Raw genomic sequence first — 115,343 nt, forward strand, 5'->3', positions numbered from 1 at the left:
CAATCTCCACAGGGTTATTTGTTCCTTCATAGCTTCCTTGGATCATGTGGGCCTTTATCCTTGAACCATCTATTCCTTCCCAGACAAACGTGTCATAAGGAAAACGGTTGGTATCGTTCCATCCAAGTTTGCTTGTGACAAAATAAGATACCCCGCATTTTACCAATAATTGCGGTAGATTACCGTTGAATCCGAATGAATCAGGGACAAAGAAAGTATCACCCCAATAACCGGGGAATAATTTTTCTGTTATCCTACGGCCTTTGAGAAGATTTCTGATCAAACCTTCCCCGGAGGAAAGTACGCAGTCAGGTTCGACAAGGCCGACACCATTGGGTTCCCATTGACCACTTTCGTAAGCCTTCAGTACTTTTCTATAAACTGAGGGATATTTTTTCTTGACTTCCAAAGTCTGAAGAGGCTGGGAGAACAGAAATGTGAACTGGGAATCCATGGCACAAAAAGAAGTCATATTGCACATTGTACGAGCTGCTTTACGTACCGTTTCAGCTTCAACCCATAACCATTCGTGATCTAAATGGGCACTTCCAGTTGAAAGAATAATCGGAGCATAGGTACCGTTTTTTGCTTGTAGAAGCGGTGCAATGCGTTTTCTGACTTCACGGGCCCGTTCTTCTCGATGAACAGGATTATCATCATAAAGTTCCATTTTGCTTAATGCATCATGCAACAATGAGATAGTCCGTTGATACAAAAATGATTCCTTTGGAAAGGTTTCACATACACGTTGCAAAGTCAATACATCATAGTATAGTTGATAAGAATCCATATTCTTTTTCAGCATTTGGGCATGTGTAAACCATAGCGGATAAGCTTTCTTACGCATGGAAACCGTAGTTAGCAATCTGGCACCGCCATTGTCAATGGGATGGTATCCAGGAAATGGATATCCATCCCAAGCGCAGATAGCCAATTCAATGTGCTTTCCGTTCCAAGGCTGCACGTTGACGAATTCATGGAAAGGATTGATTGCTGCCTGTGGGACATTGTCGATAAAGACCATTGCATCGGTTTCTAAAGAGAGCATCAACCAGGGGTTTTCTATCGGAGGAACTGTATAGGCAGTGGTAAACCAAGTATCACAATGAGATTTTCCAAAGGCGTACGGGAAAACTAGTCCTTGCCAGTTTTCCTGCGGTCTCGGTGAACGTTCTGGAACAGTAATTGTTTTCCAATTCCAATCTATGTTGCAGGGTTCAAAACGCCGAGTACGGAGAACCTGTACATACTGTTCTATTCTCTTTTGGGTTTTGGCTGTTATCATTTTTCCCCCATGGATCTTATAAACAAATGTTTTGGGCTTACCATCGATGCTATTATCTTTTTTCTACAGTTTCAGCTGTTGACGATTCTATCGACGACAAGTTGTCGGAATTCTGGAGTAAGCATACAGAAGTATGCAGTAAAACCGGTAACACGGACAATAAGTTCAGGGTAAAGTTCCGGATGTTTGTTTGCTGCCAGAATGACATCTTTGTTTATTATGTTTACATTGATTAATGTTCCACCCAGATCGAAATGGGTCAGGATAATGGTTTTGACGATTTCAACAGGATCACCACCCATGGTAGACGGGTCAAGTTCCAATTGCAGAGGTGCTGTATTTCCATAACCAGGCTGTACTGCTGCAATTGCAGTTGACATGGACAAGGACGCGGCATCATCGATAAAGTGAGGGACGGGATTGGCTCCATGGGTAATGGGATCGCCAAAACGTCTGCCATCAGGAGTGGCACCGACATCTCGACCGAATAAGTGCGATTTTGCCCATGAGAATAATCCTGGGATGAACTTGAGCTTATCATTGCTTTCCTTGATGACAAGATCTGAAAATGTATGTGAAATCTTGACAGCCCATGCTGTGCCTTCTTGGCTTGAACCATAGTGTTTGCTCCGACTCATCATCAATCGTTGCTGTTCACCATCAATGCCTCGCCAGTTCGTCCTGAGTTGTACATCAAGTGTTTCCCAGTTTATCTTTTTTTCTTTTTCAATGCGTTGCTCAATGGCTGTAAAACTGTCACTGACCGTCCCTAGTCCTGCTGCATCAATCGCAAGGTTATAATACATTGCTCCACCTCCGCTGATGTCCAGACCTCTTTCAATAGGACCATGGCTAAGCAGGTTCAATAGGAGCTCAGTTTCATTTTCAGGCTGAATCTTCAAATGAAATCTCATTGCTTCGGCAGTAATATGTACCGCTTTGGACAGATGTTCTGAAAATATTTTCCAAAGTAAAGCGACTGCAGGTTCTTTCTTTTTTGCTTGTTTCGTTCCTTTTATCTTCGGAATATAAGTTCCGATATCGCCGCCAAGTTCAGGGTATCCACATTCCCGCATCATTGTCTGCCAAGAAATTTCGAATATCTTGGCCATATTTATCTTGAACAAATCATTCAGAGTATATTCCATACCAGGAAGGGACATCCAATTGCACCCGACCGCAATGCGTTGACGTGCCAGTTGCTTGTCGTAGCCTAATCTGCAGAAGCCATCAACTAAAGCATTGTCACCAGAAAACCTTGGCCATCCTTCTTTATATGTTACCAAAAGTCTCACCGCCTTGTCGAACAGGTGCATGTTCATTTTGTCATGTACCCGAAGCGTCAGGTTCAGAGAAACGTTGATCTTTTCTGCTGCATCAAGAATTATATATGACAATTCACAAGTCTGATCATTTCCATTGGCATCGGGACCACCGATTTGCCAATATGCGGGATCATTGACGAGGAAACAACCCATGAAATAGACTGCCTCTTCCCTATCGATAAGTTTGGCCTTGAGGTCATGGTCATAATATGGTTCCAGCAATGTATCAAGTTGTCCACCTGCTCCGTCACGATTGAATGTACGGGAGACCAAATGAAACCAAATAATCCATTGCATTGCTTCTCTAAGTGTCTTTGGCTTATCGTTTAGGATATGTTCATTGACTTTTTTCTTTACCAGCAGTTCCTGTTTTTTCTGGGCATCTGATTCTGACTGAGCCAATTCATCAAGTTTGTCGATGTGATGTTTGATCCACACCTGGATACTTTTTATTACTCTTTCATGACAATCATAGAAATGCTTTTTCTCTGGATATTTTTTTCTATAAAAATCAATTTTTTCAAGCAGCCCTTTCCAACCGAGTTCCAGGCCTATTCTGTAATCTGGACAGAAATGTGCATCAAAACCTATGCCTGCATCGATTTTGTAATAATCAATTTGCTTTTCCAATTCCGGAGGCATGAGAGACTGTTTGTATTTATGAGGACGCATTTTTGACAGGAAGTACATCCAACGTCCGGTAAAGGCATCATCATCGTCTATAAAAACATCGTGGTGTTCCAACAGATCACAGATATTGTCTGTCCAGCCATCTATACCATAGAAACTTCCGTCAGGATCGTTTGCAATGATATGCCATGCAAAGGTAGGAACGATCCGTCCATAATCATCTTCGTCCAGACAGCCCTCATACTCGTATTTCTCCTGGGTTTGCTGTATTTTTTTTTCTCTGAGTCTTCTGAGTCTCTGTGCATATATATCATTCATGTTTCCACTCCTTGTCTGCGACAGCCTGTAGCTTTGCCAAATGTCCTGCATCATAGAATTCAGTATTCTGATAGTTGCACGCTATGCCGAATTGTCGGTATTTTGACAATCCTAAAGGATGATATGGTAACAGACGGTAATTTATGACATGATGCAAACCGGCAACGAATGAAGCAATTTCCTGTACTTCTTCAATTGAATCATTTACTCCTTCTATGATTGGGGTACGGATAATAAGAGAAGCTCCGTATGTATCCAATTGACGAAGATTTTCCATGATCCTTACATTGTCCAATCCTGTCCATTTCTTATGAAGGGTAGGGTTTGCCAATTTCAGATCAACCATATAGCAACCTACCAAACCAAGACTCTTTGAAAGCCAAGGTTCAAAAGGTATTGCTCCGTTTGTCTGAACAATTGTGTCTATATTCTTTTGTTTCAAAAGTCTGAGGCACTTAACTAAAAAGTCACCTTGGAGAAAAGGTTCTCCTCCTGAAAATGTAATACCGCCTCTTGAACGTCTGAAGTATGGTTCATCCTGCATTACTTCATTTACCAAAGTACTTGGTTCGTAGTATTTCCCTGATAAGGAAAAGACTTGTTCTGGGCAGATGTCAATACATTTTCCACATTTTGTACAAGTTGTCCGATTAATTGAAATTATCTTATTACTATAACTGAGTGAACGGGTAGGACAGATTTCCGTACATTGCAGGCAACCGGTACAACGTTCTGGCAAAAGGCCAAGTAAAACTTCTGCAGACAACGCTTCTGGATTATGACACCAAGGGCAATGCATGTTGCATCCTTTGAGAAAAACTGTTGTTCTGATACCTGGTCCGTCCTCCGTTGAAAAACGTTGGATTTTACTGATAAGTCCTTGCATTGTTGCTCCTATTTCAATGTTTGTCCGAACATGCCAGCAATGAATGTTTTCTGGAAAATCAGAAATACTGCAACTGGTGGAAGCGTCATAAGAATGCCCATTGCGGTAAGTCCACCCCAATTGGTACCCCATGTTCCGATAAATGACAGAATTGCTTGGGCAAGGACTCGTTTGTCAGGAGATGTTGTCAGTGCATAGGAAAAAGTATATCCATTCCAACAAGAGATAAATATATAGATTATGACGGAGACAATACCCGGGCGAATCATTGGTACCGTAACTCTGAACAAAGTACCGAAAGGTCCCAGTCCGTCAAGCAAAGCTGCTTCTTCGATAGTCTTTGGTGTGTTTGCTATGAAATTCCGTATCATCCAGATGGCGAGAGGAAGACTGAAAACGATGTTTACCACGACGACCCCTGATATTGTGTTGTACAATCCTATCCTATTGAAATAAGCAACCAAAGGGACCAATATGGCTGTAGCAGGTAACATAGGAAGAACAAGGAAGCAAATGCCAAGCAGGTCTCTACCCTTGAAAGTAAATCTAGCGAGTGCAAAGGCTGATAACAGGGCTACAGGAATTGTGAATACTATGGTTCCTAATGAAACCTTAAGGCTGTTTGCAAAATATACAAGGATTTCCTTCTTGTGAAAAATCTCGATATAGTGGCTGCCAGTAAGATGTTTTGGTAAAAAACCATAGTCATATTTCGGTGTCAAAGACATTTTCAGTCCCCATAACAGGGGAAACAGTGCAAATAGTGCAATAAGTATGTAAAGTAAAAACCTGATTGATTGTCTGAGAAGTTTATGTCTGCTATTCATAGATACTCTCCTTCAACAATACTTTCAGGTACAAGCTCATGAAGACAAGGCTGATCAGAATAAGAATCATACCGATTGCAGCTCCGATGTTAAGATCAAAGTTGACAAATGAGCTTTTGAACAACCTGACGGCAAGCGTTTCCGTAGAGTATCCTGGTCCACCTTTTGTCAGGGCGTACACGGATTCAGAATCCTGAAGTGTCCAGATGGTGACCATCAGGACTCCTATGCACAACTGGTTTGCAGTCAGAGGTAATGTCAGATAAAAGAAACTTTTTACTTTTCCTGCACCGTCGATTTTTGCTGCTTCATAGAACTCATTCGGAATAGTTGACATACCTGCGGCAAGAAAAAGCATTATGAAGGGAAAAGATCTCCAGAAGCTATGCAGGATCATGACAATCAGGGCGTACCGTCCGTTATTAAGTATGTATACATCATGTCCAGCAAAGAATTTGACAATCAGATGGATAAGTCCCATGTCAGGATCCAGCATAGAACGCACCATAAGCGTGCTCACCACGGGTGCAGAAATCCAAGGAATTAGATATAAACTCCGAAAGAACCTGGATAAACCACTGTCTTTGGTAATCAATAGGGCAGTTGCATATGCCATCGGTATCGTAAGACAGATATTACTGAGTACATATATCAAAGAAATTTTCAGGTTGGTGAAGAATCTGTTTCCCTCGTGGAACAACTGGCTGTAATTCAAGAGACCGACAAAGCTTGTTGCGCCTGACAAGCTGGTCTTTTCCAAACTCATATAGATTCCAGCTAAGAGAGGCCCGACAAGAAAAACAACCAGCAGCAAGAATGCGGGGAGCAAAAATATGAATGGTGTGTGCTTCTGTATCATAATATTCTATTGTCCCTGGTATTTCGAATTGAATTCGTTTTGTGCATCAAGTAAAATGGCGGGAATATCAGTTTTTTTGCCAGTCATACAACGTTGCAAAGCAGCAGAAACGATATCAGCCAATTCTCCATAATGTGCACTTTCCGGCATTGGGCGTCCATTTTCAATCGCCTTATAATATGCCTTGAAGTATGGGGTTTGATATTTTGGTTGTTGCCATACTGATTTCTTAATGGGGAGACCAGCATCAGGATAAGTAGAAAGATCTGCTTTGTTCAGCATATAGTCGATGAATTTCCATGCGGCATCTTTATTTTTACTCTTTGCATACATGGACACATCCCAGCTATTGGTAAATCCAGCTCCTCCGTTTGTCGGGTAAGGGAATACACCGACTTTAGTCATTTCACCTTCTGGTGTTGCAGGGAACAGACCTTTTACCAATCCATTCTCTTCCAGTGCATTGAGCCAGAAAGAACCCCAGCCGAATGCGATGGCAATCTTTCCTTGCAATACTCCATCATAGACATTGCGGTTGTAAGTGGTTACCGTTGAGGATGGTGATACAATTTTATACGTATTTACCATATCCCACAAAAGTGTTGCAGCCTTTATGCCTGGTTCTTCTGCGAATATTGCCTTTTTTGTTGTCGTATCAAAAAGTTTTCCACCATATCCCCAGACAAGTGGTGCAAATGTTACTTCAATAGTGCCACGGTCAGGTCCCAATGCGACACCCAAACCCCATTGATCAATTGACCCATCACCGTCTTTATCTATGGTAAGTTTCTTTGCATCAGCAATCAGTTCATCCATTGTAGAAGGTGGCGTGTTGGGATCCAATCCTGCGGCCTTGAACATCTCTTTGTTGTATAGTGCAATACGAGAGTGACTGCCAAGAGGTATACCAATCTGTTTTCCTCCTTGCTTACCCTGTTTGTATGTTGAGGCCCAGTCAATTTCATCAAGCTGATTTTGTGTCCAGTTCTTTTGTAAATAGGGATTCAGGTCTTCAAGATCACCGACGGCGGCATGCTGAGGAAGTAACTGCGGTGTGGATAGCAGTACATCATGTGAAGTAATTCCAGAACGGAAATCTGACATTATCTTAATATCTATCTCATCCCATTTGAATTGTTCAAATGCAACCTCAATATTAGGATTTTCCTTTTCGAAACCAGCTTTGACTTGCTGGAACCATTTGTAACCCGTCATTTCTCCTTCTTCCATCGAATCATAGAAATGAGCAACGTGCAGAACTGTCTTTCCCTGTGAGGTCTGTTCCTCTGTGCCATTGCTCCACGCAAGGCCACAAGAAGCAAACACTGCTAGGGAGACTAACATGATTCTGTGAAAATTTTTCATAATAATCTCCTCCATTTATTTTTTTTAAACTCAGTTAAAATTATTGTATCGATTTTAATTTTCTGTCAAGTTAAAATATACCAATCTAAAAAACTTAGTTATTATTTCTTGTATTATAAATAATAATATTTATATATTGACATGCACATAATTTCAATATAAACTTAATGAATATAAATTAAAAGGAAAAAGTGATGGAAAAAGATAATGAAAATAAGTTTTTAAACTCAGGAAAAATATATGTAATTTCATCAAGTCATAATGATATTGCTTATCTTGATTCTCCACTTGTTACCATTCGTTTTCGTAATGATATTATTATTTCCAAAAGCATCGAGATGATGGAAAAAGATGCAAATTTCATCAATTCCATTGAATGTACATTGTTTATCAAAGACTTTTTGATCCTGCATCCTGAAATGTATGAACGTCTGCTTGCTGTAATGCAGTCAGGGCAGTTCCATGTCGGAGCTACGTATACCCAGCTCTATGAGACTTCAGTGACTTCCGAAGGTCTGGTAAGGCAATACTATCTGGGCAAACGTTGGCTGGAAAAAAAATTCCCAGGGGTTGTAACACGGTCAACTTGGAACGAGGATGTACCTGCCCGTGCAATGCAAGCTGCACAGGTAATGAAGAAATGTGGTGTAGACTATTTGTTTGTCAGCAGGATGGATGCAGGATTTTTCCGATGGTACAGTCCGGACGGAAGTTACGTAGAAGGATTCTCTTCAGGACATTATCACCATAACAGCCTTACGCAGTTGCTTGACATTCATTACAATGTGTATGATGAACAAGCCCATAGCGGTGCATCGCAGATTGAAACTGCTTTACATATTTCTGATTCTGCTCGGCAGACTGTATTTCATTATTTGGAAAGGACAGCAGAAACATATTTCAATCCACGGGAAATCCCTTTCTTTTTTGTATTTCTCGCTGGACGGGATTATGATATTCCTCTTAATCTGGATACTTTTTTCTGTGATTTAAAGCATGATACTGTCCATGCCTTTCCACCGTTCAAGTATGCATCAGCAGAGACTGTGATGGATGAGGCAAATACGATACTTGTCCGGGATGATCAATGGAACACATATCACGGTGAACGACCAAACCTTTGGGTTTATCATGAGCCGACACATGCGGAAGCCTTCCGTTATAACAGGAACGGCTTACGAAAACTTACTGCAGCAGAAATTCTTTCCAGCATGGGTATGGCCCTGCTGGCTGACGGTGCCAGACGCTATGAAAAAACAGAAATTGATGACTGTTGGGCAAAATTACTATATCTGGATCATGGTTGGGGAGGATGTAACGGGCATATAACCGATGAAACTTATCTACAGAGCTCTAAAAAAGGGTATAAGAAAGCATGTTCCCTGATTGAACGAAAGGCCCAGGAACTTTCTGCTGCAATAACTACTGAAGAAGGAGGAGACTACCTTACTGTGTTCAATACTACCCAGTGGTATAGGAAAAGTGAAGTGCATGTCGTCCTTGATTGGGAGCAACTACGAACGGTATCCATCAGAATTGTTGGACCGGACGGGGTGGCTGTTCCCTACCAGGTTGTCGGGGAGCCTGCTCCTTATACTCTTGAGATCCTTTGTATGGTGGAAGTGCCTGCCTATGGATATACCAGATATCGGATTCTTCCCTCAGAAGCAATATCTCAGACTTCTGATGTGCATGTTGAGGAAACGAAGGATTTTATCCTGCTTGAGAATCAGTTCTATTCTATGCGGATTGCGCATGGGGGCATTACGAAATTATATGATAAATCGTGTGACCAAAATCTCTTAGCAGGACAACCAGGCTTAGGTGCCTTTGAAGTAGTCGAATTGAATTCTTATGGAAATGGGTCAGGTGAATTTTCAACAGTACAGCAACCTGATTTTCCGTATGGGATCGATGTTTCAAAATATGGTTTTTCAACCGGTTATACGGAATGTGCTTCAAACTATGGTATGCATTGGCATATACCCGCCCATGAAGGAGTTTTGCAGGCAAACGGGGAGGTGGCTACAATTATCGAAGGAGAGGCTCGTTTTCCACATTTTGTTCTTTTGGAAAAAATTACCTTATATAATACCATAAAGAAAATTGATGTATCGGTGGAAATTGAAGCCTGGGATGGAACAATGTACAAAGAGTTACGGATATTTCTTCCTCTTACCGAGGGCTTTCACAATATTTGCTATGAAGTACCAATGGGAATCTTACATGTATACAAGGATGAGGTTGCCGGTCCAATAGGAACTAAATTATTTGCTGATGATACACATACGTATTATCCTACCGATTGTCGTCAGATCCATCCCCGTGAAGTTCAATCTTGGATAGCAGCAGAAAGTACTACTGCAGCAGTTATGTTGTCATGTATTGATACCCCGACATTTGATTTTGTGAAATGTCCTGAAGGTATCATTTTACAACCTATTCTTCTTGCTTCTCGTCATAGTTCATTTCCCAAAGGTAATCCATATCCACAACGTGGAACTCATTCCTTCCATTTTACCTTGACAAGCAATAACTTGCCGTTGTCGAATTCATTGCATATGATAGAACAAGAGGCGTTCCCGTTGATTCCGTCAGTAGCTTATCATGTGCCCAGAATTGCTGATGGTCTGCCTTTGCAGGCATCTGTGTTTTCAGAAGATGAGAATGTACGGATCAGCTGTATCAAGAAGGCTGAGGATTCGGATGAACTTGTTGTACGGGTCTATGAACCTTTTGGCAAAAAGCAGAGTTTTTCGTTTGCTTGCTGCAAGCCAATCCAATATGTAAGGAAATCAGATATGCTTGAATATGGCGGCAAGGAAATGCCTTGCAGTACACTTTCGGATACTATTGACCCTTATGCAATTGAAACCTATTGCATAGGCATGGCATAGTATTGATGAGTGCTATGCTGAGTAAAAGGGTTATCGATCGAAGAACTAAAGCTATGACAGGAATTTGAATGTGAATAATATAAATTCAGAATATATGAAAAATATCAACCGTTTTGAAATTCTACAGATGATTTACCAAACAAAAGATATCAACCGGAATGTGATTACACAGACAACAGGACTTACAAGTGCTGCCGTGACTAAAATCATTAATTCACTTATCGCTGAGGGAGTTGTCTCAGAAAAATCGTTTTATAGTGAATTCAGGAAACGAAGGTCCAGATATCTTTCGATTTGTAGAGATACCTATGCTACGGTGATATTGTGTCTGTGCCGAAATATGGTCAAGGCTGCTATAGTTGATATAAGTGGTTCTATAATTTATTCCAGGGATTGCCAAGTCAGTTATGCAATGTTGGATGATTTTTTAATAGGTGATATTGTCAAGGATGTTTTTTCTCATATACAAGATGAAACTAAATGTCTTGGTTGTGTCTGTATTTCACCTGGTATCCGATCGGCAAAGAATATTGTTTCGGAAAATAGTTCGTCAAAATCCGTTCCTTTCTTTTGGAATATAGAAAAGATTCAAGCAATTGTCGAAAAAGCATACCATGTTCCTTTTTACACCGAAAACGACAGCAATGCAGCCCTTCTGGGGGAGATGTGGTTTGGAGCAGGAAGAGAGAGCAAAAATACTGTTCTGTATAATATAGGAAAAGGTATTGGTTCCGCAGTCTGTTTGAATGGTTCCATTCTGAGTGGTTATCAGAATAGTTCCATTGAAATTGGTCATGTGACGATTAATTTCAATGGACCGCAATGTGCATGTGGAAACCGCGGTTGTTTGGAACTATATGCCGGGCTTGATCATTTCCAAGGCAAACTAGCAACTTTCAATGAGAAGCATGAAACTAATTATTCTTTGGAAGAAACCTTTTCCCGAGCTCGAAATGGAGATGAGGCATGTAATTCATTTGTACATGAATATGCATTGATGGTTGCCGAAGGGGCTGTCATTCTAGCTAATATGTTTAAACCTGAAAAAATTATCGTGACAACGAATGAGGCAGATTTCCTTTATCTTCCACCTATCATAGAAACTATCAAGGAAGAAGTTTTTTCAAGGATTTTTTCAATTAGTGAACAGAAAGTCAAGATTGAGGCTTCGACATTACGTAGTAACGGTTACATGCTCGGAGGTGTTGCCGTGGCTGTTAGAAAATATTTCCTCGGTGATAAGTAACGTAGCAGTATCTGCAGGAAATTCGTCATTTTGGGGTGGGGCGATACCGGACATGGTTGTGAATTGCATGTGCGGTTGCAGCCGTAGATTCCGTGATTTCCTGTTTGCTTGCCGCCGGATGTGAAGGTCGCAGTTGCGGTATGCAGGATGAAATTGACTTTCAGGTCACGCATCAGATCCTAGAACTGGCTGTCTGGAATGATTTTTTCTTAAGCTCAGTATCAGCTGAAGGATAATTGATTTTGGAAAAACACCGAGGGTAACGCAAGCTTTGTATGACGACAATCTTTTCCTGGGATTGTTTTCCGAGGGTAATAAATGGTATGTCGGCTATGCCGTCCTCATTGTCATGAAAGTTCTGGCGATACGGAATCCCTGTAGCTGATTTCGTGAGGTACGATGATCCTCACATTGTTTGGTTGTTCAGGATGCTGTATGGTAAAGTCCAGGTTACGTGCTGCCAGCTTTGCCATGAGCGGGATATTCGTGTTGACAGTCGTAAGGGCAGGCATGGAATATCTGTCTTGGTCAAGACCATCGAAACCCACTATGCTGACGTCCTTTGGCACTGACATTCCCAGTTTGTTGACTGCCTGCATGGCTCCGAGGGCAAGGCTGTCATTGAAGGCAATGATTGCCGTAGGATGGGATTTGCCTGATGAAAAAAGTTCAAGGGTCTTGTCATAGGCGGTTTCCGTTTCCCAATCCGTTTCTATTATCGTCGGTTCAGGGACCTGATGTTCACTGAAGGCGTAATGGCAACCCAGCAGTCTTTCCTGGGTCGCAATATATGAGGTGATTCCTGACAGAAGCGCGATTTTCTTATGCCCTTGCCTGATGATGTACTCGCAGATATCTTTCATACCATAGATATTGTCAGCCAGGATTGAGCAAAGCCTGGGATGATATGCATTGATCAATACGGTCGGGATCTTTTTCTCCAAAGTCGTCTGGATGGCTTTTTCATCGATATTGCTCAACAGTATGATGCCGGACAGATGCCTGCCTTCAAGTATGTCTGCCAATGTATCAGTACCTTCCAAGGCCGAATAATAGAATGAATATCCCTTGGAATGGAATTCTTTTTCAGCAAAATAGAACATCTCGGAATAAAAGGGTTGGGATATCCTGTCTTTCTTATGCGTTGACGTAGGTATGAAGAAACCTATGGTTCCTCGTGATGCCTGTTGCCGGTCCTGCAGTTTTTTTTCATTTCTTGGTTGTTGGGAAACAGGCTTCGTAGTTTCATGGATGACCTTGGTTCCTATGCCGGGAATCTTTTTTACCAGTTGTTCATTGACGAGCATGAGCAGAGCTTTCCTGATGGTGATACGGTTCACATGGTATATGGAACAGAATTCATTTTCTGAGGGTAGCAACATACCTTTGCCATATTCCCCTGAAAGAATCTTTTCCTTGATTGCATTATGTATTTCTTCATAGAGGAAAGTCTTTTCCTTGCTCATGTTTTGCTCCTCATTGCTATTAAAACATAAAATCCCATGATGTAACAGTTGATTGTCTTGTATAAAATAATACATACATGTATACTACAAGTATGCTAAAATTTCAATATATTGAGAAAATTTAAAAAAGATATTGCTTATTATAGAACATGTGCTATACTTGTTTACAACATGTGCTATGTATGTAGTACAGCAAGGAGTACATATGATACAGGAATGGAATGAAGAAGCATTGGATCATCGCAATGCCCTTCTGTTTGCAATGCACATTGACCCTAAGGATGTCGATCGCCCTGTAATAGGAATAGTAAATGCCTGGAATGAAATGAATCCGGGACATTTTCCATTTGCTGATGTCGTTTCTGAGATCAAGCAGGAAATATATCAGGCCGGTGGATTGGCTCTTGAACTTCCCGTTACCGGCATCTGTGACGGTATGTGTTCAAATACGCCGGGGGACCGTTATACCCTTCCTTCCAGGGACTTGGAAGCAATGGAAGTCGAGACGGTCGCACAGGTAAACCAGCTGGAAGGGATGGTATTGCTCGGGACCTGTGACAAGATTATCCCCGGTATGCTGATGGGAATCATGAAGGTCAATATTCCTTCGGTAATGTTGACCGGCGGATATATGGCCGCAGGACATTACCATGGCAGGATGCTTACGCTTACACATACGAAGCAGGCCTATGCTGCGTATACCGCCGGCAATATCTCACGCGAGGAATATAAGGAAGTTGTCAAACACGCCTGTCCTTCTCCCGGAGCCTGTCCTTTCATGGGAACGGCAAATACCATGTGCGCCACTGCCGAACTGCTGGGCTTTTCTCCGTTCGGCAATGCGAGTGTCCGTAGCCAGACAGACAAATGGCATGGAATGGCCAAGCAGGCCGGCAGGACCATCATGGAACTGGTCAAAAAGGAAATCCGTCCCTTGGATGTCGTCAATGAAGCCAGCTTCCTCAATGTCATCCGTTATATGATGGCTACCAGTGGTTCGACGAATTCGATTCTGCATATTCCTGCCATTGCAAAGATGGCCGGATATAAGATTACTCCGGAAGTCTTTGATAAGATAAGCAGGGAAGTGCCTTGCATCAGTGCAATCTATCCTAATCATCCTACGTATACCATGGAGGATTTCGATAAGGCCGGAGGCCTGAATGCCGTGGTCGGTGAACTGCTGAAGGGAGATAAGATCGATGGTTCCGTCCATGGAATGTTCGGGACGGTGGAGGAGATGGCATTGGATTCCCTTTCCAAGGATGAAAAAGTCATCGCTTCTGTTGCGGCCCCTTTTTCTCCCCATGGTGGCTTGGCCGTGCTGAAGGGAAACATAGCAACCGACAGCTGTATCGTCAAATACTCTGCAGTACCTGAGGATGCACGGATTTTTGCCGGTCCAGCGAAGGTATATGATTCCCAGGACGAGGCTTGGCATGCACTCCTTGAGGACAGAATCCGGAAGGGAGATGTGGTGATCATCCGATACGAAGGGCCAAAGGGTTCTCCCGGGATGCCACATATGGAAACTTTCATGGCTGCTGTACTGGGAAAGAAGCTTGGTTCTTCGATTGCCTTGGTTTCCGACGGAAGGTTCTCCGGAGCTACAGGAGGCCTGGCTATAGGACATGTAAGTCCTGAGGCTTATGAAGGCGGCAACCTTGCTCTCCTTCAGGACGGCGATATGGTTCATATTGATATTGAGGCCAGGACATTGGTAGCTGATGTTTCAGACGAAGAATTCCAGCAAAGGAAGAAGAATTGGCAACCTGTCAGGAAACCGGCTTCAGGTTATTTGGAGCTTTTCAGGAGAATGGTTCTTCCGACAGATCAAGGTGCGACGATCTTACAGTGATGGAGGTATGTATGATGGCAAAGAAAATGAAGGCTTTGTTGTTTCCGGCAGTCGATGAGTATCAGTATATTGAAACAGATATACCCGAGATGGCAGATGACCAAGTGTTGCTTCAGGTAAAGGAAACCGGCGTCTGCCATGGGGATATCCTTGCTTTTACCGGCAAGCATCCCTATCGTATACCACCATTGGTATCGGGACATGAAATGGGTGGCATTGTCGTGTCGGTAGGGAAGGATGTCACGGATTTCAAGGTCGGAGACCGTGTGGCCGTGGAACCTCAGATCGGATGCGGGGTGTGTGAATTCTGCAGGAAGGGTGACTACAATGTCTGTGCAGACAAACGTATGATCGGAGTTGACGGTTGGTCAGGGACCTATGGTGAATATGTCGTTGCCTATCCATCTATGTGCATGAAGATTCCCAATTCCATGTCCTATGAGGAAAGTGCACTTATAGAGCCTTTCTGTGTCGGCGTACATGCTGTCAGCCTTGCAGACCTGCATATCGGTGACACTGCCGCAGTATTGGGCGGTGGTACCATCGGCAATATGGTTCTGACTGCACTGACTCAGAAGGAACTTTCAGAAGTATTCTGTTCGGATTTGTCCGAGAAGAAAAATGAAAACAGCCTGAAACGGGGTGCAACCGTTGCCTTGAATCCCAAGCATGGGAATATCGTCGATGAAGTGCTGCGGCAGACTTCCGGCAGTGGGGTCGATGCTGTCTTTGTTACTTCATCCTATCCTGGGGTGATGGATGATGCATTGCGGATCTGCAAGAAGAAAGGTGTGGTAGTGCTTATCGCTTTCCTTGACAGTACCATCAAGCTGAATACGGTCGGTTTGATCCAGCAGGGCGAACGTCGTATCGTAGGAAGCAACAGCTATACGATGAAGGATTACCGATGGGTCTTGGAACAGTATGGAAAGGGAACCTTGGATTTGAAATCGCTTATCACGAAGAAAGTTCCTTTTTCTGAGGGTGGAGCCGTCATCAAGGAAATGGCACATGGTCTTCTTCCTGATGAAATCAAAGTAATGATTTCAATGGAATGATAGCAGAGAACATCAATTGGAGAAAAAGATGGACATAGTTGACTATACACAGCTGCAGGGTATGGAATTTCCGACTGGAAGAAAGACACAGGTATACATTGGCAAGAATGCGCCTGTTGCGGCAAAAAGCTTTTGCCAAGGTCTTGTCACCATTTATCCTGACGGGTCAGTTCCCGAGCATACGCATGACAATGAGGAAACGTATACGATTTTGTCAGGATCCGGGGAGATGACGGTCGGAGATGAAGTGCGCCGGGTACATGGCGGTGAGTGCATCTATATTCCTTCAGGCAAGGCCCATGGTCTGAAGAATGTGTCTTCTGAGGAAAATCTGGTCATGATGTTCGTGTATGCTCCTGCGACTATTGTTGATCATTGGGCACAGGAACTGGCGGCTGGAAAATAAATTCTTTTTATGTTCTGATTGTAATTTCTTTTACAGAAAAAGAAAATAAAAAAAACCTTGACAAGTCAGCATATTGTGTTATTAATAGTATCTATATAATAGTTTTTGCTTAATTAAATTTTGCAAACGATTGCAGAAAAAATTAAAAAGGAAGGAACCATGAAAATTATCGTAAAAAAATGTGTTACGGTGTTTTTTTGCGCCTTAGTGGCAACACTGGGTCTGTCTGCCCAGGGAAATGCAGAGAAGTCGGATTCTGAAATCGTCATTGGATGTATTCAAGATACAACAGGTCCGACATCGACCATGGGAAAGATGGTTGAAGAAGGAGCCCTGTATGCCATTGACGAAGTGAATGCAGCAGGAGGTATCAACGGAAAGACAATCAAGATGATTACCTATGACACGAAGGGTGATGTAAATGAGGCTATCAATGCTTATACCCGTGCAGTTTCTACTGATAAAGTAAAAGCCATCATTGGGCCTCCAATTGCAAATATTGCACTTGCTATTGCGCCGATTTCCGAGAAATATTCTGTTCCGATCATTGGTTTGGGCGTTGATCCTAAGTGCCAGCAGAAGACTGACGGTACTACTTACAAGAATATGTTCTGCCTGCAACCTAGCACCATAAGCCAAGGGACCATCATGGCTGATTATGCAATCAAGGAACGGGGATGCAAGACTTTCGGGATTATCTACAACGAATCGAATGCCTATTCAGTCTCACTTGTCGATCCATTCTTGAATGCTGCTGAAAAAGCCGGTGCAACGATTGTTGACAAAGTAAGCTACAATGCCAATGACAAGGATTTCAAGACCTTGCTGAACGACATGATAAGTGCAAAAGTCGATGCAATTTATTCTCCGGGATATACACAGGAAATCATCCTGATTACCCAGCAGGCAAGGGCTCTGGGGTATAAAGGTGATCTGATCTTTGGTCTTGATGCATGTCCTCCGTTCAATACGTTGCTTGGAGAAGATGCTGATGGTATCTATTTCATCAACAATTATGATGCAAGTGATCCGAAGTTGGTTTCAATAATCAATGATATGAAACAGAAGAAAAATCTTGACATTACCAACAAGTTCTTCCTTGGATATGATATCGGCAAAGTCATTGCACAGTCCTTTACCGAAGTCGGGACTGACAGCAAGGCTGTCAGGGACTACATTGAGCATCTTACAAATTTCAAGGGCATGACCGGTGATATTACCATTGATCCGGCAACACATTTCCCGACTGGTCTGAAGATGGTGATGTATACTTACAAGGGTACTACACCAGTGATGTTGGAACATTATTCTGCTGACTAGGCTAGGGCTTCATCTTTGATTGTGATATAGCCTTCTTGAGGGTCCTGATACGCAGGAAGGCTATATCTATCTACCTCTGGAGATTTGATCATATGTCTTTACAAATAATAATCAATGGCCTGGCATTGGGTTCTGTCTATGCCTTGATTGCAACGGGCTTTGCATTGATTTTCAATGTTCTCAAGTTCTCAAACTTTGCTCATGGCGCAATGATGACCTGTGGAGCTTTTGTCGGTTATTTCCTGGCAGCAGGAAAAGGTTTTGGGCTGTTTCCTACCATTTTGATTTCCATGATTGCCGGTGGGGTGATCGGTATCGGAGGCGAATTCATTGCCTTCAAGCGGATCATAGCAAACCATTCTTCCCATATTTACTTCTTTGTATCCTCAATTACGCTGGGCACCTTGCTGGAAGGAATCGTGACACTGAAAGTCGGTGCAAATTTCTATAATTATCCACGTTTTTTTAAAGTTGCAACAATCAATATAGGAAACATAATTATTTCAAAGAGTGATGCAATGATGTTTTGTTTCAGTACCATGGCTTTGCTTTTGTTGTGGTATATTATCCGTTATACAAAGCAAGGACGGGCCATCAGGAGCGTCAGCTTCGACAGAGATACAGCAAGTCTGATGGGAATCAATGTCGAATCTGTAATTCTGATTACATTTTTTGTGTCAGGAGCCTTGGCAGGCCTTGCCGGCGTTTTCCTTGGTATCAACTATACCTTGTATCCTACACTTGGTTCCTTGGTCGTCAAGGGATTCATTGCTTCCGTCATCGGTGGCCTGGGTAGCTTGCCCGGTGCAATCATCGGAGCAGTCTTCCTTGGTTTGCTGGAAACGCTCCTGATTCATACTGTCGGTTCCGGGTATGCTCCCGCACTGACATTCTCAGTAATGTTGATATTTCTCCTTGTTCGCCCGCAAGGCATTTCAGGAAGCAATATTCAGGAAAAGGCGTGAGGAGAAACTGAAATGGCTTATATGTTGACTATTCTTACTACGACATTGATTACGATGATTTCTGTCGTAGGTGTATATCTTTTGACCGGAATGACTGGTATGTTCAGTCTTGGGCAGGCAGCTTTCATGGCTATAGGAGCCTATGCCAGCGGTTTGCTGGTAACAAAAGTCGGGATGGCTTTTCCTCTTGCATGCATCGTTGCCGTTGCACTGTCAGTTGGAGTCGGGTGGCTTATCGGCATGCCGACGGTAAGGCTCCGGAGAGATTATATTTCCTTGGCTACGTTGGGTTTCGGGGAAGCTGTTGCGGCTTTGCTGAACAAGGCTACCAAGTTGACCGGAGGTGCATCCGGATTCGTAGGTATTCCTGCTATTACGACATTTCCTATGGTGTTGATTTCTACCATCGTAATCATTGCAATGGTTGCCATGTTCAAGAATTCAAAGTTTGGACGCCAGTGCAGTGCCATACGCTGTGATGAGCTTGCAGCCAAGGCAATGGGCATCAATGTCCCTTGGATAAAAATGGTTGTTTTCCTGTTTTCTGTGGCAGTTACGGCATACAGCGGGTGTCTTTATGCTTTCTATACGACGTATGTTGACCCTTCACTGTTCGGTTGGAAGAAAAGCGCCGACTGGGTCATCATGGTCTTCTTCGGTGGTTCAGGAAGTCTGACAGGATCGATACTTGCGACAATCATATTGACCGGTTTGCCGGAAGCCCTGCGCTTCCTGTCTGATTACCGCAGTATTTTCTATGCTGCCCTTGTCCTGCTGATTCTCAACTTCAAGCCTTCAGGGCTATTGAATACTTGGGAATTGACGCCAAGGAACATCAAGTCACTTTTTCACAGGACAGATGATGTGACAGGCAGTATGCCGACAAAAAAACCGATGAAGAATTGATGGGGGAATACGTGTATGTCAGTATTGCAAGTAAAGGACATTGACAAGAGTTTCGGTGGGGTGCATGCCGTCATTGATTTTTCCTTGACAGCCAAGTCAGGGGAGATCCACGGTATCATAGGACCGAACGGTGCCGGAAAAACCACGATTTTCAATGTGATTTCCGGTGTATATCCTCCGGAGAACGGCAGCATCATGCTGGATGACAAGAACCTTACGGCACTTGACCAGTATAAGGTCGCACGGTACGGCATAGGCAGGACATTTCAGAACATCCGTCTGTTCAAGGGACTTTCAGTCCTTCAGAATGTCATGTGTGCCAATGATCCCCGTTCTTCCTACGGACTGTTTGGGGGAATTTTCCCGACAAAAACACGACTGAGGGAAGAAAAAGCAGGAAAAGAACTCTGTGAAAGCTATCTGGTTGATGTCGGCTTGAAGGACTATCTCAAAGAGATGCCGGAAAACCTTCCATATGGATTGCAGAGAAGACTGGAGATAGCCAGGGCCTTGGCTTCAAAACCAAAGGTATTGTTACTTGATGAACCTGCAGCAGGTCTCAATCCTACGGAAGTTACTGACCTTACCAGCCTGATCCTGGAACTTTCCCAGCGTCATAAGCTTATTGTATTGTTGATCGAGCATCGGCTTGAATTGGTCTTGAGTATATCCCAATTTGTCCATGTACAGAATTTTGGTTCAACCATTGCAGTCGGTACACCTTCGGAAATCAAGGACAATCCGGCCGTCATTGAAGCCTATCTGGGAAAGGAGGAGTAAAGATGGTCCAATTGTCAATAAAGGATGTCAATGTTTGGTATGGATATATCCAAGCCCTGAATAATGTATCGCTTGAAGCAAATCAGGGTGAGATAGTCAGCATAATCGGCTCAAACGGTGCAGGAAAGACTTCATTGCTCAACAGTATTTCTTCCTTGATCCATCCTGTTTCCGGGGCTATCCGATTTGAAAAGAAAGATGTTCCGAGAAAGCCTTGCAAAGTTGTCAAAATGGGAATCGTGCAGGTTCCTGAAGGCAGAAAGACTTTCTCTGGATTGTCAATTCAGGATAATTTGCTTGTGGGGGGCTATCAGTCAAGCAAAGGGGAATTAGGTACCTTGCTGAAACATCAGTATAGTCTGTTTCCTATACTTGAAGAGAGAAAAAGGCAGTATGCAGGGACACTGAGCGGAGGAGAACAGCAGATGTTGGCCATAAGCCGGGGATTGATGAGCAAACCCAAATTGCTTTTGCTTGATGAACCGAGTCTGGGGCTTGCACCTCTGATCGTAAACCAGGTTTTTGATATCATCAGGCAAATCCGTGATAGCGGTATTACGATTGTGCTGGTTGAACAGAATGCCAAGAAAGCCTTGAGCATTGCCGACCGTGCCTATGTACTTGAAAACGGAGAAATAAAAATCAGCGGGACTGGGAAAGAGTTGCTTTCCTCAGATACGGTCAAGAAAGCATATCTGGGTGCTTGATAAATTGTTGCCGGTACAATGTCCCATAGGCGAAGGAGGCATAGATTACTTGTGCAGTATTTCTGTTCTTTGTATTGCATTCCCTTCTGTATGCTTGCTGTGATTGTTGGAGAATTGCAGCATGGCATATTTTGAATTGCATGCATAGACATTTTCTGCAGGGATGAGAGGAAATATATAATTGGAAATTGGTATTATGGATTGTGTATATCCCTACTTTGAAGTTACAATCTCCATGGAGTTAAAGGGTTTCGCAACTCTTTGCAAAGGGTATAGATATTTATACGGATGGAACTTGAAGAATGAGTGATAAAATAACAAACCTTAAGGTTGTCGCTGAAGCTGCAGGAGTATCGATAAGTACTGTGTCGCGCGTATTGGCCGACAAACAGTGCGTACAGGAAAAAACACGGCAAAGGGTCTTTGAAACGGCCAAAAGACTTGGCTATGTGCCCAATGAACTTGCCAAAAGCCTCAAAACCGGTACCAGCAATACAATTGCACTCATGATCCCAAGCATCCAGAATATGATTTATCCGGATATCGTACGTGGTGTTGAGGATATAGCAAGGAAATATGGTTTTATCGTCATCCTTTGCAATACGGATGAGGATTGCACCATAGAACAGTCATATATCACGAAGTTACGTACACATTGGATTGAAGGGTTTGTCGTTGCTTCCATGATGGCAGATTCAACGCATATCGTGCAGTTGCATGAATCGGGCTTTCCCGTTGTCCTTGCCTGCAGATACTACGGTGAAAACATGGATGCTGTTCTCATTGACAATGTCAAGGCCGCTTTTGATGCAACCCAGTACCTTATACGGACAGGACGGAAGAAGATTGCCTTTGCCCAGGGACGTAGTGACCTCGCTGTATATACTGATCGTTTTGAAGGCTATAAGCAGGCCCTTGCGGTCCATGATATTCCATTTGATCCCCGGCTGGTCATACAGGAGACACAGGATCTGAACAGCTTGTACTATTATACCCAGAAGCTTGTCAGGTCTTCAGCCAGGCCTGATGCGATTTTTGCCAGCAATGACCAACGGGCCCTGATCATCCAAAGGGCCTTGCACGATGAACATATATTGATTCCTAAGGAAATAGCAGTATTGGGATTCGATAATGTCGAGATCAGTTCATTGGCTGAACCACCACTTTCGACAGTATCACAGCCGCTGTATAGGATAGGGGCCTTGGCCGCAAAACGTCTGATACATCAGATAAATTACCGGCGGAAATACGGCAAGATGGATGAACCTCTGGTGGATATCCTTCCTACTGATATAATCATCCGCAGTTCTACCTGACAGGATTGCCCTGAAGGTATTTCTAAAATCCGGCCTGTTCCAGGTAATGGATACAGGTATGGATGTGGAAACCTTTGATTTGATATTTCTGTTGCAAACGTTTGCAATTGAAAATAAACCATATATCCTATGGCATACGATCCTGATGGATGGCAGTAGGATGCATGGATTTTGAAATAAAATGATAGATGGAGAAACGGACGTATGAAAAAAACAGCTATCGTTACCGGCGGCAGCAAAGGTATCGGTTTTGCCATTGCCAGGCAACTTGGCCTTGATGGTTATAATATTGCCATCATTGCCAGGAGTACAGAGGAAAAGAACCAAGAAAATCTTGCTGTCCTGTCCGGGCAGGGAACGCCTTGGCTCTATGTACAGGGAAGTATTGACAGCCGGGAAGACCGCCAACGGTTGCTTGGCCGTACGGTTGAGAGATTCGGCGGTGTGCATCTTTTGGTCAACAATGCCGGTGTGGCTCCGTTATCCAGGACTGATTTGCTTGAGATGAGCGAAGAAAGCTTTGACAGGGTGATCGGGATCAACACCAAGGCAACCATGTTCCTGACCCAATTGGTAGCCAAGCAGATGCTGAAGCAGAAAGCATTCGGCAACAGACGTGGTACCATCATAAATGTGTCTTCCTGCTCAGCTGTAGTTTCTTCGACAAACAGGGGGGAATATTGTGTTTCCAAGGCCGGAGTTTCCATGCTTACGACGCTTTATGCGGACAGGCTGGCCCGTGAAGGCATACTGGTCCATGAAGTACGGCCGGGTGTCATTGCAACCGATATGACCAGCGGCGTCAAGGAAAAATATGATGCTTTGTTTGCCTCCGGAGCATTCCCGATTGCACGTTGGGGTACTCCCGAGGATGTTGCCAATGCAGTTTCTGCCTTGGCAAGCGAGAAATTTCTGTATACAACCGGAAATTATATAGATATTGACGGTGGATTTCATATCCGACATCTGTGATGTACAGGTTTGTAAAGGAGCTATTGTGACAAGATGCACGGTACATGCAGGGAAGTATGAAATTCCTGTATACACACTCAATACTCTTATCATTGGGACCGGGGCGGCTGGTTTCAATGCTGCCGACCGCCTGTATGGGTCGGGTCAGCATGATATAGCAATTGTCAGCGAGCATGTCGGTTCCGGTACTTCAAGAAATACCGGTTCAGACAAACAGACTTATTACAAACTGACATTGTCAGGCGAACAAGGTGACAGTGTCCGTGCAATGGCTTCTGATTTGTTCAAAGGTGGTTGCATCGACGGTGATATTGCTTTGTGCGAAGCGGCACTTTCGACACAGTGCTTCATGCATCTGGTAGATCTTGGTGTTCCCTTTCCCCGTAACCGTTATGGGGAGTTCATCGGATATAAGACCGACCATGACCCCCGGCAGCGGGCGACAAGTGTCGGACCTTATACTTCCAAGGTTATGACTGAGTGTCTTGAAAAGACGGTACGTGACAGACACATCAGGATCTTTGATGGTTTGCTTGTCGTGAGGATTTTTGTCTACGGTGGCAAAGTGGAAGGAGTCCTTTGTCTTGATGTGTCTGATACATCCCGCGTGGGGTTCGTTGCCTTTGACTGTACCAATCTTCTCTATGCGACAGGAGGACCTGCCGGCATGTATGCTGACAGCGTATATCCGTTCAGTCAGCACGGTGCAACCGGCATCGCATTTGAAGCCGGTGTTGCAGGACGTAATCTTACCGAATGGCAGTATGGGATTGCTTCAGTCAAGCCTCGTTGGAATGTTTCGGGGACCTATATGCAGGTTCTTCCCCGTTTCATTTCCACTGATGAGCATGGTGGGGATGAAAAGGAATTCCTTTCTGGTTGCTTTACCGATAAAGGTGATATGCTTACAAGGATTTTCCTGAAGGGCTACCAATGGCCGTTTGATGTCCGGAAGATTGAAGGTTCTTCCTTGATTGATCTCCTTGTCTATCAGGAAACGCTCAGAGGCCGGAGGGTTTTCCTTGATTTCCGGTCAAATCCCGGTAATGTCCCCGTTGATTTTTCTTTGCTGTCTGCTGAGGCCCGTGCATATCTTGAGAAAGCTGGAGTCTGTTTCGGCACGCCTGTGGAACGTCTTGGCAAGATGAACGCACCGGCTTTGGATTTCTATGCTTCACGTGGGGTTGACCTTTCAAGGCAACCGCTTGAAGTTGCCCTCTGTGCACAGCACAACAATGGAGGACTTGCCGTTGACAGCTGGTGGCAGACCAATATCGGTCATTTTTTCGCAGCAGGGGAGGTCTGCGCTACCCATGGCATTTATCGCCCGGGAGGCAGTGCATTGAATGCTGGACAAGTAGGTTCATTGAGGGCTGCACAGTTTATTGCTGTACGATGCAGTGAAGAACCTCTTTCCGTTGGAAGTTTCATGGAACATAACGGCAGCAGCATGTCTGAAATGATTGAACTTGGCATTGCTGCTTCAGGAGATATTGATACGGTAACTGATTGCTGGAACCGTGCAACGGCAAGAATGAGCCATGTGGGAGCGGCTATACGAGATAAGGAAGCGATGCAGGCTGCCATAGGTGAAATCAAAGATGAACTGGAACATTTCAAGGAGCGGGTCAAGGCCCCTCTGCCGAAGCTATCCAAGGTCTTTTCCTTGCGGGATGTCCTGCTGAGCCAGTATGTGTATCTGAATGCCATGGTCGATTACTGTCACAATGGGGGAAAGAGCCGGGGCAGTGCCTTGTACACCGATGATAAAGGTATGCTTCCATATGATAACCTACCGGAAAAATTCCGATTTATCCTTGATGACGGCGGGCTGTCGTCACAGGTCCAGGAAACATACTATGAAAACGGACATTGTCGTTTCCGCTGGCGTCCTGTCAAGCCTATACCTCCTGCAGATGATTTCTTTGAAACTGTCTGGCAAAGGTTCCGAAAGGACGGAAATATCTGGTAATCAGAAATAACCGGAAGCATATTGTTCCGGAAACAAGATTTTACGGCATAAGCGGACTGAAACATACATGGATAGTGCGTTTTTCCATTGTTCCAGTACTGATGAATTACGAATGAGGAGTATTAGAATGAAACACGAAAAATTCCATTACAAGAATGTTGAAGATATCTTGGCGGCTGCAGACAAGTTGTCTGTACATTTGCCCTTTGCAAAAGATACTTCAATACTGAAGACTCCATTGAAGGTCAATGGGACATTGACGTTGCAGAATCGTATGGGTATAGCTCCCATGGAAGGGGCTGATTCCTATGAGGACGGTTCTCCGTCCGAACTTACGACTACCCGTTATGTCAATGAAGCCATCGGCGGCAGTGCAATCATTTGGTTTGAGGCTATTTCGATTGTTCCTGAAGGACGTTCCAGTTCCCATCAGCTGATGCTGGATAAAAACAATCTGGAGGCATACAAGAAATTTACCCGGACGATCAAGGAAGCCGGTATCAAGGCGAATGGCTTTGCTCCTTATCTGGTCATGCAGGCAAACCATAGCGGCCGTTATTCCAATCCGAATGACAAGGCTGCCCCTCTCATTGCATACCGCCATCCTATCTATGAAAAGCTTCGTGGTGCAGATGATTCCTGCATCGTGTCGGATGCATATCTGGAAAGTCTGGAAGAAAAATTCGGGGAAGCTTCCAAACTTGCAAAGGAAGCCGGGTTCGATGCCGTCGACATCAAATCCTGCCATGGATATCTGCTTGCAGAACTTCTTTCTGCCTACAACAGGCCGGGGCTGTATGGTGGTTCCTTGGAAAATAGGACCCGATTGCTTCGCAACGGTATTTCCGCTGCAAAAGTCTATGAAGACAAGGATTTCATGGTAACTGCCCGTCTTGGCATTTATGACGGGTTTGCGTGGCCCTATGGATTCGGGGTCAAGCAGGGCGAAGGCAAAAAGCCTGATTTCTCTGAACCGATTTCCTTGGTAAGGACACTGCATGAAACCTATGGATTGAACTTGGTAGACCTTACCATGGGAAATCCTTACGTAAGCATCCATGTGACCAGGCCTTTTGATATGGGCAAGTATGTGCCTGATGAACATCCTCTTGAAGGCGAAGCAAGGATGATCAACGGTATCGGGGAAATAAAGAAAGCTGTGCCTGATTTGAAGATTTTGGCTTCTGCACCTTCTTATCTGCGTCAATTCTCTGATTTATATTCTGCCGGTGCAATTGAAGAGGGATTATGTGATGGCATGCTGTTTGGTCGGATGTCCTTTGCTGATCCAGCTTTTCCCAATCAGATCATCCACGATGGCCGTATCGATGCTTCCAAGACTTGCGTAACCTGCGGCAAATGCGGTGATTTGATCAGGGCGAAGAAACCTACGGGCTGTGTGATACGGAATTCCAAGATGTATCTTGGTTACTACAAGGAATACCTGGCAGAGAACAAGTGATGCATTAGATGCGTTTCAGCGTGGAGTAGTGTAGCTTTGATACCGTCTCAACGTTTTTCTATGAAAATAATTCCGTAAGGATGAAGACAGATTAATTGGAATTTGGATAGTAATATGGGTTGCCACATATGTGACAGCTCATTTTTTTAGTATGACAGGTGTATCATCGGTCTTGGGCTGAGGTCAAAAGAGTGACCATATGGCCCGAAGGACAGCTGATACAAGGTAGACGGAACAGACAATTTGGCTGAAAACGGCAACAGAGAATGCAGAGAAGTCCGTAGGATCGATTACAGTGGCTGTGGAATGATCGGATGGCAGGAGTCTGCAAATGAGAAAGGAAGATGGAATACCGGTACAGCAGTCTATTTGGTTGTACTGCCGTATGGTACGGGTAGCAAGGTAAATGACCGATGTCTTGCAATTCCTGACTGTTCAATTCAGGGAATAAATGCCTTGGTTTTATTCTTTTGCTGCACAGCCATATATAATATGACGCCGGATACCAGCTTACCTGTATGAGAGATTGTTTTTTTATGACTTGTCTGATAAGGGAATATGTTTTATTGGATGGTTTTTTAATCGTTATTTACAGTGAAGGATACTATACTCGAATGCATATTATTGATAAATTTGCCTGTATAATAATTCCTTGGTTGAATGGCTAAGATACATCAGGAAAAATACATGGACTCTCTTTTTTTTATCAATTTATTTTCAATCATTCCATTGTTGTTTACTATGAGTCTTGCCTATCGGCACATACTGCAGAATAATAAGAACATTTACTATCTTAGTGCAGCCGTCCTTACTTGTCTGCAGCTGTTCATGGAAATTGTCATGGCATTGATGGCAAGACATCCGCAAGAATATTATCGCATGCCTATTGCCTTGTTCATTGCTTTCGGTTTTATCTTTTCCCTGCTCTTTTTCTATATTATTTTCCTTTTTGTCGGTGCTGGCAGATTGTCAGATACGGTAAAGCGATTAGCCGTAATACCTGTGATATTGAATGTCGCCATAAGTTTTCTGAGCATACAGACCGGCTGGTTGTTTGAAGTCTTTGAATTCGGTGTGTATGTCAGGGGGCCGCTCTATATCATTGAGCCGATTGCCTGCATCGGTTATTCAATTGTCATTTTCTGCTTCCTGCTGGCTCCGGGACAAGAAGAGCGGACGAAGAGTGATAAATTGCTGCTGTGTGCCATTTTTATGCTTCCATGGGTTGCTGCTGTCATCCAGATATTCTATTCATCATTGCTCATTACATGGAGCAGCATTGCATTGTCTTTGCTTATCCTTTACATTTTTTTGCTCGACCAACAATTCAAGTATGATGTCCAGACGGGACTTAAGAATCGCAAGTCCTTTGAATTGCACATGCAGGAACTTGACCGGTCAGGAAAGGAAGCAACTATATTCGTCTTCGATCTCAACAACCTGAAAAATGTCAATGACCATCTGGGGCATCTTTCCGGCGATGAAAGGCTCAGCAGGACTGCTTCGTGCATCAAAAAGACATTCCAAGGTGTCGGAGAGTCTTACCGTATCGGTGGAGATGAATTCTGTTCTATCTGTGGCGTATTTCCTATAGGACAAGCTGAACAGCTTTTTGCCTGTCTTGATGCATATATTGAAGAATCAAACAGACTTTTTTCGTCTGGGAAGATTGTACTTGCACATGGTTATGCAGTTGCTTCAAAGACTGTTTCTCCTTATCAGGCTTTTTCTCTTGCTGATAATGCGATGTATCGTCATAAGGCTTTTGAGAAGCAGATCAGTCAACTGCCTGCAGACGAACCAGAATCCCCTGTACGGGAAGTCTGACTACGCTGTCCTTGATATGTTTTTCATAATTCTATCGTTGCTTACGATAGTCTTTCCTCATAGCCATATATGGGAAGTCCGGGAGGACAGATGAAAAGATACTTCAAAGGTTTGCAGTTAGGTCGCTGGAAGAATGCACAGCCATAGAATTTAGCCGATGATAGATGAGCATCTGGCTCTGCTATTTTTCTCTTTGCTGTTTCCTTGTCATATGATATGGTGATAAGAGCGGATATTGCCGTGAGAAAGGAGCAAAACCATGACATTGCTTGTAACCGGAGGTGCCGGGTTCATAGGCGCCAATTTCATCTACCATGAGCAGAAGCAGCACCCTGAAGACAGGATAGTCTGCGTGGACAAGCTTACCTATGCCGGGAACCTTGCGACGTTGGAAGAGGCGATGAAGCAGGAATGCTTCCGGTTCGTGAAGGCCGACATCTGCGACAGGGAGGCCATGGATTCCCTGTTCGCAGAGGAAAAGCCGGATATGGTGGTGAACTTTGCGGCCGAGAGCCACGTGGACCGCTCCATAGAGGACCCGGGCATCTTCCTGACTACCAACGTGATGGGCACGCAGGTGCTGCTGGACATGGCAAGGAAGTACGGGGTGAAGCGGTACCACCAGGTGTCCACCGACGAGGTGTACGGTGACCTGCCGCTGGACAGGCTGGACCTGCTCTTTACTGAGGCGACGCCGCTGAAGGCCAGCTCGCCCTATTCAGCCTCCAAGGCCGGGGCGGATCTGCTGGCAGGAGCCTACCACAGGACCTACAGGCTGCCGGTGAGCATCAGCCGCTGCAGCAACAACTACGGGCCCTACCAGTTCCCCGAGAAGCTCATCCCCCTGATGATAGCCGATGCGCTGGAAGACAAGCCGTTGCCAGTCTATGGTGACGGGCTGAACGTGAGGGACTGGCTGTACGTGGAGGACCACTGCCGTGCCATCGACCTGGTCATCAGGGAAGGGAAGGCCGGTGAGGTATACAACATAGGCGGGCACAACGAGATGAGCAACATAGAGATCGTGAGGCTCATCTGCAGGGCACTGGGCAAGAGCGAAGGGCTGATCAGGCACGTGACGGACCGCAAAGGGCATGACCGACGGTATGCCATTGACCCGGAGAAGATCCACAGGGAACTCGGGTGGTTGCCTGAGACGAGGTTTGCGGACGGCTTGGAGAAGACCGTCAGGTGGTACCTGGACCACAGGAGCTGGTGGGAGGACATCATCTCGGGTGAGTATCGCAAGTACTATGAGAAGATGTATGGCAAGAGATTGGAAGAAGCAGAGTAATGCAAGGAACAAAACAGATTATAAGTGGTGCCATCTCTTGTAAAAAACATGCATAACTGAAACAATTTCCCTATTGTTTTGTTTAGTCTGCGGAGGGATAGGAACATATGACGACAAAATCTTCAAATAAGAAAGATTCATATACAATCGTAGTTGCCGGTATCGGCTATGTGGGACTGGCCAATGCCATACTGCTCAGCCAGCACAACAAGGTCTTTGCCGTGGATATCGTCCAGGACAAGGTGGACATGATCAACAGGGGAGAAAGCCCCTTGGTCGATACCGAGATCATCGAGTACCTGCAGCACAAGAAGGAACATCGGCTTGATCTGACTGCTACCACGGACGGTGCTTCTGTCTATCCCAAGGCAGATTTTGTCATGATATCGACACCGACCAACTATGATCCTGAGAGGAACTATTTCGATACCAGTTCCATCGATGCCGTGATGGAGCTTATCATTTCATCCTGTGCACCGGACCGGCTCCCTGTGGTCGTCATCAAGTCTACGGTGCCTGTCGGCTATACCAAGGAGTTGCGGAAGAGGTATCGGTATGAAAGGATCATCTTCAGCCCTGAATTCCTGAGGGAATCGAAGGCCCTGTATGACGACCTGTATCCAAGCAGGATCATCGTGGGCGGAACAGAAGAACTGAGGAAGGAAGCTGCCGAGTTTGCCCGGTTGCTGAAAGAAGGGTCACACAAGAGGGGAACAGGCTTCATTGACCCTGTGACGGGTAAACCTGAGGGAGATGCAACTGTCCTGCTGATGAACTCGACTGAGGCTGAGGCTGTAAAGCTGTTTGCCAATACTTACCTTGCCCTGCGTGTCTCGTTCATGAACGAACTGGATACCTATGCGGAGGTGAGGGGACTGGATACGAAGTCAATCCTGGACGGTGTCTGCTTCGATCCGAGGATCGGCGGGCACTACAACAACCCGTCGTTCGGCTACGGTGGCTACTGTCTGCCCAAGGACAGCAAGCAGCTGCTTGCGAACTATAATGATGTGCCGCAGAACATCATGACGGCCATCGTAGATGCCAACCGTACACGCAAGGACTTCGTCAGTGCTTCCATACTCAGGCTTGCCGGCAGGCTCTCCGGGCATGATGTGCTGAACGGGGATGCCGATGCTGTGACAGTCGGCATATACCGGCTTACGATGAAGAGCAATTCGGACAACTTCAGGCATTCGTCCATCCAAGGAGTGATGAAACGCATCAAGGCAAAGGGCGTGAAGGTAATCGTCTGGGAGCCGACCATGCATGACGGTCCGTTTTTCGGAAGCGAAGTGTATGATGGGGAAGACGGACATACGCTGGAAGCATTCAAGCAGGCCTGTACGGTGATCGTGGCCAACCGCTGGGATGACGAGCTGAAGGACTGTAGCGGCAAGGTTTACTGCAGGGACATCTTCAGGCGAGACTGAGCCTTTTTGGAAGAAGGACTAACTGTTGCCAGACAGGCCTTGGCATGGTATCGTAAGCAGACGCATCGGCATGCTTGCCGGATTGCCAGAAGAGAACAGAAGAATGAACAAGACTATACTTATCACCGGAGCTGCCGGTTTCATCGGTTTCCATGTTGCAAAAGCGTTGCTGGAACAGGACAAGGACGTCGCTGTCATCGGCTATGACAACGTGAATGATTATTACAACCCGTCCCTGAAGGAAGACCGTCTCAAAGTATTGGCGCCTTATGCCAATTTTACCTTCATACGTGCCGACTTGGCTGACAAGGACAAGGTTGACGAGACTTTCAATACGTACAGGCCTTCTGTTGTATTGAATCTGGCAGCCCAGGCAGGTGTCAGGTATTCTATCACGAACCCTGATACCTACATACAGTCGAACATCATCGGGTTCTACAATATCCTGGAAGCTTGCAGGCACTCCCTGAAGAGTGAAGTACCGGTAGAGCATCTTGTCTACGCCTCCAGCTCTTCTGTCTATGGTCTCAACAGCAAGGTACCGTTCAGCACCAAGGACAAGGTTGACCGACCTGTCTCCTTATATGCTGCGACGAAGAAATCGAACGAGCTACTTGCCCATGCCTATACCCATCTCTATCATTTTCCGACTACCGGCCTGAGATTCTTCACTGTCTATGGACCGTGGGGCAGACCCGACATGGCTTACTTCAAGTTTACAAACAGGATCGTGAAGGGTGAACCTGTACAGATATACAACTATGGTGACATGTGGCGCGACTTTACCTACATAGATGACATCGTGAAGGGTATCCTGTCCATCCTACCGCATCCGCCTGTTGCAAACAGCAACGGAGACAGGTATAAGGTCTATAACATCGGCAACAACAAGCCGGAGAAGATCATGGACTACTTCAAGGTGCTGGAAGATTCCCTGGGCATGAAGATGAAAGTCGAATTCCTGCCGATGCAGCCTGGGGATGTCTATAAGACCTATGCAGACGTCGACGATCTCATCAAGGATTTCGGTTTCAAGCCGAGTACTACCATTGAGGAAGGACTTGCAAGGTTTGTAGCTTGGTACAAGGAATATTACCATTTTGAGGCATAGTTTTTGGGTTGACTTAAGAAAAAATCATATACAATAACATCAAGTTCCAATAACTATTTTTCTGTGGAGAGTGTTTTGATTCCTTGGTTGAAAGCTGTAATGTTGCAGTTTTCTTTTACGAAGCAGTAACCACGTTCTCCCATGGCAGCATAGTCGGATGAACCTATCTGTCGAATTGCTGAAGCCAAGCTGTCGGAATCTTTTGTTTTGAACAGACTTCCAGCCTTTGACTGAAGAACATACCATGCTGTTCCATTGTCATCACTTGAAATGATTGCAAGTTTATATGACATTGCTTCAAGAATTGCATATGAAGCCAACTCATGGGAACTTGAGAGCACCAATATGTCATTGGCAAGGTAATAGGCATCCATTTGTTCATTGGGAACATTGCAGACAAGATTGAAGTAATTCTCCAGTTTCATATTTTTGATCATAGCTTCTAATTCGGCAAAGTATTTTTTCTCTACCATATTGAATTTTTGTCCTACGATGGTTACATGGTATCTTTCCTTGTCCGGAAGTTTTGAAAAAGCACTGACCAACAACTTGTGATTTTTATAAGGGCGGTATTTCCCGACATCAAGTATGCGAATCTTGGTACTTGCTTCCCTTACAATAGTATTATTGGAATTGACAACAAACGGAATAAATATGGTATGTTTTGCTTTTTCCAATTTGATAGACTCTTCAAATTCTCTTTTGTAAACTGGAGTATAATGATATTTAGGAATGAATTTGTTTCTGAACTGAAAGAATCTTGACTTAAGCGTGTTATCTGATTGATAGAACAGGGGCCTTTGGTTGTAGTCTACTACTAACACGTCATGTCTTTTTCTTAGGGCCATGGCCCAAGCCACAGAATTCATCAGTTGGTCTCGTACGATAACCACATCAGGCGCAATGGTTGCTACATAGTTTCTTATTTCACGATGGGTCGAAAAGAAAAAACGATAGATAAGTTTTTCAGATGTCTTTCCTGAAAGTTTTTCTATTACCTTGATTAACAGCTTTGAACAGAAAGCCTGACGTGTTTGTATGAGCTGTACGTTCTTGTGGTTTTCCAATTCTGTCTGATATTGTACAAGAATGACGACTTGGTTACCTTGTTGCTGCAATTGCTCTATCAATGCAATTTGATTAGTGTGAAAACGTGGACAAACAAATAAGTATTTACTCACTTTTAAACATCCTTTATGAAAGAAAACTATATTATACAAAAAAAGTTTGTATCCATGGAGTTTATTTCTTTACTACATCGGATAAGTATTCGTGCCATATTGCATTCACTTTCTGGGGAGTGAAATTCATTGCAGTTGACTTTTCCTCTTGAATAATCATGGACATATTTTCTATGGAAAGCATTTCTTTGATTTTTGCAGCAAGTTGTTGAACACTTCCTACCGGAACTAATTGTTTTGCAGGTAAGAGGACTTTAGGGCCGCCACAAGGGCAATCAGTACTGATACAAGGAATGCCCATGGCCATCGCTTCCATAAGGGCATTGGGCAAACCTTCATAATCAGATGACAAAACAAATAATCTGTAACTACCAATGTAGTTATAGATATCTTTTTGAGGAGAATGGATGAAAATGCGGTCAGTCAAGCCCAATTGTTGTATTCTGTTATTTAATGTATCGTAACGATGTCCTTCACCATAAAAATGAAGATTTTGGTTCGGAAACTCGTGGGCAATCAAGGCAAAGGCATTGACTAACAGCAACTGATTTTTTTGTGGTTCTAGCCTTCCGACATTAACAATATCCTTAGTGTGATTCGGTGGATTTTGAAAAAAATGCCCATCGACGGAATTAAGTATGACAATAGAATTTTGTCTGATTCTTGCAGGAAAGAATTTACATGCATCTTCTGTTTGAAAAACATGTCCATCGGCAAACCGGAAGATGAATCTAGCTAAGAATTTTCTTACTTTCCCATGATACTCTCGCACGGGATCATTCCGTACAGAAACAACAACTTTATTGGGTAAGAACAAGGAAGAAAGTATCAATCTTAAATTTGGTTCAGCCATGAAAGAAACGGCCACATCAGGTTTTGATTGCTTAAGAATGGAATGAAGTCTTACCAAAAGGTGCAGGTTTTTTATGAGGACATTGGTTTCTCTCGTTTCTCCTAAGTTTATTCTTGTAATACGTTTATCTAATGCAAATCCTTCTGTGCCTTGATAGGAAGTAACGAATATTATTTCATCTTCCCTGCAAAATGCATTGGCAAGGTTACAGATAACTTTCTGTGCACCTGCAAGACCGAGACGATTTATGTAAAACAGTATTTTCAACCCAGTAATACCTACCCATTTTTATTTATGTGTCTGTTTCAGTAAAAAGCACAGAAGCATTTATATCATAAAGATATGTTTTTATCCAAGGGTTGGAAATATCAAGTTTCAGTTTGAATCTAGAAGTTGGCCGTAAAGGTTTTCATATTCCTTTGCAATTATTACAGACGAAAATTGCATAGCAAATTTTCGACCACAATTTCCCATTTCTTCTCTTTTTGCACTATCAAGGCTCAAAAGTTTCAAGGCATCGGTCAGTTCTTGCCTTTGATTTGGAGTAAAAAGAATGCCAGTTTCATCTGAGACCAATTCTGGTAAACCTCCAACTCTTGGTGCAATAACAGGAAGTCCACAAGCCATAGCCTCAAGTACAGAAATGCCCAAAGCTTCACTCGTAGAAGATAGAGCAAATACATCCATTTGATTCAATAGACAGTAAATGTCATCGACTTCTCCTAAGAAAAAAACGTTTGATGTAATACCTAGATTTTTGACTTGCATTTGTAGTTCTTTTGCAAGACTTCCGTTTCCAGCCAAATAAAGTTTTGAGTGTGGACTATTTTTTAAAAAAGAAGAGAAAGCATCAATTAATAATTTATGATTTTTGACAGGTTCTAACCGTGCGACACAAACTACTTTGATGGCTGAAGAATCATTGGTATTTTGATTGGAAGGCTCAGAAATAGGCAAGACAATAGGGTTATAGATTGTAAAGATTTTTTTAGCATCGAATGGAAAAACCGCAGGAATAGCTTGGCTGACTTTTTTTGAAACTCCAACAAAAAACAACTGTTTTCGAAGCTTGACTAATTGCATCAGTTTCAAACATGTTGCATCAAAATATCGATAAGGTTCACTATGTATTGTCAAAATCAATGGACATTTGTGCACAAAGCACCAAATCAATGAATATCTTCTATCTAGATTTGCATGAATAAGATTTGGCTTGAATATCCTGAGTTTTGATGAAAATCTTAAATAATTTTTTATTAGGTTTTTTGAAAAACCGAGAAAAGTATAAGGAATGGCATATTGATCAAGTTGTCGCACTAGTTTATTAGTCCGTTCTTTCTCAAAAATGAAAAGATGGCATTCAAATCTATCATGGTCTATTTGAGGAAGAAGTGCTGACAGCATGGCTTGGGCACCTCCGATTTTCATATGGTTGAGAACAAAAGCTATCTTAATTTTTTTTTGTTTCATGTTTCTTTAGACCTTCCAAGTAAGAACCTTACGATATTATCTATTTAGTCTTTTTATTAATGTAATTTATTTACAGATGAAAATATATGTGCATAGTCAGATAATGTTATTCCTTTAAAATTACATGCTTGAGCAAATTGAAAAACGTTTTCAACACATTGATATAAATTTTCAATTGTTGCTTTATCAGAAAAAGAAGGACTGCCGCCAGGCATTAATTCTGAAGAATGTATCATAAACATGACATAATCAGATTTTTCATCTTTCGCTTTTTTTATGATGTGTTTCAGTGTTTGTGTCTGACAATGACTGTCGGGGCGTAGCCAATAAAATTTACCCATTCCTAGATGTTTTATTCCCCTGAGGAGATTTTTTGGTGTAAGATTGCCATCAATATCAAACTGATGAAGGTATCTGATTGTCATAGGTATTTCAAGAATATGTGCTGTTGGATAAAAAGGTGATTCTGGGCTGTTTCGGAAATCACTTCCTGGTATTCCTGTTGCACCCTGACATCTGGTCCAGTTTATATGCGGAGTAACAGAACAGTCGGCAGTAATACCAATATGTTCCAATAAGTCAAAATATTGTTGGTTTATAGTCCAACGTCCACTTCGGTGAGAAGTAATTTTATGACAGAATTTCTCTTCAAGCAAGTCTTTTAGATTACGTAATTTCATTTCCATTATTTCAACAGGATATTCAATTAAATAATCTCTACAATTTGTTGTTTTTTCTAAAGATATTTCAGGAGGAGTACTCCAAGCATGTGGGTGCATACCTATTTCACAGAGATTATTATGAAGTTTATCGCCTAAGAATTCTACAAGGAAAGGATTCTGTGCCATTTCATAATCCACTAGCCATGTTGGGAAAAAGCCATATGTATTGCTTAAATCTTGAAAGCGAGGAATGAACTTAGCATTTTTTGTTGTTGCTTTTTGGGAAGTGTCCCATTGATTGTCTCCTTCAGTATCTACTGTAATGATAAAATTTGTCGAATTCATTGTAACCTCATTTGATATGCTTATAGATGTTTCTTTTCTTTGATTGTTTTCAACAACTTGATGACATATCGGTATTCTTCCGAATGAGACGTAAATAACAGGATACTTAGAAAAGATATTCCTAGGCCAATACTTCCATTAACTACAAAATGTAAGAAATAATTCCCGATTGTTATATTTTTTGTTACAAATAGCGAAAGTCCTAAAGAGAAAACCATAATCAGAAAATAACGACAGTATAATAAGTAGTAATTATATAATGGCTTGTGGTATATGTACTTGTATGTTAAATATGGAACGCTGATGAATACAGAAACTAGGGTGCTTATGATAGTCCCCAAGACCACGCCAGATACTCCTAAGACTTTTACAAGAGCAATGGAAGAAATCAAATTTACTGCAGATTCCCATAGAGGTACAAAACGGTCATTGTGATATATGCCTGCTGCATCTCTTCCGACACCGATGGAATTTCTCATTAAATGAATATATAACTCAAGCGACATAATTAAGACTACATTCATGGAGAAAAGATTTTTTGATCCTGCAAAGAATTTCATAAAAGGTTGTACCGCACACGCATAGCAAGTTGTGAAAACAATAGCAATAATGAAGTTTACATAATAGATTTTTCTAAATACTTCATAGCTGCGTTCTGGTTGGTCTACCAAAAGATTTCCAAAGCTTGCAGTGGTAGCTCCTATGACTATCCCGGCGACATTCTGTAAACTTTTCGAAATTAATTTATAGTTATTGAATATGCCCGCAGTAGCAACGTTTATCATTGATGAAACAATGAGATTATCTGTACTAAGTACTAAAAACCTTCCTATTTTATGGAAGAACAAAGCTTTTATATTCACTATGATTGGAGTCTTTTCAGCTTTTCCTAAAGCTTGGATATGTTTGTCTTTTATAAAAGGATATCTTCGATTAACTACTGCAACGATAAAGAGATATTCACTGAGGTGTACAATGACCCGAATTATTACATAATAGTAATAATTCCTTGTGGTAACGATACAAACAATTTGCAGTACATTCATCAAGACCAAGAATAGGAAATCAATTATGCCATTAACATAGTTTTTTTGATCTGCATATAGCAAAGAGCGTTTATAAGTAAAAAAATAAGAAATAACTGTATCACCTAAGTACAAGAAATAAATAAACTTAAGATTTATATCAATGGTTATATCTTTGAAAAAAAACTTTAAAAAAGGAAGAAGAAATATGCCAACAATTGCGATGATAATGCCAACTGTTTGATAGGCCGTTTTATAAAGATGCATCAAAGATTTGAGCTTTTCTTTATTATTATTTGCCAAGGGCTCATATAAACTAAATACAATAGCAGTCCCAATCCCTAGTTCCGCAATGCTTAGCATTGAGATAATGTTATTCAATACACTGGATACACCAGCATACTCTATTCCTAGGTATTTGATGAAGATCGATTGTGATACCAATCCAATCAAAATGGTTGCAGATTGCATCAACAGCCCTACAGCTGAATTTTTTAGTGAGGCTTGTATTCTCATGTATAATTAAAAATGATTGCAGTTTTACGCATTTTGGGCATAAAGCAAAGGTTCAGAGTTGAAAAATATTTAATTGCTATTAGTTTTTTTAGAAAATTCATTTGGTAAACTCTCCATCTGTTTTTGATAACATCTTATTATATATGAAGTTTCAAAATGAAATTAAATCCAATATCATGTTTTTCCCTTATGTTTTATTGTCCTTGTGAATTTCATTAGCAGTTTTCCACTTCGTAGCATAAAGTAATCAAACGACGAAATTTGCAAATCGTTTTTAAGTTTTCTTGTCCCATAATTATTACCATCAGCTACAAAAACATATCGCTGCCATAATTTCAGCTTTCTGATATAGGATGGTTTGGTATATTCAATTTCTTTTTTTATATTTGACAAAACTCCCTGAGGATTATTTAGAAGCAATTTTTTCCAATTATGGCTTAATCCATCTTGTATATATTCACAGCGCATGATGCTTTCGTTGAAATATCGAAGTTTTTTATGCTCTTTATAAGACAATTCCGTCCAAGTTACACCTTCACTGATGAATTTTTCCCCTTCAAATTCAGGAAAGGGATGTGCTTTGATAACATCAGTATAAAAAGCTTCTGCTTTATCTCCAGTTATGCCATATTTAAGATTATCTCTATAGTAACAATCCAATGAAAGGCCCTTGAATGTTGTTCCTAGGGGAGTTCCATCTAAGGTACATCTGAGGCCTACGACTCCACAGAATTGATCTTTCTGAGTAGCTATGGTAGCTTCCCATTTTTTTATTAATTCAATTGCGTTGTCAGTTAAATAATCGTCACTGTCCAGAATAAGAAAAAGTTCGCCTTGTGCCAACTTTACTCCACGATTGATTGCCCTATGTTTTCCTCCGTTAGGTACCTTTATATAACGTATAGGAAAAAGTGAACATTCGTTTTGCCAGTTTTGAACAAGATACTCTGTATTGTCTGTAGAACCATCATCAACAATTAACCACTCAAAATCTTTTATTGTTTGTCGACATAGACTCTTATACGCATCAGAGAGGCGATATCCCCGATTAAATGTCGATGTAAATACTGTTACCTTATAATGCTCATTTTTTTCCAATTTTTAAACCCTTAGGAGGATATTTTGAGTTTAGCATACCACCAATTGATTTAGATTTGAATTGGATTTAGTAATTTTTTCTTAATTCTTTTTTTTCAAAAGATCAGTCTCTGGATGTTTTTTCGATAAGTTATATTCACATATAAGGATACATATCGGAAAAAGCATCAGTACGTCGTTTGGCAATAAAAACTGAGTAGTCTGAGCACACAAGACAATGGTAATAAATGGCAATGAATATGGAACATTTATTTTGATTTTATCTTTGATCATTACACCGATAGGTTTAAATAATGCATAGAGAAAGAACGCTCCACCAAAAAGGCCATAACAGAAGAAAAGCTGTTGTACCATATTGTGCATTGAATTAAGAAAATTACCACGCATTTGATAATAGGGCAGCGCTCCTGTACCAAATAACAATATATTGATATGTGATAATTGATATTGTAAATAATTTTTAAAAATATCTGTTCTTCCTGATCCTGTCAGTAAGTTTTTATTTATAACAAATCGTTTGAGGACAGTATGTCCCAGTTCTGTATTTGCAAAGATAATGGATAAGATGCTGGTACCAATGACGATTCCAACTGCAAGTTTCCAATGCTGTTTGTTACAAATATGCAAGAACATAATAAAAGTTGCCAGAACAGCAACAACAACAAAAGTCCTGCTTACTGACAGTAGTCCTCCTAGTAAAACTACAAGTAAGCCGATAAGATAAAGTGTTCGATTAATACTCCATGGTAATTTAGTTTCTTTATAATCTTGATACAATAGAATGATAAAACAACTGAAAGCAATGCCTGTGTAATAGCTGATTCCATTTGGATTTACTGTAAACATCATGATATCATGAGTATGTGGAATAAATTGTGTTGTTGGGCCCAATCGATTTCCTGTCAACATCTTGGTCAAGCCTGTATGTAAAAATGTTACTAAGCTTATAATAAATATTAAATAGACTACTCCGATACTAGACCAAAGGCACATTTTTTTTATGCTAATATTTGACATATCTGTATATAACAGAAAGAAAACAAGAAAAATACGAGTACAATAAGATACGGTATCAATCAAATGTATGGAATAAGGACTTATTATACTAAGTATAATTTCATATCCAATAATAATTACAGGGAAAATAATCTGTTCCTTATGAATTTGAGGAACTTTTAGAAACAATGCTATAAGAGCCAATAAAAAGATATAATTACCCGGTATACCTTCTTTTAAAGGTATTAGAAAGCAGAGAAAATATATTATTTGTTCATAATTAAAAAAATAAAATCCAATTGCTGCTATCGTAACTAATAAGAACTTATTTACCGGGAGTATCTGGCAATCTCTTATAGTTCCTAATACCATAAATAAAAATGGGAAGGCCAATAGCCATATTTTTGTTGTTTTATTTTTTTCTTGTTCGTTTGCAGGAATTATTTCCATGATTTTTCCTTGTTTTCTAGTCAAAATATTTATAAATTAAAAATGAATATAAAGGTAACGGATAAAGATACCATCTTACAATAAGATTTATCAAGTATCATGTTATAAGTTTAGGCATATATAATTGAGGGTCCTTATATTTTGTTAATGTTTATAAAATGAGGACGAAATTCTGTTGATAAGTCACTACGCAATTTCAGTTTGCCTTTTACAGGGTATTTGTAGTATAGCTATAGGAGCTGTTTCTATGAAATGCTATATGCTGAGAACAGCATTGCTTGGTACTTCCCGTCAATGAAGGAGACAAAGTGTGAAGAATGGTATATTTGTCATTTCCCTTGATTTCGAAATGCTCTGGGGCATGCGGGACCATGTGGATATTGAGGCTGCCCGACTACGCAATATACAGCAAGTACCGGAAGTGATAACTAAATTGCTCAAATTGTTTGAAACATATCATATCCATGCTACATGGGCGACTGTAGGAATGCTGATGGCTGAAAATACAGACAAATTACACAATTATCTTCCCACGCAGCAACCTACCTATGAAAACCAAAAATTCAATAGCTATACATATCTTGAAGAAGTAAATAATTATAGCCAGTACTATTTCCCTAAAGGAATTCTTGAGACAATACACAATACGCCAGGACAAGAAATAGCATCCCATACGTTTTCCCATTTTTATTGTTGTGAAGCAGGCCAGACTGAAGAACAATTCAAAGCTGACCTTGCTCAGGCTGTTGCAGTAGCAGAAGGAAAAGGATATGGACATCATTCTCTGGTACTACCACGAAATCAAGTCAATATATCTTATCTTTCTGCTATGCAGGATGCAGGTTTTACATCTTTTAGAGGCTGTTGTGATGGTTGGGCATATGATGCCAGTCAGAATAGGAACAATCTTGCAAGGGCCATCAAACTTATTGATACCTATTTCCCTTTGACAGGAAACCATACATATGCGTCTTTGGAGCAAAAAGAAGGATATCCTGTAAATCTGAAGGCAAGTTGGTTCTTCAGGATGTATTCCCGGAAATTAAAATGTTTTGAAGGCCTGAAGATAAGAAGGATAAAACGCCAGATGCTTCATGCAGCCCGCCATGGAGAAATATTTCATTTGTGGTGGCATCCTCACAACGTAGCTGTACACCCAGAGGAAAGCCTTCGGCTTATCGAAGCTATCCTTTCCTATTACGAAGTACTCAATACTTCCTATGGTTTCACAAGTCTTAATATGGAAGAAACTACAGAGATGTTTTTAATGAAAACGTAACATTTTTCTTACAAGAATGTTAAAGATGATGGTTGATGGTAGCGGGAAACCGCTTTGTTGGGAAAAATATTTCCTAGATAGACAGTCTCGCTCAATTGATGTACTATTTTTCCCGTTGCTTAAAATTTATGGAATGTTATTCCTGTTTCAGGATTATATATGTATAGAAAGTTTATCAAACGTTTATTCGATTTGCTGCTGTCAGGAATAGCAATTGTTATATTTTCACCCCTACTAGTAATTATTTGGCTGACTGTTAGGATTCGCCTGGGATATCCTGCTGTTTTTACGCAGAGTCGCTTTGGCAAGCACATGAAGATTGTCAATTATCATAAGTTCAGGTCAATGACGAATGTCCGTGATGCTGAAGGACGTCTTTTACCCGACGAACAACGGCTGACCCATTTCGGGAAAATGCTCAGGGCTACCAGTCTTGATGAACTGCCCCAGCTTTTCGATATCTTTGCTGGCAGAATGAGCATTGTGGGACCTAGACCACAGTCGATACCGAACATCCTGTTCATGAGTCCTGAACAGCAAAAGCGACAGGATGTTACTCCTGGATTGACAGGTTTAGCCCAAGTCAATGGCCGAAATGCAATAGACTGGGAACAACGTATTGCATATGATCTGCAGTACATAGATCACATTACCTTTCTTGGAGACTGCAGGATCATATTCAAAACCGTTGCATGTGTCTTTGGTCAGAAGGATATCAACCAGGGTGATTCCATGACTTATGAGACTATGGGAGAATTCCTTGTCAGGCGAGGAAAACTTTCAAAGGAAGCATATGAAGAAAAATCCAAAGAGATTGCCATTGCATATGCGAATTATCACTTATGAGTAACCAAGATCCTGCGGTAATTTCAATCAGCAAGTTGACTCTATTCAAAGGTTTTTACATCCTTGCATCACTTTTCTTTACTCTTTCCTATGTGTTTGACAATACATCCGGTATATCCAAGACAGTCTTTATGGCTATCTATTACCCACTTATGATTCTTCTTTTTGCAGGGAGCATCTACTTCCTTGCAAAAGACTATCGTACCAACGAACATAATTTCACTACAAATAGATTCTTTCCTGTGCTGGTTGCCTTTTTTGCGTATTGCATCATTTCGACGTTTGTCAATGGAAATGCCTTTGTTTTCTATAATAACTGGATGTTTCCTGTCCATTCCGCATTGTTTCTTTTCCTCTGCATGATTTCGGAGGGCAGTGAAGAACAAGACCTTCACTCATGGAATCAGGTGGGGTACCTTTTTATATTTCTTATTGATTTTCTAGTCCTTGGTTCTTTGGCAACATATATACTGCGTCGTTCTTTCCTGTATGATTCCCTGTCATTTGACATGCAAGCTTTTCTCAACGTCAGTGCCGGGCCTGGGCGTAGGTTATATGGCATAGTAGGGAATGCAAATTCACTTGCATATTCAATTCTCTATTGTATTTTTCTTGTTCCTCCCCTTATGTTTTTCTCCCGAAACAAGGCAGATAAGGGATTTTTGATTTCTACAGTAGTACTGAGCGTGTACTGTGCAATACTTGCAGGAGCCAGAGGAGCCTTGCTTATCGGAATTGTCTGTGCTTTGGCTTTAGCTTGCTTTGTTTTCCAGCAAATAAAAAAAGATGATACCAAGAGAAGGCAGTTTTTCCTTATTTTGGGCATATTTGTCTTTGTCTGCATACTTATCCTTCTATTTTTCTTCCTTTCTCAATCAAGTGTAGCTGTCAAGTCGAGAGAGTATTTTTTCCATCGTATCCTAAGGCTAGGAAACATCAAGACAGGAGATGACAGGTTGGATCTTTGGCGTATATCAACGCAGATGTTGACTCCCCGTAACATCTGGTTCGGTATTTCTGATACAAGACTTTATCAGCATTTCTTGTCGATAGGATCTGACCTTGCATATTATCTTGTGAACAACGAAGGTCGGTTACACAACTATTACCTTATTGTCTTGGTTACCTTTGGTCTACCGGCATTCATCATGTTTGTTGCTCTGATCGGTGCTACGTTCAGAAGTTGGTTCCTGCAGAGAAAGGACTTCTCAAAACAACAGGAAATCTTTCTTGCTTTACTTATGATTCAGTTTTTTGCTATTGTACTCAGTGGCTTCTTAGAGCAACTTATGCTCAATACAGGGACAGCAGTCTCATTGCCGACATGCTTTGTGTGGGGAACACTGTTCAGCTTCTTTGGAAGAACCGAATCAAAAAGCTTGTCTAACAAAGGAATATTTACTACTCTATTTCTTATGTCTGGAAAAACCCGAGGGATTCATGAAGAAAATTGCTTTGATTTCGAATAATGACAATATTGTATTTTATTTCAGAAGGGAAATAATTCTGTCCTTCTTGAAGAAAGGATGCCATGTCTGTCTTATTACTCCTGTCCATGGGCATTTGTCTAGCTTTGAGACATATCCTGAAGTCGAAATAATTCCTATCGAGTTGGAACGGCGGGGTACAAATCCTTCAAAAGATCTGAGATTCTATCATTCTTTGTTGGCAATTCTGAAACATGTAAGGCCCGATGTCGTCTTTTCCTATACTATCAAACCCAATGTCTACGGCTCCATGGCCTGCCGACGTCTGCATATTCCTTGCTTTCCTAATATAACAGGCCTAGGGGATGCAATGGAAAATTCAGGTCTTGTCAGGACTGTAGCCTTGCGTCTATCCCGACATGCCTATAAACATTGTGCCGGTGTGTTCATGCAGAATGAGGCAAATAGAAGTTTCTTTGTCGGCAACAAGGTAGTCAGGGAAAAACAAATACGGATGATTCCGGGATCAGGAGTAAACCTGGAACGTTTTTCCTACCAGGCTTATCCATCTGAAGCAAATGGTATACGTATTATTTTTGTAGGACGGTTACTTAAAGACAAGGGTTTGTTTGAATTTCTTGAGGCAACAAGAGCTTTTGCAAGTAGGAAAGATGTCAAATTTTTCATTGCCGGCTCTGCTGCTGATTCTGACTATGATATTCCTCAGTTGCTTAAGAGTTACCGGGTAACGTATCTCGGACTGCTTTCCAAACCTGAACTGATGTACAGGAATTATCATGTAATTGTACTTCCATCATACCATGAAGGAATGTCCAATGTATTGCTTGAAGCATCTGCAACCGGTCGTCCTGTAATTACGACGACTGTACCTGGATGCCGTGAAACGTTTGACGAAGGAGTGTCCGGTATCGGCTGTGAACCAAGGAATACTGCATCTTTGGTCGATGCATTACGCCGTTTCCTGGCACTTTCGGAAATACAGCATGCCCAGATGGGTATTGCAGGAAGAAAAAAAATGGAGCAACAGTTCTCACGGGAGCTTGTTGTCCAGGCATACCAGAAGGCTGTGGCCGAGGTGGTGGGGGAGTGAAGAAGTGGTTACATTTCAAGATATAATTGATAGGAAGGCAAAGATTGCTGTAATTGGCCTAGGCTATGTTGGGATGCCTATTGCCGTAGCTTTTGCCAAACAGGTTTCTGTTATCGGATTTGATACCAACTGCGACAAGATCAAACAATACAAAGAAGGAAAGGATCCGACAAATGAAGTCGGCGATGAAGCAATCAAGCAAACCAGCGTCGAATTTTCTTGTAATCCTGCCAGACTTAAGGAAGCCTTGTTCCATATTGTTGCTGTACCTACCCCGGTACATGCAGACCACAGTCCTGATCTTACGCCGGTAAAGGAAGCAAGCAAGTTGCTTGGCCAGAATCTTTCAAAAGGTTCCGTGGTGGTCTATGAATCCACGGTATATCCTGGTGTCACTGAAGATGTCTGCATGCCGATCCTTGAAAAAGAATCAGGACTCAGGTGTGGGATTGACTTCAAGGTAGGATATTCTCCTGAGAGAATAAATCCAGGAGACAAGGTCCATCGGCTGGCTACCATAACCAAAGTCGTTTCTGGAATGGATGCCGAAGCGCTTGATTTGATTGCAGATGTGTATGGTTTGGTTGTAAAAGCCGGCATCTTCAAGGCTGAGTCGATAAAAGTTGCAGAAGCAGCCAAAGTAATAGAGAACTCACAGAGAGATATCAATATCGCTTTCATGAATGAACTGTCCATGATTTTCAATACCATGGGAATAGATACAAAGGCAGTCCTTGATGCAGCCAAGACAAAATGGAATTTCCTGCAATTCAATCCAGGACTTGTCGGTGGCCATTGCATCGGTGTAGATCCCTATTATCTTACCTACAAGGCAGAGCAGATGGGTTATCATTCACAGATTATACTTTCGGGTCGTAGGATCAACGACGACATGGGAAAATATGTTGCAGAGAATGCCATTAAGAAACTTATCAGCGTAGGGAAAGGTGTGCGAGAGGCAAAAGTTGCAATCTTGGGATTTGCTTTCAAGGAAAATTGCCCTGATATCCGCAATACCAAAGTCATTGACATCATAAAGGAACTTAAGGAATATGGAATTGATCCGATTATTTATGATCCCCAGGCTGATTCTGGAGAAGCAAAGAAACTCTACGGAGTAGAATTCGTATCATTTGCAGAGGTGAAGGATATGGATATTGTCATCATTGCTGTGGCACATCAACAGTTTATCGAACTGTCGATGAAGCAATTGGATGACCTGTTCGCCAATGAGCCGATAGGACAGAAAGTCATAATTGACGTGAAGGGTATTCTTGATCGTAAGCAATATGAGAATGCCGGATACTGCTACTGGAGATTATAGATCATGGCATATACAAATTTAAATTTTCCGAAAGATAGTCTGTTCCTTGTAACAGGAGGTGCCGGATTCGTTGGATCAAATCTTTGCGAAGCAATTCTTAACCTTGGTTACAAAGTCAGGTGTCTTGATGATCTTTCAACCGGTTCCCAGAAAAATATCAATGATTTCAAAGGTAATCCTAACTATGAATTCATCAAGGGCGATATCAAGGACCTGCAGGTCTGCCTTGAAGCGACTGATGGCGTCAGCTATGTGCTGCACCAGGCAGCTTGGGGCAGTGTGCCCCGATCCATAGAGATGCCGCTCTTCTACTGTGCCAACAATATTACGGGAATGCTCAATATGCTTGAAGCTGCCCGGCGTAATCATGTAGGAAAATTTGTCTATGCTTCGTCAAGTTCAGTCTATGGCGATGAACCGACACTTCCCAAGAAAGAAGGTACCGAAGGCAATCTCCTATCCCCTTATGCACTGACCAAACGGACTGATGAAGAGTGGGCAAAGCAATATACGATGCATTATGGATTGGATACGTATGGTCTACGCTACTTCAATGTGTTCGGAAGAAGACAGAACCCTGAAGGAGCCTATGCTGCTGTAATTCCCAAGTTCATCAAACTGTTGCTGGAGGACAAAGCTCCGACTATCAATGGTGACGGCAGGCAAAGCCGTGATTTTACTTATATCGAAAATGTCATTGAGGCAAACCTGAAAGCCTGCCTTGCTCCGTCTGCTGCTGCAGGTCGGGCATATAATATAGCTTTCGGAGGAAGAGAATACCTGATTGACTTGTACTGGTCATTGAACAAGGCTTTGGGCAAGCACATTGAACCTGTGTTCGGACCGGACAGGGCAGGAGACATCAAGCATAGCAACGCCGATGTTTCCTTGGCCAGGCAACTGCTTGGCTATGATGCCCAATGGTCATTTGACGAAGGTATCAAACTTGCAATTGCATGGTACAAAGATGCTCTTTCGTAGGATGGATTAGGTGAAACACATAGCATTTTTTTTGGGAGATCTTCAACTGGGAGGAGCGGAACGGGTCGTTTCAATCATAGCCTCCCATTTGACTTCTGATTATGCAGTCACTATTTTTTCCTACTATGACAAGGAACCTCTCTATTTCCTTGATCCGCAGGTGAGATTGGTCAAGATTGAGAAGGAGACCGGTACAAAGAATTATTTCAGGAATCTTCGTTGGCTGAGAAAGTCTCTCAGGAATGTTGATCTGCTGATATCCTTCATGGCTGTCTATAATATCTATGCTCTTGTATGTACGTTAGGAACGGGTATACCAGTCATTGTTGCGGACCGTAATGATCCTTCCAGGATCCCTTCCGGACGTGGCTTGCGCTTGATCAGGAACCTTGTCTATCGACGGGCAAAAATGCTTGTTGTACAGAATGAAGCCAATGGCAGGTATTTCAGACAACATGGACTGAATTGTTTCTCTGTCATCCAGAATCCGATTGCTGATGAAATTATAGCTGCCAGGGCTAAACTGAAATCGACTACCAAAGAGAACCTGATTGTTTCTTCAGGAAGACTTGTACGGGCAAAGGACCAAGCTACGCTTATCAAAGCCTTTACACATTTCTCCATAAAACATCCAGACTATCATCTGGTAATATTGGGAGAAGGGCCTCTCCATAGGGAATTGGATAAGCTTATTGACAACCTTGGCCTTAAAGAGAAAGTAACGTTGGCTGGTTACCAGGCTGATGTATTCTCTGTATATATACGTGCAAAGATGTTTATATTCTCTTCTTTGTTTGAGGGGTCTTCAAATGCTCTGTTGGAAGCTCTCTGCCTTGGGCTTCCCGTCATTACGACACATGTAGCAGGAACTGAAGAGGTTATTCATCAGGATGTCAACGGCATGTTCTTTGACTTTCATGATGATGCAGCACTTGCTGCCTGCATAGAAAAGATTCTTGGAAATGAGCCTTACTGGGTCTATGAAAGCAAGCCGGTAAATGAGGAGCTATTCCAGTCGATAAAAGCACCGCAGATTGTTGACAAATGGAAGGAACTGATTGAAGAAAAGATTTTATAAATTTTCTTTGCGTTAAACTAAATAATATGTTTTCTTGTTAGTATAGCTTTGGACTTAAGAATTTAATTTGTTAGGTTATTTCTTTACAGGTAAAATGAATTTAATATTTTTACGAAAAATATTAAATTATAATAATATATGTATTGCAATAATATATAATATTAAGATATATTTAGTAAATGTAGGGACCAGCATATCTTAACTTATAGAAGGAGAAAAAATGACAGAATATAGAAAACGAAAAGGGAGTGATACTTGGCACTGGTGTAAGAATTGTAGTAATTGGCCTACATATAATTATGACACTCATGATGGCAAGCCTAACGATGGGGAACTTTGCGATGAGTGCAAAGGAAAAGAAAAAGCAGGGAATTGTAAATAAGTAAAGGATTTTATTTTGCTTGGTCCCTATTTAATTAATGCTTGAATATAGTTTTATTGAAGCCTTTTGACCTTATTTGTAAGTAATGCTATACTGTTTTTGTTTGGATTAACATTACAAGATAAGGAAAACTATGGGTACACCGATTAATTGTTTTCTTGACGAGGAATTGATTTCTAATGCCTGTAGCCTGTACGGTAAACTTAAGTCGGTCAAGAAGGTTGCCTCCGAATTCGGTCTTTCCATAGAAAAGACGAGGAAGATACTCATTACCGGCGGATTGTATAATACAAAGAAAAGCCGTAAGGTTGCAAAATTTCATGCTGAAGGACTTAGCAATGAAAAAATCGGGCGTAAGCTCAAGATGCAACCGAAAGTCGTTTCATCTTATCTACCCTATGAAAAGACAATGTATAATCTGGCAGTAAAAAGCGACAATGCAAAGCGCTGTGAGCTTTATCAGAAAAGATCCAAAACTGCTAGGAAACAGATGCACGAACTATGGGCAACACTGGAATCTTCTTCTGTACCAGCTACCCAGCGGCGGGAAGAACCTTTGTGGTGGCGGACCCGGTCACTTACGTGGACACCTGTAAAACTCCGTCTTTCATTGTCTGACGAAAGATTTACTACGGCCAATGGTTATAGCCCTTCCCAGCTTCACGACATCCGGTATGTCTTGAAAAGGTATGGCGGTTCTCCTGATGGTCATATACTTACAAGAGATATTATCGTTCCTTCAGATATTACGTTGCATTATCTTCATTATGTTATTCAGCGTGCTTTTGGTTGGCAAGGGAGACATAGACATAAATACTTCTTTTCCGATGAAGATTTTATGCGTATCGTTCAGGGAACTGCCACAGGTTGGGCTGCCTTGGTCGGCTGCCTTTTTGAATGTGACCAAAACTTTTATGACAGGAACTGCCTTGGTGACAATGATTTCGGAAGTGGCAGCATTCGCAGTTGGCAGAGAAAAAAATATACCGGACCATATGTATCGGGAGAATGGGTGGCAAGTCCTTTAGCCTGCAGGCGTATGTTTGAGCAACAGCATGTTGCTGATAGATTTTCTGAAAAGATACAGAAACCATTCAATGACTGCACTGCAGCGGAATTGCTAAGGGTCTCTGGTACTGATGTCAATGTACTGATGGAAAACCTAAGATTGGAAAATCTATTGGCAAAGGGAAATGATTTGTTGACAACGACCCTCAGCTTCAAAAAAGGACCCAGACCCATTACCAGAACCTTGTATTATATGTATGATTTTACTGATAGATGGACAGTCAAGGTCAGCCGGCCGCTTGACTGTGGAAAAGGTGTAAACGGAAAGTGGCGTCAAACCGCAGAGAACATACTTGCAAAGCAACATCGTGCAGTTTGCCTGACCAAACATGGACGGGTGGTCATAGATGATATCGGAGGATTAGAGGGTTTTACAACTTTTCTTGCCAGACTCAAAGTATATGGAAACAAACCTGTCAACAGTAAAGAATTGATAGATCAGGCAATTTCCAAGGGATGGCGAATAAGGGAACCTTCAGCAAGAAAGTTACTGTGATGTCGATAAGGACCAAAAGGGATTCCAACAGAAATCATCAACTGATCTACCTGATGGATAGACTTGGGATTATGTGTATTCCTTCAATATTGTCAGAACGCTTTGTCTATATGAACCTCCAAAAAGGTGCAAGTGGTTAAGCAAGTGATAGAGGTTATACAAATCTCTTCTTTCTTCATAGCCATACAGGCTGTTGATGGAACCGTATATATCATAGAAGGTCTGAGGCAGGCGTCCGAAAAGTTCACTCATGGCAATGTCTACCTCGTAATGTCCATAGTAACAAGCTGGGTCAAATAGATAGGGTCTATGGGCTGCACACATATAGTTGCCGCTCCATAGGTCTCCATGGAGTAGGGAAGGATGCTCTGGTTCTACAAGAAGATTATCAAGATGGTCCAGCAAGTAGGTGAAATTGCTAAGTTCTTTTTTATCGAACCATTTTTCATTCAGCTTGATTTGGTAAGCAAGCCTATGTGTCCGGTAAAATTCAATCCAGGAATTTTCCCATCCGTTTGACTGGACGGTCCTGCCGCTGTTGTTGTCTTGGGAAAAACCGAAACGTTTTGTTGTAGTTGCATTGTGCATAGCTGCCAGTTCCGTGGCAAATTCCATATAGTAGCCTTTGTAGGGTGCTTGTTGCTGTAGAAATTCCATTGCCAGATATGCTGCATCAGCTACCGTACCGCAGCAATATACCTGAGGAATACCGACGGTATGAGTCTGTGCCATAAGATGTAATGCTGCTTCTTCCGAATGGAAGGAGCCGATGTTCTCTTTTCTGTTGACTTTGATGAAGAATTGCCTTCCATCTTCAAGACCAAGACGAAAACTTGAGTTGATATCACCGCCATAGACAGGTTCCATGCTACCTATGACAATCTTCTCTTCCAGTTTCTTTGTCAATTCTTTCTGTAATATATATTTGTTTATTTTCATTGGACATGTACCTTAGTCCTATGGTAACAGTAAAAAATATTTTATTAAATAACGCTTTTTTCAAATTATGTGATCCTGCCATGATTTTTAGCCTTTTGATTCTTCTTTCTGAATGGAATTTATGCGATTTGGAGCAACCCGAGACTTTGAATTGAAGGTTTTAGTACTACTGACTGGGAAAGTATTAAGTAAAATGTTACTATTCCTTTTATGAAGAAAATACTTTTTATTTGCCATGGAAATATATGCAGATCAACCATGGCAGAAGCTTTGTTCCGCCATCTTGCCCAAAAAGAAAAGTTTGACTGTAAAATTGCTTCAGCAGGAATAAGCGATGAAGAACATGGGAATCCTATACATCCTGGAACCTTGCGCCAGTTACGCAAGCATGCAGTACCTGTGTTGCCTCATCGTGCCCATAGAATTACTGATGATGAATTTGCCGATGCTGATCTTATCGTATGTATGGATGCTGAAAATATTCGTTACCTTAAGAGAAGGTTTGGCTCTTCAGAAAAAATACGGTTGCTTCTTGATAGAGAAATTGATGACCCGTGGTATACTGGTGATTTTGACAGTACATGGGATGATATCTTGGAGGGATGCACAAAGTTGATGCAGCAGCTGAGACAAGCGGCTGATTGAGCCCTTTGTACATCGGATAAGAAGACTGTTGATCTTTTGCTTTAATGCCTATTGATTTAGTATGATATTTTTGATATGTTTATATATGAACAGAAATGATACATGACGCAAGCATATGACAGATACAGAAAGCGTTGCCTTGTATCAGCAAGGAGAGCAAAATGGAACTACAAGAAGTATTACAGAGAAGATATGCCGTTAAGAAATTTGATGCTACGAAAAAACTGACACCGAAAGAAGAGACTGCAATCAAGGAACTGCTGAGATTCAGTCCTTCCAGTGTCAATATACAGCCATGGCATTTTATCATTGCATCTACCGAAGAAGGTAAGCAAAGAATTGCGAAAAGTACCGAAGGATCTTTTGCTTTCAATACTCCGAAGGTACTTGATGCTTCGCACGTAGTAGTTTTCAGTGCGAGGAAAGATGCTGATGAAGCTTTCCTTCTTCACTTGCTTGAAAAGGAAAATACTGACGGACGGTTTGCAAAGCCCGAATTCATGGAAGCCCAGAAAAGCGGACGTGCAGTTTTCGTTGGCAAGCATCGGACGGAACTGAATGATATGCCATCATGGCTGGCCAAGCAGGTATATCTGGATCTAGGAAGTTTCTTGTTGGGAGTGGCTGAGCTTGGTTTGGATGCAGTCCCGATGGAAGGTTTTGATCCTACGGTCCTGGATGCAGAATTCGGATTGGATGCCAAGGGTTTCACTTCATTGGCATTGGTAGCAGTCGGGCATAAAGGAGCGGATGATTTCAATGGAGCATTGCCGAAATCGAGACTGGATGAAAAAGAGATCATTGATATGGTTTGATATGGACTTATATGTTTTGAAAAGAACATATACATGACGGTAAGTAACGACATTGCTGTTGTTGCTTACCGTTCTTTATGCCAAACACTTCTTGGTTTCATGGAATTGCCAGGATCTCCAGCCGAAGCTGTCGAAACGAGACAAGGATTGGCAATCAGCAACTTTTCCTGACGATGAGACGTCCGGGTACTTCTATCTTTGCACGGCAGGAATCAGTACCCTCCATGAGCTGTATCAGACGCCTTGCAGCCATTTTTGCCATTTCACTGGTTTCTACATGGGCAGTGGTCATCATCGGATTGGAAAAACTTGTCCATGGAATATCATCAAAACCCGCAATACCGAAATCACCAGGGATATTGCGACCATCATTGTTAGCAGCATTCAGGAATCCGATGGCCATCGCATCATTGGTGAAAGTCACACCTAGACCTGCCGATTCCTTGCTTAGCATATGGTAAGCAAGGGCACCTGTTTTCAAAGTGCCGTCTTCCATGTTGATTATCCAGGGTTTTTTACCGGCTTGCTGCATTGCCTGTGTGTAGCCTGCCATTCTCTGATTGTTGTCATACCAGTCCTTCGGACCACTCAGATGAACAATCCTGTCATAACCTTTTTCCAGAAGGTGCTTTGTTACCAACATTTCCAGTTCCATATCATTTGCGACAATACTGTTGAATTTCCTGGAAGGAATATGATTTTCAAGTAGGACAATAGGCACACTGTATTTTTCAAATGATTCAATGACATCTGCAGGAATCGATTGACCTCTGAAGATAAAACCTCCGAACTCTGACGGTTTTATCGGAGAATTGTCAAAATCGACTTTTTGATCTACATAACCAAGAGGAATAGAAACAAGGGAATGCTTGTTGAATTCACTTTGGCAGCTGTGAATGGCATTTTGAAAAAAAATGTCATCCTGTTCATTTCCTCTTTTTCTTGCAACAATACCCACGAAATGAAATTTTTTATTTTCGTTTTTTCGTGGTGTATATGAAGTCTTGAATCCTTCCCGCTCAACCGCGTCCATGACGAGTCGCCTGGTCTGCTTTGATATGCCGGGGCGGTTGTTCAAGACTCTCGATATTGTCGAGGATGAGATGTTGATTTTTTCTGAAAACTCTTTAAGTGTCATTTGCAAGAATGATAGTCCTTACTCTTTGAAAAGGACAAGATATTTGCAAAATATTCACAAATTTCTAACAATTATCGGAGATTTTTCTATTTTGTTTCCATAATTTTTTCCAATTATTCTTTCATGAAAGTAACTGATATTGAGATTTACAGGGAAAAAGCAGATGTTGTCATCGGATCCTTTATTTACTTATATATTTGCTAAATACATTATAATTTATCAAGTATGAAGCTAGAATTGTCTTGCTAAAATTTTTTCATGCAACAATACTTGATAGTTTGTTCAAATAATGAAACATTTTTGTAGTTTTCGTATCTATTTCTTGACAATTGCCAGTATCGGTATCTATAATCATTTTTTACATACTTTGTCTTGTATTTGTGAAAGGAGGTAAAATTGCTCGCTCTTGGTTCTTTACGTGATAGTAACTTGCAGTCTTTGGCACTACGGCTGTTCCTTGGGTTTATTTTCAGTGGTACATTGGGGCTGTCGAGAAATATCAAACAACGTGCTGCAGGAATGCGCACGTATATATTGGTATGTACTGGGGCAATATTGACGATGGCGCTTTCGCAGTATGAATCTACCCTTGTGCTGACCAAATGGAGTGCAATACATGACCAACTGGGAGCAGGTATCGATTTAAGCAGATACGGGGCACAGGTAATCAACGGCATAGGTTTCCTTGGTGCCGGGACTATCATATTGACTGGATCAAGTACAGTAAAGGGAATTACCACTGCCGCAGGTCTCTGGGCTTCAGCTTGTATGGGACTTGCTCTGGGGGCAGGATTCTATGAAGGAGCTACCATCGGTTATCTGCTCATACTCAGTACGATAATCTTTGTTCCATCTATTGAAAACAAATTGTTACGTTATTCTCGGAATATGAACATCAAGATTGAGATTGATTCATTCAAGAATCTGAGGAAGGTGATTCAGAAAATCAAGAAGCTTGATATCAGCGTGCTTGATATGGTCATAGACGTCAATTCATCGGTTCCCAATGCCATTCCTTCTGCAATACTCTATCTGAGGACCAACAAAAGGGCAGATCATAGATCTATTGTCATGGAAATGTCTGAATTCGATGAGATATACAAGATAAATGAAATATAAGGGAGAAAAGTGACTATGATATTTGAGAATTTGAGAGACTTCACCTTATATTCGGCTGCTATCCGCTTGGTCTCTGCCATGGTATGTGGCGGAATGATCGGAGTTGAACGTGAATTCAAGAAACGTCCGGCAGGCTTCAGGACCCATATGCTGATTTGCATTGGTTCTGCATTGACGACGTTGACAAGCCAATATATCTATGTATATCTGAAACTGTTTACGGATCTTGCACGTCTAGGAGCACAGGTCGTTGCTGGTATGGGCTTCATCGGTGCAGGGACTATAATCATAACAAGGAAAAACAACGTCAAAGGGCTGACTACCGCAGCAGGACTGTGGACGACTGCAATAATAGGGTTGTGTCTCGGTGCAGGTTATTTTGAAGGTGGATTCCTCGGAACTGCAATTGTATTGTTTGCCGAATTGGTCCTGTCAAAGATTGAATATCGCCGGTTCAAGGCTTATAGAGAAACCATTCTGTATGTTGAAACTGATAGGAAAGGGATACTTAAGCAGGTGGTTGAAAAGCTTGAACAAAACGGGACCAAGGTAGTTGATATCCAGATGAACGGAAAGAATAAAAAGCATGTTACGAGGACTTTCCTTACGATCAGGCAAAGCCGGACTGATGAAGTAGCCAAGCTTGAACAATGCATCAGGGGCATCGAAGGTGTGCTTTTTGCGGAAACATTGTCTGATAACTGAAGCTGATTCCATGGCTTTATCTGTTTTATTGTTTGCACAATTGATATGAGGATAGAAATTTAGTTTGGATTTCTGGTAATTGTTTCTGCTTACTTGCCTAAAGCAGAAGGATGTTTTTATGAAAAAAGTGTCATTGATTGCTACAGACATTGATAATACCTTGCTTACAAGGGAAAAAGAACTTACACCTCGGACTTGCAAGGCAATACAGGCTGCTGTGGCAAATGGAATTCATATTTGCTTTACCAGTGGGAGGGCTCCCTTTGCATTGGATTTCCTTCAGAAAGAAATCGGTGCGAACATACTGCTTGGATGCTACAGCGGTGGCATGACATTGGATAATGGGCACAAAGTGGGGTCCCACCCATTGGAGTATGCGTCGATACGGGAAATCCTAAAGATTACAAGAAGCCTGCAATGCAGTGTTTTGGCCTATTCTACTGATGATTGTTTCAGTGAGAAAAGTGGCTATTGGGAAAAATATGAATCGAGGATTACAGGGCATAAGACAAAGCTTGTTGACTTCGAAAGCTTGATTGACGACTTTGAAAGGACCGATGAGCCGATTTATAAATTGTTGCTGATGGACAGGGAAGAAAAGCAACTTGATGAAACCATCGGGATCATAAAATCTTCTGGTATACATGTCAGTCAGCTTAAATCTTCTCCATATTTTGATGAGATCAATCCCCCAGATGTAAGCAAGGCTGTTGCCTTGCAGGATATGTGTGCCTATTTTGGCATTCAGCTAGATGAAACTGTTGCCTTCGGTGATTATTACAATGATATCGATATTTTCAAAGTTGCCGGACACTCCTTTGCGATGTTGAATGCTCCTGATGAAGTCAAGTGTCATGCTACCGATGTAACGGCCTATGACTGTGACCATGATGGTCTTGCATATGAAATTGAGAGGTTGATCGAAGGAACCTGTAGGCAATCGGTGTAAATATACCTGATTGAGAGGTACATTTCAAATTTTGCTGCTATTTGGTTCATGCAAAAAAATAATTGAAAATTTTTCTTGACAAACTGTAGAAGCGTGATAATCTACACCAGATAGGAAACGTTTTCTATTAATTTTTTTGAACTCCATAGAAAACGTTATCTATACAGCAGGAACCGATACTATGAAGAAGATAACAATCAAAGACATAGCTGTTGAAGCAGGAGTTTCCATTACTACGGTTTCACGGGTAATCAATGGAAACTATCCTGTAAGTGATGGTGTCAAAGATAAGGTACGCAGGGTTATGCAGGAGATGGATTACCATCCGAATGCCATTGCCAGAAGCCTGCGGAGCAATCGGACCAATCTCATTGCATTGGTCATTGCTGATTTATCCAACCGTTTTTTCATGGAGATAGCAAAAGGGCTCGAATATGAGATTTCTTCATTGGGTTATCAGTTGCTGATTGCCAGTTCCGGAGGTGAACCGGCAAAGGAAAAGAAGATAATCAACGCCTTGATTGAGAAGCAGATTGACGGACTTGTCGTTGCCTCTTCAGGTGGCAATACAAGGGAATTGCAGAAATGTCTTGCTTTTGATATTCCCCTTGTGCTGATTGACCGACCTGTAGAAGGCATACGGACCGATCAGATACTATGGAATGATTTTGAGGCTTCATATCAACTTACTGATCTGTTGATAAAAAAGGGCCATCGGAAGATTGCAATCGTAAATGTTACACTTTCCAATCCGACAGGACGCAATCGTCTGGCGGCCTTCAAAAAAGCCTTGGAAGATGCTTCTGTTGAGATTGATGACAGATATATCAGCGCATCAAACTTCAATAGGGACGAGGCCTATGCGTTTGTGTACGACCTGATGAGCAAACCCAATCCGCCGACAGCATTTTTCTGTGTTAACAATATCATGCTTGAGGGTACGTTGCAGGCTCTCAAGGACTTGGGTAGCAGGATTTATGAGGATGTGTCAATTGTTGTTTTCGGTGATGCTGAATGTAACAGATATATCAGCCCCAAGATAACCGTTGCTTATCAGGACAGCCTTCTTATGGGACGGAATGCCGGCATACTCTTAAGCCACAGACTGGAAGGTAAGGATGGGTTTTCTGTTTCACAGTTGGTATTGGATGCACCGATACATGAGGGGGGATCGGTCAGGTCGCTCTGACCTGTTTTTTTGTTGGCATAGAAAACGTTTGCTATAGTAATAAGGAGAATAAATTGAACAATTTCAAGCTTCAGCATAAAAGGTTGTACTCAACACTTTGCTTGCTGCTGTCAATTGCGGTAGCCCTGCTGCTGTGGAGTGGCATATCTTCGATTCACAGTATAAGTTCAGTAATTGTCGGCCCCAAGGCTGTATTTCATTCCTTGGTCACCAACAGTGCATCGGGTTACCTTTGGATACAGGTACGTGACAGCTTATTCCGGGTCATTGTAGGATTTTTCCTAGGCTTTGTCTTTGCTATTCCTGTTGCTTTCCTTCTGGGATGGTATGAGGGATTCCGCACAATCGTTGAACCATGGATCCAATTCCTGAGGACCATTCCACCGATTGCCTTGATCCCATTGGTCATTGCCTTGTTCGGTATAGGAACAAGTGCCAAGGTTGCCATCATTTTCTTTGCAGTATTCCTTACGATGGTCGTTACCATCTACCAGGGGGTAAAGAATGTCGATGTTACTCTGATCAAGGCCGCACGGGTATTTGATGCTTCGGATTCACAGATTTTCATCCATGTGGTAGTCCCTGCCACTATTCCATACATCTTTACCGGCGTACGACTTGGACTGGCTTCTGCATTGACGACCCTTGTTGCCGCAGAACTTACAGGGTCGGCTACCGGCTTGGGGACAATGATACAGCAGGCCGGTATGTATTTCCGTATGGATGTGGTGCTTATGGGAATTGTAGTCATAGGTATCATCGGTTTCCTTCTGGATAAGCTTGTGCTGTTCTTGGAAGTGAAGTTTACATCATGGCAGGAGGTGAGGGACAATGCCTGAAATTGAAGTAATCGACGTAACAAAATCCTATGAGACAAAGAACGGGCCATTTCTTGCTTTGTCCCCAGTAAGCTTTTCCATCGAAAAGAATGAGTTCATCTGTGTAATCGGGCCTTCCGGATGCGGCAAGACGACGCTTTTGAGTATGATTGCCGGTTTGTCAAGACCGTCATCAGGCACCATCAAGGTGCATGATGAGGCTGTGACTGGTCCTGGTAAAGGCAAGGGAGTCGTTTTCCAGCAGTATGCGTTGTATCCATGGCTTACGGTACTGGAAAACGTCGGATTCGGTCTCAAGCTGAAGAATGTGAAAAAGGATGAACGTGAAGCCATAGCACGCAAATATATCAATATCGTCGGCCTTGATAAATTTGTAGATTCCTTTCCCAAGGAACTGTCCGGCGGTATGAAGCAGCGCGTTGCACTTGCCCGTGCGTATGCAACAAATCCAGATGTATTGCTGATGGATGAACCTTTCGGTGCCCTGGATGCCCAGACAAGGGCCCAATTGCAGGAAAACCTGTTGGAGACATGGCAGCAGGAACGCAAGACCTGTTTCTTCATTACACATGATGTCGATGAAGCTGTATTGCTTGCTACCAAGGTAATCATAATGAGTGCAGGTCCTGGACGTGTCCGCGAAATCATGCCGATTGATTTGCCTTATCCACGGAATCAAGAAACCAAGCTTACTTCCAGATATAACGAAATCAAGAACAATATCTGGAACAAGGTATATAAGGAATATCTTGAAACTGCCAAATAAAACCTGCCAGACAGGTTGTAAATATACTATTGAAATCAAACAAACGGAGGAAAAGAATGAGAAAGATTTCAAGATTGGCTTTGACTATGGGTATGCTGGCACTGCTGGCTCCCGTTACATCTGTTTTTGCCCAAGGACAGAATGAAAATGCATCGGCATCTGCATCTGCCCAACCGCAGAAAACGACCATCAAGGTTGCATATCACCCGCACGTTACCGGGGCTGGTGGGCTGCTCAATGCCATTGACAACAAGTATTTTGACCAAGAGAACCTGAATGTTCAGCTGGTCCAGTTCACTTCCGGTGCAACCGAACTTGCCGCTATGTCTTCAGGAGACATCGACTTCGGCTACCTTGGCGTCGGTGCCCATGTCTTTGCTCCGCAGGGACAGTGTGTCATCTTGGCATTGGATAGCACTGACCTCAGCGGTGAGATATTGACACGTGCCGACAGCGGAATAAAGTCCATGCAGGATCTGAAAGGAAAGAATGTTGCGATTTCTGCAGGAACTACTTCTGAATTGGTACTGTCCATGGCTTTGCAGCTCAACGGCATGAAGAAAACCGATGTCAACCTGATCAATATGGATGCTTCAGGAAAAGTGACTTCGTTCATGACCGGCAAGATCGATGCGATTTCCATTGAAGCACCGTATACTGACCAAATCAGAAAGGAAATGGGAGCTTCGAATGTCATTACATTGTCCGGTTCCAAGGATTTCCTGCCGAAGGCTGTGTTTACCAACAGTTGGGTAACTACAAAGAAGTTCCTTGACAAGGATCCTGATGTTGTGGTCAGGTTCCTTAGGGCTTGGCTGAAAGGTACCCAGGACAGATACGATGACATGGATGGTACCGTAAGGAAAGTTGCAAAGTACATCAATACTGACTACGATACTGCCCATCTTGTCGTCGACAAGACAAACTGGATCAGCAACTCACAGCTGAAGAAACTTGTAGATGATGGTACTGCCATGCAATGGTACGCAACCATGAATAAAATGTTCCTTGATGCCGGGCTGTTGGATGCCAAGTATGATGTTGCCCCTGAAAACTATGTCAAGTTTGATTATTTGAAACAGGCAATGAAAGACAACGGGGTATAGTAACCAATGAACATGGAAGAAGGCTGCACTACCTTTGTGAGGAACTATCCTGTTACCTGCTCTGATGGGCATGTCGTCCGATGTGATATTTTCCAGGCCCCGGTAGGTAATGAAAAGCATCCGGCTCTAGTGTTTATCCATGGAGGTGGTTTCATCGGAGGTGACAAGGATCAATTCCTGTGGGCAGCTTCCTTCCTTACTTTGAAACTTGGGATTACCTGTGTATCAGTCCAATATAGGACTGATGCACCATATCCTGCGGCAGTATTGGACTGTGTCGAAGTGTTTGGATGGCTAGCAGGACAAAGCAAAGAACTTGGAATTGATGAAGCAAGGATCTGTTGTGTCGGTGGATCTCCTGGCGCAAACATAATGTTGCTGTCAATGCAGGAAGACTGGAGGAAAACACACTGTACGCAGGTACAGAAAGACATGTATGTTCCTACAGCTTGCATTGCTCTCAATGGTATTTTCTTTCTTCCGTCCTTCTGGAAAAGAAATCCGGAAGAAAGGAAATCCCTGAAACAGTACTTTGCGGCAAGTGGGCAGGATCTGGAAATCTTATTGCAGGATGCTTCACCTCTTTTGCGTCATTGCCAAGGAAAACGGGTATTGTTGCTCCATGGTGAGGAAGATGAGATAGTTCCCCTGCAGGATTGCAAGGCCATGAAGGATAAGTTGCTCGCTGATGGAAATCAAGCAGAACTATCTGTCTTTTTGCATGAACCTCATGCCTGGTTCAATGCATATGCAAAGCAATTTTCGGTATTGGAAAGAATGGAAGAATTTATCAGGCAACTATAGGAGAAAGGAAATGTCATTAAGCAATCCGAAGGAAATGTACAGGAATGCAATTGAAGGTCATTATGCATTGGGAGCTTTCAATGTCTTTTCATTGGAATCGATACAGGCGGTCCTTGATGCGGCTGAAAACCAAAAATCACCGGTAATCCTGCAAGTATCAATGGGTGCAAGAAAATATGTCAAGGATTTTCACCTGTTTGTGCATACGATGAAGAATTATGCAGACCATTGTGCGGTTCCTGTATTTATCCAGCATGACCACTGCACTACAGAAGAAGCTTGTTTCGAAGCTATTGATGCCGGTGTCCAGTCTGTGATGTTTGATGGATCCCATCTTGCCTATGATGATAATCTTAAAAAAACTTCAGAAGTCGTCGCGTATGCCCACAAAAGAGGTGTATGGGTAGAAGCTGAACTTGGCCGCATTCCTGGATTTGAAGACTTGGTTTTTGCTGAAAGTGATGAGTACACTGATCCCGAAATGGCACATGGATTCATTGCTGCTACCGGTTGTGATGCTCTTGCCGTTTCTGTAGGTACTTCCCATGGCGGTGTAGAAGCGGAAGGATATCTTCCCATGCAGTTTGATCTGCTGCGGCAGATTGTTTCCTTGACTCCTGACTATCCGTTTGTCCTTCATGGTGGCGCTTCCTTGCCTCCTGAACTGATTGCGGAGTGCAACAAGGTTGGCGGCAAGGTGGAGTATCTGCGCAACTGCAGTGAAAAGGATGTTTCTATGGCTGTCGACATCGGTATACATAAAGTCAACATGGATGTTGATAATTTCTTGGTATTTACGACGGCAATCAGAAAGTTTTTCTTGGAAAAACCTTCGATTTATGACCCTCGTAAATATCTGGTAGGAGCCAGGGCCGCTTTCCAGGCGGAAGTGGAACATAAATTCCAAGATGTCCTCCATAGTGCAGGAAGAAGATAGATGGTCAAGATACTTTGTCTCAATCCTACGGTTGATAGGATATACTATATCGATGACTTTCATGATGGTGCCCAATTCCATGGGACTGTGCCTCAGGTATTTGCCGGTGGCAAGGGCGTAAACATTGCCAGGGTCCTGCATTATCTAGGGCAACCAAGCACATTGTATTGTTTCTTGGGTGGCATGAACGGTAATTTTGTTTCCATGGAACTTCAAGACCTGTCCACTGAATTGAAGACATTTCCCTTTACGGGGGAAACCCGGACGACAATCAATGTCATTGACAACAGGAACAGGAAGGAAACCGAAATTACTGAAGCTGGTGTAATAATCGATGCAGAAGCCCAGGAACAGTTCCTTACGGCATTGAAGTCAGAATTGAAAAGAGATGATCTTGTCATTTGCTCAGGTCTGCCGATGAACGGCATGAGCAATGATATCTATAGGCAGGTCAGTGATATCTGTGCAGCAAAAGGCAGCCTCTGTGCCATTGATGCAAACCAACGCTACTTTCAGTCAGCTTTTCCAGGTAACTACTTCTTTGCAAAACCTAACAAGAATGAATTGGCCCAATTGTTTGGCAAGACAGGTGACCTTACACGTAAGGAAACTATTTATTTAGCCAAGCAGATGCTCGGCTGGGGGGTGAAGAATGTATTGGTCTCTCTTGGTGCTGACGGTGGTATCTTCATAAATGATGAACATGTCTATGCGATTACGGTTCCTGACAAAAGGGTAATATCGACCATCGGAAGTGGTGATGCGACCGTCGCAGGATTTTGCTTCGGGTATATGCACGGGTTGTCCATCGAGGATACACTCGCGTTCAGTATGTCCTGTGGCATTTCAAATGCCATGCACAACCAAGTCGGATTCGTAAAGACAGATGAAGTAGCCCAGCTACGTGCACAGATCCTGCTTAGGGAAATAAAAGGTTAGTTGGACCTGTTTCAGGTCCTGCACTCGTACAATTCCTAATGAAACAGATAGAAAAACGGTTCCAATGAATGCTGTCAGGTGAAGGAATATGGTTGCAGGACTGTAGGAAACCGAAGCTCAATGGAGATGGTGCAAAGACATAGCCGGCAGGATCTGTGATCTTCCTCGGTTACGATAGCGTATCTGGGTGCGTATATTGTCCATGTTTTTGGGTATTCTTTCCATATTGAATTGCAAATTTGGGGCATCTGTGCAGACAACCCAGACAGATGGCACATGTATCTTTTATCCAGACAGGCTTTGCCTGTTGCATTTCAATTGCATGCACAGGACAGTTTGCTGCACATTTTCCACATCCTATGCAAGCGTCAGTTACTGAAAAGTGTTTTGTTTTTCTTTCTCCTTCATATAGGTAGTACGCAATTTTTGTAACAGGAAGAGGTGTCTTGTAGTGCAGGAAATCACCAGTTGCCTTATTGCTCATTTTTTTGATGATTTCATCAATCTGCATTTCTGCTTTATCATTGGTTCGTTTTATTTTTTCCTTGTTGCTCAAGTCAAAGACAGGGGTCCATGTATCCGGCATCTTGACTCCGAACTTTGCATTGACAAGGTATCCCTTTTTTTGCATATACTTGTTGGCAAGATGGCCGGTTCCTCCTGGGGTTACCCCGTATGTTGCGATGAAGCAGACATACGTTTTTCCATTTGTAGTCAATGAAAATCTGTTGAGAAAGTCCCTGACTATGGTTGGAAAACCCAAATAGTATACAGGAGATATGATACTTAGATATTCACCTGGAGATAATTCAAATGAATATTCCTCATGCTGCATGCAGTCAGGAATCGACACTGTCCTGTCATTGAATGCAGTTGCAATTCTGGTCGCTACATATTTTGAATTGCCGGTTGCTGTAAAATACAAAACCATAAGCTTATATCCTCCTTAGTTCTATGTTAGCAGGGTATTCTTACTTTATACATACTTTGTATGGATAAATCCCGCTGTTTCTGCAATGAATCTGCAGATCAAGTCATTGGATTTTTCTTTTCTGTTTTCATGAGGTGTTTTCCTGTCTGTGCTTGACTATTGGATTTCTGTTGGTTATATTCAGTTTGCCGGCTAATTATTAGCCGTAAAATTATTGTGAGTTGGCATAGAATGAAAACAGAAGACATGACGATTGAAGAATTGGCCAGGACTGTGTTCCATATGCACGGGCACCTGATCAAGAAAGAATTTGAGACACGGGACATTACGAGGGTGAGCCATCCTCATATGTTGTTCATGCTCAGGTTCAGGTCAAAGAACAGTCAGGGGTTGTCTCAGAAGGATATTGCGGACCGACTCGGTGTCAGTACGCCGACGGTGGCTATATCCGTGAAGCGGATGGAGAAATCCGGGCTGCTTTGCAAAATTCCTGATGAACATGACCATAGGTATAATCTTATAAGTCTTACGGAAAAAGGACGTAGGCTCACTGATGAAGCAATTGAAGCTTTCGATAGCATTGATAGGGAAATTTTCAATGATTTCTCGCCTGAGGATATCGCTCAGCTCAAGAGGTTGCTTATTCATCTCATGCGTAATATGGAAAAACAGGGGATACGATCTCCTGAGCAACTTAGGACAGACAACTGATCTCTTTTGATACCGATGGCCTCCATAAGGGAAATATCCGTCGGACAGGTTAACAATCCAAAATATGTTTAAATTATTGAAATATCTGAGCAAGCGGCAGTGGCTGATGATCTGCATCAGTATCTTATGTATTGTCGCACAGGTCTTCCTTGACCTGACACTTCCGGGATACATGGCAGACATTACGAAACTTGTGGAAACAGAAGGTAGCCATGTACCACAGATTCTGAATGCAGGTAGCCGAATGCTACTGTGCGCTTTGGGAAGCTTCATATCGGCAATATGTGTAATAGGGCTTTCGTCCCGTATCGCTGCCGGTTTTTCCAAGAAACTACGGGAATTGCAGTTCAACCAAGTTGAATCATTTTCGATGGAAGAAATCAACAGATTTTCCACTGCAAGTCTGATTACGCGCTCGACAAATGATGTCACGCAGGTGCAGATGATCATTGCCTTTGGCCTGCAGGCATTGGTAAAAGCACCTATAATGGCGACGTGGGCCATCGTGAAGATAGCGGGAAAGGGTGTGCAATGGACAATGGCAACGGCAGTCGCCGTCTTGGTACTCGTCCTGATGATAGGTATCATGGTAACATTTGCAGTACCTAAATTCAAGAAAGTGCAGGGGTTGACCGATAATCTCAATCGTGTGACCAGAGAAAATCTTACTGGACTGGCAGTGGTAAGAGCTTATAATGCAGAATCTTATCAACAGGAAAAGTTTGAGAAGGCAAATACGGAACTTACTGATACCAATCAGTTCATCTATAGGATCATGGCCATGATGCAACCAGGTATGTCGGCAATCATGAGTGGCTTGAGCCTTTCCATCTATTGGATAGGGGCCTTTCTGATAAACGCCGCTTCAATGGCTGACAGAATTACTCTTTTTTCCAACATGGTGGTATTCATCAGTTATGCAGCACAAGTGGTCATGTCCTTTATGATGCTCAGTATGATTTTCCTTATGTTGCCCCGTGCTTCTGTTGCAGCAAAGCGAATACTTGAAGTCATAGAGACAAAACCGAAGTTGGTTGACGGGCAGGAACAGACAGGGTTGCAGGAAGAGAAAGGTGAGATTGAATTCAAGGATGTCAGCTTCCGTTATCCTGATGCATCAGGTTATGCTTTGCAGCATGTGAGTTTTGCTGCCCATAAGGGCGAAACTGTTGCCTTTATCGGTGCCACGGGCAGCGGCAAGACGACATTGGTCAATCTTGCCTTGCGATTTTATGATCCTACGGAAGGAAAGATACTTGTCGATGGCAAAGATTCACGTGCCTATACCCAGGAATCACTTCATGAAAAGTTTGGTTATGTGCCACAGAAATCAGTGATGTTCTCAGGAGATATTTCCTCCAATGTCGTCTATGGAGACAGCCGTGGTGGCAACCTGCAGCAGGATGCCATGGAAGAAGCAGTAGAAGTAGCACAAGCTGTTGATTTCGTCAATGCTGGACAGGGAGGCTTTGAACGGCATGTGGCACAGGGTGGCACCAATCTGTCCGGAGGACAGAAACAAAGGATTTCCATGGCGAGGGCTATCTACCGGGATGCTGAAATCTATGTATTTGATGATGCGCTTTCTGCCTTGGATTATCGGACAGACAGGTTGGTCCGTACTGCTTTGCGGGACAAGAAGCAAACGGCTACCATGTTGATCGTGGCACAGCGGATCGGAACGATACGGAATGCAGATCGGATCATTGTACTGGATAAAGGTAATGTAGTCGGTATCGGTACCCATGAAGAGCTGATGAAAGATTGTGCAATCTATCAGGAGATAGCACTTTCACAGCTTTCCAAGGAGGAATTGTCATGAGGGAAGAAAAAAATACTATCTCCACGAAGGGTGGAAAAGTACAGGCTAGGCCTGGTTTCCATGGTGGTTTCCAAGGTGGTGGAGAAAAGCCTGAAAATTTCAAGAAGACATGGGGTGAACTGATTGCCTACAGTAAGCCTCAGTTGCCGATTATCTTGGTTGCACTTCTCTGTGCAGCTATCGGAGCCCTGCTGTCTTTGGTCGGGCCTGGAAAACTGAGTGATATAACTGATTTGGTTACTACCGGCTTTGTTGCGGGCATAGACTTGGATGCAGTGGTCAAGATCTGCGTTTTCCTTGTTGTCGTTTATGTAGCCAGTTTTGTACTTTCGTTTGCCCAAGGCTTCATCTTGGCCACGGTAACACAGAAAATAACAAAAAAACTGCGTTCGGATGTTTCAAGAAAAATCAACAGTGTACCGATGTGGTACTACAACAGGATGTCCTATGGTGATGTGCTCAGCCGGGTTACCAATGATGTGGATGCCATCGGGCAGACATTGAACCAAAGTCTTGGAGTCTTTGTTTCTTCCCTGACGCTTTTCCTTGGATCCCTCGTCATGATGTTGCTTACCAATGTTATTCTGGCACTGTCGGCTCTTGTTTCTGTCATCATCGGCTTTGTCCTGATGATTCTGATCATGTCAAAATCCCAGAAGTACTTTCTTCAGCAACAACGGGATCTTGGAGCTATGAACGGACATATTGAAGAAACGTATTCAGGTCACGATGTAGTCAGAGCATACAATGCCATGGGAAAGGCCAAGGAGACTTTTGACCAAATAAACGGACAGCTTTGTGAAAGTGCATTCAAATCACAGTTTCTTTCAGGACTGATGCGCCCTGTCATGATGTTCATAGGAAATTTCGGTTATGTGACAGTCTGTGTCATCGGTTCGTTGCTTGCCATCAAAGGTCTCATTTCCTTCGGTGTCATTGTGGCTTTCATGATGTATGTGAGGTTCTTTACACAACCGCTTGCCCAGTTGGCCCAGGTTGCTACCAGTTTGCAATCGACTGCTGCAGCCAGTGAAAGAGTCTTTGAGTTCCTGCACCAGAAAAATATGGAAGATGAGTCAGGAAAGAAAGACCATATAGAGAATGTAAAAGGTGAAATAGAGTTCGACCATGTACGTTTCGGTTATGAAGATTCTGATACGACAGTTATCCATGATCTGTCATTGGAGGCAAAACCGGGACAGAAGGTTGCTATTGTCGGTCCGACTGGTGCCGGTAAGACAACGATTGTCAATCTTTTGATGCGTTTCCATGAGATTCAAAGTGGAAGAATACTTGTAGACGGGGTTCCGATTGACACATTGACAAGGGAAAATGTCCATGATTTGTTTTGCATGGTCCTTCAGGATACATGGTTGTTTGAAGGTACCATACGGGAGAACATAGTCTACAGCGGACCGCAGGTAAGTGATGATGAAATGGTTGCTGCCTGCAAGGCCGTAGGTATCCATCATTTTATCCAGACGCTTCCCAAGGGGTATGATACGGTCTTGACTGATGAATCCAGCTTGTCTGCAGGTCAAAGACAGCAACTGACTATTGCAAGGGCAATGGTGAGGCATGCTCCGATGCTGATTCTTGATGAGGCAACCAGTTCGGTGGATACCCGTACGGAACTGCTTATCCAACAAGCCATGGATAAGCTGATGGAAGGTCGGACGTCCTTTATCATTGCCCACCGTCTGTCAACGATAAAGAATGCGGATTTGATTTTGGTTTTGAAGGATGGAGATATCATCGAAAGTGGTACGCATCAGAAACTTCTGGAACAGAATGGTTTCTATGCCAGCCTGTATAACAGCCAGTTCGAGGATGGGGCCTATGCTTCATAAATTCATCGGCTAATATTTTTCTACATATGGGTTGATAGTGTCTATCTTTGACAGCTTTATTCCTTATATTGGCAGTACCTCCTGTGGTGCTGCCTTATTTTTATTTGTGGCTTTAGCCTGTAGTGGCCGTGTAACGGGCGCTACAGAAAACCACCCGCTATGCGGGTGGAAGTCAAGGGCGTTGCACGCTTGAAAAGAAAACTCCGCACGGTCTGAGATTTCGTCGTTCACTCGAAAGCAAAGACCATACGGAGGAAATGATGGCAGAAAGAAGCGACAGCCTTGCGCATACCAAGTGGCTGTGCAGGTACCATATAGTATTTGCACCCAAGTATAGGCGAAAGGTAATCTACAATCAATATCGGAGGAGCCTGGGGGAGATACTCAGGCAGCTGTGTGACCACAAGGGCGTGGAGATCCTTGAGGGGCACCTGATGAGCGACCACGTGCACATGCTGGTGAGCATACCGCCGAAGCTGTCGGTGTCCTCGTCCATGGGGTACCTGAAGGGGAAGGGTGCGCTGCTGATGTTCGAATAGCATGCGAACCTGAAGTACAAGTTCGGGAACCGGCATTTCTGGGCGACAGGCTACCAGGTGGGCACGGTGGGGCTGAACGAGGCGACGGTAAGGAAGTACATCCGCGAGCAGGAACTGAAGGACATAGTCCAGGACCGGCTGAGCGTGAAGGAGTACGAGGATCCGTTTGCAGGGGCGGGTAAGAAGAAGTAAGCCGCTTGGAGCGGCAGCGCGCGGTAGTGGCACCGGGGGCGATGAGCGGAGTGAATGCCCGGCGTCTTGAGGCGCGAGTCGGAGGAAGAGGCTTATAGCCTCAGATCAAACCACCCCTTCTAGGGGTGGTGCTGATTTATATACGTATGCGATATGATGTTTTTACAGGCTCCCATCAATTTTCAAAGCATACTTCAATGCAAGCCAGCATCTATGACTAAGTAATATTATCCATAGAAATTGGTATATGGCTTGTCAGGGCAAGGCCCATTTCCGTGGAGTCAAGTAATAATTTGTGGAGGATGTTTCATTGTTTTCAAATTCCTTGAAATTTTTATTAGGAAGTATGAGAGTTGAAAAGATTCATAACTGGAATTCGATTATCAGTAAAATAGAAACTATAAAACCATTGTGATTGATATAGTCGATGATGGTATCGCAACCTTAGCCAAAGTAGCAGGGTAAATATACTGTCAGCCATATCAGTTATGGTATCCCCATAAATGATATTGAAAGTATGTAACGCAGAAAATAAAGAAAGAATATGATACGTAAAATAGCAATTTGAATAAAAGGCTATTGCTACTTAAAAAGCAGAAACCACTAAGTTTTCCAAACAAGGAAATGCAGTATATCAATCCTCAAGAGGCAAACCTAATTCCTTGTGGAAATATTGCAGGCAAGAATATTGAAAACAAGGGTCAATCGGAATTCGTGGGTTCTTTTGGATACGGCGAACATGTCGAGTATAAGCAAGGACAAATTTTTCAAATTTATGCCCGATTTCATATTCATGCTGTTTAAGCATATTGAACTCATGCTGACGAATTGTTGTCGGAGAAGATTCTATGTATCGAGCTTTATCAGTAATGACGACGGCTTTTGTAAAATCCAACCCTGCTTCTGATCCATCTGCAATGAAAGAGTGAGTACTTGGAGTGATGAATATGGGAATGCAGTGGAGTAGCAAATGTTAATTCCAATACCAAACCACTGCGACATAATACGGTCGTGTTTGTTTTTGAAGAATTTCAGGACAAGTATCACCATAATCGCTATAAAATAAAGCAGTAAGCCGATTGAATTCCATTTGTCATTCCTAAAAATAACCCCCATCCTTCTGAAGGATAGGGGTAAATCCATTAAGCTTTCTTTTGATTAACGTGGTTGCGCTTTACAACCACCTCATCAATTGAGCTTTCTTTTGATTAACGTGGTTGCGCTCTACAACCATCAGCTATAAAGAATATAACACGAACGGTATGCAACGTAAAGAGAAACATAATGGTTGTTGTTATGATTTTCTTTCATGACTAGAGTCTTACAATTGTTTAAACAACTATTTTCAGGTGTTTTGTGATGGCATGAGAAATTTGTTTCAGAAATATATCCATCTGAATTGACCTTGACTAAAGATGGGATATGTTTTTTGTTATTGTCTAAAATATTTGAAGTAATTACTATTTACTATTATGAAATATGTTAAGTAGTAGTTACGTAATTGGCAAAACATATATCAAACGTACAGTGCGCTTGCAAGAAAAGCTTGCTTACAAATCCCAATTTCTATTAGGACCCAGACAAACAGGCAAAACTACCTACATACAACAAGAATTGAAAGACAGTGTCAGCCTGACATGGAACTTGCTTGATGGACGATTGAGGCTTCAAGCTCTGGCGGAACCAAGCCTGTTGCGTGAAGAAATTGAGGCCCGTGATTTACGGGATTGTATCGTCGTAATCGATGAGATTCAAAAAGTTCCCCAGTTGCTTGATGAAGTACATCTTTTGATTGAAGAACGGAACATACGTTTTCTTCTTACGGGATCCAGTGCAAGGAAACTACGTTCAGGAGGCGTGAATCTGCTTGGAGGTTGTGCCGGAAAAGTTATCATGCATCCTTTTGCCTATCCTGAGATTTAGTTTACAAAATATACACTTGAAAAAATATTTACTGCAGGATTGCTTCCTGTTTCCTTCTGCAGTGATAATCCGGAAGAAGTCCTTGCGGATTATGTTGATGTTTATCTTACTGAGGAAATACAGGCAGAAAGTGCTGCCCGTAAACTGCCGCAACTTTCTCGTTTTCTTACTGTTGCTGCATTATCAAATACCGAAATGCTCAATTTTACCAATATAGCAAATGATGTCGGTGTTTCCCGTCAATCTGTGGCAGGTTGGTATCAGATTCTTGTTGATACGTTGATAGGTTATAAACTTCCTTCATTCCAGAAAGGAAAAAAAAGAAAAACCTTCGGCATGCCGAAATTCTATTTTTTTGACACTGGTGTAGCGCGGGCATTACAGAATATATCAGTTCCTTCTCAAAACCAAAGCGAATATGGTAAGTTTTTTGAGCAGTATATCTTCATGGAATTGCGAGCATATCTTGATTATAGCCAAAGCAGGGCAATACTTAGCTATTGGAGGACTACCAGTAATCTTGAAGTTGATTTTGTTGTTGGGGAAAAAGTTGCCATTGAAACAAAAACCACCAAGCATACCAGTGGAAACGATTATAAGGGACTCAAGGCTTTCAGTACGGAAAGTCGGTGCGAGAGGTTTATTCTTGTTTGCCAGGAAGAGAGGCCTAGAAAACTTTCCATAGGTATTGAAATCATGCCATGGAAATACTTTTTGGATTTATTGTGGAAAGGTAAGATCTGTTAGAATTGTTGTCCCATGCTATTTTGCCGATGGGGACAAGATGGCATGCAGATGTATGATTTTATTTTTAGGTAAATAGCTTTATACATGATATATTCATAATTCTGATGATAAATAGTAATTGTTATTTACTATTATCATGATATTTGTTAAGTAGGATGTACGACTATACCTAAATTATCGCGATAACAATGTCCTGTAAGACAGGACATTGTATTACCAGATGACCTTGAGTCCGCTTTTTTCCCATGAGGCAAGGGTAGGGTGTGCCATCAGATAGGTAATGACCAGCTCCTGCAGGTCATCCTTGAAAGTCTGGATTACCTTGCAGCTCCTATAGACACCATAGCCGCCTGTTCCGCTTGCCCTATAGTCATTGAGGCAGAGTGTCAGCTTTTTCCCTTGCAGAGGTTCACCGTGGAATCTGATATCTGAAACCCTGTTGCCGATTGGCTTATGGATATCGATGGTGTAGTCAAGTCCCAGGAAGAAGTCATAGTTGTAATGCTCGACTTTCGGGGTGAGAAAACTTTGGCTGACTATGGGGATGCCATCCTTGAGGTCAAAGTACTGTGCGCATCTTTCAAGGACCTGCTTCAGTTCAGGCTCTCCTATTTCAACCTTCTTCAATGTATTGGGAAAAGGATAAGCTGCAATGACCTGCCTGATGGAAATCTGACCTTCCAGATGTTCAAGTCTGTTGCCGAGGGAGGTACAGGAAATATCTGCTTTTGAATATTCCAACTGGATATGGTTGATCAGATCAGCGAACCTTGAACCTTTTGTTGCACTTTCAATCTTGCTGGTAGGACAACTGGATTCTTCCAATGTACATACCGGTTCGGATAGCCACTTCTGTGTGGCATCTTCTACCTGCTGTAACCTTACCTTGCAGGCAGGATGCAGCGGAGCATGCGGAACTACAGACTTTCCTTCTATAGTGAGTCCTGATGTGTTTTTTTCAAAAGTAATTACACCATATTTAGTTGCGGAAGCCGGAAGTTGCATGACTTTTGTTCCAAAAAGATCTCTGAACGGAATATCCATGTGCTGATGTCCTGTAAGCAACAGGTCGTAGGAAAGTTCCTTGGCAATCCTGTATCCTACATTTTCCTTTGATTGTGAAAGTATGGCTCCGCTTTCAAGGTCAGCTTCAAACCCACCATGGTAAAGCAATACTTTTACATCACATTGCCCATCAAGGTCTGCAAGCAGTTCTTTTGCTGTCTGAAAGGCGTCATGGAAGACCAGTCCTTTTTTGTTCGTATCTGATTCCCAGACTTGCACATAGTCGGTCGTTATGCCTGCCAGACCGATTCTGAGACCGGAGGGTAGGGTATGTATTACATAGCGTTTTGCCTGTATACGGTTTTCACTATCTTCAATGTTGGCAAGAAGTACAGGGATACCGGTTTGCCGCAGATAGGAAGCCAGCACAGGGACTCCGAAGTTGAAATCATGGTTACCTGGTACAAGATAGTCATATTTTCCAGCTTTCAGGGTCGTAATCTGAGGATATAATCCATGTTTGCCTGCATAAATAGCCATAGGTGACCCCTGCAGGTTATCACCAAGGTCAATGAAAAGGCTGTTTTCATCCTTGTGGACTTCATTGATGATGGAGAGCAGCCCCATATCCTTGTGGCCATTTTCGATGTAATCGGTGTCAAACAGATAGCAATGCACATCTGTCGTATAGTAAATCCGTCCTTCCATTGCTATCCTCTGGCAAGTTTCTTCCTGAGATAGGTACTGAAGTATTCAACGGCAAGTACCAACACGATCAGACCAATGAGAATGGAACCGACTTCCGACCATCTGTAACTGCTCATGGCAAACAGCAAGGGAGCACCGATGCCTCCTGCGCCTACCAGACCCAGCACTGTAGCATCTCGTAGATTCATGTCGAACCTGTAGATGAAAGTCGATGCAAATGAAGGAAACAGCTGTGGGAAGATACCGAAACGGATCTTGTCGAATGTATTGCATCCGCTTGCATCCAAGGCTTCGATAATGCCAGGACTTACATCCTCAATGGTTTCGATATACATCTTTGATACCATTCCTATTGAGCAGAAGCTCATGGTCAGTAAACCAGCAAACGGGCCAGGGCCGGTTACCATGATGAACATAAGTCCATAGACGAATGAGGGTATGGTCCTGATTGCCATTACAAGTACCCTGACCAGAAAGGCGACCGGTTTGGGAACGATGTTGACTGCTCCGAGGAATGCAAACGGTATGGAGATGACGGCTCCTACTACCGTGCCCAAGAATGCTATGCAGACTGTTTCAAAGAGCAGGTAAGGTACTCCTGTCTTGGTAAAATTGAACAAGATGCTTCTTTCAGGATTGATGATACCCTTGAGAATATTGAGAGCTACCTTGCCTCCGTTGCTGCCGGTACCTGCACTGCTTGTTGCAGATGCTGACCAGGCAAGCAGGACAACCGCAATACAGATATACAGTAATTGTCTGACCAAGCTCCTAGGCTTTGCGTCATAGGTTTCAGCTATTGTCATGTACCGGTCCTCCTAGGTTATCTTGCTTCTGATGTAGTGGCTGGTTGACTCAATGATAGCCACGGTGAAAAACAGCATGAGAAGGATCATGCCGACTTTGTCCCATTCCATGTAACTGATCTTTTCACTGAGAATCAGCCCGAGTCCTCCGGCTCCTACATAGCCGAGGATTGCCGCATACCTGACATTACCTTCGAAACAGTACAGGCTGTTAGAAATATAGAAGGGAAGAATCTGCGGCAGTATTGCATAACGAAAACAAGCTCCCCATGACAATCCCATGGATTGCATTGCCTCATACGGTCCCATGTCTACGGTCTCTATTTCTTCATATAGCAGTTTGCCTAGGTAAGAAAAAGAAAATACAAAGATTGCGATTGTGCCCGCAAGGGTTCCTAGTCCCCAGATATAAGTAGCAATCAAAGCCGTAACAAGGGTCGGAAGTGTCCTGAGGATTGAAAACATTACCCTGACTGCTGAAATGACAATTTTGGATGAAACAAGGTTATTGCTTGCCAGCATTGCAAACGGGATGGCCAATACAGCTCCTATGGAACAGCCGAGAAGACTCATCTTGATGGTATCGAACAGAGGTGTCCAGATGTTGGGTAAATATTTGGTGTTGAAAGGAAACATCTGAGCCAACAGATACCAGAACTGGTGTCCTCGCTTTGCCAGTACGGCAAAGGAAAAACCTGTCACTTTGACGGATACATAGGAAAATGCAATGATGACAAGGGCAATGAGCAGCGCATTGCTACGGGGCTTTGCCACAGAATTTCCATTCGATAGGATCATTTGCCTTGCATGTTTAGGCATCGCCATCTATGCTTCCTCCTTTTGCGAAACTTCATCACCATAGATTGATTTCAATATTTCATCATTGATTTCTTTTGAGGGCCCGTCGAAGACGATTTCTCCTGCCTTTATCCCTATGATTCTATGTACATACTGCAAGGCAAGGTCCACATGGTGAATGTTGATCAGGACGGTAATACCTAAATCCTTGTTGATTCTTGCAAAATCACTCATGACGGCATTGGCAGTGACGGGATCCAATGCTGCTACCGGTTCATCTGCAAGGATAATCTTAGGATCCTGGGCAAGTGTCCTTGCCAATGCCACTCTCTGTTGTTGACCACCAGACAGTTGGTCTACCCGAGTATAGGCCTTGTCAAGGATACCGACTTTGTCCAATGCTTCCAAAGCATCCATTTCCATGCTTTTAGAGAAAGTTCCGGTAATTTTTCTCCAGCCTTTGAGTCTTGGGACAAAAGAAGTGAGGACGTTCTTGATGACCGTAGTCCTCGTGACAAGATTGAATGACTGGAAGACCATACCGATTCTTGTCCGATATTGTCTCAGTTTCTTGCCTTTCAGAGTATGTACGTCAAGACCGTCGACAGTAAGCGAGCCCTCGGAGATGTCATGCATTTTGTTGATTGCTCGGATCAAGGTAGATTTGCCTGCACCGCTGAGGCCTATTATGCCGATGAATTCACCTTGTTCAATTTCAAGGTTGACATCTTTCAGCCCTACTACACCGTTGGGGTACACTTTTGTTACATGGTCGAATCTGATCAATTTTATCTCCTCAGGGCTGCAGCCACGTTTTTCGTGGCTGCAGGAATGTTATGCCTTTCAGGCTATTTTGACATGCTCTTCATCAGTGCATTTGCCTTGCGGGTATTGTCGTAATCGGAATCCTTTGCCTTTACATATCCCTGGTGGGAGTAAATGGCTATGACCTTCTTACCGGCATCGGTCTGGGCAATCTTGATGAATGCATCCTGCAGGGCTGCCTTGAAGTCAGGAGTCATGATCGGGCTGTTGTCACTGACGGAGATAGTATCATTCATGATTTTGTCAGTCACTCCGATGACATCGGTTTCGTCCCAGATAGATTTTGTCCTGCCAAGGGTGGTATCCCATTTCTTATCATAGTCCCTGCGTGCGTCGGCATAGGCACAGATGATGTCTACCTGTTCGGAAGCCAACCGTGCGAAACCTGAACCATAGGAATCGCATTGGACAGCCGTATTGAGATCAAGGACGGTCTTTCCATCATAGTATTTCTGTAACCACATGGTAGGATAGACATATCCTGCTGAAGAAGTTGCACTCATGATAGCCCATTTTGCACTGTTGAGGTCATCCCATGTCAGCTTCTGTCCAGCATTGACCTTCTTTGCCAATTCCTTGCCTTTTGCGGAGGGGCCTGCGATAATCAAGGCCCTGTAGTAGCCGACTTGGCTGTTAGGATCTCCTACGGTAGGTTTGTTGTTGTTCCAATCGATTGGGTTCTCACTGTCATTTGAAAGACCTGCACGAGTTGCGGTCAGGATGACGTCAGCCCCCATCTTGGAGTACTGGATGTAGGTACTTGCCGGAATGAAACCGATATCGATGGTACCTGCAGTAAGGGCGACACCGACCGCTTCATAGGAAGTGCCGACGGCGATGTCTACCTTGTCTACGGTATATCCTTCACCGGCTAGGGTCTCTTTGAGAAGACCTGCGAGGGGAGCCGTCTGTGTAATGATTTCATCGGGTTCCCTTGAGGGTACGAAGTATACCTTCAGTGTGTCAATGTGCTTGCTTGAAGCAGCAGAGGTTGTTTCAGCCTGTCCCTGTGCGAACACTGATGTCGCCGCAAGCAGGCTGGCCAATAGGAATGTCAGAGCCTTTTTCATGATTTTCCTCCAGAAAATATTGAAATGAGATGAATGTCAGCCACATGGCTGTCATTTCTAGCTTTCCAAACGCGGTGGGGCATACACCACCAACGATTCAATCCTTTCTCCGCTGATTTTTTCCATGATCATGTGGATGGCGGATTTCCACACTGTCTGTGAAAACAAATTAAGTACCTTCGGGTAGGCACTTTCCTTCAGATAGGGTATGTCTCTGTACACGACCAGAGAAACTTCATCAAACTTTCCATATTGCTTCAGGGCTCCGATGACGCCGGAGGCTACTGCTTCTTGTCCTATGAGATAGCCATTGCACAATCTGTTTTCCTTGATTGCCTTTTCTGCCAGTTGCCAACCGCTGTCCCGGCTTATATCTGCCACAAGAAATGCAGATTCATCCAATTTCCCATGAGACTGAAGTACCTGTTTGAAATTATCGATTCGCTGTTGCCCTATGGTCCTGTTGCCGTCGGTTCCTATGCCACCGATATAACCGATTTTTTTACAATGGCCAAGATAGTTGAATACATCGTTCATGCCGTTGCCATAGTCAACAATGATGGTGTCATAGGCATAGGAATGGGTATTGTGGTCAATATAGAGGATTACGGGAGCAATCTTTGACAGTTTTGTTTCTTCTTCCTTGCTCATGGGACCGAAAGCAATCACTGCATCGACCATTCCGTCGAAATCTTTGCCGATCCTTCTGAAGACAATGCGGGAGCCCAGTTTCATTTCTCCTACCAGATCGTAGAGAAAATCATAATCAGGATGGTAGCTTCCCATAGGTACCAGACGGGAATCGGCAATGGCAATGATATACGTGGCCATACCATCTGCTTTCTTTGTTTTCTGAAGCCTGTAACCCAGTTCATCAGCAGCTTTGAGGACATTGTTCCTGATGTCCATCCTTACCCGTATGGTAGCATCGTTGTTCAGTACTCTTGAAACTGTTGACAGTGATACTCCTGCCTTTTCAGCAATCTCTTTCATCGTGACCATACGGACTCCTTGGCTTCTATGGTAAATTGTTTCAGAAACTTTTCGCAAGTATTTTCTGAAATATTCACAAAAATTTAATATCTTATATCAAAAATGTAAATAATAGGTCAAATATGTTAAGGTATTTGTCTGGCTGAGGTCCTAGATGTCCTTATATTACTGCCCATATATCGATATAAAGCTGAAAAAAAAAGACATTCCTGCTAGGAAACGTCTTTTTCCTTTGTTTTTTGCTTTATGGAAACTGGCTAATTTGCACCTTCCAAGTGGAAATAGTCCTTGGCAAACTGAGTCAGGTTGACTGCTGTACCTTCTACCCCAAGTACACTGCTGTCGACCATCAGTTGCATATGGTGGTAATCCGAAGGGAGATACCTTGCATAGTGCAGATGATAGGCATCCCTGGCCTTGTCTACCGAATTGATCATTTTCTTTGCTTCGGCCTCTTCCATATAGAGGGTTTGTGTGCAGTTTTTCATTCGAGCTTCCATGGGGGCATAAATGAAGATACTTAGCCTCTGTTCATAATCTTTCAGTATATAGTCTGAGCAACGGCCCACTATTATGCAGCTGGCTTTGTCACAGAAGTCAAGTATAAGCCGTTTCTGTGCTTCAAAGATCTGGTCTTGCCTGTCTGTCGTATCAGTACCAAGCGGAAAACGCATGATGGAAAGATACGCTTCATGTGCCGCTTCCTCTTCTTTGCTGATCACTGATACCGGTAGATTCAGCCTACGTGACACCTCGTCGATGATATCCCTGTCATAGTATTCGATGCCGAGAGCTTCAGACATCTGCTGTGCAATCTGGCGGCCAAGACTACCGAACTGGCGGTTGATAGTAATGACGAATCTGGACATGCTGCCTCCTGTCATGGGCACATATGCCCATCCGCATTCTTATTTTTCAATGCCATTTGCAAAAGTCTCTGCAGTTTTTCCTGCATCGGCCAAAATTGTTCCAGAGAATGCAGAAGCTTCTCTGGAACAGGTTTTCCATACGGTAACATTAATTTGCAAGCTGCGTAAATCTCCATTTTTGCTTAGTTCCGACATTCATATATACATTCTTGATATATGCTGCTTGTCTTGCCATGCCTTTCTGCGGATTGAAGTTACATTTGTTTAGGTGTTGCATTCTGTTGAAGGTGGATGATAAACGATTCTGTTACATGTCGGCAACCGACAACCTGCTGTCTTTTACTGTTTCTTACTTTTACTGAAATAAAATTGTAGGAATGCAACGGCACTGAAACTGCTGATGGCACCGCAGCACAATGCCGATATCAATGATAGGTCACCCAGTTTCCCATAGAGCAGGTTGAGGGGTATGTCTATTGCATCCATGAAAAATGCATTCACAGAAAGTGCAGTGGTTCGTTCAGAACTTCTGACCTCCTTATGTTGGAGATCTGTCTGTAGTGGCATGAAGAGACTATAGCTGACTCGTAGCAGGACGACGGCAATTACAGAAAGCAACAGGTTGACCGTCAATATCTGTATGACTGCTGCAAATCCTGCAAGGCCAAGCAAAATGGATGATGTCCGTCGTTTTCCGAATCTTGCTGTCAGCCTGTAGGAACAGATGCCAAGCATTCCTGAAAGTGTAACCAGTGCATGGCAGATACCTATCTGTGTCATGGTAGCGTTGCAGCGCAGATACTGCAGCTGACTGAAGAATACGGTAAGATTCTGATGGACGACATCAAATAAGGCAACTGCCAGAAGGAGCAAAAGCAGTTTTGGAGAAGGCATGGGAATTTTCTTGGTGGCAATGTGGCTTTTGCACTTGTCGGTATGTTTGGGTTCTTTGATGCCTACTGAAAGTATGGTAGCCAACCCATATGGGAAAATGGTCCATGATGCGGCTTTTGCAAAATCATCTTTGATGAAAAGTGCAAAGACAATTGAAGCGAAAAGCTGTCCTGCCGTAGAAAAAGCATCATATGTGCCGAAAGTTTTCTGGGCTTTTTCCTGTTTGCATGAAAGATAGAGCAATGTCGTATCCAGCCCTGAAAGTCCTGCAAATACAAACCCGAGGAGAATCCTTTCAAGTAGAAAAAACCAGAAATCGTGTGCATAGTAAAAGATAATCTTTGTGATGAAGAACAGCAAAGTACAGATGACCATGCTGTTCTTATAACCGATTTCGTCTGCTACGATTCCCCATGGAAGTTCGAAGGTGAGGCTTGATGCCATAAAACAGCTTTCGATCAACATGATCTGTAGCATTGAAAGTCCTGCTGCCTGTCGGTACAAGGTGGCTATGGGGCCATAGAATACCATTCCCTGAAGCAGGGAAATCAGGTAGAGCAGGTATATGTTCCTGTTGTTCATAGATAGTGTCCGAAAATAAATAGAAATGACTTTCTTCCTGACGAAGAAAGCTCGATGTCAGTTTGTTTTTATTTTCGGATTACTAAACTGGAACATATATCATGATTTGAATCTTTCCAGTTCTATTTGCTTTTGTCAAGCTATGGAGAAAACAAAGAAGCAACTACTAGCTGCTTTCTTCTATGCCTGATACTCTTGAAAAATTTTTTCCGAAGTTCCTTGCTTAGGTTCTTGCGGTGTTTTTTATAGGAGTGTCATGGGACTTCTTTGCTTTTGAAAAGATGGCAGAAGAACATAACAACCCTGTGCAGGCAAGGATAAAGAGCAGATAAAAGGCTTCTGCACTTCCTTTTGCCGTGGTAACTATGAGATTGCTCGTACTTCCTTGTTGGGCAGCAGCGACAATTGCTGCCGTTATGGCAGTCCCTACCGCACCTGCAAGTTGCTGCAAGGTGTTTATGATGGCATTGCCGTCAGCTTGTAATGTATCCGATATCTGCCTTAAGCCATTTGTCATCGTATTGCCCATGAGAAAGCCTTGTCCGAATGTAAAACATACATAGAATATGATAAAGAGATCTGTCGTGAGTTCCCATGCGAAAATACTGTAGCATAATGTTGCCATGACCATTGCCAGATTACCGATGATGATCGGTTTTTTTGCTCCCATCCTATCCAGGATCTTTCCACTGAAAGGCGCCAATATGGCACCGAGCATGCAGCCGGGAAGCAGAAGGCAACCTGCTGTAAAAGGATTTTCGCCCAGGACAATCTGTGCGTAGTTCGGAATGAGGAAACCTAGGGCCAGGCAGATGAACTGGCCGAAGACAATTACAAGTACACTGAGGGTGAATATATGATTATGGAATATATGGAGATGTACTATCGGCCTCTTGGTTTCCTTAGAATGTTTTCTGAAAAGGATAAATCCGATGATACTTGTCCCAAAAGGGCCTATTACCTGTATGCTGGACAGACCTGCAGTTTCAATCTGGTCAATTGCGTAGATGAAACTAGTAAATCCTATGACTAGGCATAGATAACCGAACCAGTCGAATGATGTTTTCTCGGTTGCTGCAGAACGTATGGAAAAGAAACCAAGGAAAAATGCAAGTATCTGAAAAGGTAGCAGGATGGCAAATATCATTCTCCAACCAAACGTGTTGATGATCATACCACCTACTGATGGGCCTATGGCAGGTGCCATTGCACAGATCAGGGTAGCAATTCCCATCATCATGCCCATTTTATCCAAGGGGGCCTGTTCCAATACGATGTTGAACATCAAAGGCAAGGCAATGCCTGTGCCGATTCCTTGGATAAGCCGTCCTGCGACAAGTAGTGCAAATGTAGGCGCAATGGCATCTATTACCGTTCCTATTATGAACAGCAGCATTGCTGCTATGAAGAGATTTCTTGTCTTGAAACGCTTCTTCAGAAATGAAGATGCAGGAATAACATTTGCCAACATCAGCAGATAAGCAGTAGTAACCCATTGTACTGTTGCGGTTGTTATGTCGAATTCTTTCATCAATGTAGGGAAGGTAACATTCATTGCTGTTTCAATGACGACCCCCATGAAGGAAAGCAGACCTGTCGCAACAATCGACAAGACGAGTCTCGTATCTATTCTTCTTTCATATGGACTATCCATATATACTCCTCACGATAATCAGTTCAGTAAAACAAGAAGTCAGGATGTGTGGAGCTTCGTTTCTTGTCCTTTCATGATTTCATAGGCTTGAAATATCGTTGCTGCAGTAGTCTGTATAGCCTGTTCGCTGATTGAAGAGAACAGCAAAGCCAGTTGTGCATGGTATTCTTTTACATAGATCTGATAGTAAGTCTGGCCAGAAGTGGTCAGGGTAAGGGAAGTTACCCTTTTGTCTACCTGTTCCTGGTTTTTTGTCAGGACATGCTTTGCTTCCAATTCATTGATCAGTCTGGTGATGCTTGGTGCTGTTACTTTCAGTTCCTTGCTGATATCACTGATTTTTACCGGTTGCCCTTTCTCGCTGAGGCAGTGGATAGTATCGATGACCCTGATGTGGCTTGGACTCAGACCATCGGGAAGCCCCGGCAGGATTTCAGTAATCCTTTTTGCCTGCTGGCATGCTGTCAGAAATTTTTTTATTGATTCCACGTTCATATTTTTATTATTACCTTAGATAATTACTTATGGTAAGTATTATCTGAAAAACAGGTTTTTCGTCAATAGGATGCAAGAAAAGCAGTATTCTACTTAGTAGGCAGGTCTCTTTGCTGTTGTTGGATCAAAAGATCGGTCTATGGACAAAAGATTGCTTCTGATGTCAGAATATCAATGCACCCTGTGGTGGTGTAAGACAATGATTTCGTATGGAGAGCAAGAAAGTTCAAGCCATACATTTCTTGTCTTGATATGATAGAGGTAAATATGGCAGACATTTTAAATAGAATAGATCAATTGAGATTGGCAAAGACGACCGAAAACCTGAAAAAGAACAACTTCCAGGTTGTCTTTGTTGAAAAAAAAGAAGAGGTACTTTCTGCCTTTGCACGACTCGTTCCCAAAGGCAGTACCGTATGTTCTGGCAATTCTCTTTCCATACAGGAATGTGGCCTTGCAGAAAATCTCAGGAAAAGCAAATCTTATACCTATATGGACAAAACCGTTCCAGGGATTTCTGAGCAAGACAAGGAATTGATCAACCACAAGGCCTTTGGTGCGGATGCATATCTTTGCAGTGCAGATGCCATTACGGAACATGGGGAATTATATCAGGTCGATGCGCTTGGCAATCGGATTGCGGCAATGATGTATGGACCTAAGAAAGTCATTGTCGTTGCGGGGATGAACAAAATTGTACCTGACCTGGCCTTTGCCGTGCGACGGGTAAAACAGATAGCCTGTCCTGCCCATGCCGCATTGCATGGTTGGGAAACCTTTTGCTTTTCCAGCGGTACTTGCATAAGTCCTGGCTGTGAACCCGATAACCTTATGGCTGTACCTGCGGGGTCCTGCCAGACTTCCCTGTGTAGCTTTTCAACGGTTTTTGCCCAACAGCCGGTCAAGGACCGTATCTGCGTCATCTTGGTCGGCGAGAAACTGGGGCACTGAGGCTTATGAAATGACCGGACTGTAGATCAGTCCGGTATGGTCAGCTTTGCAACCAGATATCCCTGGATATTTGTATCAAGGGAATTGCTGTTGTCAAAATCTTTATTGCAAGTACCGACAATGGCAACTCCACCATTGATATTAAACTGCTTGCTGATTGCGATTTGTGTAGTCGTATTGTAGATCAGTTCATGGCTGAGAGGACCGACCAATAGGAAAGATTTGGAAAAGTCAGTCGGGATATAGTCCGTGATGGCGTTATTGTATTTAATGCCTAGCGGGCCTTTGAGAATATAGGTAAGGGAAGAGTGTATTTCGCGTTTTTCCTGAAGCATGTCCTTCGAGAAGGCCAGGACGAAACAATCAGGTCCATACGGGTAACCATTGTAACCTATTTCATCACCATCCGTACCTCTGTAGCCGACGATGAAATCGTAGTTGTAATTCAGGTTGCTTTCAGAATCATCATCAGCCGTGTTATATTTTCTGTTCAAGTATAGATAAGGCATGGTATAGACCATTTCGATTCCTGTAGTGACAAGGGCTCCATCTTGTTGTTCGACATGTTTGACATTGCACAGCAGGCCACTGGCATTGGGAAACCTATCTGTGCTTTCCCACGGAAGCTGTACCTGATCCAACAGTAACTGTGCATAGAGGGAATATCTGGGGGCAAACGTATAACGTATTGCTCCTGACACCAGATTGTTTGCCTCATCAGAGTGTGCCGAGTCTATCTCTTCATCGAGGTATTCTTTTTCGCTGAAGTTATAAAAGTTGTGAGGATAGATCATCGGTTCCAGTTCCATCAGTGCAAGCGTGTCTGCATAGACCATGGAAGACTGTCCGAGTATTATCTGCAGGTTATCCAAGACATTTGTTTCCAACCTGTGGCTTACATAGTATTGTTTCTTTCCATCGTTTGCATAGGCATTGAAGTTGAGAGAACCTGTCTGTACATTGTATTGGATGACCGTCAGATTGTAGAGCATGCGGTCATTGAGACAGGTCAGCTTTGCGTAGTCCCTATGGGTAAAATTGTCTGAAAGGGCAAGGTTCCCTGTAATGCCGTCTCCTTCGCTCAGATGATTCCTACCCAGTTGGAAATTGACGTTGTTGTTTCCTAGTGAGATACCGGCTTGATAAGGGGTATAGAGTTCCTGCTGCTCCTCACCGGAGAATAAGAAAGTCCAATTGGCATCGATCAGTTTTTTCTTATCCGTGGAGTCTTGAATCGGAGCCTTGACTACAAAGTTTCCATTCAGTACCAGGTTATCTCCCATATCTGCATTGAAGGAACCGTCGAGGAGCGACGGTCTGTCTTTCTGAGGATACACTGATTCATACCATCTGATGGCTTTTGGGAAGACTGTATTGACACCATAAGCTAAGCTGAGATGTAGGTCGGTACTATTTGCCTGATGAAGTTCTTTCTGTAGCTTTTCATAGATATCTTTCTCATATGCCGACAAAGTATCAGGATTGATGTGCTCAAGTGCAGTAACAAGCTGGGCCGCTGTCACAGGAGTTGCAGAGGATGGCCCGCTGCAGCCAGAAAGAGTGCAGAGAGCCATTGTTTCTTTATAGGCTAAATCGGAACCTTTATATAACCGTTGTAAATTCATGGCCCGTAATCCTGTTGTCAGGCACAAGAAAATAGTTACCGATGTAAATAATTTTTTCATATCTAAAATCCTGTCGGTATTCTATCAGCTAAGCAAAACGGTTTTCAACCCATATAGCATGGAATGCTTTATATGAGGAACCGGTCTTTGACTTATCCTGATTGAGGAGAATCGAAATACCGATATAAAATGAGTAGATTTTTCTTTTCAAATCATTACATATCAGTGTATAATATAATTGTATGTATAGATGTTATATGCAAGAAAAAACTTGTTGTAAGGCAGGCGGAAAGAGATAAACAATATTCTGTTTTTCTTTCAATTCTGTTGCTGTAACAGAGGCTGTAATGAACAGGTTCTGTGTACAGAAGGTATCAGGAGGCACCAATGAGTTCATACAAAAAACACGCAATTGTTAATTTTGTGGCTTTGATTATTACCATCGGTATCAATGCTCTTGCCAATATCCTACCGTTGGGAGGCCGGACAACAGGGGAGGTATCTGGAGCGATTGACCTGTTCATTACACCTGCGCCGTATACCTTTGCAATCTGGTCGGTCATCTATGTTGCACTGGTTGTTGTTTGTTTGCAGGCGTTGGGAAGAAAAGAAGCTACTGTTGTCCTTGGTGGTGATTTCCTTGCCAGCTGTATTGCCAACAGCCTATGGATTATCTGTTGGCATTTGCTTCCTGTCCAGATTTCTTTCTTTGTCATCCTGCTTCTGTTGTTTTTTTTATACAGAATTGCCCGGCGTATGGTTGCTGAAACGACTGATTTAGGGAAGTTGTTCCGTTTTACTTTCTCTGTATATTTCGGGTGGCTTACGGCAGCAACATTAGTCAACTTCTGCGTATTCCTTTATGCCATTGGAGTTGTCCCTTCCATCGCATTGACCGTGTTTTTGCTGGCAATAGCCACAGCATGTGCACTGCTGGTACTGCACGGATGGTCCTTGCCTTGGTATGCTCTTACAGTTGCTTGGGCCTTGTTCGGTGTATGCGTCAGGAACATGGGAAAGAATATGGTAGCACCTATTGCACTTATCCTTTGTCTGGTACTGGTTGCCGATGTCATATTTCAAAAGATCAGGCCAGTAACCGGCTCATCTGACTGATGATGTGTTTGGAGCCGGTCCTTTTGCTTTGATGACCTGGATTACTGCACTGAAGGGCCCTGAAGTTTCTTCTTTCGCTTTGAGATGCCGTCTGCCACTTTTGCTGCAGCGAAAGCAAAGACATAGGTAATCGAACCATAGGTAAGGAAGGTCATGATCGTATCATCCCATTGGATTACCTCCAAAGGACTGGTAAGAGTACCTTCACTGTGGTTCCTTCCTGAGCCTCTGCCTTGTCCTTCTCCTCGGAATTCTTCTGTTCCGTTTCTGAAAGGAGCAGCAAGGAATGAAAGGAATCGGGAAGATACCAGACTGTAGACGCCGAATGCCAGGATGGTGCTTATCAATAGAGTAGCCAGGATCTTGGGTAAATGGAGCCTACGTGCAATCATGTTGAAATGAAGTCCCAGATGAATCCCGACAAGGACCAGCATTATTGCAGCAGTTGTCAGGTGGATTGTCTCCCAATAACCTGCACCATGGAAGGAGAAGATGATTTTACTGATCATCAGGCTGCTGATAAGCATGACGATCACGCAGATTCCGAGCAGGATGTTGACTATATAGCCGATCCTGGTTTTCTTGTTGATTCCTGAAGAAAATGCCTTTTTGAATAAGTTTTCAACATATCGTGGGTGGATAGCAATGTGTACGACCATCAATCCAAGTAAGGCCAGGCCAAAGACCTCATGGAATTTCAACGTCACCGCAAACTTATAAAACATCAGAAAGAACAGGACAGAGAGCAGTGCATCAAGTAGTAGCAATGCAGTTGACTTTTTCATTTTTTCCCTTTTCCTGCAGCAGCAAGCTATTGCTGCAGTATTTTTTAATGTTATATATCCTCATCCGAGGCTAAGTCGAATGTAGCATGTGCATGTGGTGAAAATATGGTGATTGTGAGCTTTCAAAGAGGCTTGATGCCAGAAAATGCAAAACTGTTTTTTTGCGCACGCTTGATAGTGTACATGGCTTCATCAGCGTTTTTGATTCTTCCTAGTATGTGAATGGCCGTATTGCTGTCGATGCCGATTGATGCGCCGATATGGATGATGGTTGAATTGTAATAGTAGGATTGGTTTATATATGAAATTAAGCGCAAGGCGATTTCCGTGAGCATGGCCTTGTCTGTTTCCCTTATTTCCAAGAGGAACTCATCACCTCCGAACCGGGAAACTGTTCCATTCTTAGGTAAGGCGTTTTTCAGTCTGCTTGCTGTTTCCTTCAGTATCTGGTCTCCTGCTTCGTGGCCTAATTGGTCATTCACTTGCTTGAAATTGTCCAGGTCAAGGAAAAGTATCGAAAAAGCAGTCTTTGATTGCTTGAGTCCTGAGAGCTGTTCGATCATGGTCTTGCGGTTGATCAATCCTGTCAAGAAATCATAACGGGCCCGATATTGGAGATCTTTCCTTTCTTTTTGTCGTATCATGGCTCGTCGGGAAAGGTAAAGTACAAAAATGTAGCATACGAAGATTGATAGAACCGAAATGAGGATTTCCTTGAATCTAAGCAGGATAAACCATGAACTGGAACGGTAATCATATACGTTTATAAGGACCAGGTCTCTCATTTCATCTTTCAGGAAATATGTATGCTGTGTGATGCCTTCCAATCTGTGAAGTAAGCCACTAGGAGAGAAGATGTGTATACCATAGAGCTTTCCTTCATGTTCTTGGATGAAAGTCTTGTCTTTCTGTGGTACAGTCCGAGGATCAAAATCGTGATAATCGGAAAAACGAATGCTGTTCCCATACATGAATCCAAATTCCCTTGAAGGGTCTATTGCCTGTAGATATGAAAGATCTGCATTAAGCACTTCTTCTTTGATATTGGTATCCATGCTTATGGCTGAAGTCGGTGTAAGGATGTTTTCAGCCCTATAGTTGATAATGATCAGGCCTACGAGCTTGTTGTTGTAGAATATCGGCGTAGCAACTCTGAGCAAGGGATTTTGCTTGCCATTTTTCAGTTCAATCTGACCTTGTTCAATGTTAAGGTCAAGCGGAGAGATATAGATGCCGTTGTCAGGTAACCCGATGGCTTTATGAAAATAGTAACGGGCCGATTTATCTTCCAACTGTTCCTGAGGGACAACATATGGATGTCCTTTTTCATCTTTGACCCGTACTTTTTCCATGCCATCGGCATTGATGAACCGGATTTGGTCATATAGGTCCCTGTACATCATTACTTTGGTATAGATTTCTGTAAGTTGCTTACAGATGTCACTGGAAGGGCAATCTATTCCATTTTCGTTCTGTAACATATCCATGGTAAAGCTTTTGAGAAGTAACAGATCTGACAGCACATTGGTATTTTCCTGCATCATCATGGATGATTCCATTTCCAATGAAGCTGTCATCTGGTTCCTGATATCGTTGATTTGGCTTTTTTGTTCAATATGTCCTGTAAAGAAAATAATGCTGAGGGAAGACACAGAAAGGAACAAGAACAGGAACCATTCTTTTTTGCTCTTTATCATCTGTCGACAGGTTCTCCTATATGTCTTCCCTTTTTCCAGTGTACTCGGGTACTGTCGGTTTCGCAAGAAAATTATGTTCTTTCCTTATAGCAAAAGCAAAAATATGTTATATGAACAAACAAAATGTCTGATTTTGTCCATGAAGAAACCTAGAGATCAATCTCTGACGGTAGCCTTAATATCTGGAATGGGTTATGCTTCTACAGACACCGGACAGGCCGGTGTGATCAATACGTATGGAGGTTGTCATATGCGTGCTATACTATCGGTCGTCGGAAAAGACCGCGTAGGCATATTGGCTGAAGTGTCAGGGATCTGCAGGCAGTATCAGGCAAACATCGTTGATGTTTCCCAGACAGTTCTGCAAGGGTTTTTCACTATGATCATGCTGGTAGAGATGGATACCGGAAATTTTCTCCAGTTTGTCGATTACATCCAGAATTTTGGTAATGAAAATGATTTGAAGATTCATGCCATGCATGAGGATATCTTCAAGTCCATGCACACTGTCTGATGGAGGAAGGTGATGATTGAGCCCAATGATATCGTTGAAACAATAAAGATGATTGAGGAAGATCACCTGGACATCAGGACCATTACCATGGGAATTTCCCTTTTGGACTGTGCTGATGCCGACATTGACAGATCCTGCCAAAAAATCTATGACAAGGTGCTGGGTAAGGCAAAGAATCTCGTCCAGGTTGCCGGGCAGATCCAGAAGGAATATGGAATTCCGATCATCAACAAAAGGATTTCCGTAACACCTATCTCCTTGTTGGTTTCTGCATCAGGAGGTGATCCTGTCAAGTATGCCTTGGTTCTTGAGAAGCTTGCACGGGAACTTCATGTTGATTTCATAGGTGGATATTCGGTCCTTTGCCAGAAAGGCTTTGCAAGCGGAGACCTTGCCTTGATTGAATCAATTCCCCGCGCATTGGTGCAGACAGAACATATTTGTTCCAGTGTCAATATCGGTTCCTCACGGGCTGGTATCAACATGGATGCCGTCAAGATGATGGGGGAGACAGTCCTGAAAACAGCAGAAGCGACCAAGGAGCAGAGCTGTATCGGTGCTGCCAAGCTGGTGGTGTTCTGTAATTCGGTTGATGACAATCCTTTCATGGCCGGTGCATACCATGGCATCGGAGAACCCGACTGTGAAATCCATGTCGGGGTTTCTGGTCCTGGAGTCGTTCGTGCTGCTTTGGCACGGGCTGACAAGAGCCTTGAAATGAACCAGGTAGCCGAAATTATCAAGAAAGTAGCTTTCAAGATTACAAGAGTAGGGCAGTTGGTAGGCAATATCGCTTCACAGATGCTTGATGTACCGTTCGGTATCGTCGATTTGTCTCTTGCGCCGACTCCTGCAGTCGGTGATTCCGTTGCCCATATCCTGGAAGAAATCGGATTGGAACAATGCGGGGGGCCGGGAACTACGGCCTGTCTGGCTATGCTCAATGACGCAGTCAAGAAAGGCGGTGTCATGGCGTCGAGTTCAGTCGGAGGATTGTCCGGTGCTTTCATTCCTGTCTCTGAAGATGCCGGTATGATTGATGCCGCCAGAAGCGGCAACTTGACTATCGAAAAACTTGAAGCTATGACTGCAGTCTGTTCTGTAGGCATTGACATGGTCATCATACCGGGTGATGTAACTGCTACTACCATTTCAGGTATCATTGCTGATGAGGCTGCAATCGGTATGGTCAACCATAAGACGACTGCAGTACGTGTCATTCCTGCCATAGGAGTACCTGCGGGTAAAGAAGTGGAATTCGGTGGGTTGCTTGGTTCCGGGCCGGTCATGCCTGTGAAGAAATCCTCCTGCAGTGTGATGATCAACCGAGGTGGAAAGATTCCAGCACCGCTGCATAGTTTGAAAAATTGATTGGCGGGATACCAAGAAAATGGTCAGATTGAATGATATGTCTGACCATTTTATTATGAATTAATATTGAATGAATTTCATTCATTGACATTTTTCTTAGAATATGCTAACCTTTGAAAGAAGGAAAAGAAGAATGAGGATAACGAAAGATCCTGAAGACCGAAAGCAAGAAATACTTGACACAGCAATGCGACTGTTCCATGAAAAAGGGTATGAGAAGACATCAATGTCGGATATTGCCAAGAAAATGGGAGTTGCACAAGGCCTATGTTATCGATATTTTCCTTCAAAGGAAGCACTTTTCAATAGTTCCATAGATCGGTATGCCCAACTGTTGGTTGATTGGAACCTTTCCCGGCAAAAAGCTGATATGTCCTTGAAGGAAAGAATTGAAGAAATGACAATCTTTGAAGAAACCCAGAATCCTGACTATTATGTCGTATTTCATCAGATAGAAAATGTAAGTTTTCATGAACTGCTCAGTCTCAGTGTCTGCAGGAAAATGATTCCCCATGTGAGAGATTGGGCTGAACAAGCCCGGCAACGTGGTGAAATACATATTGATGATTTGGATACGGCTGTTTCTTTCTGCATATATGGACAACTTGGTATATTGCTTGACCATAATTTGTCCGTGAGTGAAAAAGAATCGCGTATCAAGTCTTTTTTATTGACTGTATTGAAGTTTTAAACAATACAATAGTGAAATTTTTTTAATTCATTAATGAATGAAATTCATTCATTATTAGAGAGGCATACTATGGAAACCAAAATTGATTTTATCACCAGAAACACGAAAAAAAGCTTGTTTGCCATAACTGCTCCGATGTTGCTGGCAATGTTTCTCAACATGGCCTATAACCTTGTTGACAGTCTTTGGATCGGGAATCTGTTGGGTAAGACAGCCTATGCAGCCTTTACCGGTTCTCTTCCTGTTATCCTTATTTTGCTTTCTGTTGCAATGGGAGCGACAAATGGCATGGCTATCTTGATTTCACAGGCCATTGGGTCCGCAGACCATAACAGGGGTGATACTCTTATCGCAAGTTCCTTGCTAGGGACACTTATCTTTGCAGTGATGGTAACAATTGGTTGTGAAGGCCTGTTGCCTGCAATTGCAAGACTTTCTGGAGTACCATCTGAAACTTATGGCTTGGTACTGGATTATCTGTCTATTTATTTACTTGGCTATCCAGTAATGTCCCTTTATCTTTATTTTGCCGCAGTACTGCGTAGTTTCGGTAACAGCCTGTTCCAAGCTATGTCCATGTTGATGGCAACAGTACTCAATGCGATACTTGATCCACTGTGTATCAGAAATCTTGGGTTTAAGGGGGCTGCACTGGCGACACTTGTTTCTCAGAGTATCTGTCTGGTGACTATCATCCTTTATCTCCATAAGAAAAAACTGTTTCGGATTGATTTGAGTAAAGTGTCTCGGAATGTTCTTCTTCCATTGATGCAAAAGGCAGTCCCTTCAATTATCCAACAGTGTATACCTGCAGTCAGTACAATGTTCCTGACATCCTTGGTGGGCTCCTATGGTATTACTGCTCTTGTAGGGTATGGAATTGCGGGTAGAATAGAGATTATCCTTCTTTATCCTGCAATGGCCCTGAATATGGTTTTGACAATCATAGTCGGACAATGTGTGGGAGGTCTGAGATATGACCGGGTCAAGGAATATCTTAAAGCGGCAACATGGAACAGTTCCCTTATCGTGCTTATGCTTTCTTTTCTCGTAGTTGTGTCCTCCGGGTATCTATCTGGTCTGTTTGTCAAAGCTGGTGATGCTGCAATTATTGTGAAAGGATATTTTCTGATTATCGGTGCAGGGTATGTCTGCAATATGGTAACCAATTGTTTGCTTGGGTTGCTCAATGGAATGGGATATCCATCTCTCAGTATGCTTCTTATGGTCCTATACTATCTTCTTATACGTATTCCGCTTGCTTATTTGTTTTCTTATTTTGGATTCGGCCTGCATGGCATTTGGCTTGCGGTTCTTATAAGCCATGTCATAGCATGTCTGGCTGCAATGGCCATGGCCCATCATCATGTGGATAGGAAATGTTTTATGAATGTTCCTGTACGGGAGGGGAATGGAATGACTTTGTCCTAAGCTTTCCAAGTTCAGAAGGTATGTGTATACTGATGCAGAAGTCTTTGTGTTGTTCCATTGGCTGTAGCTGTATACAAAAATTCTGTTGCATCCGGAGGAGTCATGCTATGGATGAAGATGTCCTTAAGACAATCTGCAGGGACAGGCAGATTACAAAATTCAGATTCTACGGTTTTTTCAAGAATCTGAAGTTTTTTGAACCGTATCTGATTCTTTTCCTGCTGTCAAAGCATCTCAATCTTTTTCAGATCGGACTGTTGATATCAATCAGGGAACTTATCATCAATTTTTTTGAGATTCCCTCAGGTATCGTTGCAGACTATTGGGGCAAGAAAAAGGAACTTTATTGTTGTTTTCTGTTCTATATCCTTTCTTTTTTCCTGTTTTTCCTTACTGATTCCTTTCTGCTCGGTGCTCTTGCAATGATATCCTTCGGATTTGGAGAGGCTTTTCGATCCGGTACCCATAAGGCAATGATTTATATCTATCTTGAGAAAAAAGGATGGCAGGAGTATAAGAGCTTTGTCTATGGGAGGACCAGGGGTGCCTCTTTGGTTGGAAGTGCCCTTTCGTCTTTGGTTGCCATTCTCCTTGCTTTAAGTTTGCCTGATCTTAATTACATCTTTCTTTTTTCCATTGTTCCCTATGTACTTGACTTGTTGCTTATAGCCTCATATCCCAACTATCTGGATGCCCCGGGAAAGAGTACTTCCGTCTGCTTGTCTGCTTTTCTCAAGCGAATGTTTTTAGGGCTGAAATCAAACAGTTCCTTACGTCGTTTGCTTCTTGCTGAGGGACTTTTTGAAGGATCCGTTTCCAGCATAAAGGACCTTGTGCAGCCGATATTAGAAAGTCTGGCCATGGCATCCGGTATTGTGCTTATAGCAAATCTATCGCAGAAAGACAATCTCAATGTCTTGCTGGGACTGCTTTATATGATCATCAACATAGCAGGTGTATTTGCTTCCAGGAATTCATACAGGCTCATCAAACGTTTCAAGGCACCAAGACTGCTGAATCTGGCTCAACTCCTGCTTATCATATCCATTCTTATTATTGGAATGCTGATCAAGCAACCTGTTGTGGTCTGTTTGGCTTTCCTTGTCATCAACATGACCAGGGATGCCAGAAAACCTCTGTACATTGATGTAATTGATGATAATATGGAAAAAGAAGAACGTGCCACTATGCTCAGCTTGGGATCACAGCTGAAAAGTATCTTTACCGTTGTCATTGCCCCTGCCATCGGCTATGTGGCTGACACATATTCACTCAGCAAGGGGTTTGTAGCCTTGGCATTGCTGCTGTTGGTGATTTTCCCATTTTCTTGGAATAGCAAAGGGGAAAAGTAGTAGGTTGCTTAAGAAGGTAAGTATTGGAATAATTTTCTATATGCTTTTGGGGTTGTACCATACTCCTTTTTGAAAAGTTTATAAAAATAGCTTAGGGAACTATAACCAAGATCTTCACTTAAATCAGCAATTTCTCTATTAGAATGTTGTAGCATGTTTGCAGCATAGGTTAGTTTTTTTGTATTGAGAAATTTTGTGGGGGTAATGCCTAGATATTTTTTAAACGATCGGCAAATGTATTCTTTTGTCTTTCCTGAAAAGTCTACCATATAATCAATACCTTCATACAAGTTGTCATAAGAATTCATTTCATCAATTAATTTTTGTAGCCATATCGGTATGATCATTAGATTTTGTTGTTGTCTCTTACAACCGGGAACAATAATATTATAGAAAAGTGGAAGGATGAGGCTGCGTAGTTCAGCTCGTTGTTCTTTTTTTTGGTCATTTCTGAATAATGAGAAATATCGAATTGATGTAAGAAAGTTCCTTTGTTGGTTGCTACTTATATCGAATATATGTTGTTTGTGTACAAGAATATGTTTTGGTGAGTCTTTATAAAGATAGAGGAATAATTCATTAACTGTTGCTGCTGAAATTGCTATATTGATATTGTCGCAGAGTTCATCTCCCTCAATATCAAGTTTGCTATGTATATCATTTGGAAATGCAACGGCAAGCTGTGATTTTGTCAATGTATAGCTTATGTTGTTAATGATTAGATCAAACCTTCCCTTTGTGACAAGATAAATTTCATAGTAATCATGTACTTGTGGATATTCTTTGTTATTTACTCCTTTTCTGAGCGAGTAATTTGCTTCACTTTCTGCATCAAGCATTTCCTGTGCATTGAAAACATGTATCATGTTGGCTTCCTTCATTATGACGGCATATTTTTATTTTATAAAGATAGTAGGTAGCATATAAGGTTGTTTAATGTAATACTTTGTAATTAGTAGATAATCTGATTTTTAATAATTGTAACCGCAAAATGATTTTTTGTATGTAAGTTTCAATAACTTAAATTATGATTTCTGTTTTTATAAAACAAAAGTGAGGATTTTCATTCTTTTACTTTAATATGTTGATATCTCTTTGAGTTTGCTGGGGTTGCTGTTGCCTAGAAGGAATGTTGAAGATTTTTTTTCGTAGTCTTGCAATTGTGAGATTTTAATGCTGAAAATATGAGTTTCTGTGGCTTAATCAAGAATTTAATTGCATTTAACGGAATGATATTCCCTTGTCTTAATAATATCACAGTACTATTAGATAGAAAATTTGATGTAACCATATGTTGTCATAATTATCAAAGTAGTCAAACCGGCAAGGATACAAATAATCTAAAATAAATCAAACCAAACTATATGTAATTCTATATCAATTTTGCTGGTAACAAGGTTTTTCCTACGAGAATGGAATGAGTTTCCTTTTGTGAAAATGATCGAAATATGGGAAGCAAGAAATATATAGTATAATAAAAGTAAACTATCTAAATTTGATTTGTGCTACAAAATTAAAATATTGTTTCATTAAAGTAAATGTCAATATTGAGCAAAAAATATACAAATAAAATGCAAGCCTGACGACGAGGAAAGATATATGCTTCATATATAAAATAAATTGCAGAATTGAAGTTTCTAAGATGTTAAGCGGAGATTTTCATGTATTGTCTGATGGTAGTGGAAAAATGGATAATGTAACCGTTGAAAGTTTTATATAATTTGTTATTCAAAAATAAAATATTGTAAATTATATAGCTATGGTCTGACTAAAGGTCTTAAGGTGGTTTGTTATTGATAGAAAAGGTTGCTTTTTGCATGTAAGAATGCCTGATGTAATAGGTATGTGTTGTATTAATGATAAATTTTGCATATATAAGAAAGGAGAAATAGATAAATTAGTAGCAATAATGGTTTGTCATTTATTCTGCTAAATTATAAATAATTTTGCATAGCTTGTAATTATCTTTTTGGGATAAATAAATATACAAAGGAGTACAAAATGAGAAAATGTTTTGCATTGTTGATGATTTTATTGACAAGTTTTGGTTTGCTTTTTGCACAAGGGAGTGCTGAAAAAAGTAGTGTAGCGACAAATGGTAAGACACAAAAAAAGTATGTAATTAAACTTGCTAATACTCAAGGCGAAAAGGATACACAGTCTATAGGTTTGTTTGAAGTTGCGAAACGACTTAATGCATCCGGTATGTTTGACGCCCAAGTTTATACTTCCTCTTCGTTAGGTGATACTGATGATATTACTGAACAGGCCATTGCCGGCGCTCCGGTACTTACGGTTTCCGATCCTGGTAGATTAATGAGCTATGTGCATGATTTTGGTGTCATCCAGATGCCATATCTTTTTACTGATGCTGCAGTACTTGATAAACTTGTTAATACAGATGTTTATAAAAGTTGGGAAAAAGACTTTGAAAAGGATGGAATTAAGTTGATTACTTCCAATTGGTATAATGGTCCAAGGAATTTTGTGTGTAATAAGCAAATTGATACTCCTGCGGATTTGAAAGGCCAAAAAATTAGAACTATTGGTTCTGAATTGTTTGTTGATTCTGTCAATGCAATGGGTGCGGTAGCAACCCCTATGGCTTGGTCTGAAGTATATTCTGGTATTCAGCAGGGAGCCATTGATGGTGCTGAAGTTCAGACTCCGGCTTCCTATGCAACTCGTTTGTATGAAATCTGTAAATACACGAATAAGACTGAACATTTCCAATTGGTTGGTTGTGTAGTTATGGGAACTAATGTTTTTAATTCATGGAGCAAAGAAGCTCAGGATTTCTTTGTCAAAACATTCAGAGAAGTTGGAACAGAGAATAGAAAGATGGTTAATGATTATATTAAAAACTATGAAACCGACATGGCAAAAAAGGGAATGATTATACATGAAGTTGACAAGGCTCCATTCATTGAGGCTGTTCAGCCAATTTATGACAAACTTGGATATACACAATTAGCAAAAACTCTTAAAGCTGATCTTGCAAAATAATTGTATGTAATATATACATCCTTTCTTGGTGTGGATATATCAGGAAAGGATGTAAGATTTGAGAATTATCTTTGTTGTCTTGCACAGCATATATGATTTATCAGCAATTCGAACATACAAAACAATTGTGTCATGGAGAAAAAAATGAAGGAAAGATTACAAAGGCTTGATTCCTTATATGGCAAGTTTTGTAAAATTGAGACTGCAATATGTATGATACTGTTTGTCGTAATAGTTGTACTTGTTTTTCTAGCTGCTGTTTTGCGAAAAATTAACTTGCCTATTCAATGGTCTAATGATGTTGCGCAATTGTGTTTTGCTTGGCTTGCTTTTCTTGGTGCCGATATTGCCTTAAGAAAAGGATCACTGGTGGGGGTTGCGCTTATTACTACTAAGTTTAATGAAACAGTTCAGAAAGTTCTCAATATAATTTGTTACGTTATAATGATTGGTCTCTTGATTATTATGGCCAAATATGGATTTTTGCTTGCTGTCAGAGATTGGCAAAGAGCATTCCAAACATTGCCGATAAGTTATAGTTTTGTCACGTTGAGTCTCGCTATAAGTGCAGTGCTTATGATTTGTTCTATTATTCATAATGTTTTACATATAAATGAATTGAATGGTTGTTCAACAGTTTCATGTTCATGTAAAAGTGCTGAAAGAGATATGGGGGAAAAGTAAAATGGGATTGTTACTGTTCTTATTCATTGTTTTACTTTTGGCAAACATGCCGATTGCTTTTGTCATTGGAATTTCTGGTGCTGGCTATTTTTTTGTTCATAATGAAATTCCTTGGAGTGTCTTGGTACAAAGAGTGGTGGCTCAAACACAATCAACATCTTTCTTGGCTGTACCTTTCTTCCTGCTTGCAGGAAACCTTATGAATGAAACAGGAATTACCAAGAATTTACTTGCTCTTGCTAGGTTGCTGACTCGTACGCTTTATGGTGGAATAGCTCAAGTCAATGTTGTGCTCAGTACTTTGATGGGGGGAATTTCCGGTAGTGCTTGTGCCGATGCCGGTATGGAAATAAGAATCCTAGGTCCGGAAATGGATGCAAAAGGGTATCCGAAGGGTTATGCTGCGAGTTTGACATGTTTGACTAGTCTCATAACAGCAACCATACCTCCTAGTCTTGGTTTGATTCTTTATGGGTTTGTCGGCAGTGTCTCAATCGGTCAATTGTTTGCAGCAGGGATGATACCTGGCCTTTTTATGTGCGTAGCTCTTATGACTGCTGTAACAATTACCAGCCATAAACATAAATATGATCCTCCTTGCCCAGGTGTGAAAAGAGTGACATGGGTTGAGTTGAGAGCTAATTTAAAATCATCTGTTTGGGCATTGATGTTTCCAATTATTCTTGTTGTCGGTATTCGTTTTGGCTTTTTTACCCCATCTGAGGCCGGTGCTTTTGCTGTTGTGTATTCTATTATCATAGGAATTTTTGTTTACAAAGAACTTACTTGGGAAAAGTTCAAGACAGCTCTCTTCAATGGCATTATCGATGACGGTGCAATTATTATAATTATAGCTTTTTCTGGAATTTTCAGTTATGCGCTTACTTATGGCAACGTACCTAAGATTATGTCACATTTTTTGCTTGGGATTACCAAAAATCCGCAACTTATGATGTTACTCATGTTGGTTTTTCTCTTTTTCTCAGGTATGCTTGTGGATTCAAATGTTAATATTCTCTTGCTAACACCCATTTTTCTTCCTGTTGTAGAATCTATGGGAATTAATCCTGTCCATTTTGGTATTTGTATGATGACTATTGTAACAATGGGGTGCATGACACCTCCTGTTGGAACAGCTATTTATATTGTCTGTGGCATACATGGTTGTACAGTTGGAGATTACATGAAAGAAGCAAAACCTTTCTTTGCTGCAATTCTTTTAGAGGTTGTTGTTCTTGTGTTTATTCCTGAGATTTCTATGTTTTTGCCCCATCTTATGTATGGAATATAGGAGAAATATACAATGATACCTTTTATGACTAAAGATTTTCTTCTGGAAACCAGTATGGCTAAACGTCTTTTTTTTGACTATGCCGAGCATATGCCGATATTTGACTATCATTGTCATTTGTCGGCTAAAGAAATCTATGAAGATAATGTTTTTGATTCCTTAGGTTCTCTTTGGCTCGATGGTGACCATTATAAATGGCGGATTATGCGTGCGGCTGGTATCCCTGAAAAGTATATTACAGGATCTGCGCCAATATACGATAAAATGATGGCATTTGCAAAGACGCTTCCTCTAGCAATAGGTAATCCTATTTACCATTGGTCACATCTAGAATTACAACGATACTTTGGCATAACAGTACCTTTTGACGAAAGGACTGCTCCATCCATCATGGAAAAAGCAGATAATTTGATTAAAGAAAAGCAACTTTCTCCTAGAAAAATGATTGTTTGTTCACATGTAAAGACATTATGCACTACAGAGGACCCAACAGTTGATTTTACTTATCACGAACGGCTGGCCAAGCAGTTTTCTGATTGCAAAGTCTTGCCTGCTTGGAGGCCTGACAAAGCATTGAAAATCAATGAAACAGATTTCATTGGATATCTTGCTCAATTAGAAGTGAAAAGTCACATTAAGATTAAATCTTATGGTGATTTGTTGAATGCTTTGGAAAACAGAATGGATGATTTTGCTTTGCATGGATGTATCGCAAGTGACCATGATATCAACAGACCCATATATATCGGTGTTGATGAGGCCTCTGTTGAATCACTGTTTCAAAAAAGATTGCAGGGCAATTTGCTGACAGAGGATGAATATCACGCCTATCGGTCTGCACTGTTATTACATTTGGCAAAAAGTTATCATAAGCGTAATTGGGCAATGGAACTGCATGTTGGCTGTAATAGGAACCAGAATCATCGGATGACCCGATTGTTAGGCGAATCAACAGGATTTGATTCTACAGGCGATTATGAAGTTGCTGAAGGCGTTGGTGCTTTCCTTGATGCTTTGGCATCTCAGGCTGAATTACCAAAGGCGATACTCTTTTCATTGAATCCAAAAGATAACTGGATACTTGCTAGTTTGGCAAATACATTCCAAGGCACAGAGATCCCTTCAAAAATTCAACTTGGCGCTGCTTGGTGGATGCAGGATCATAAGTACGGAATGGAACAGCAGTTGATAGCTTTGTCCAGTTCCGGATTGTTGGGTACATTTATTGGTATGCTTACAGACAGTCGATCATTTTTATCTTATTCACGTCATGAATATTTCCGAAGAATCCTTTGCAATTTTATTGGGAATCTTGTTGAAAATGGGGAATATCCAATGAGTGAGAATCTAGGAAAGCTTGTAGAAAATATTTGCTATAACAATGCTACATATTATTTCAAAATATGATGATATCTAAAGTTAGGATTAGTTGATTATATATTATGTGAAATAATGAGCAATTTGCAAAAATGCAGTATGGAACTGTTACGTTTATGAATGACATTGGATTTGAGTGAGCCCTAAATGCAAGCATCAGAAGTAACAAATAACATATACCGGATATTTCTGATTCCATTCAATTTATGTTGTTGAGATGAAAAAAGATTCGAAACATATGAGGTATCGGTCCTTTTATATCATGAGAATTAGAATGACATAAGAGGAAAATTATGAATATCACTAAAACGAGGCTTAACTAAATAATATATAATTCTAAAATTTATGACTGAAAAGTTGTCTACTTACAATTGAAATAGATAATTGTTTGTGAAAATATAATTATTTTCGGACTAAATATCGTTTATTGTTTGTGCGTAGTTATACAAACTTACAGTAGATAATCTTTTTGCTATTGAATATTGAGATACATAGTCTTGAAGATTGTATGGAATACAGAATGAAAAAAACTGTGTGGAGTATAATTTTTTACATGCAGTTCAAAAGACACCAAGTAAGATTATTATGCCTATTTGACTTGGTAGTTATGATTTGGTGCGAGGATTTTGGAGGAGCTTTTGATGAAGATGACGATGCGCTGGTACGGTTCAAAATTTGATACTGTAACCTTAAAACAGATGAGACAGATTCCTGGTTTGAAGGGCGTCATTACGACCTTATATGATATTCCGGTAGGAGAAGTATGGCCGCAGGATCGAATCCATGAACTGAAGGAAGAAGTCGAAGCTTCAGGGCTCGTGATAGAAGGTATCGAAAGTATCAATATCCATGATGCAATCAAAATTGGCTTACCTGAACGGGACCGATATATCGAGAATTATATAGCAACCCTTGAGCATCTTGGAAAAGAAGGCATTACGCTGGTATGCTACAATTTCATGCCTGTCTTTGACTGGACCCGGACCGATTTGTCCAAACAGCGGCCAGACGGTTCCTTTGTCATGGCATATGATCAGAAAAAGGTCGATGCCCTTGATCCACAGGCTTTCTTTGACCAGACGAATTCCAATAGCAACGGCTTTGTGATGCCCGGTTGGGAACCGGACAGGCTGGCTCATGTCAAGGAACTGTTTGCAGCATATGCTTCGGTTGATGCCGATGTACTGTTCAATAACCTTGTTTATTTCCTTAAGGCAATCGAACCGATATGCGAAAAATATGGGATCAAAATGGCAATCCACCCAGATGATCCCGCATGGTCGGTCTTTGGACTGCCAAGGATTATTACAGGAAAGGAAACAATTCTCAGATTGATGAAGGCTGTCGACAAACCATTCAACGGACTGACTTTCTGTACTGGATCTCTTGGAACGAATCCAAAGAATGATCTTCCTGGGATTGTCAGAGCATTACCTGGTCGTATACATTTTGCCCATATACGGAATCTGCACCATTTTTCACCTGGAGTATTTGAGGAGTCTGCACATCTTTCCAGTGATGGCTCCTTTGATATGTATGAAATTTGCAAAGCACTCTATGACATTGGTTTCAATGGCCCTGTCAGACCTGACCATGGCCGTATGATTTGGGGAGAAAAAGCGATGCCTGGTTATGGACTGTACGACAGGGCACTCGGAGCTACATACATCAATGGATTGTTTGAAGCAATTGAGAAATCCAACAGATAGCGGATTGATGATGGAGGAGAGGTAGACGACATGCAATTGACTGCAAAAGAATTGAAAGAACGTACTACATGGCTTTCAAAAGGATATGAATTACCGCAATTTGACCGTCAGAAAATGATTGACAGCACCTTGCAGGAGCCTGTATGGATTCACTTTGGTGCTGGTAATATTTTCAGGGGATTTCCTGCCATGCTCATGCAGAAACTCTTGGATGAAGGTCTGGAAAAGAAAGGCATCATTGTCGGAGAAGGGTTCGATTATGAAATCATCGACCGGATATATGTACCCCATGATAATCTTTCTTTGCTTGTTACTTTGAATGATAACGGTACAATTGACACTTCCGTGGTTGCATCGGTAGCTGCTGCATGGAAATGCAATTCTTCCTTTTCGAGGGAATGGGAGAATTTCAAAAATGCTTTTGAAAAACCATCACTTCAAATGGTATCGTTTACAATAACGGAAAAAGGCTATGCAATGAAAGGACAGGATGGCAACTATTTCCCATTTGTACAAGAAGATATAGGCCAAGGACCGGATGGAAATCTCAAAGGCTTGATGGGTATGGTTACTGCACTCGTTTATCATCGTTATAAGAGTTGTGGGGTACCGCTTGCCTTGTGTAGCATGGACAATTGTTCACATAATGGCGAAAAGCTTCAGACGGCTGTTTCTACTATGGCAAATGAATGGGTAGAAAAAGGTCTGTGTGAAAAAGGTTTCCTAGCTTATCTTCATGAGCAAATCAGTTTTCCTTGGTCAATGATAGACAAGATTACACCGAGACCTGATGCTGATGTACAGCATATGCTGAAGAAAAATGACTTTGAGTCAACAGATGTCGTCATTACGGCGAAACATACCTATATTGCTCCGTTTGTCAATGCCGAGAGACCTCAATATCTGGTCATCGAGGACAAGTTTCCCAATGGTAGGCCATGTCTTGAGAAAGCTGGTGTCTACTTTACTGACCGAGATACAGTCAACAAGGTCGAAAAGATGAAGGTTTGTACTTGCCTGAATCCTTTGCACACCTGCTTGGCAATTTATGGTTGCCTCTTGGGATATAATCGGATTGCCGATGAGATGAAAGATGGTCAGCTGAATAGAATGGTACATGTCCTTGGGCATGATGAAGGCCTGCCTGTTGTTGTGGATCCCGGTATCATTGAACCAAAGGCCTTTCTTGATGAGGTACTGGAAACTCGTTTTCCGAATCCTTTTATGCCTGACACCCCTCAACGTATTGCCTGTGATACCAGCCAGAAGCTTCCCATCAGATATGGAGAAACGATCAAGGCATATATGGCAAGTGACAGCCTTGATATAAAAAGACTTACAGTCGTTCCGCTGGCCATTGCCGGATGGTGCAGATATCTCATGGGTGTTGATGATGAAGGTAAAGCTTTCCAGCCATCACCGGATCCGAGACTTGAACAGGAAAGAAAATATCTGAAAGACGTGAAGCTGGGTGACGAAGGTCCTTTTGATGAGGCACTCAGGCCTATACTCAGCGATGCGTCACTTTTTGCTGTAGATTTGTACAAGGCTGGCCTTGCAGACAAAGTGACTGATTATTTTACACAACTTGTAAAAGGCAAAGGAGCTGTCAGGAATACGTTGCAAAAGTATATAAGGTAAGTATATAAAGTAAGTATGTATTGCTACTATAGTAAGTTGAAGAATCTGTCAATTCAGAATATTTCCAAAGTAATAGTATCAACAGGAGCCAATGATCAGACTCCTGTTTTTTTCTGAATTAAGCGGTCAATGAAATATAATATGACCTCGATATAAGGGACATAAGGATTTTCTGCTAACAGAAGTTCCCCTTTTTTGTAGTTTTCCGAGACTGAATGAATTTTCTTTATTGAGCTCTTTAATCAATGTTTCGTAAACCTGTTGTCTGTTCAATCTGAAAGTTTTGTTGTTCGGATTCAAGATGTCATTCAGTTCTTTATTATAGTGACTATCTGTAGCCTCGATTTTTCCTCTACGTGTATAAGAAAGAGTATCTATACAGCTTTGCTTTTGCGAATCAAAGAAGAGCTTGCTGTCACCTTTATGCTTATCACAAGTCGTTTCACCTAAAGGACCTTGTGCATGGCCATTGCATACGAACAGCAAATTATTCCAATCCAGTTGCAGAGATTGTCCTTGGGGACAAGATTGCGGAATATAATGTTCTATGGTTCCACAAGGATCTTCAACTTCATTGCAGGAAACCCTTCTCATGCAATACGCACAAAGGCCATGTTGCTCTTTGCAGAGATTTGCTTTCATTTGGTTTTTTATCTTTGTGTCTAATCCAATATATGTTCCGCCAGAACATCTGTATGTAGTTAAATCCTTAGGCTCTTTTCTTTTTCTTATTGCTATCATACTGATGAAGACTCCGGAGTTTCCAAGGCAAGGGAAACTTGTGCAGAAGTTAAATCTGGATCATTCGCGTTCAATTTTTGTTCGAGTATATTTAGTTTTTCTTTTGCAGATATATAATCGTCCTCATCTAATGCTTTGTAGAATTCCTTGAACAGTATACTGATTTCCTGTGGCTTGTCGTCTACATTCATGATAAGCTTTGCTACATTGTTAAGGCTGCTTCCATAGTTGCCGATTATTTTCTGTAACTCAAAATTCTTTAAATAGCTGACGCTATCTTTTGGAGCTGCAGAGATAACGAAAGGTGAATGTGTAGTAATGAGAAATTGGCAATTGGGAAAGGTATTCAGTAATTTGTCGAGAACTACATATTGCCATGAAGGATGTAGGTGTAGCTCTATTTCATCTATCAATATGATGCCTTCTCCTTCCAATGGATTTTGTCTCTTGGGATTTGCTATTGCCAATTTTCTAGCTAAGTCGCCTACAAGGGCAAGCAAGACTTGTTCACCATCAGACAGTTGTTCAATTCTTAGATTGTCCCTGCCTTTGCTTACCCATAGGCCTTGGGGAGATTGCCAGTCAAAATGTAGATTTGAAAAGTCTGGTATGAATGTATAGATAGCTTTTTTGACATTTTCCAACAAAGGTTCTACATACGTTGCATCATGTTGTTCTCTGCTTTTTTGGTTCTGTAATGCTTCCATATCCCTGAACCACTCATAGAACAGCTTGAACTCTGTATGAAAAAGATTTTCTTTTTCATAAATTGCAGTTGGAGAAAAAGTATGGTGTTTCCGTATCCTTGAAGGAATAGAATAACCTACTCTGGAAACTGTATAATAGGAATAGATCGGAAGATTACATTGCCCTTTTGTTTCTGTAATTTGTTTGCGCAACTCTGTGGCATAAGCATTTAATTCTTGAAATGAACTTGAAATGTTCTGCTTCGTATACTGCCCTCTTTTTACCCTATACAGTTTCCATGTTATTTCATGTCCGATGGTATCTTCACAGGTAATCTCAAGTGTTGCACTGTTGCTATGTATGTTGATATCAGCTGTACTGTTGATACGTGTCCCATTTCCGTTCGGAGACAGAATACGTGCTGGAATCCATGAAATAGCTGTGAAGATTGCATCAAGCAATGTACTTTTGCCAGAACCATTTTCACCTGTAAAAACCTGCAATGGATAGGCTGGGGTTACTTCAAATGGTTTCTGAAATCCCCTGTATCCTTCCAGACGTATACGTTTGAGTTTCATTGTCAACCCCTTGCTTTGTTTCTGATACTTTCAATAATACCCTATAAAATATACAGGACCAGTATGAAACAATTGTTTCCGTAATATCAAGGAAGATTTCCATTTTGACAGTACTTGTTTCCAGAATGACTTTCTTACCGATCAAACCATATCTATTTCCTATCTGTCTATGTGCCAACCTTCTGCTTTTTCCCTGATGCGGATGAAATGGCGATAGGTGCCTTCCTGTTGCATGAGTTGCCTATGGGTACCTTGCTGGATTACCGTTCCATTGTCAACGACAAGGATTTGGTCTGCATGTTCGATGGTAGCAAGACGATGTGCAATGACTATGATGGTCTTTCCCATGGTAAGATTTGTAATTGCCTTTTGAATCAGATGCTCATTTTCAGGATCCAGACTTGCCGTTGCCTCATCAAGGATGACAATGGGAGCATCCTTCAGCATAGCCCTGGCTATTGATATCCGTTGTTTCTCTCCTCCTGACAGGGTTGAACCTCCTTCGCCGACCACTGTGTCATAGCCATTTGACAATGCCATGATGAAGTCATGGCAACAGGCCGCTTTTGCAGCAGCAATCAATTCGGATTCGGTTGCATCTGGTTTTCCAAAACAGATGTTGTTCCTGATGGTATCGTTGAAGAGATAGACATTCTGAAATACCATCGAGATTTTGCCAAGTAAACTATCACAGGTAAATTCCCGTATGTCATGGTTACCCATTGAGATGCTTCCGTCCCAGATATCATAGAACCGTGCCAATAGATTGCATATCGTGGTTTTTCCACTTCCTGAAGGACCTACGATAGCGGTCATCGTATGTTGGGGAATATCAAAGGATACATTATTGATTATCTTTCTGTCGCCGTAACCGAAAGTTACGTTTTTGAAACTGATATCGTACTTATCAAGAAATATATCCTTTCCATTCTTGTCGATGTAGTCTGTAGTTTTCAGCCTATCAAGCTGATCCATTGCATCATCAATGACACCAAGTACGTGTGCTGAATCAGAAATCGGTTCTACGCCGCTGAAGATTGAGAATGAGAAAAAGAAGAACATCAGCATGATGGGGAAAGGAAGTTGGCTTGTTATGCCAAGATATGCTGTCGCAAGTACCATGGCAACTGAGGCAAGCCGGAGTACAAGCAGATGTGCACAGTTGAAAGGAATGAAACCGAATTCAATTTTAATCCTTATCTTTTTACTTTCGCTGCAGGCTTCCTGCATGGCATTGATGCTGTTTCGAGATTGGTTGAATGACTTGATTATCGGAAGCCCTCGTGCATATTCGATGGCTGCACTTGCCATATCTCTGTCTGCAGCAGCAGCCACAGGTGCATTGACCGTACTGCAGTGCGAAACTCCACAGAGAAAACCGAAAGAGGCAAGTACTCCTGCTAGGGCTATCAAGGCAATGGGTAAATTGAAGGTTGCGAGACAAATGAAAATGCACAGGCAATTGACATAACCACCCAATAACGTATCAATCATTCTGATTCCCATGTTTTCCAAAGTATTGAGCCCTGTGGTTATGGCTGTGAGTATCTGGCCTGTATCCGTTTTCTGAAAGTAGCCTAATGAGACACGCTTGAGAATATTGCCGACTGCCAATCTGTCCCTTGCTGCAAGTTCATAGCTGATGCTTTCCTGATATTTTGCCCGGAGATAGTCGAACAGGAACCTTAGGAAAGTGCATGCGGCAATGATAAGGAACGACAGCAATATCCATAGCCGATTGAAAGGGACACCGAGTTTTTCCTTTTCAATCAACAGACCTATCGTATAAGCTGCAATGATGATAGGAACTGCCGCGGCCCATGTGGCAAGCAATGAGAAAACCAATCCGATCCATATGCGTTTCCGTAATGTTCCACACCATGTTATGATTCTCTTTATGGTCCTATACATTGGCATTGTTCTCCTTCTGCTGTGAAACAGCCCAGGCTTTTGACCCTATATGAGCTTTCCACATGTTCTTGTAAAGCTGACATCTTTGCAGCAGTTCTTCTTGGTTGCCTTGAGCAATGATCGTACCTTTTTCCAATACGACAATGTTGTCTGCATGTTTGATAGTTGAAAGCCTATGGGCTATCACAAGCAGCGTCTTGTTTTTTGATATTGCAGAGATTGCAAGCTGAAGCTTGTCTTCATTTTCTGGATCGGTAAAAGCTGTTGCTTCGTCAAGGATGATGATCGGTGCATTTTTCAGGATCATCCTTGCAAGGGCTATCCTTTGTTTCTCGCCACCGGAAAGCCGATTGCCTGCTTCACCTGCGGGAGTCTCATATCCTTTTTCCAACTTCATGATGAATTGGTCACATTGGGCGGCTTTCGCAGCTCTGTAGACTTCTTCATCAGTTGCATCTGGTTTTCCGATCCTGATATTTTCAAGTATGGAACAGCGGAACAGGAAATTGTCCTGTGTAACGAAACTGACAAGTGATGAAAGTTGCGCGAGCGGTATCATTCTGATATCCGTGCCTCCGATTTCAATTTTTCCAGCTGATACATCCCAGAAACGGGCAATCAGCTTCGCTATGGTCGACTTGCCGCCTCCTGATGGTCCTACCAAAGCGGTAAAGCTGTGCTGTGGTAGGGTTAGGCTGATGCCATGTAATATTTCTTCTTTTCCTGTATAGGAAAACTGTACGTCGGAAAGTTTGATTACATGATTGTCTATCGTTGCTTTGTCCTGTCGTTCAGGCAGGCTCTGCATGTTCAGGAAACGTTGGGACTCATCTATGACAAATCCCATCTGCTTGATTTCGTTCATGAATACTTCAAGATGAGCAAGGGAACCTACCATTGACATTGCAATCATGACACACAGGCAAAGTCTGTCTGGTGAAAGCGTACCATTTGAGCATAGTAAAAGACCTATAGGAAGCGTACCCAACAATGTAGAAGGAAACAGGGCTATGCATAGCTTTGCGGGTATCCATGTGCCGGACATCCAGCCAAGGATGAATTTCTTGTATGTCAAGATGGCTTTTGAGAATTTCTCATAGGATTTTCCTTCTTGCCCGAAAGTCTTGATGACCTGTATACCTTCTACATATTCCACTATTGCACTGTTCACGGCATTTCTTGATTGCATATACTTGCCGTAATTTTCCTCATTGCTCTTCAGCAGTATGGAAAGGGGGATCAAGGTCAATGGAATTGTTATCAAGGATGCGAGTGCTACCTTCCAGTTGATGGTCAGCAGGATGATGATGCTGATGATAGGAAGTACCAGATTGCCGGAAACTTCAGGTATCATATGAGCCAGGGGAGGTTCGATACTTTCGATTTTATCAACGATCATATCTTTGATTTCGCCGATTGATTTTGCTGTAACCGTACCCAAGGGCGCTTTTAGGAATTTGTCAATGACACGCAGGCGGAGCTTTTCCAGGATTGTATAGGCGCTGATATGTGACAGCATGGTCGAGATGCCGAAGCATAGAGTCTTGGCTAGGTAAGCTACGGCCGCTAATCCTACCCATGGTAAGATTCCCTCCATGGTGAACTTGTCTTGCATGTATGTCTGTATGATTCTGTAGACGCTCAGATAAGGTACCAATCCTGCAACGATGCTGGCAATGGAAAACAATACCGAAACGATCAGCTTGATTTTACAATATGCTGCATAGGTCAGCAGCGAAAACAACCAGTTTTCTTTTTTTTCTTTGCTCACTATAGGTATCCTTTTTATTCAGTCATCATGCACGCTGTGGTGCAGATACCTATGATGCTAGCGTATCTGTCGATTGCTTTCCGCTCCACTCGGACCGATCAAGTCCATATGGACATATATTTTATTTTGGCTATTTTGCAGAGAAACTGTTTTTGCGATACTCCAATGGTGTCTTTCCCATGATTTTCTTGAAGGCTGCTGCAAATTTGCTTGGGCTGTCATAGCCTACGCGTCCTGCAATTTCTGCTACGGAACTGTCTTTGTCCTGCCTGAGGAATTCTGCTGCACGATTCATGCGATAGACTCGCATGTATGTACTGATAGGATTGCCATAGACACATTTGAAACAGTTCTTCATCGGTGTGAGAGGAATATCAAATTGTTCAGAAAGCTCTTTCATTGTGTAATGCTGTTCGGGGTGCTTGGTTACCAAGGTAAACATTGCCTTTATCTTTTCTACTTGCGATTTGTAGAAATAGGGACGTTCTTCCTGATTGCTTGGAAGCTCAAGGGCCCGGAGGCAGAGCAGCAGTTCTATGACCTTGATCTTGAAGTAAGAGCGTCTGATGCTTGTCGGTACATCATAGAGTTCTTTGAAAATATGAGTAATTTCTGGAAGTCCATGGATGACCATCGGATTGCTGTCTGAACAGAATTTCTGTTGTAAGCTATACAGGTCAATGGAAAATTCAGGTAACTTTTCATTGAAGAATTCTGCTGCCAAAGGTAATTTGATTGAGACGGTAATTCCGTGATAATGGGACAGTGGAAACGCAAAAAGGCCTGTATGCCTTACCCGTCGGTCAAATTTCAGATCGTCGGCTTCGACATAGGACAAGGTTTTCTCTCCTACATGGTATTCCAGGCGGCCTTCCCTGCAATAATCGATACAGAACAGATTGTCTGTCGTATGCAGTTTTGAATGAAAGTAGGCCATGTGATAATCATTGTAAAACAAGAGGATACCTGGGAGTACTTCATAGATGGTCATGACGCCATTTCCCGTTTCATTGCTGAGCTGATATGCTTTGCATTCACTGTTTGCAGAAAGTTTTGCCATGGGTTGGGAATCCAGTTGCATGCTGTACCATTTCATGTGTTGGGCCTCCTTCTACAATACAAGTATTCTATCACAGACATGTCGGATAAACTCCTTGTCATGGGTAACGACAATCACCGTACTCCCTTTGTTTGCCAGCTCCTTGATTGCTTTTGCAACCTTTATCATGTGGACATAGTCGAGCCCACTGGTAGGTTCGTCAAATATAAGCAATTGCTTTCTAGAGAGGATTGCAGTTGTTATGGCAAGCCGCTGTTTCTGGCCTCCTGAAAGTGCCATCGGATGTATTTCCTCAAAAGGCAAAAGATCGAAATGTTCAAGAATCTGCTTGATCTGCTGTCCTGTATATCCATGATTTGACAGCAGGCATTCTCCCGATACACTGTCGGAAAACAGCTGATGGTTTACATCCTGCATCACGCAGTATGCCTGTTTTTGCCGTTTTTTCCTATTCGTTTTTTGACCATCAATCAGAATAGTCCCGCTATATTGACGTACAAAGCCACACAAGCAACGGATCAAGGTTGTTTTTCCTATGCCATTTCTGCCACATATTGCCAATATCTCTCCAGGTATTGCAGAGAAAGATAGTTTTTCGAAAATGGGTTTGCCTTTTCCAAAACTACAGGCAAGGTTTTCTACTGACAGTCCCTTTGTACTTCCCGGAGGTAATGCAGTAGGTAAATTCAGTTCAGTCTGTACCAATGATCGTAATCCCATGGCCTTTCGCTTTGTATCAGGCAATGCAAAGAAAGAAGCTCCTGAGAATATCTGCTGGATATGACCTTGCTTGATAAAAACTGCACGGTCAATAAGATCAGATAGAAACCAGAGACGGTGTTCTGCAATGATGATTGTATGTCCTTGTCGTTTCAGAAGGGCAATCTGGGCTCTCAGCAGCTCTATTGTCTTGTTGTCAAGGTTTGCCGTCGGTTCGTCCAGGAGAAAAACCGAAGGATGCATCATATAGACAGAAGCAAAGGCCAGCAATTGTTTTTCACCTCCGGACATTGCAAAAATATTCCGTTTCATAAGAGATTCGAGATGAAGGGTGCTGACAGTATGGCGCAGGCGCATATGGATATAGGATGGTGCAGATCCTTGGTTCTCCAACCCAAAGGCAAGTTCACTGGTTGCATCGAGATTGAAAAATTGACTTTTGGGGTTTTGGAATACTGATCCTATATGCAAGGCAAGTTCGTATAGCTCGCTTTCAGATACGGAAAGATTTTCTGCAGATACAGTACCGCTTGTAAACGTACCTGCCGTAAAATGTGGAATCAAGCCATTGATAAGTTTGGTAACGGTTGTTTTCCCACATCCTGATTCTCCGCAGAGCAGTATACATTCACCATCAGCAACATCCAATGAAAAATCATTGAGTGTCTGTGGTCTGCCTGGATAGCTGAAAGATACCCTTTTGATTGAGACCATCAGAAGGCTCCTTGCCATAGCGACCTGAATGAAGCAATTGTAAACATAAGGCCAATACCGCAGGTAATCCAATCAAAGGTTTTCATTTTCAGTGTAATGATACTTGTTTTCTTTACTGGATTTTCAATACCACGTGTCACGGCTGCTGCTGATAATTCTTCAGCAGTTGATGTGGCTGACAGTATAAGGGGGACTGATAGGCATTCTATTTTCTTTAGTCCATGGATATCCCTAAGTTTCATTGCATCATGGATATAACCGGATTCTTCTCTGATAGCTGGGAAATAACGTATGGTAACGGAGATTGCAACTATCAATTGTTGAGGCAAGTGCAGTTTTCTCAAGCCTACGATAAAACGGCTCAATGGGATTTCCCTGATCATCAACAGACCGATGATCAGGCAGGGGAGAATCTTCCTGGCATAGGTAACAAGGATTGAAAAGCTGGTCGCGATGAATTTTGGGGAGTTCGGAAGTATGTAATGCTGTAATCCTAGAAGTACAAGGTAATACAATACCCATTTTACTGCAGTACTTCTATGCGTGCAGAAAAATGTCATGAAACATAGGCTTGCTATCCAACCGGATTCGATGGAAAAAGGATTCTGCCGGTAGGCAATTATGTTTGACAGAACCAGGAGCAGTATGCCGGTCCTGGGGTCAATGGATAAGCGTAACTGCATGTCTAGACGATCCCTGCTTTTATAAAATGCTTATGAAACATACCTTTTGCAATAAGTGCTCCGAGAAAGGCGCCTAGGAGCGGAGCAATGAAAAGGACGACAAACATTGCCGGAGAAATGAATGTCCTGAGAGTCGCTACATAGGCTGCGGGCATCCCTTGTGAAGAAATCTGGTTGAGGAATTGGTCTTTCATGAGCCACATCGGAAGTGGAGACCCGGTCATGCCAAGGGAAAAACACATGAAGGCCAGTATGTTGCCTCTGAAACTTTCATATTTTGAAACTGCACGGCAGAGTTCAGCCAATGTGCAGGAAACAAGGAATGTGATGAGTATGATAGCTGTAAATTGTCCTGTCACGAAATAAATCAATCCTGTAATGAATCCCATCAATGCCACGGCTCCGGTTTTTTGCACCTTTGCACACATCAGCATGAAGGGAATCCCTGTGCATACGGCAATGAAAGCAGGCATCAGTATCCACATGATGGGGTGTATGCCTCCCAAAAGCATGAAAATGAAATTTATGACAAAGTAGATTGCCGAAAAGATACCTATCGAGATGAGGTCTTTTCCTTTCAGTCCTCCATTCTTACCGGTCTGTGAATCCATATGGTACTCCTTGATATGTTGCAGTTAGCTAATGCTAACTTAATGTGTTTTTATAAGGATGCCAAGAGGCATCCCGACTGTACCATATGGTATTTGAAGTCTTCTTTCTGCTCCATTTGGTCTTTTTTGTACCGTTTGGACAATTTTTTGTTTGCGAGATTCATTTGTGATGGTCAGATCGTAGGAGACCAAAAAAGTCATTCAAATGGCTTGTTGCCTACTGTGCTGCTGTTTGCTTAGATATTCTCTTGGACAGACTCCTTTATATTTCCTGAAGGTCTTTGTAAAGTAGCTGGCATCATGGAAACCTACATTGTAGGCTACATCGATGATGGAGAATGAAGTAGTGGCAAATTGTTCACAGGCACATTCGATCCTGTATGCATTGAGATAGTCTATAGGTGGCCTTCCTGTCATCTGTTTGAAGAAGGTACAGAAATATTTGCTGTCCATGCCAGCCAATTCTGCCAAGGTGGCGAGTGTCAATTGATCACTGTAATTCTCTTCAATGAATTGAAGGACTTTCTTGAATTTTCCCAGTTTTCTTGCGGTAACGAATTTCGTCAGTTTCTGTTCAGTATAGAACTTTTTCCTTATGATCAGTCCGAAGATTGTATAGAGGCTGCCTAAGGCCAAGAATTCATAGCCTTCCCTTCGGTGGGACATTGCTTGGAACAAAAGGTCTACGGAGTGTTGGAAATCTTCATCAATAGGCAATTCTGTCCATACCTGCCGTTCCTTGCTGAGGAATTCTCCTATCTTTGCAGTACAGGCATTTGTGTCTTTTTGCAGGAGCCGAAGGTCAAAGACCAAGCATTCATAGCAGCAACCGAGGGGATGTCCGCTGTGTAGGCAGCCTCCGGGGATATACAATAATGTTCCTGGTTCAAGCATATGTACAGTATTGTCTATGATTATTTTCAATTTGCCTGACAATACACGTATGAATTCACTTTCCGGATGCCAATGGAGTATCATCCTGTAACGGGGATGCTCTTTTGTTAAAAAATAATATGCCATGGGAAATGCTAGTGTCCCATGTTGCCGTTGTTCCTTGTAAGACAAATAGCGCATTATGATTCCTTCTGGAAAATCTGAATATTATACTATTCTTTCCCAACTATACATCAAGATTGTGGGAAAAATAAAGAGTATCGTAAAATAAGATTGGAGGAATATGCTATGAATGAACAACGAATGATAGGGGGACATCCCACTATAGGTATCAGACCGATAATTGATG

100 protein-coding genes and 1 pseudogene (2 of these 101 only partly in view) are annotated in these 115,343 nt (G+C 42.2%); 61 read left to right on the plus strand and 40 right to left on the minus strand.

Features of this window, described 5'->3' with window-relative positions:
* The 6 genes from LKE40_13105 to LKE40_13130 form a co-directional block, all read right to left on the minus strand.
* Positions 1-1,048 carry the start of a hypothetical protein gene (locus LKE40_13105; protein ID MCH3918368.1) on the minus strand. The gene continues 1,604 nt to the left of window position 1, outside the view, so only the first 1,048 of its 2,652 coding nucleotides appear in the window; its start codon is at positions 1,046-1,048; the stop codon falls past the left edge of the window.
* A 308-nt stretch (positions 1,049-1,356) separates the two neighbouring features.
* Positions 1,357-3,558, minus strand: a complete 2,202-nt coding sequence (locus LKE40_13110; protein MCH3918369.1) for a formate acetyltransferase — start codon at positions 3,556-3,558, stop codon at positions 1,357-1,359.
* Positions 3,551-4,444 carry a glycyl-radical enzyme activating protein gene (locus LKE40_13115; GenBank protein ID MCH3918370.1) on the minus strand — a complete coding sequence of 298 codons (894 nt, stop codon included), beginning with the start codon at positions 4,442-4,444 and terminating at the stop codon, positions 3,551-3,553. The genes LKE40_13110 and LKE40_13115 overlap by 8 nt, the downstream gene beginning before the upstream one ends.
* A gap of 8 nt (positions 4,445-4,452) precedes the next feature.
* Positions 4,453-5,271, minus strand: a complete 819-nt coding sequence (locus tag LKE40_13120; protein MCH3918371.1) for a carbohydrate ABC transporter permease — start codon at positions 5,269-5,271, stop codon at positions 4,453-4,455.
* Positions 5,264-6,037, minus strand: a complete 774-nt coding sequence (locus tag LKE40_13125) for a sugar ABC transporter permease (GenBank protein ID MCH3918372.1) — start codon at positions 6,035-6,037, stop codon at positions 5,264-5,266. Before LKE40_13125 ends, LKE40_13120 begins: the two co-directional genes overlap by 8 nt.
* Before the next feature lie 99 nt (positions 6,038-6,136).
* Positions 6,137-7,495 (minus strand): sugar ABC transporter substrate-binding protein, encoded by a 1,359-nt coding sequence (locus LKE40_13130; GenBank protein MCH3918373.1) that lies wholly within the window; start codon positions 7,493-7,495, stop codon positions 6,137-6,139.
* A gap of 194 nt (positions 7,496-7,689) precedes the next feature.
* Here LKE40_13130 and LKE40_13135 point away from each other — a divergent pair, with 194 nt between their 5' ends.
* Both LKE40_13135 and LKE40_13140 read left to right on the plus strand, forming a co-directional pair.
* Positions 7,690-10,392: a glycosyl hydrolase-related protein gene (locus LKE40_13135; protein ID MCH3918374.1), complete on the plus strand. Its 2,703-nt coding sequence runs from the start codon at positions 7,690-7,692 to the stop codon at positions 10,390-10,392.
* Between the two features lie 94 nt (positions 10,393-10,486).
* Positions 10,487-11,638, plus strand: a complete 1,152-nt coding sequence (locus LKE40_13140) for an ROK family transcriptional regulator (protein MCH3918375.1) — start codon at positions 10,487-10,489, stop codon at positions 11,636-11,638.
* 347 nt (positions 11,639-11,985) lie between these two features.
* On the opposite strand, the gene LKE40_13145 is transcribed toward LKE40_13140, so the two are convergent.
* On the minus strand, positions 11,986-13,104 hold the full coding sequence (locus tag LKE40_13145) for a GntR family transcriptional regulator (GenBank protein MCH3918376.1): 1,119 nt from the start codon (positions 13,102-13,104) through the stop codon (positions 11,986-11,988).
* Between the two features lie 205 nt (positions 13,105-13,309).
* On the opposite strand from LKE40_13145, the gene LKE40_13150 reads away from it, so the two are divergent.
* The 17 genes from LKE40_13150 to LKE40_13230 all read left to right on the plus strand — a co-directional run bounded on the left by LKE40_13150 (position 13,310) and on the right by LKE40_13230 (position 32,491).
* Positions 13,310-14,962, plus strand: coding sequence for a dihydroxy-acid dehydratase (locus LKE40_13150; GenBank protein MCH3918377.1), 1,653 nt, complete (start codon positions 13,310-13,312; stop codon positions 14,960-14,962).
* 11 nt (positions 14,963-14,973) lie between these two features.
* Positions 14,974-16,020, plus strand: coding sequence for an alcohol dehydrogenase catalytic domain-containing protein (locus tag LKE40_13155; GenBank protein ID MCH3918378.1), 1,047 nt, complete (start codon positions 14,974-14,976; stop codon positions 16,018-16,020).
* Between the two features lie 28 nt (positions 16,021-16,048).
* Positions 16,049-16,426 carry a cupin domain-containing protein gene (locus LKE40_13160; GenBank protein MCH3918379.1) on the plus strand — a complete coding sequence of 126 codons (378 nt, stop codon included), beginning with the start codon at positions 16,049-16,051 and terminating at the stop codon, positions 16,424-16,426.
* 159 nt (positions 16,427-16,585) lie between these two features.
* Complete coding sequence (locus tag LKE40_13165; protein ID MCH3918380.1) at positions 16,586-17,746, plus strand: ABC transporter substrate-binding protein; 1,161 nt, start codon at positions 16,586-16,588, stop codon at positions 17,744-17,746.
* A gap of 92 nt (positions 17,747-17,838) precedes the next feature.
* Positions 17,839-18,711, plus strand: a complete 873-nt coding sequence (locus tag LKE40_13170; GenBank protein MCH3918381.1) for a branched-chain amino acid ABC transporter permease — start codon at positions 17,839-17,841, stop codon at positions 18,709-18,711.
* A 12-nt stretch (positions 18,712-18,723) separates the two neighbouring features.
* Positions 18,724-19,617 (plus strand): branched-chain amino acid ABC transporter permease, encoded by an 894-nt coding sequence (locus tag LKE40_13175; protein ID MCH3918382.1) that lies wholly within the window; start codon positions 18,724-18,726, stop codon positions 19,615-19,617.
* A 15-nt stretch (positions 19,618-19,632) separates the two neighbouring features.
* The gene (locus LKE40_13180; protein MCH3918383.1) at positions 19,633-20,397 is read left to right on the plus strand and encodes an ABC transporter ATP-binding protein; all 765 of its coding nucleotides are present in this window, start codon (positions 19,633-19,635) and stop codon (positions 20,395-20,397) included.
* A 2-nt stretch (positions 20,398-20,399) separates the two neighbouring features.
* The gene (locus LKE40_13185) at positions 20,400-21,104 is read left to right on the plus strand and encodes an ABC transporter ATP-binding protein (GenBank protein MCH3918384.1); all 705 of its coding nucleotides are present in this window, start codon (positions 20,400-20,402) and stop codon (positions 21,102-21,104) included.
* 302 nt (positions 21,105-21,406) lie between these two features.
* On the plus strand, positions 21,407-22,420 hold the full coding sequence (locus tag LKE40_13190; GenBank protein ID MCH3918385.1) for a LacI family transcriptional regulator: 1,014 nt from the start codon (positions 21,407-21,409) through the stop codon (positions 22,418-22,420).
* A 204-nt stretch (positions 22,421-22,624) separates the two neighbouring features.
* The gene (locus tag LKE40_13195; GenBank protein MCH3918386.1) at positions 22,625-23,392 is read left to right on the plus strand and encodes a 3-ketoacyl-ACP reductase; all 768 of its coding nucleotides are present in this window, start codon (positions 22,625-22,627) and stop codon (positions 23,390-23,392) included.
* A gap of 25 nt (positions 23,393-23,417) precedes the next feature.
* On the plus strand, positions 23,418-25,364 hold the full coding sequence (locus LKE40_13200) for an FAD-binding protein (GenBank protein ID MCH3918387.1): 1,947 nt from the start codon (positions 23,418-23,420) through the stop codon (positions 25,362-25,364).
* A gap of 127 nt (positions 25,365-25,491) precedes the next feature.
* Positions 25,492-26,826, plus strand: a complete 1,335-nt coding sequence (locus LKE40_13205) for a flavin oxidoreductase/NADH oxidase (GenBank protein MCH3918388.1) — start codon at positions 25,492-25,494, stop codon at positions 26,824-26,826.
* A gap of 243 nt (positions 26,827-27,069) precedes the next feature.
* Positions 27,070-27,348, plus strand: a complete 279-nt coding sequence (locus LKE40_13210) for a hypothetical protein (protein MCH3918389.1) — start codon at positions 27,070-27,072, stop codon at positions 27,346-27,348.
* Between the two features lie 138 nt (positions 27,349-27,486).
* Positions 27,487-28,653, plus strand: a complete 1,167-nt coding sequence (locus LKE40_13215) for a diguanylate cyclase (GenBank protein ID MCH3918390.1) — start codon at positions 27,487-27,489, stop codon at positions 28,651-28,653.
* A gap of 259 nt (positions 28,654-28,912) precedes the next feature.
* On the plus strand, positions 28,913-29,947 hold the full coding sequence (gene rfbB / locus LKE40_13220; GenBank protein ID MCH3918391.1) for a dTDP-glucose 4,6-dehydratase: 1,035 nt from the start codon (positions 28,913-28,915) through the stop codon (positions 29,945-29,947).
* A gap of 107 nt (positions 29,948-30,054) precedes the next feature.
* The gene (locus LKE40_13225) at positions 30,055-31,380 is read left to right on the plus strand and encodes a nucleotide sugar dehydrogenase (protein MCH3918392.1); all 1,326 of its coding nucleotides are present in this window, start codon (positions 30,055-30,057) and stop codon (positions 31,378-31,380) included.
* A gap of 103 nt (positions 31,381-31,483) precedes the next feature.
* Entirely contained in the window at positions 31,484-32,491 is a 1,008-nt protein-coding gene (locus LKE40_13230; protein ID MCH3918393.1) for an NAD-dependent epimerase/dehydratase family protein, read from the plus strand.
* A gap of 53 nt (positions 32,492-32,544) precedes the next feature.
* Here the strand turns inward: LKE40_13230 and LKE40_13235 are convergent, their stop codons facing one another.
* From LKE40_13235 to LKE40_13265, 7 genes are all read right to left on the minus strand, one after another.
* Positions 32,545-33,672: a glycosyltransferase family 4 protein gene (locus LKE40_13235; GenBank protein ID MCH3918394.1), complete on the minus strand. Its 1,128-nt coding sequence runs from the start codon at positions 33,670-33,672 to the stop codon at positions 32,545-32,547.
* Between the two features lie 61 nt (positions 33,673-33,733).
* A complete protein-coding gene (locus LKE40_13240) occupies positions 33,734-34,792 on the minus strand; it encodes a glycosyltransferase (GenBank protein MCH3918395.1) in 1,059 nt (352 codons plus the stop codon).
* Positions 34,793-34,900: 108 nt separating this feature from the next.
* On the minus strand, positions 34,901-35,995 hold the full coding sequence (locus LKE40_13245; protein ID MCH3918396.1) for a glycosyltransferase: 1,095 nt from the start codon (positions 35,993-35,995) through the stop codon (positions 34,901-34,903).
* A gap of 56 nt (positions 35,996-36,051) precedes the next feature.
* Positions 36,052-37,002, minus strand: coding sequence for a deacetylase (locus LKE40_13250; protein ID MCH3918397.1), 951 nt, complete (start codon positions 37,000-37,002; stop codon positions 36,052-36,054).
* A 20-nt stretch (positions 37,003-37,022) separates the two neighbouring features.
* Positions 37,023-38,543 carry a hypothetical protein gene (locus tag LKE40_13255; GenBank protein ID MCH3918398.1) on the minus strand — a complete coding sequence of 507 codons (1,521 nt, stop codon included), beginning with the start codon at positions 38,541-38,543 and terminating at the stop codon, positions 37,023-37,025.
* Positions 38,544-38,717: 174 nt separating this feature from the next.
* Complete coding sequence (locus LKE40_13260; GenBank protein MCH3918399.1) at positions 38,718-39,641, minus strand: glycosyltransferase family 2 protein; 924 nt, start codon at positions 39,639-39,641, stop codon at positions 38,718-38,720.
* A gap of 81 nt (positions 39,642-39,722) precedes the next feature.
* Positions 39,723-41,087, minus strand: coding sequence for an O-antigen ligase family protein (locus tag LKE40_13265; GenBank protein MCH3918400.1), 1,365 nt, complete (start codon positions 41,085-41,087; stop codon positions 39,723-39,725).
* Between the two features lie 310 nt (positions 41,088-41,397).
* Here LKE40_13265 and LKE40_13270 point away from each other — a divergent pair, with 310 nt between their 5' ends.
* The 8 genes from LKE40_13270 to LKE40_13305 all read left to right on the plus strand — a co-directional run bounded on the left by LKE40_13270 (position 41,398) and on the right by LKE40_13305 (position 51,079).
* Positions 41,398-42,366 carry a polysaccharide deacetylase family protein gene (locus tag LKE40_13270; GenBank protein ID MCH3918401.1) on the plus strand — a complete coding sequence of 323 codons (969 nt, stop codon included), beginning with the start codon at positions 41,398-41,400 and terminating at the stop codon, positions 42,364-42,366.
* Positions 42,367-42,525: 159 nt separating this feature from the next.
* Positions 42,526-43,212 carry a sugar transferase gene (locus LKE40_13275; protein MCH3918402.1) on the plus strand — a complete coding sequence of 229 codons (687 nt, stop codon included), beginning with the start codon at positions 42,526-42,528 and terminating at the stop codon, positions 43,210-43,212.
* Positions 43,209-44,681: an O-antigen ligase family protein gene (locus LKE40_13280; protein ID MCH3918403.1), complete on the plus strand. Its 1,473-nt coding sequence runs from the start codon at positions 43,209-43,211 to the stop codon at positions 44,679-44,681. Before LKE40_13275 ends, LKE40_13280 begins: the two co-directional genes overlap by 4 nt.
* Positions 44,653-45,750: a glycosyltransferase family 4 protein gene (locus LKE40_13285; GenBank protein MCH3918404.1), complete on the plus strand. Its 1,098-nt coding sequence runs from the start codon at positions 44,653-44,655 to the stop codon at positions 45,748-45,750. The genes LKE40_13280 and LKE40_13285 overlap by 29 nt, the downstream gene beginning before the upstream one ends.
* Before the next feature lie 4 nt (positions 45,751-45,754).
* Complete coding sequence (locus LKE40_13290; GenBank protein MCH3918405.1) at positions 45,755-47,074, plus strand: nucleotide sugar dehydrogenase; 1,320 nt, start codon at positions 45,755-45,757, stop codon at positions 47,072-47,074.
* Between the two features lie 3 nt (positions 47,075-47,077).
* Positions 47,078-48,055 (plus strand): SDR family oxidoreductase, encoded by a 978-nt coding sequence (locus tag LKE40_13295; protein ID MCH3918406.1) that lies wholly within the window; start codon positions 47,078-47,080, stop codon positions 48,053-48,055.
* Between the two features lie 10 nt (positions 48,056-48,065).
* Positions 48,066-49,133 carry a glycosyltransferase gene (locus LKE40_13300; GenBank protein ID MCH3918407.1) on the plus strand — a complete coding sequence of 356 codons (1,068 nt, stop codon included), beginning with the start codon at positions 48,066-48,068 and terminating at the stop codon, positions 49,131-49,133.
* Between the two features lie 515 nt (positions 49,134-49,648).
* Positions 49,649-51,079, plus strand: coding sequence for a plasmid pRiA4b ORF-3 family protein (locus LKE40_13305; protein MCH3918408.1), 1,431 nt, complete (start codon positions 49,649-49,651; stop codon positions 51,077-51,079).
* Between the two features lie 69 nt (positions 51,080-51,148).
* On the opposite strand, the gene LKE40_13310 is transcribed toward LKE40_13305, so the two are convergent.
* Positions 51,149-52,018 carry a fructosamine kinase family protein gene (locus tag LKE40_13310; GenBank protein ID MCH3918409.1) on the minus strand — a complete coding sequence of 290 codons (870 nt, stop codon included), beginning with the start codon at positions 52,016-52,018 and terminating at the stop codon, positions 51,149-51,151.
* A 210-nt stretch (positions 52,019-52,228) separates the two neighbouring features.
* Between LKE40_13310 and LKE40_13315 the strand changes: the two genes are divergently transcribed.
* The 3 genes from LKE40_13315 (at position 52,229) to LKE40_13325 (ending at position 53,649) form a co-directional block, all read left to right on the plus strand.
* Positions 52,229-52,663 (plus strand): low molecular weight phosphotyrosine protein phosphatase, encoded by a 435-nt coding sequence (locus LKE40_13315; protein ID MCH3918410.1) that lies wholly within the window; start codon positions 52,229-52,231, stop codon positions 52,661-52,663.
* Between the two features lie 161 nt (positions 52,664-52,824).
* Positions 52,825-53,478, plus strand: coding sequence for an oxygen-insensitive NAD(P)H nitroreductase (nfsB, locus tag LKE40_13320; GenBank protein ID MCH3918411.1), 654 nt, complete (start codon positions 52,825-52,827; stop codon positions 53,476-53,478).
* 33 nt (positions 53,479-53,511) lie between these two features.
* The gene (locus LKE40_13325; protein MCH3918412.1) at positions 53,512-53,649 is read left to right on the plus strand and encodes a hypothetical protein; all 138 of its coding nucleotides are present in this window, start codon (positions 53,512-53,514) and stop codon (positions 53,647-53,649) included.
* Here the strand turns inward: LKE40_13325 and LKE40_13330 are convergent.
* A complete protein-coding gene (locus LKE40_13330; protein ID MCH3918413.1) occupies positions 53,633-54,511 on the minus strand; it encodes a substrate-binding domain-containing protein in 879 nt (292 codons plus the stop codon). The two genes, LKE40_13325 and LKE40_13330, sit on opposite strands and share 17 nt — an antisense overlap.
* A 501-nt stretch (positions 54,512-55,012) precedes the next feature.
* Here LKE40_13330 and LKE40_13335 point away from each other — a divergent pair.
* The 10 genes from LKE40_13335 (at position 55,013) to LKE40_13380 (ending at position 63,969) form a co-directional block, all read left to right on the plus strand.
* Entirely contained in the window at positions 55,013-55,735 is a 723-nt protein-coding gene (locus LKE40_13335) for an MgtC/SapB family protein (protein MCH3918414.1), read from the plus strand.
* A gap of 15 nt (positions 55,736-55,750) precedes the next feature.
* Positions 55,751-56,440, plus strand: a complete 690-nt coding sequence (locus LKE40_13340; GenBank protein MCH3918415.1) for an MgtC/SapB family protein — start codon at positions 55,751-55,753, stop codon at positions 56,438-56,440.
* Between the two features lie 118 nt (positions 56,441-56,558).
* Positions 56,559-57,389, plus strand: coding sequence for a Cof-type HAD-IIB family hydrolase (locus LKE40_13345; GenBank protein ID MCH3918416.1), 831 nt, complete (start codon positions 56,559-56,561; stop codon positions 57,387-57,389).
* Between the two features lie 181 nt (positions 57,390-57,570).
* Entirely contained in the window at positions 57,571-58,578 is a 1,008-nt protein-coding gene (locus tag LKE40_13350; protein MCH3918417.1) for a LacI family transcriptional regulator, read from the plus strand.
* A gap of 53 nt (positions 58,579-58,631) precedes the next feature.
* Positions 58,632-59,417, plus strand: coding sequence for an ABC transporter permease (locus LKE40_13355; GenBank protein MCH3918418.1), 786 nt, complete (start codon positions 58,632-58,634; stop codon positions 59,415-59,417).
* The gene (locus LKE40_13360) at positions 59,410-60,183 is read left to right on the plus strand and encodes an ABC transporter ATP-binding protein (protein MCH3918419.1); all 774 of its coding nucleotides are present in this window, start codon (positions 59,410-59,412) and stop codon (positions 60,181-60,183) included. Before LKE40_13355 ends, LKE40_13360 begins: the two co-directional genes overlap by 8 nt.
* A 56-nt stretch (positions 60,184-60,239) precedes the next feature.
* Complete coding sequence (locus LKE40_13365; GenBank protein MCH3918420.1) at positions 60,240-61,289, plus strand: ABC transporter substrate-binding protein; 1,050 nt, start codon at positions 60,240-60,242, stop codon at positions 61,287-61,289.
* A 12-nt stretch (positions 61,290-61,301) separates the two neighbouring features.
* On the plus strand, positions 61,302-62,093 hold the full coding sequence (locus LKE40_13370) for an alpha/beta hydrolase (GenBank protein ID MCH3918421.1): 792 nt from the start codon (positions 61,302-61,304) through the stop codon (positions 62,091-62,093).
* Between the two features lie 10 nt (positions 62,094-62,103).
* Entirely contained in the window at positions 62,104-63,030 is a 927-nt protein-coding gene (locus LKE40_13375) for a class II fructose-bisphosphate aldolase (protein MCH3918422.1), read from the plus strand.
* Positions 63,031-63,969, plus strand: coding sequence for a hexose kinase (locus tag LKE40_13380; protein MCH3918423.1), 939 nt, complete (start codon positions 63,031-63,033; stop codon positions 63,967-63,969).
* A gap of 169 nt (positions 63,970-64,138) precedes the next feature.
* Here the strand turns inward: LKE40_13380 and LKE40_13385 are convergent, their stop codons facing one another.
* The gene (locus LKE40_13385) at positions 64,139-64,900 is read right to left on the minus strand and encodes an EFR1 family ferrodoxin (protein MCH3918424.1); all 762 of its coding nucleotides are present in this window, start codon (positions 64,898-64,900) and stop codon (positions 64,139-64,141) included.
* 231 nt (positions 64,901-65,131) lie between these two features.
* On the opposite strand from LKE40_13385, the gene LKE40_13390 reads away from it, so the two are divergent.
* The 6 genes and pseudogenes from LKE40_13390 (at position 65,132) to LKE40_13415 (ending at position 72,684) form a co-directional block, all read left to right on the plus strand.
* Positions 65,132-65,611: a MarR family transcriptional regulator gene (locus LKE40_13390; protein MCH3918425.1), complete on the plus strand. Its 480-nt coding sequence runs from the start codon at positions 65,132-65,134 to the stop codon at positions 65,609-65,611.
* Positions 65,612-65,675: 64 nt separating this feature from the next.
* Positions 65,676-67,433 (plus strand): ABC transporter ATP-binding protein/permease, encoded by a 1,758-nt coding sequence (locus tag LKE40_13395; protein MCH3918426.1) that lies wholly within the window; start codon positions 65,676-65,678, stop codon positions 67,431-67,433.
* Positions 67,430-69,283, plus strand: a complete 1,854-nt coding sequence (locus LKE40_13400) for an ABC transporter ATP-binding protein/permease (protein ID MCH3918427.1) — start codon at positions 67,430-67,432, stop codon at positions 69,281-69,283. Before LKE40_13395 ends, LKE40_13400 begins: the two co-directional genes overlap by 4 nt.
* 260 nt (positions 69,284-69,543) lie before the next feature.
* A pseudogene (gene tnpA / locus LKE40_13405) lies at positions 69,544-70,014 on the plus strand (IS200/IS605 family transposase).
* Between the two features lie 1,614 nt (positions 70,015-71,628).
* Positions 71,629-71,937 carry an AAA family ATPase gene (locus tag LKE40_13410; GenBank protein ID MCH3918428.1) on the plus strand — a complete coding sequence of 103 codons (309 nt, stop codon included), beginning with the start codon at positions 71,629-71,631 and terminating at the stop codon, positions 71,935-71,937.
* A 39-nt stretch (positions 71,938-71,976) separates the two neighbouring features.
* Positions 71,977-72,684, plus strand: a complete 708-nt coding sequence (locus LKE40_13415) for a DUF4143 domain-containing protein (protein ID MCH3918429.1) — start codon at positions 71,977-71,979, stop codon at positions 72,682-72,684.
* 213 nt (positions 72,685-72,897) lie between these two features.
* On the opposite strand, the gene LKE40_13420 is transcribed toward LKE40_13415, so the two are convergent.
* The 7 genes from LKE40_13420 to LKE40_13450 form a co-directional block, all read right to left on the minus strand.
* Positions 72,898-74,397: a bifunctional metallophosphatase/5'-nucleotidase gene (locus LKE40_13420; GenBank protein ID MCH3918430.1), complete on the minus strand. Its 1,500-nt coding sequence runs from the start codon at positions 74,395-74,397 to the stop codon at positions 72,898-72,900.
* A gap of 2 nt (positions 74,398-74,399) precedes the next feature.
* A complete protein-coding gene (gene phnE / locus LKE40_13425) occupies positions 74,400-75,203 on the minus strand; it encodes a phosphonate ABC transporter, permease protein PhnE (protein MCH3918431.1) in 804 nt (267 codons plus the stop codon).
* A 12-nt stretch (positions 75,204-75,215) separates the two neighbouring features.
* On the minus strand, positions 75,216-76,028 hold the full coding sequence (gene phnE / locus LKE40_13430; GenBank protein MCH3918432.1) for a phosphonate ABC transporter, permease protein PhnE: 813 nt from the start codon (positions 76,026-76,028) through the stop codon (positions 75,216-75,218).
* Positions 76,029-76,787: a phosphonate ABC transporter ATP-binding protein gene (gene phnC / locus LKE40_13435; GenBank protein MCH3918433.1), complete on the minus strand. Its 759-nt coding sequence runs from the start codon at positions 76,785-76,787 to the stop codon at positions 76,029-76,031.
* 62 nt (positions 76,788-76,849) lie between these two features.
* Positions 76,850-77,896 (minus strand): PhnD/SsuA/transferrin family substrate-binding protein, encoded by a 1,047-nt coding sequence (locus LKE40_13440; GenBank protein MCH3918434.1) that lies wholly within the window; start codon positions 77,894-77,896, stop codon positions 76,850-76,852.
* 57 nt (positions 77,897-77,953) lie between these two features.
* The gene (locus tag LKE40_13445) at positions 77,954-78,898 is read right to left on the minus strand and encodes a LacI family transcriptional regulator (protein MCH3918435.1); all 945 of its coding nucleotides are present in this window, start codon (positions 78,896-78,898) and stop codon (positions 77,954-77,956) included.
* 248 nt (positions 78,899-79,146) lie between these two features.
* A complete protein-coding gene (locus LKE40_13450; protein MCH3918436.1) occupies positions 79,147-79,758 on the minus strand; it encodes a cytidylate kinase-like family protein in 612 nt (203 codons plus the stop codon).
* Between LKE40_13450 and LKE40_13455 the strand changes: the two genes are divergently transcribed.
* Positions 79,742-80,026 carry a hypothetical protein gene (locus LKE40_13455; GenBank protein MCH3918437.1) on the plus strand — a complete coding sequence of 95 codons (285 nt, stop codon included), beginning with the start codon at positions 79,742-79,744 and terminating at the stop codon, positions 80,024-80,026. The two genes, LKE40_13450 and LKE40_13455, sit on opposite strands and share 17 nt — an antisense overlap.
* A gap of 71 nt (positions 80,027-80,097) precedes the next feature.
* On the opposite strand, the gene LKE40_13460 is transcribed toward LKE40_13455, so the two are convergent.
* The 3 genes from LKE40_13460 to LKE40_13470 all read right to left on the minus strand — a co-directional run bounded on the left by LKE40_13460 (position 80,098) and on the right by LKE40_13470 (position 83,383).
* Positions 80,098-81,234: an MFS transporter gene (locus LKE40_13460; GenBank protein MCH3918438.1), complete on the minus strand. Its 1,137-nt coding sequence runs from the start codon at positions 81,232-81,234 to the stop codon at positions 80,098-80,100.
* A 223-nt stretch (positions 81,235-81,457) separates the two neighbouring features.
* Positions 81,458-82,888 (minus strand): DHA2 family efflux MFS transporter permease subunit, encoded by a 1,431-nt coding sequence (locus tag LKE40_13465; GenBank protein ID MCH3918439.1) that lies wholly within the window; start codon positions 82,886-82,888, stop codon positions 81,458-81,460.
* Positions 82,889-82,927: 39 nt separating this feature from the next.
* The gene (locus LKE40_13470; protein ID MCH3918440.1) at positions 82,928-83,383 is read right to left on the minus strand and encodes a MarR family transcriptional regulator; all 456 of its coding nucleotides are present in this window, start codon (positions 83,381-83,383) and stop codon (positions 82,928-82,930) included.
* Positions 83,384-83,686: 303 nt separating this feature from the next.
* Here LKE40_13470 and LKE40_13475 point away from each other — a divergent pair, with 303 nt between their 5' ends.
* Positions 83,687-84,334 (plus strand): lactate utilization protein, encoded by a 648-nt coding sequence (locus tag LKE40_13475; GenBank protein MCH3918441.1) that lies wholly within the window; start codon positions 83,687-83,689, stop codon positions 84,332-84,334.
* Positions 84,335-84,360: 26 nt separating this feature from the next.
* Here the strand turns inward: LKE40_13475 and LKE40_13480 are convergent, their stop codons facing one another.
* Positions 84,361-86,019 carry a hypothetical protein gene (locus LKE40_13480; protein ID MCH3918442.1) on the minus strand — a complete coding sequence of 553 codons (1,659 nt, stop codon included), beginning with the start codon at positions 86,017-86,019 and terminating at the stop codon, positions 84,361-84,363.
* A 327-nt stretch (positions 86,020-86,346) separates the two neighbouring features.
* Between LKE40_13480 and LKE40_13485 the strand changes: the two genes are divergently transcribed.
* Positions 86,347-87,075: a hypothetical protein gene (locus tag LKE40_13485; GenBank protein ID MCH3918443.1), complete on the plus strand. Its 729-nt coding sequence runs from the start codon at positions 86,347-86,349 to the stop codon at positions 87,073-87,075.
* 41 nt (positions 87,076-87,116) lie between these two features.
* Here the strand turns inward: LKE40_13485 and LKE40_13490 are convergent, their stop codons facing one another.
* Positions 87,117-87,860 (minus strand): DUF4405 domain-containing protein, encoded by a 744-nt coding sequence (locus tag LKE40_13490; protein ID MCH3918444.1) that lies wholly within the window; start codon positions 87,858-87,860, stop codon positions 87,117-87,119.
* Positions 87,861-87,982: 122 nt separating this feature from the next.
* The gene (locus LKE40_13495; protein MCH3918445.1) at positions 87,983-89,557 is read right to left on the minus strand and encodes a GGDEF domain-containing protein; all 1,575 of its coding nucleotides are present in this window, start codon (positions 89,555-89,557) and stop codon (positions 87,983-87,985) included.
* A gap of 250 nt (positions 89,558-89,807) precedes the next feature.
* Here LKE40_13495 and LKE40_13500 point away from each other — a divergent pair, with 250 nt between their 5' ends.
* The 5 genes from LKE40_13500 (at position 89,808) to LKE40_13520 (ending at position 94,916) form a co-directional block, all read left to right on the plus strand.
* Positions 89,808-90,071, plus strand: coding sequence for an ACT domain-containing protein (locus LKE40_13500; GenBank protein ID MCH3918446.1), 264 nt, complete (start codon positions 89,808-89,810; stop codon positions 90,069-90,071).
* Between the two features lie 12 nt (positions 90,072-90,083).
* Positions 90,084-91,442, plus strand: coding sequence for a PFL family protein (locus LKE40_13505; protein MCH3918447.1), 1,359 nt, complete (start codon positions 90,084-90,086; stop codon positions 91,440-91,442).
* Between the two features lie 133 nt (positions 91,443-91,575).
* Complete coding sequence (locus tag LKE40_13510) at positions 91,576-92,133, plus strand: TetR/AcrR family transcriptional regulator (GenBank protein MCH3918448.1); 558 nt, start codon at positions 91,576-91,578, stop codon at positions 92,131-92,133.
* 69 nt (positions 92,134-92,202) lie between these two features.
* Positions 92,203-93,564 carry an MATE family efflux transporter gene (locus LKE40_13515; protein ID MCH3918449.1) on the plus strand — a complete coding sequence of 454 codons (1,362 nt, stop codon included), beginning with the start codon at positions 92,203-92,205 and terminating at the stop codon, positions 93,562-93,564.
* 107 nt (positions 93,565-93,671) lie between these two features.
* Positions 93,672-94,916, plus strand: a complete 1,245-nt coding sequence (locus LKE40_13520; protein ID MCH3918450.1) for an MFS transporter — start codon at positions 93,672-93,674, stop codon at positions 94,914-94,916.
* A gap of 8 nt (positions 94,917-94,924) precedes the next feature.
* Here LKE40_13520 and LKE40_13525 read toward each other — a convergent pair whose 3' ends face one another.
* Entirely contained in the window at positions 94,925-95,782 is an 858-nt protein-coding gene (locus tag LKE40_13525; GenBank protein ID MCH3918451.1) for an AraC family transcriptional regulator, read from the minus strand.
* Between the two features lie 1,135 nt (positions 95,783-96,917).
* Here LKE40_13525 and LKE40_13530 point away from each other — a divergent pair.
* From LKE40_13530 to LKE40_13555, 6 genes are all read left to right on the plus strand, one after another.
* The gene (locus LKE40_13530) at positions 96,918-97,922 is read left to right on the plus strand and encodes a C4-dicarboxylate TRAP transporter substrate-binding protein (protein ID MCH3918452.1); all 1,005 of its coding nucleotides are present in this window, start codon (positions 96,918-96,920) and stop codon (positions 97,920-97,922) included.
* A gap of 144 nt (positions 97,923-98,066) precedes the next feature.
* Positions 98,067-98,606, plus strand: a complete 540-nt coding sequence (locus tag LKE40_13535; GenBank protein ID MCH3918453.1) for a TRAP transporter small permease — start codon at positions 98,067-98,069, stop codon at positions 98,604-98,606.
* A 1-nt stretch (position 98,607) separates the two neighbouring features.
* The gene (locus tag LKE40_13540; GenBank protein MCH3918454.1) at positions 98,608-99,897 is read left to right on the plus strand and encodes a TRAP transporter large permease; all 1,290 of its coding nucleotides are present in this window, start codon (positions 98,608-98,610) and stop codon (positions 99,895-99,897) included.
* A gap of 12 nt (positions 99,898-99,909) precedes the next feature.
* The gene (gene uxaC, locus LKE40_13545) at positions 99,910-101,304 is read left to right on the plus strand and encodes a glucuronate isomerase (GenBank protein ID MCH3918455.1); all 1,395 of its coding nucleotides are present in this window, start codon (positions 99,910-99,912) and stop codon (positions 101,302-101,304) included.
* A gap of 611 nt (positions 101,305-101,915) precedes the next feature.
* Positions 101,916-102,983 carry a mannonate dehydratase gene (gene uxuA / locus LKE40_13550; GenBank protein ID MCH3918456.1) on the plus strand — a complete coding sequence of 356 codons (1,068 nt, stop codon included), beginning with the start codon at positions 101,916-101,918 and terminating at the stop codon, positions 102,981-102,983.
* A 30-nt stretch (positions 102,984-103,013) separates the two neighbouring features.
* Positions 103,014-104,624 carry a mannitol dehydrogenase family protein gene (locus tag LKE40_13555; protein MCH3918457.1) on the plus strand — a complete coding sequence of 537 codons (1,611 nt, stop codon included), beginning with the start codon at positions 103,014-103,016 and terminating at the stop codon, positions 104,622-104,624.
* 126 nt (positions 104,625-104,750) lie between these two features.
* Here LKE40_13555 and LKE40_13560 read toward each other — a convergent pair whose 3' ends face one another.
* The 9 genes from LKE40_13560 to LKE40_13600 form a co-directional block, all read right to left on the minus strand.
* A complete protein-coding gene (locus LKE40_13560; GenBank protein ID MCH3918458.1) occupies positions 104,751-105,365 on the minus strand; it encodes a hypothetical protein in 615 nt (204 codons plus the stop codon).
* Entirely contained in the window at positions 105,362-106,630 is a 1,269-nt protein-coding gene (locus LKE40_13565) for an AAA family ATPase (GenBank protein MCH3918459.1), read from the minus strand. The genes LKE40_13560 and LKE40_13565 overlap by 4 nt, the downstream gene beginning before the upstream one ends.
* A gap of 159 nt (positions 106,631-106,789) precedes the next feature.
* On the minus strand, positions 106,790-108,541 hold the full coding sequence (locus tag LKE40_13570; GenBank protein ID MCH3918460.1) for an ABC transporter ATP-binding protein/permease: 1,752 nt from the start codon (positions 108,539-108,541) through the stop codon (positions 106,790-106,792).
* A complete protein-coding gene (locus tag LKE40_13575; protein MCH3918461.1) occupies positions 108,534-110,312 on the minus strand; it encodes an ABC transporter ATP-binding protein/permease in 1,779 nt (592 codons plus the stop codon). The genes LKE40_13570 and LKE40_13575 overlap by 8 nt, the downstream gene beginning before the upstream one ends.
* A gap of 130 nt (positions 110,313-110,442) precedes the next feature.
* Positions 110,443-111,408 (minus strand): AraC family transcriptional regulator, encoded by a 966-nt coding sequence (locus LKE40_13580; GenBank protein MCH3918462.1) that lies wholly within the window; start codon positions 111,406-111,408, stop codon positions 110,443-110,445.
* 15 nt (positions 111,409-111,423) lie between these two features.
* The gene (locus tag LKE40_13585; GenBank protein MCH3918463.1) at positions 111,424-112,806 is read right to left on the minus strand and encodes an energy-coupling factor ABC transporter ATP-binding protein; all 1,383 of its coding nucleotides are present in this window, start codon (positions 112,804-112,806) and stop codon (positions 111,424-111,426) included.
* Positions 112,806-113,489 (minus strand): energy-coupling factor transporter transmembrane protein EcfT, encoded by a 684-nt coding sequence (locus LKE40_13590; GenBank protein ID MCH3918464.1) that lies wholly within the window; start codon positions 113,487-113,489, stop codon positions 112,806-112,808. The genes LKE40_13585 and LKE40_13590 overlap by 1 nt, the downstream gene beginning before the upstream one ends.
* A 2-nt stretch (positions 113,490-113,491) precedes the next feature.
* Positions 113,492-114,100 carry an MptD family putative ECF transporter S component gene (locus LKE40_13595; GenBank protein MCH3918465.1) on the minus strand — a complete coding sequence of 203 codons (609 nt, stop codon included), beginning with the start codon at positions 114,098-114,100 and terminating at the stop codon, positions 113,492-113,494.
* A 201-nt stretch (positions 114,101-114,301) separates the two neighbouring features.
* Complete coding sequence (locus LKE40_13600; protein MCH3918466.1) at positions 114,302-115,174, minus strand: AraC family transcriptional regulator; 873 nt, start codon at positions 115,172-115,174, stop codon at positions 114,302-114,304.
* Positions 115,175-115,282: 108 nt separating this feature from the next.
* Here LKE40_13600 and LKE40_13605 point away from each other — a divergent pair, with 108 nt between their 5' ends.
* Positions 115,283-115,343 carry the beginning of an L-fucose isomerase gene (locus LKE40_13605; GenBank protein MCH3918467.1) on the plus strand. It continues 1,736 nt past the right edge of the window, so the window shows 61 of its 1,797 coding nt (coding positions 1-61); its start codon is at positions 115,283-115,285; its stop codon lies off the right edge, out of view.

This window comes from Spirochaetia bacterium (genome assembly GCA_022482625.1).
Taxonomy (GTDB): domain Bacteria; phylum Spirochaetota; class Spirochaetia; order Sphaerochaetales; family Sphaerochaetaceae; genus Pleomorphochaeta.

Coding starts and splice junctions, on each gene's coding strand:
- LKE40_13285 (MCH3918404.1), top strand. CDS start 44,653: ATGAAGAAAATTGCTTTGATTTCGAATAATGACAATATTGTATTTTAT.
- LKE40_13340 (MCH3918415.1), top strand. CDS start 55,751: ATGATATTTGAGAATTTGAGAGACTTCACCTTATATTCGGCTGCTATC.
- LKE40_13505 (MCH3918447.1), top strand. CDS start 90,084: ATGATTGAGCCCAATGATATCGTTGAAACAATAAAGATGATTGAGGAA.
- rfbB (MCH3918391.1), top strand. CDS start 28,913: ATGACATTGCTTGTAACCGGAGGTGCCGGGTTCATAGGCGCCAATTTC.
- LKE40_13570 (MCH3918460.1), bottom strand. CDS start 108,541: ATGTATAGGACCATAAAGAGAATCATAACATGGTGTGGAACATTACGG.
- phnE (MCH3918432.1), bottom strand. CDS start 76,028: ATGGCGATGCCTAAACATGCAAGGCAAATGATCCTATCGAATGGAAAT.
- LKE40_13330 (MCH3918413.1), bottom strand. CDS start 54,511: ATGGACGCGGTTGAGCGGGAAGGATTCAAGACTTCATATACACCACGA.
- LKE40_13255 (MCH3918398.1), bottom strand. CDS start 38,543: ATGAGAATACAAGCCTCACTAAAAAATTCAGCTGTAGGGCTGTTGATG.
- uxaC (MCH3918455.1), top strand. CDS start 99,910: ATGATACCTTTTATGACTAAAGATTTTCTTCTGGAAACCAGTATGGCT.
- LKE40_13120 (MCH3918371.1), bottom strand. CDS start 5,271: ATGAATAGCAGACATAAACTTCTCAGACAATCAATCAGGTTTTTACTT.
- LKE40_13460 (MCH3918438.1), bottom strand. CDS start 81,234: ATGAACAACAGGAACATATACCTGCTCTACCTGATTTCCCTGCTTCAG.
- LKE40_13480 (MCH3918442.1), bottom strand. CDS start 86,019: ATGAAAAAATTATTTACATCGGTAACTATTTTCTTGTGCCTGACAACA.
- LKE40_13495 (MCH3918445.1), bottom strand. CDS start 89,557: ATGATAAAGAGCAAAAAAGAATGGTTCCTGTTCTTGTTCCTTTCTGTG.
- uxuA (MCH3918456.1), top strand. CDS start 101,916: ATGAAGATGACGATGCGCTGGTACGGTTCAAAATTTGATACTGTAACC.
- LKE40_13390 (MCH3918425.1), top strand. CDS start 65,132: ATGAAAACAGAAGACATGACGATTGAAGAATTGGCCAGGACTGTGTTC.
- LKE40_13180 (MCH3918383.1), top strand. CDS start 19,633: ATGTCAGTATTGCAAGTAAAGGACATTGACAAGAGTTTCGGTGGGGTG.
- LKE40_13580 (MCH3918462.1), bottom strand. CDS start 111,408: ATGAAATGGTACAGCATGCAACTGGATTCCCAACCCATGGCAAAACTT.
- LKE40_13280 (MCH3918403.1), top strand. CDS start 43,209: ATGAGTAACCAAGATCCTGCGGTAATTTCAATCAGCAAGTTGACTCTA.
- LKE40_13515 (MCH3918449.1), top strand. CDS start 92,203: ATGGAAACCAAAATTGATTTTATCACCAGAAACACGAAAAAAAGCTTG.
- LKE40_13455 (MCH3918437.1), top strand. CDS start 79,742: ATGACGAATCTGGACATGCTGCCTCCTGTCATGGGCACATATGCCCAT.
- LKE40_13595 (MCH3918465.1), bottom strand. CDS start 114,100: ATGGATTCACAGACCGGTAAGAATGGAGGACTGAAAGGAAAAGACCTC.
- LKE40_13370 (MCH3918421.1), top strand. CDS start 61,302: ATGGAAGAAGGCTGCACTACCTTTGTGAGGAACTATCCTGTTACCTGC.
- LKE40_13465 (MCH3918439.1), bottom strand. CDS start 82,888: ATGGATAGTCCATATGAAAGAAGAATAGATACGAGACTCGTCTTGTCG.
- LKE40_13525 (MCH3918451.1), bottom strand. CDS start 95,782: ATGATACATGTTTTCAATGCACAGGAAATGCTTGATGCAGAAAGTGAA.
- LKE40_13485 (MCH3918443.1), top strand. CDS start 86,347: ATGAGTTCATACAAAAAACACGCAATTGTTAATTTTGTGGCTTTGATT.
- nfsB (MCH3918411.1), top strand. CDS start 52,825: ATGGAACTACAAGAAGTATTACAGAGAAGATATGCCGTTAAGAAATTT.
- LKE40_13380 (MCH3918423.1), top strand. CDS start 63,031: ATGGTCAAGATACTTTGTCTCAATCCTACGGTTGATAGGATATACTAT.
- LKE40_13360 (MCH3918419.1), top strand. CDS start 59,410: ATGCCTGAAATTGAAGTAATCGACGTAACAAAATCCTATGAGACAAAG.
- LKE40_13385 (MCH3918424.1), bottom strand. CDS start 64,900: ATGGTTTTGTATTTTACAGCAACCGGCAATTCAAAATATGTAGCGACC.
- LKE40_13315 (MCH3918410.1), top strand. CDS start 52,229: ATGAAGAAAATACTTTTTATTTGCCATGGAAATATATGCAGATCAACC.
- LKE40_13125 (MCH3918372.1), bottom strand. CDS start 6,037: ATGAGTTTGGAAAAGACCAGCTTGTCAGGCGCAACAAGCTTTGTCGGT.
- LKE40_13190 (MCH3918385.1), top strand. CDS start 21,407: ATGAGTGATAAAATAACAAACCTTAAGGTTGTCGCTGAAGCTGCAGGA.
- LKE40_13175 (MCH3918382.1), top strand. CDS start 18,724: ATGGCTTATATGTTGACTATTCTTACTACGACATTGATTACGATGATT.
- LKE40_13565 (MCH3918459.1), bottom strand. CDS start 106,630: ATGAAACTCAAACGTATACGTCTGGAAGGATACAGGGGATTTCAGAAA.
- LKE40_13520 (MCH3918450.1), top strand. CDS start 93,672: ATGGATGAAGATGTCCTTAAGACAATCTGCAGGGACAGGCAGATTACA.
- LKE40_13295 (MCH3918406.1), top strand. CDS start 47,078: ATGGCATATACAAATTTAAATTTTCCGAAAGATAGTCTGTTCCTTGTA.
- LKE40_13500 (MCH3918446.1), top strand. CDS start 89,808: ATGCGTGCTATACTATCGGTCGTCGGAAAAGACCGCGTAGGCATATTG.
- LKE40_13145 (MCH3918376.1), bottom strand. CDS start 13,104: ATGAGCAAGGAAAAGACTTTCCTCTATGAAGAAATACATAATGCAATC.
- LKE40_13205 (MCH3918388.1), top strand. CDS start 25,492: ATGAAACACGAAAAATTCCATTACAAGAATGTTGAAGATATCTTGGCG.
- LKE40_13560 (MCH3918458.1), bottom strand. CDS start 105,365: ATGATAGCAATAAGAAAAAGAAAAGAGCCTAAGGATTTAACTACATAC.
- LKE40_13420 (MCH3918430.1), bottom strand. CDS start 74,397: ATGGAAGGACGGATTTACTATACGACAGATGTGCATTGCTATCTGTTT.
- LKE40_13540 (MCH3918454.1), top strand. CDS start 98,608: ATGGGATTGTTACTGTTCTTATTCATTGTTTTACTTTTGGCAAACATG.
- LKE40_13155 (MCH3918378.1), top strand. CDS start 14,974: ATGATGGCAAAGAAAATGAAGGCTTTGTTGTTTCCGGCAGTCGATGAG.
- LKE40_13185 (MCH3918384.1), top strand. CDS start 20,400: ATGGTCCAATTGTCAATAAAGGATGTCAATGTTTGGTATGGATATATC.
- LKE40_13450 (MCH3918436.1), bottom strand. CDS start 79,758: ATGTCCAGATTCGTCATTACTATCAACCGCCAGTTCGGTAGTCTTGGC.
- LKE40_13250 (MCH3918397.1), bottom strand. CDS start 37,002: ATGAATTCGACAAATTTTATCATTACAGTAGATACTGAAGGAGACAAT.
- LKE40_13375 (MCH3918422.1), top strand. CDS start 62,104: ATGTCATTAAGCAATCCGAAGGAAATGTACAGGAATGCAATTGAAGGT.
- LKE40_13400 (MCH3918427.1), top strand. CDS start 67,430: ATGAGGGAAGAAAAAAATACTATCTCCACGAAGGGTGGAAAAGTACAG.
- LKE40_13490 (MCH3918444.1), bottom strand. CDS start 87,860: ATGAAAAAGTCAACTGCATTGCTACTACTTGATGCACTGCTCTCTGTC.
- LKE40_13600 (MCH3918466.1), bottom strand. CDS start 115,174: ATGCGCTATTTGTCTTACAAGGAACAACGGCAACATGGGACACTAGCA.
- LKE40_13265 (MCH3918400.1), bottom strand. CDS start 41,087: ATGGAAATAATTCCTGCAAACGAACAAGAAAAAAATAAAACAACAAAA.
- LKE40_13530 (MCH3918452.1), top strand. CDS start 96,918: ATGAGAAAATGTTTTGCATTGTTGATGATTTTATTGACAAGTTTTGGT.
- LKE40_13130 (MCH3918373.1), bottom strand. CDS start 7,495: ATGAAAAATTTTCACAGAATCATGTTAGTCTCCCTAGCAGTGTTTGCT.
- LKE40_13590 (MCH3918464.1), bottom strand. CDS start 113,489: ATGCAGTTACGCTTATCCATTGACCCCAGGACCGGCATACTGCTCCTG.
- phnE (MCH3918431.1), bottom strand. CDS start 75,203: ATGACAATAGCTGAAACCTATGACGCAAAGCCTAGGAGCTTGGTCAGA.
- LKE40_13585 (MCH3918463.1), bottom strand. CDS start 112,806: ATGGTCTCAATCAAAAGGGTATCTTTCAGCTATCCAGGCAGACCACAG.
- LKE40_13305 (MCH3918408.1), top strand. CDS start 49,649: ATGGGTACACCGATTAATTGTTTTCTTGACGAGGAATTGATTTCTAAT.
- LKE40_13160 (MCH3918379.1), top strand. CDS start 16,049: ATGGACATAGTTGACTATACACAGCTGCAGGGTATGGAATTTCCGACT.
- LKE40_13150 (MCH3918377.1), top strand. CDS start 13,310: ATGATACAGGAATGGAATGAAGAAGCATTGGATCATCGCAATGCCCTT.
- LKE40_13365 (MCH3918420.1), top strand. CDS start 60,240: ATGAGAAAGATTTCAAGATTGGCTTTGACTATGGGTATGCTGGCACTG.
- LKE40_13230 (MCH3918393.1), top strand. CDS start 31,484: ATGAACAAGACTATACTTATCACCGGAGCTGCCGGTTTCATCGGTTTC.
- LKE40_13470 (MCH3918440.1), bottom strand. CDS start 83,383: ATGAACGTGGAATCAATAAAAAAATTTCTGACAGCATGCCAGCAGGCA.
- LKE40_13140 (MCH3918375.1), top strand. CDS start 10,487: ATGAAAAATATCAACCGTTTTGAAATTCTACAGATGATTTACCAAACA.
- LKE40_13510 (MCH3918448.1), top strand. CDS start 91,576: ATGAGGATAACGAAAGATCCTGAAGACCGAAAGCAAGAAATACTTGAC.
- LKE40_13395 (MCH3918426.1), top strand. CDS start 65,676: ATGTTTAAATTATTGAAATATCTGAGCAAGCGGCAGTGGCTGATGATC.
- LKE40_13215 (MCH3918390.1), top strand. CDS start 27,487: ATGGCTAAGATACATCAGGAAAAATACATGGACTCTCTTTTTTTTATC.
- LKE40_13535 (MCH3918453.1), top strand. CDS start 98,067: ATGAAGGAAAGATTACAAAGGCTTGATTCCTTATATGGCAAGTTTTGT.
- LKE40_13110 (MCH3918369.1), bottom strand. CDS start 3,558: ATGAATGATATATATGCACAGAGACTCAGAAGACTCAGAGAAAAAAAA.
- LKE40_13135 (MCH3918374.1), top strand. CDS start 7,690: ATGGAAAAAGATAATGAAAATAAGTTTTTAAACTCAGGAAAAATATAT.
- LKE40_13440 (MCH3918434.1), bottom strand. CDS start 77,896: ATGAAAAAGGCTCTGACATTCCTATTGGCCAGCCTGCTTGCGGCGACA.
- LKE40_13325 (MCH3918412.1), top strand. CDS start 53,512: ATGACGGTAAGTAACGACATTGCTGTTGTTGCTTACCGTTCTTTATGC.
- LKE40_13275 (MCH3918402.1), top strand. CDS start 42,526: ATGTATAGAAAGTTTATCAAACGTTTATTCGATTTGCTGCTGTCAGGA.
- LKE40_13245 (MCH3918396.1), bottom strand. CDS start 35,995: ATGAAACAAAAAAAAATTAAGATAGCTTTTGTTCTCAACCATATGAAA.
- LKE40_13350 (MCH3918417.1), top strand. CDS start 57,571: ATGAAGAAGATAACAATCAAAGACATAGCTGTTGAAGCAGGAGTTTCC.
- LKE40_13195 (MCH3918386.1), top strand. CDS start 22,625: ATGAAAAAAACAGCTATCGTTACCGGCGGCAGCAAAGGTATCGGTTTT.
- LKE40_13225 (MCH3918392.1), top strand. CDS start 30,055: ATGACGACAAAATCTTCAAATAAGAAAGATTCATATACAATCGTAGTT.
- LKE40_13555 (MCH3918457.1), top strand. CDS start 103,014: ATGCAATTGACTGCAAAAGAATTGAAAGAACGTACTACATGGCTTTCA.
- LKE40_13445 (MCH3918435.1), bottom strand. CDS start 78,898: ATGGTCACGATGAAAGAGATTGCTGAAAAGGCAGGAGTATCACTGTCA.
- LKE40_13165 (MCH3918380.1), top strand. CDS start 16,586: ATGAAAATTATCGTAAAAAAATGTGTTACGGTGTTTTTTTGCGCCTTA.
- LKE40_13345 (MCH3918416.1), top strand. CDS start 56,559: ATGAAAAAAGTGTCATTGATTGCTACAGACATTGATAATACCTTGCTT.
- LKE40_13170 (MCH3918381.1), top strand. CDS start 17,839: ATGTCTTTACAAATAATAATCAATGGCCTGGCATTGGGTTCTGTCTAT.
- LKE40_13310 (MCH3918409.1), bottom strand. CDS start 52,018: ATGAAAATAAACAAATATATATTACAGAAAGAATTGACAAAGAAACTG.
- LKE40_13115 (MCH3918370.1), bottom strand. CDS start 4,444: ATGCAAGGACTTATCAGTAAAATCCAACGTTTTTCAACGGAGGACGGA.